The organism is Limnohabitans planktonicus II-D5 (assembly GCF_001270065.2).
GTDB classification, from domain to species: Bacteria; Pseudomonadota; Gammaproteobacteria; order Burkholderiales; family Burkholderiaceae_C; genus Limnohabitans_A; species Limnohabitans_A planktonicus.
The window spans coordinates 1-103,818 of record NZ_LFYT02000014.1 but is presented as its reverse complement, the minus strand read 5'-3'; the positions used below and the strand labels follow the sequence as shown (position 1 = coordinate 103,818).

Here is a 103,818-nt window from a genome sequence, read left to right as displayed (position 1 = left end):
CAAGGTGTATGAAGACGTCATCAACGGTGGCCGCTATTCCTTCTTGTCTGCGCCTGCCATTGAAGGCATGCTCGAAGGTGGCGTGCCGATCATGAAGGACGGTGCCTGCTTGGGGGCCGTTGGCGTGAGTGGTGTCAAGTCCAACGAAGACGCGCAGATCGCCAAAGCCGGTATCGCAGCCATCGGTCTGTGAGGGTCTGTTGGGGGTAGCATTGTGCTGTCCTGACGGTTTTACCTGCGCCATTGACCCACAAAAAAGCCGCTGAAAAGCGGCTTTTTTTGTGGGTGTCAAACGCTCATCAATACAGATCGAGCACCGCCCCTTTGCTGGCGCTCGATGCGTTGAAGGCGAACTTGGCCTGCACGCCACGGGTGTAACGGGGCTCGGGGGCTTTCCAGCCTTCCCGGCGCTTGGCCAGTTCGGCTTCGGGCACGTTCAGCTCCAGAATCAGCTTGTGCGCGTCGATGGTGATGCTGTCGCCTTCATTCACAAAGGCGATGGTGCCGCCAGCTGCGGCTTCGGGTGCGACGTGGCCCACCACCATGCCCCAGGTGCCGCCGGAGAAACGGCCGTCGGTGATCAGGCCCACGCTTTCACCCAGACCCGCGCCGATCAGTGCACCTGTGGGGGCCAGCATTTCGGGCATGCCGGGACCGCCTTTAGGGCCGAGGTAACGCAAGACCATCACGTCGCCGGCTTTGATCTTGCCTGCCAAGATGGCTTCTAGGGCCGATTGCTCGTCGTCGAACACGCGGGCAGGGCCGGTGATGACCGGGTTTTTCAGGCCGGTGATCTTGGCCACAGCGCCTTCGGGCGACAAATTGCCTTTCAAGATCGCCAGGTGGCCTTGCTTGTACATGGCGTTCTCAATGGTGTGGATCACGCTTTGCTCTGGCGGCGCGTCGGGCACATCCTTGAGCACCTCTGCAATGGTTTGGCCGGTGATGGTGATGCAGTCACCGTGCAGCAAACCTGCGTTCAGCAAAATCTTCATGACTTGCGGAATGCCGCCAGCCACATGCAGGTCAACGGCCAAAGCTTTGCCGCTGGGTTTCAGGTCGCACAACACGGGGGTGCGTTGGCGGATGCGTTCAAAGTCATCGATGGTCCACTCCACGCCTGCACAATGCGCAATCGCCAAGAAGTGGAGGACCGCATTGGTGGAACCCCCGGTGGCCATGATCACGGCCACGGCGTTTTCAATGGACTTGCGGGTCACGATGTCGCGTGGCTTGATGCCTTTGCGGATGGCTTCCACCAAAACGCGGGCCGACTCTTTGGCCGACTGGACTTTTTCGTCATGCACGTTGGCCATGGTGGAGGAGTAGGGCAAAGAGATGCCCAGCGCCTCGAAAGCCGAAGACATGGTGTTGGCGGTGTACATGCCGCCGCACGAACCCGTGCCGGGGATGGCGCGCTTTTCGATCTCGAGCAGGTCTTCGTCGCTCAGCTTGCCTGCGGCGTTTTCGCCCACGGCTTCAAAGACGCTCACGATGTTCAGGTCTTTGCCTTGGTAGCGGCCCGGCAAAATGGTGCCGCCGTACACGTAAATGGCGGGAACGTTGGCGCGCAGCATGCCCATCAGGCCGCCGGGCATGTTTTTGTCGCAACCGCCGACCACCAGCACGCCGTCCATCCACTGGCCTTGCACGCAGGTTTCCACGCAATCGGCGATCACCTCGCGCGACACGAGCGAGTATTTCATGCCCTCTGTGCCCATGGCCATGCCATCCGAGATGGTGGGCGTGCCAAAGACTTGGGCGTTGCCACCGGCGGCTTCGATGCCCTCAATGGCGGCATCGGCCAACTTTTGCAGGCCGCTGTTGCAGGGTGTGATGGTGCTGTGCCCGTTGGCCACGCCCACCATGGGTTTGACGAAATCGCTCTGTTCATAGCCCATGGCGTAGTACATCGAACGGTTGGGCGCGCGGGATTTTCCCTCTGTGATGTTGGCGCTGCGGCTGTTGATGGGGGTGATCGGGATGATTTTGTCGCTCATGGTGGTGTCTCTGTAGAAGCCAAAAGAAGGTCGCAGCATTCTAACGGGCGCTTGCCAAGCCTTTGTGTCCAATAGGAGCCATAGCCAGTGCACAATCCGGGCATGCTGATCCATCCTCAAATTGACCCCGTCGCCCTGCAATTGGGCCCCTTGGCCATTCATTGGTACGGCTTGACCTACCTGACTGCATTTGCCCTGTTTTACTGGCTGGGCACCCAACGTCTTCAGCACATGCCCTTTGCCCGGCTGCCCGAGTGGACACGGCGTGACATTGAGGACATCCTGTTCCTCGGTGTGTTGGGGGTGGTGCTGGGCGGGCGCATCGGCTACTGCCTGTTTTACAAACCCGGCTACTACGCGGCGCACCCGCTGGAGGTTTTTGCCATCTGGCAAGGGGGCATGAGCTTTCATGGCGGCATGCTGGGCGTGATCGCGGCCATGGTCTGGTTTGCCTGGTCACGCAAGCGGCCGTTTTTGCAAGTCATGGACTTTGTGGCGCCCTGCGTGCCCACCGGGCTGGCCGCAGGCCGGGTCGGTAACTTCATCAATGGTGAACTCTGGGGGCGTGTGGCCGATCCGTCTTTGCCTTGGGCCATGCTGTTTCGTGGGGCGGGTGATCTGCCGCGCCACCCTTCGCAAATTTATCAATTTCTGCTTGAAGGCATTTTGCTGTTTGTGCTGCTGTGGCTTTACGCCCGCAAGCCCCGCCAGCAAGGTCAGGTGTCCGCGGCTTTCCTGTTCGGCTATGGCGTGTTCCGCTTTGTGGCCGAATACTTCCGCGAGCCCGATGCGCATCTGGGCCTTTTGAGCCTGGGCATGAGCATGGGGCAGTGGCTGTGCGTGCCCATGATCGTCTTGGGCGCGGCCTTGTGGGTCTGGTGCGGTAGGGCTACGAACAAGCCCTACTGACGCGCAGGAGTCAGGCTTTAGGCCGGGCTTGCACGACGATGTGTGCTTTGCCAAGCACACGATTGGAATGCCATGAAACTTCAGCGTCGCTCATTGGGACTTGTTTCAGCCGCCTTGCTCCTCCTGAGCGCTTGTGCAGGGCTGGCGCCCAGCACACAGGCAAAGAGAACACCGATCGTGTTTGTGCACGGCAATGGCGACTCTGCAGCCCTGTGGCAGACCACCGTCTGGCGTTTCGAGTCCAACGGCTGGCCGACAGACCATTTGCACGCGATTGATGTGCCATACCCTCTGGCGCGGGATGCCGACAACAAAGCGCAAGCCGGGCGATCGTCTACCCAGGAACACATGGCCTTTTTGCGGGATGAGGTACAGGGTGTCTTGCGCCGAACCGGGGCAAGCCAAGTGGTTTTGGTGGGTAACTCGCGCGGGGGCAATGCGATTCGCAACTTCATTTGCAACGGTGGCGGTGCCGCCGTCGTCAGCCATGCCGTGCTGGGCGGAACGCCCAACCATGGCGTGCAGGCCATTCCCGGTGTGAACGAGGCCAATGAATTTTCTGGCACGGGTCCGTTCCTCAAGCAACTCAATGCCCCCAAAAACGCCCAAGGCGATGAGGTCTGTGGCCCCACACGCTGGATTACCATCCGTTCGGACAACAATGACAAATTTGCACAGCCCGATGGCCTGTGGCTGGGCATGAAAGGCAAGCCCACGATGGTGGGCTTCGATGGTCCCGAACTCAAAGGGGCCACCAATGTGGTCATTCCCAAAATTGACCACCGGGAAACGTCTTACTCCCAAGCCGCCTTTGAAGCCACTTACCGCTTCATCACCGGGCAGTCACCGCGTGCTGGTCTGGTGCGCCAGACCGAGGTGGTGTTGAACGGCAAATTGGTCGGGCTGGGCCTGGACCCGATGGACGCGGGCAGCGGCAACTTCGTCAACAACCTGCCTTTGCGCGGCGCTCGCATGGAGATTTTTGCCACCGACGCGGCTACCGGCCAGCGCCAGGGGTCAGCGGTCCACGCCCAAACCACGGGAGATGATGGGCAGTGGGGGCCTTTTCGGGGGCGTGGCGAAACGGCGTATGAGTTCGTGATCCAGGCGGCCGGTTACGCCACCACGCACATTTACCGCAGCCCATTGCCCAGATCGAGCCAATGGCTGAACATGCGACCAGAGCGTGCGAATGACGCCGACCGGGCAGCGCAGGCGGTGCTCAGCTTCACTCGGCCCCGGGGGTATTTCGATCCGGGGCGCGACAGCATGAGCCTCGATGGGCAAAGCAGCTTGCCCGGCGTGCCGCCTGGCGCAGGGGTGGCATCGAGCCGATTGCGTTTGACCGACAGCACACAGCGCAGCGTGGTCGCCAGCTTCAACGGCGAAAAAATCGTGGGTTTGACCTGGCCCATGGCCCAGGGCCACACCACTGTGCTCGAGCTGAGTGATTGAGCGCAGCGCACAGCTGCAGAGCGCTTGCCGTGCCGTTTGAAACCGGGTCCTTGCTTGAGCTCAGCGGTCCAGTGGCAGGACCGTGCTTTCCTTGATTTCTTCCATGACCACATAGCTGTTGGACTGTGCGGGCACCGGGATCTTGTTGAGGATGGTACCCAGCAGTTCGCGGTAGTCATTCATGGCGCGCAAGCGGGCCTTGACCAGGTAATCGAAGCTGCCCGAGACCAGGTGGCATTCGAGCACGTCGGGCATCAGACCCACCTCGCGCCGCACGGTTTCAAACACCTGTGGTGATTTTTGTGACAACGTGATCTCGATGAAGACCAGCAAGGGCTTGCCCAAAGCCGCCGCATCCACGCGGGCGTGGTAACCGGTGATCAGGCCTTGCCTTTCGAGCCGCTTGATGCGTTCCGAACAGGGCGAGGTGGACAGGCCCACCTGTTCACCCACCTCGGTGACCGACATGCGGCCGTTGCGTTGCAGGAGGTCGAGGATTTTGAGGTCGATGCGGTCGGGTTCGGACATTGTGCTGCCAAGGTCTAAAAAAAGGCCTGTGTTTCAGTTGAAATCGCTGTTTCCAAGCATTAAAACAAAAAATTATTCTGTCATCAATCCATAACATCACCAGATCTCAAGTTAAATGTGAGGCTGACATGAAAGTTGTGGTGTTGGGTGGTGGCGTGATCGGGGTGACTACGGCGTGGGCCTTGTTGCGCCAGGGGGCCGAAGTCACGCTGGTGGACCGCCAAAACGGTGTGGCGATGGAGACCAGCTTTGCCAATGCGGGTCAGGTGTCGCCGGGCTATTCCACGCCTTGGGCCGCACCGGGCATCCCGCTCAAAGCGCTGAAATGGTTGTTTCAGGCCCATGCGCCGCTGGCCATCCGACCCGATGGCACCCTGTTTCAGTGGCGCTGGATGGCGGCCATGCTGGCCAATTGCTCAGCCGACCGCTATGCCGTCAACAAGGAACGCATGATGCGCCTGTCCGAGTACAGCCGTGACTGCTTGCGCGCCTGGCGTGGCGAAACCGGCATTGAGTACGACGCCCGCAGTCAGGGCACCTTGCAGCTGTTTCGCAGCCAGGCCCAGCTGGACGCCGCGGCCCGCGATGTGGCCGTGTTGCAAGACTGCGGTGTGCCGTTTGAGTTACTCGATGCCGCCGGGGTGCTGCGCGCAGAACCCGCGCTGGCAAGCGCCAGCGCGCCGATCGCGGGTGGCCTGCGCCTGCCCAACGATGAAACAGGCGATTGCCATGTGTTCACCCGCCGGTTGGCAGAACTCGCCTGCGTCCAGGGGATGACACTGCGCGGCGGCTGCACGGTGCAGGCGCTGCAGGGGGACGGCCAGCGCGTCACGGGGGTGAGGGTGGTCAGTTCGGCGGGCGGTGAGGGCGAGTTACTGCAAGCGGACGTTGTGGTGCTGGCCGCCGGCAGCTATTCGCGTGACTTGCTGCTGCCGCTGGGCCTGGACATTCCGGTGTACCCAGTCAAGGGCTATTCGCTCACCATGCCGCTGTCGGATGCTTCGCGGGCACCGCAGTCCACCGTGCTGGACGAGACCTACAAGATTGCGCTGACCCGATTGGGTGATCGCCTGCGGGTGGGGGGGATGGCCGAGCTGGCGGGCTTTGATCTGCGCCTGAACCCGCGTCGCCGCGCCACGCTCGAAAAAGTGACGCGTGAACTCTTTCCGGGTGGTGACCTGACTCAGGCCCAGTTTTGGACCGGCTTGCGCCCCATGACGCCTGACGGTACCCCACTGGTGGGGGCAACCCCACTCAACGGTCTGTACCTCAACACGGGGCACGGCACACTGGGCTGGACCATGGCCTGCGGCAGTGCACAGCTCCTGGCCGATGTGATCTCAGGTCGCCAGCCGGCCATCCGCACCGAAGGGCTCGACATGGGTCGCTACGGTGCAAGGGGGGCCACAAGCCGCCCGGGTCGGCTGGCGGCAGCCTGAGATGCCTCAGGCTTGTGCAGGCCGCTTTTGCAGCCAGTCGCTGCGCACCGCTTCGTAGGCCGCAGCCACCTGCAGCAAAGCGAGATCGCCCTGTGGTTTGCCAATGAGCTGCACGCCCATGGGCCAGTCATGCGTCGGGTGAAAGCCCGCAGGCAGGCTGATGGCGGGCAGGCCCGCCAGCGTGGCGTAGATCGTGCACTCCATCCAGCGGTGGTAGGTGTCCATGGCGCGTGCGCCAATGGCTTGCGGCCAGCGCTCTTGCAGTGCAAACGGCCAGGTCTGCGCCACGGGCAGGGCCAGCACGTCGTATTGGTTGAACAGACCCAGCAGGTGCTGATAGAACGCGCTGCGGGTCTGGCTGGCTTGCATGAAGTCCATGAACGAGAGCTTGAGCGAGTTCTCGTGCTCCCACAGGGCCTCGGGTTTGAGTTGGTCTTGGGCCCCCGGAATGCGCAGCAAGGCCGCCACCTTGGGGCCGACCAGCGCACGGCGCCAGACCAGCCAGCAGTCCCACAGCGCTTGGGTGTCAAAGCCCAGACCGATGGCGTCCACATGGGCACCTTGGCCCGCCATGTGCTGCAGCGCGTCTTGGCACACGTCCAGAATGCCGTCCTCCATGGCCAGGTGGCCGTTCAGGTCGCCCAGCCAGCCTATCCTCAGGCCTGGCAGGCCAGGCAAACCGCACAGCGCATCGGACGTGAACGCCAAGCCCGACACATCGACGCTGCCATGGATCGACAAAGGCTGGCGGGCGTCATGGCCTGACTGCGTGGACAGCAGGCGGGCCAGATCGCGCACGCTGCGAGCCATGGGGCCTTCGGTGCCCAGCTGGTCCACCCACACATCAGCACCGGGGCCAAAGGGCACGCGGCCTTGCGAGGGGCGCATGCCGAAGATGTGGTTCCAGCCTGCCGGGTTGCGCAGGCTGCCCATGAAATCCGAGCCATCTGCCACGGGCAACATGCGCTGAGCCAGAGCCACGGCCGCGCCGCCGCTGCTGCCGCCCGCGCTCACCGCCGTATCCCAGGCGTTGGGCGTGGCCCCAAACAGGGTGTTGAAGGTGTGCGAGCCCAAGCCCAGCTCGGGCATGTTGGTTTTGCCAATCACGATGGCCCCGGCCGCCTTCATGCGCTCGGTCATGATGCTGTCCTTGGCGGGCAGGGCTGCTTGCAACACGGTGCTGCCAAAGGTGGTCGCAAAGCCCACGGCGTGCCCGGTGTCCTTGATGGCCTGCGGGATGCCGTGCAGCCAGCCCTGCGATTGACCTTTGGCCAGCTCGGCATCGCACTGGCGCGCCTGTGCCAGCAGCGAGTCGGTCGGGGCCAGATTGACGATGGCGTTGAAGCGCGGGTTCAGCCGCTCGATGCGCTCCAGGTATGCCTGCATCACTTCGGTGCAGGACACTTGCCGTTGGTGGATGCGCTCAGACAGTTCGCTGGCGTTGAAGTCGGTGATGTCAGTGAGGTCGGACATGGGCAGGGCAATTTCTGAGGTTCAAGCCAGGTGTGGTGGCGGCACAAAGCGGCACCATTCGGTTTCGAGCCAGCGTGCCATGTTCAGGCACAGCGGGTCGGCAAAACTGTTGCCGATGATTTGCGCGCCGACTGGCAAACCGCCTGGGCTTTGGCCGATCGGGATGGCGGTGGCGGGCAGGCCCACCACGCCGGGGTAACCCGCCCAGAACAGGCTGTCGGTGTGGGCTTGGTCCTGGCCGTTGACCTGCAGCATGCGCTCCCAGCGCTCGCCTTGCTGGTTGTGCAAAAAGGCGGGCGATGTGGCCACCGGAGTGATGAGCAGGTCCACCGACTCGAAGTAGCTTTGCCACTGCGCCCGCAGCACGGCGCGTTGCTGGTCGAACTCGACCCAGTCGCGGTGCGTCAGGGTGCTGCCGCGCCAGACGCGCTCGCGCATGGTGTCGAGCGCCGGATCGCTTTGGCGGGCCTGATCCTGAAAGCGGGCAAAGGTCGCGTCGTCGAGCCACGCCCCTGTGGCCGCGCGCAGCAGGTGGGCGTACACGCGGTGCGACTGGGCGCTGTCCACCGGGCGGTGGTCGTCCAGCACGGTCACGCCTTGGACGCGCAAAAAGTCGGCCAGCGCGTGCAGCCGGTCCTGGATGCTCTTGTCCACCCGCGCTTGGGGGTCGTCGTAGACGATGGCCACTCGGCACTGCCGCAGCGGCTTGTCGTTGCGGCGCCACTGCGCAGCTGTCCAGCCCAGCGGGCCAAACTGCTCCAGCGGCGTGGTCAGCACCTGTATGGCCAGCTGCAGGTCTTGAGCGCTGCGCGCCAGTGGCCCGGCCACGGCAATGTCCAGGCTGTCAATGCAGCGCACGCCCGGCAGTTGATGGCCTTGCATGGGCACCACGCCCCAGGTGGGCTTGTGCCCATACACGCCGCAGTAATGCGCCGGGTTGCGGATGGAGGCACCAATGTCGCTGCCCAGCTCCAGCGGGGTCATGCCCGCGGCCAGCGCCGCGCTGGCCCCGCCCGACGATCCGCCAGGCGAGCGGCTCAGGTCCCAGGGGTTGTTCGTGGTGCCATAGACCGGGTTGAACGATTGCCAGTCGCCCAAAGCCACCGGCACATTGGTTTTTCCAAACACCACAGCCCCGGCGTCCAGCAGGCGCTGCACGGCTACGGCCGGTTGTTGCGCGATGTTGTCCTTGTACTGAGGAAAGCCCCAGCAGGTGGGCGTGCCCGGCAAATCAAACGACTCTTTCACCGTCATGGGCAGTCCGTGCAGCAGCCCCCAGTCCTCGCCACGGGCACGCGCCGCGTCGGCTTGGGATGCGCGTTCGCGGGCAGCCTCAAAGTTGCGCACCACCACCGCGTTGATCGGGCCGTCATGTAGCGCCACGCGGGCGATGTGCTGCTCCAGCAGTTGGGTGCTGGTGACTTCGCCTTCGCGCAGGCGGGCCATCAGTTCGGTGGCGGTGTTGTAAGTGAAATCGGTCATGCGTGGCCAAGGAGGCTGGAATGAAAAAACCCGGGCATGTCACGAGGGGTGAGCATGTCCCGGGTGGCGCGAGCGTCAGCGCTTGTGCGCTGCGCACTCAGGGCTTCACTGTGGCTCGACGTTGGCGGCCTTGAACAGTGCGCGGTAGCGGCTGACTTCCTGGGTGTAGAACTTGTCCAGATCGGCCACGCTCATGCCTGCAGGCACTTGGCTGCCGGTGGTGGTCATGCCTTTCACGAATCCTTCGGACTTGATGGCCTCGTTCATGGCCTGGTTGAGTTTCTGGACCACGGCGTCGGGCGTGTTTTTGGACACCTGCAGACCGATCCAGATGTCGAAAACAAAGTCGGACATGCCGCGCTGAGCGCTGATCGGGGCGGCTTCAGGCAGTTGTGGGTGGGGCGCGGTGGAGGAGATGCCGATGATCTTGAAGCGGTTGTCCTTGACCATGCCGATGATGGGACCTGCGACCGGCACGAAGGCCATGTCCACGTTGTTGCCGCCCAGATCGGTGTAGATCTGCACGGCCGCTTTGTAGGGCACGTGCAGCATGTCCAGACCCGTCAGCGTCTTGAAGCGCTCACCCATGATGTGGTAGAGGGAGCCCTGACCAATGCTCGCGTAGCTGACCTGTTTGCCTTTGGCCCAGGCCAGGAATTCGGTTAAGTTGTTGACGGGCAGGTCCTTGCGCACGGCCAAGCCGATCGAGGTGCGGCCCAACAAGCTGGCCAGGCGCACTTCTTCGGGTTTGAACTTGACGGCCGACAGGGCCAGCGGTGCCATCACCAGTTCCATCGGCGTGCCGAGTAACTGATAGTAGCCATCGGCCGGTGCCGACAGCACCTTCTGGATGCCCAGGGCACCGCTCACGCCGCCCAGGTTTTCGACCATCATTTTCTGGCCCAGGCTTTTTTCGTACTCGACCTGCACCAGGCGAGCCACTGCATCCGATGGGCCACCTGCAGGGTAGGGCACCATCACGGTGACCATCTTGTTGGGGAAGCCCTGCGCTGAGGCGCTGAGCACCATCAGGCTGCTCAGCAGGCCCGCGAGCAGGCTGGAAATCGTACGGCGTGAAATCATGGTTTCGTCCTTGTTCGTCTTGGTGAAGGGGGCGCTTTGCCACCCCGGGGCAGGGCCACAGTCTGAACAAGATACGGGTTTGACGTTATCGAAAAATTGCAATCTCTGGGCTGGGTTTTCCCGAGAAATGCGGTTCAGCGCGGGGTGGTCAAGCCCTGTACCGCCTGTCGGGCCGCTTGCAGGCCCTGCTGCCAGACCTGTTTTTGCCACGCAGGCGAGGGCGGGTTGAAGGCCAACAGCATGTCGGCTCGGATGGCGCGTTGCTGCTCGGGCGGGGCCTCGGGGTGCAGGGCCAGCCAGTGGTCGGCCCGCATGGCCTGGATCATCTGCGCCAGCGGCAAGGTGCCAAACTCCAGGCAAATGCCGGTGTATTGAGCCTGTGGGCACTCTTCGTAGATCGCCATCTGTATCGGCCCGGACAGTGGCACGCTTTGGGATGTGCCTGTGTCAACCGAGGTGATGTCTGGCCCCCACCACTGGCGGGCGCGTTGAAGTGTTTCGCCGTTGTCGGTGCAGGCAAAGATGCGCTCGCCGTGGCCGTGTGGCCCCAAGCCCGTGTGCAGGTCGATCCAGGCGATCTGGTGGGCCTGACCTAAATGGGTTCGCAGCACCTGCCGGAATGTGCGGTGACTCCAGGTGGGGGCCTGGCCTCCGAACCAGACGCCTTGGGGAAACTGGTACTGCCCGCTGGTGATGGCCCGCTGCATGCGGCGCTCGCCCCACGCTTCGGCCTGGGCTTGCAAAGATGCGCTGGCCTCTGGGCTGGGCGGCCAGTGGGTGGGCAGCAGCAGGTTGTGAACCTGTGCGTAGTCGGCGTTGACCGGCAAGGGCTGGGCAAAGTCGATGAAGTTGCGGTTGAGGTCCACGTTGTCTTCGTTGACCCGCCGCGCATGCGAGAAGCCATGCGGGTTGACCGCATGCACATGCACCACGGCCACACCGGGCGGCAACGACAGGCTGTGCAGCAAACCGGTCTGGATGGCCGAGCCGCAAAAGCCTTCGATGCCGTGCACCGCGCTGGTGGTCATCAGCACTTGGGCGGCATCGGCCGGGCCTTGTACGGCCACGTCCATGGCGAGTTCTTCGCCCTGTGCGCCGCGCATGGGCATAACGTCACTGTGCAACTGGGCACCGCAGTCTTGAGCGGCCTGGATAAAACGCGCTCGGGCCTCGCGGTAACTGGGGCTGAAAAGCGGTGTGCTCATGTTTTGGCCTTGAGTTGGTTCAGCCAGCCAGCCGCCAGGCCAAAGCCCGCGATCATCCCCATGCCGCACAGGGCCAGGGCGTCGGGCAGGTGGTCAAACATCCACCAGCCGCCCAGCGCAGAAAAACCGATGGCCGAGTAAAGGTAAGGCGTTAAGACCGAGGCGGGCGCTTTGGAAAACGCCAGCACCGTGAAATATTGGCCGTATGAGCCCGCCAGCGCCACCAAACCCAGCAGGGCCAGGTCTGGCCAGCTCATCTGGGTTGGCCAGAAAAATGGCACTGCGGCCGACATGAGCGCAAAGCCCAGCGCGCTGGTGCACAGCTGAATGGTGAGCGGTGAGTCCTGCCGCGCCAGGTAGCCCGTGAGGGTCTGAAAGCCGGTGTAGCAGACCACCCCCATCAGCGCCAGACTGGCGCCCATGGGGTCCACATCACCGCCCGGGCGCACCACCAGCAAGGCGCCTGCCATGCCGCCCGCCACACACAGCCAGCCCAGCCAGGACACGCTTTCCTTCATCACGAACCGGGCCACAAAAGTCACGGCCAGCGGCACCAGGCAATAAATGGCGGTGAACTCGGCCACGGGCATGCGCTGCAAAGCGCCATAGCCAAACAAGCTGCCGCCCACGACCAGCGCGCCGCGCAGCAGTTGCAGCCGCCACTGCCGTGTGCGCCACAGTTCGGGCGAATGCCTGCGCCAGATCGTGGCGCTGACCAGTGCGGTCTGCAGGGCGTAGCGCGTCCAGATGATGATGACGGGCACCACGCTGAGCATCAGCTTTTTGCTCAGGGTGTCTTGCGTCGACAGGCAGGCCATGGCTGCGACCATGGTCAGGATGGCGGTGAGTTGGGTTTGGCGGGCGCTGCTCATCGCTTGTGCAGCGTGTCCGAAGGCAACTCGCCAAACAGTTGGCGGTAGTCCTGCGCGAACTGGCTCAGGTGCCAAAAGCCCCAGTGCGAGGCGATGTCCTGAATGGTGACGCCAGGCGCGGCCTGGCGCAGGGCGCGGCGCACGCTGTTCAGGCGCAGCGAGCGCAGGTATTTGATGGGCGTGGTGCCCAGCACGTCCTGAAAGCAGTAGTTGAGTTTGCGTCGGCTGGTGCCCACGCGGCTGCAGACCTCCAGGATGGACAGCGGCTCGTCAGCGTGGCCCAGCATCAGCTCGCAGGCGCGGTCCACCAGTTTCTTGCGTCGCTCCAGGGTGGGCAGCTCGGAAGTGTCAACCTGAGCGGGCAGGGCTTCAAGCCATTCCATCAGGATCTCGTCGCGCAACTGGCGCAGGGCTTGCGGGTCATGCTGACGGTATGCCAGCGCGCTGGCTTGGTCCAGCACGGTGAGCTGCAGGTCGCGCAGGTTTTGCGCCTTGATGTCGGTGGTGGGCAGCACCAGTTGCTTTTCAAGCCAGTGCGCCAAGGGCTTTTGGTACATGCGCTCCCACAGCGGGTTGAGCAGGCTGCGGTTAACCACCACGGCGATCAGGGTGAAGTGGGGTGGGGTGGTCAGGTCTACCTCGTCGCCTTTGCCGCACATGATGGCGTGGGCCGGCACCCGCTGGCCGTTGAAAAACAGGTCGGGTGAGTCCTGCAGGGCCATGGCAAAGCCATACACGCTGTCGTCGAGCCGCCCGCGCTGGCGCAAGGCGATGCTGGTGTCTTCTCGCAGCAGCGTCACCTCGGGCAGTTGCACCTGGTGGATGCGGCCCTTGAACTGCCCGGGCGAAAGTTGCTCATATTGCAGTGCCCAGCCCTGCTGGGCCAGGGCGTGCTGGTCCATGTCCTGGGTGTCCAGAACCTGGACCCAAGGTGAATCGGGGGTGGTGGCTTGATGGAAGGAAGACAAAGAGAAGAGGGTTCAAAAAGTGGTCAACGTTTGATTCTGCACGGCAGATACAAACCCGTCATTGCAGGTTAACCCGGCACCGAATTTGCGCAAAATTGATCCATTCAGTGCAAGGGTCCGTGTGCTGGTCTTCAGTAGGTGAAATTCTTGCGCCATTCAGTGGGCGACAGGCCAAATCGGCTTCTGAAGTGCGGGCGCATGGCCGATGCACTGGCAAAGCCGGCCGCCAAGGCGATGTTTTCCATGGAGCATGAGGTGGTCTCCAAAAGGCGTTGAGCATGGTTCAAGCGTTCGTTCAACAGCCATTGCGCAGGAGACGAACCGGTCTGTTTGGCAAACAGGCGAGAGACAGAGCGCTCAGTCATGTTCATGCGTGTGGCCATGGTCTGCACGGTGTGCTTTTGGTCCAATGCCTGGCGCATTGCGTCCAGCAAATTGGCAAATGCATGGTCGCGGGGGCGTGCGCCGATGGGGGATTCGATGAACTGCGCTTGACCCCCTCTGCGGTGCGGTGCCATGACCAGTCTGCGGGAGATGAGGTTGCTCAACTCCGCCCCGAGTGTCTTGCGAACGAAATGCAAGCAGCAGTCGATGGCGGCGGCCGTGCCTGCCGAGGTGATGATGTTTCCTTCATCCACATAAAGTGCCGAGGCATTGACACGCACTTGCGGATATTGGGCGCTGAGTTCTTGGGCTGCCGTCCAGTGTGTGGTGGCCTCCCGTCCGTCAAGCAATTGGGCTTGCGCCAAGACAAATGCACCCAGGCACAGGCCCATGAGCGTGGCTTGGCGCAGGTGTGCAGCCTGCAAAGCCTCAATGAGTCGCGTGGGTGCCGGCGGCAAGTGGTCTGGCCAACTCGGGATGATGATCACATCGGCTCGTTCCAGTGCTTGCCAGTCGTCAGAGGTCTGGATCGTGAAACCCACAGTGCTGCGAATGACCGGGCCATCGATGGCACAAAAGTGCAGATCAAAAGGCGAGGGGGTTTGGTGAACATCGCCAAACACGACGCTGGGCACAGACAGGTGAAATGGACTGATGCCATCAAACGCGAGCACACAAATGTTCAAAGGAAGAGGTCTGGGGTTCACGGGCAGAGATTGTCTTGAATTTGCTGAATTTTGTCTTATGTTCGGCTGTTTGCTCGAATGCGTTCCTCCGACACTTGAACCCTGTACCGGATGACCTGTCCACATGGGGTGGACAGGCTCAGGGTCAACTGGAGAGATTTTCATGAAAGCTCAATGGCTTCGCTATATGCTGGGTGTGGGTGTCGTTTATTTTTGCTTGATGGCTGCAGCCCACTTCATGGGTCTGAAATACCCGCTGTTGTTCGTTTACTACGATACCCCTTTCTACGCTTACCAGGACAAGATCATTTCTTTTTCAGTGCTGGCGTATGCGAGTTTGTTTTATGCGGCAATTCGACATATTCAAGTTGTTCCCATGGCTTTGTTTGCATTGGCCGTGACCGTGTTGGGCCTGTCGTTTGTGAACATCTCATCGGATTTGGAGAGTGTTTTAAAAGGCCAAGGCACATTGATTTACTGGTTGCAAACGGGGTTCTTTGCTGTGTATTTTCTGGTCTTGCTCTGGCTGTACCAAGGATCGTCCAAATCACAGTCTTGAGTGGTGATCACTGTGCGACGCGGCAATCCAGTTGTGGTGGCGCAAGAGGCTGTAGCGCCGGTTCGACCACAGAGACTGGATTGCCACGCCTGGCTCGCAATGACGAATCGGTGGCTTGTCATTGCGAGGAGCTTGCGACGCGGCAATCCAGTTGTGGCGGCGTAAGAGGCTGTAGCGCTGGTTCGACCACAGAGACTGGCTTGCCACGCCTGGCTCGCAATGACGAAGCTCAGGTGGCTTGCCACGCTTGGCTCGCAATGACGGGGTCGGGATGGTTTTCCGGGCTTGTTTCGACATGAAGGATGAGGGTGAACGCTCAGGTGAAAAGCATAAAAAAACCGGACTCAAAGGTCCGGTTTTTTTGATGGGCTGCCCAGTCAATTGGGCAGCTTTGATCAGGCCAATTGCTGATCAATGAAATCCGTCAGCTGTGACTTGCTCATGGCACCGACTTTGGTGGCGGCCAGTTGGCCATTTTTGAACACCATCAGAGTGGGAATGCCACGGATGCCGAATTTGGCGGGAATGTCGCGGTTTTCATCGACATTCATTTTGGCCACTTGCAGTTTGCCGTCATAAGTGCCTGCAACTTCGTCCAAGATTGGCGCGATCATTTTGCAGGGGCCGCACCATTCGGCCCAAAAGTCGACCACCACGGGTTGGCTCGATTGGAGCACGTCGGCTTCGAAGGTGGCGTCGGTAATGTGTTTGATGAGATCGCTGGCCATGGACTTTTCCTTGTGAACATTGAAGATGCAGCTAAAGTTGCGGCTATTTTGACAGAATCCCGCCTGTGCGACCTGTCGCGTTCGCATTGCCAATACACAAATTCATGACTTTCTCCACTGCTTGCCTTGCTCATCCTGATTCTTCTTTGCTGGATGTGGCGGTGGCCATTGTGGGCGGCGGGCCTGCAGGCTTGATGGCGGCTGAAGTGCTGTCGCAAGCTGGCGTGTCGGTGCATCTGTTTGACGCCATGCCCTCGGTGGGGCGTAAATTCTTGCTCGCAGGCAAGGGCGGTTTGAATCTCACCCATTCAGAAGCGCCGCAGGCTTTTGTCTCGCGATACGGTGCGCGCCAGACTGAGGTCGGCCAATGGCTTGAGCACATGGATGCTCAAGGTGTGCGCGATTGGGCTCAGGGCTTGGGCGTTGAGACCTTTGTCGGCAGCTCTGGCCGCGTCTTCCCGCAGGAAATGAAGGCAGCCCCCTTGCTTCGCGCCTGGCTGCACCGCTTGCGTCATCCGGCGTCGGGTGTGCCGGTGCAGTTCCACATGCGTCACCGCTGGCAAGGCTGGGAGGGGGAGCATCTGGTGTTTGAGCGAACAGGTGCTGAGGGCGGTGTTTGCCTTGTGCGTGCGAAAGCCACGGTGTTGGCCATGGGTGGTGCCAGTTGGCCACGCTTGGGCTCGGACGGGGGCTGGTTGCACACCCTGGTGCAGCAAGGTGTGGCGGTGGCACCCCTGCGTGCTGCCAATTGTGGCTTTGATGTGCTGGGGCGTGACGGACAAGGCTGGACCGAATACTTTCGCACGCGTTATGCCGGGCATCCACTCAAATCTGTGGTGCTGCGTGTGGCGGATACGGGGGGGCAGGCGGGTGCTCCGCGTTTTGAGCGACAAGGTGAGTTTGTATTCACAGAAACCGGTGTGGAGGGCAGTCTGATTTACGCCGCTTCGGCCTTGCTGCGTGATGATTTGGCGCTGGGCCGGGCGCAGTTGCTGCTCGATTTGCTGCCCGGAAAATCAGCAGAGCAGGTCCTGAAAGAGGTGCGTTGGCCCCGAGGCAGTCGCAGTTTGTCCAGTCATCTCAAGAGTCGTTTGGGCATTGATGGGGTCAAGATGGGGCTGCTCCATGAGTTGTGTTCTCCGGAGGTTTTGGCCAATCCCGAGGCCTTGGCGTTTGAGCTGAAAAATCTGGCTGTCCCGCTGAAAAGTCCGAGACCCGTGGCTGAGGCGATCAGCACGGCCGGTGGTGTTGTGATGGAGGATTTGACCCCGGATTTGATGCTTTTGGCCCGTCCTGGTGTCTATTGCGCGGGTGAAATGCTGGACTGGGAGGCGCCTACGGGCGGGTATTTGCTCACGGCTTGTCTGGCCAGTGGTTGGCTGGCGGGGCAGGGTGTTTTGCTGAATTTTTAACAATTTCCTACAAATGGTGTATTCCTACAGACAGGTTCATGCGTTGTGGATGTGTGAGTAACTTCATCCCAACAACGAGGTCGACATGAGTCCAGATACTTCCAAAGAATACCAGTGTGCCGTTGAGGAAGCCGCCAACGCTTTCATGAAAGTGATGGCACTGCGAGGTTTCAGTGTCCGTGATTACCCGCAGAACTTTGTGGCTCAAATGGCGCAGCAAACTCGTCTGGCCTTTGAAAGCAACCGCATTGGTGCCCATGCCAACGCCAACGCACTTGTGTCTGAATTGCTGCGAGCCGCGCCTCCAGCGCTCAAGCAGGTGCTGCCTGCCAAATCCAAATCCATGCCCTTCCAGGCCTTGGGTCGCCGCATGGCTTGAGCTTGAGCACGCCGATTCAGGCGCGTTCAACAGGGGCATCGTTCTGATGCCTGTTTCAAAAAGCTTTTAAATCACTCGCATGTGCGTCTTCAAAGACGCTGCGGGTTTTTTTCGTGAAAGACACAGACCGCATGAGGCTTGAATTACCCGATGCGTTGTTCAAGGGATGCGTGTGTGTGGAGGGGGAGTTGACGAGCCTTGACCCCGGCACTGGATTCACAGTTAGGGCTGCTTGGTTCCCCACCTGACCCGGTTGGCCGCTTCACCATGCGGGAAGGCCCGTCGGGGGTGATTGTAGGCGAGCTTGGGGTGATTTCTGTGCGCTTCCCCGCTTTTCCTTTTTATTCTTGACAGCCTTTGGCTTTGATGTGCCGCGTTGAAGGAAGGGGGCTGCCAGCCCGATAGAATCAGCGGGATGTCTTACCTTGTCCTCGCGCGCAAATACCGCCCCCGCAATTTCACCGAAATGGTGGGGCAAGAGCATGTGGTGCAGGCTCTCACCAATGCCTTGGTGCAGCAGCGCTTGCACCATGCCTATTTGTTCACCGGCACCCGTGGCGTGGGCAAGACCACGGTGTCGCGGATTTTGGCCAAATCGCTCAATTGCCAGGGGGCAGATGGTCAAGGCGGCATCACCGCTGAACCCTGCGGCGTCTGCCAGGCTTGCCGTGACATTGATTCAGGCCGCTTTGTGGATTACACCGAACTCGACGCCGCTTCGAACCGGGGTGTGGACGAGGTGCAGAGCTTGCTGGAGCAGGCGGTGTACAAACCGGTGCAAGGGCGCTTCAAGGTCTTCATGATCGATGAGGTGCACATGCTGACCAACACCGCTTTCAATGCGATGTTGAAAACGCTGGAAGAGCCGCCGGAATATCTGAAATTTGTGCTCGCCACCACCGATCCGCAAAAAGTGCCGGTCACGGTGCTCTCGCGTTGCCTACAGTTCAATTTGCGCCCCATGGCGCCCGAGACGGTTTTTGAGCACCTGACGCAGGTCTTGGTGGCTGAGCAGTTGAGTGCCGAGCCATTGGCTTTGCGCCTCTTGTCGCGTGCGGCCCGCGGTTCGATGCGTGATGCGTTGAGCCTGACTGATCAGGCGATTGCCTTTGGCAATGGTCAATTGCAAGAAGCCGGTGTGCGCCAGATGCTGGGCAGTGTGGATCGCAGCCATGTGCTGCAATTGATTCGTTCGCTGGCCGAAGGCGACGGCGCCACCGTGGTGGCGCATGTCAATGCCTTGCGCCTTCAGGGTGTTTCTGCTGCGGCCACTTTGGAAGACATGGCCATGCTCTTGCAGCGCATGGCGGTCATGCAGATGGTGCCTGGCATGGCGCAAGACGGCGATGACCCTGACGCGCAGGGTCTTGCCGATTTGGCGGACCTGATGCCCGCCGAAGAAACCCAATTGCTCTACAGCCTGTGCCTGCATGGACGCACCGAGTTGGGATTGGCCCCTGACGAGTACGCGGCCTTGACCATGGTGTTGTTGCGCTTGCTGGCTTTCAAACCCCAGGCGGGGTTGGCTGAAAAAAAAAGTCCGCGTAACAGCGTCAAGCCGCTGACTGAAGCGGTTTTGCCTGCGCCGCAGGCTGTGAAGCCCCCTTCGCAGGCTGTTCAGCCTCCTTCAGCCCTTCCAAATTCACCATCTGCACAGCAGATCAGGCCACCCGCATCAGAGCCACCCAAGGACATTGCGCCTGGCGTGCCCAATTCCAGAACTGGTGATACGGGTTCTGCGGCGAGCACCCCCCCCACTGAGCGGTCACCGGCGTCCCGCAGCCAGGCTTTCGTCGGGATGTCTCCTGTTGTTTCTACCCCTTTGGTGCCGCCGTCCACTGCCAGCGGGGTTCAGCACAGGCCTGCATCAGGGCCTACCCGAGAGCCCGCAGGAGCCCCCGCACCAGACGTGTCTGAACCACCCCCTTGGGAGGATATGCCCGAAGTGGCGGACTATGAGGCCAGCTTTGGCAGCGAAGAAGCCGTCGATGGCTTTGTGGCGTCTTTGTCCGGTCAAGAGTCCCACACGCCAGGCCCGAAAATTCGGGTCTTGCCTGTGCGTGAGTCATCCAGTTCATCGCGTGTGGACGTGCCCAAACCGGCAGCCGTCGTGCTGGAGCCCACGCCGCAGGGTGATGCCTGGTTTGAGGCGGTTCAGGGCCTGATCGCACAAGAAGTCATCACTGCCTTGGTGCGTGAGTTGGCGCTGCAGTCGCAATTGGTGGCGCGTGAGGGCGCGCAATGGTTGCTGCGCGTCGAGCAAAGTTCCTTGAATCACCCGGCCAGCCGCGAGCGTTTGCAAGCCGCGCTGCAAGCGGCCGGACACGGCGATCTGCGCTTGAACATTGAACAGGGTGCTGTGACCGACAGCCCGTCCCGGCGTCTGGCCGTGGCTGCAGCTGCCAAGATGGTGGCGGCCACCGCATTGATCGAAAACGACCCCCTGGTGCTGGCCATGGTGCGAGACTTTGGCGCGAAAATCGTGCCCGGCAGCATCAAGGTGATCTGACATCGACTTTTTTTTCACTTCACAACAAAGGAAACACCATGTTCAACAAAGGACAACTGGCCGGCTTGATGAAACAAGCCCAGGCCATGCAGGACAACTTGAAAAAGGCCCAGGATGAGCTGGCCTTCGTCGAGGTCGAAGGCCAATCGGGTTCGGGCATGGTCAAGGTGCTGATGACCTGCAAGCACAGTGTGCGCCGAGTGACCATCGACCCCAGCTTGCTGGCCGACGACAAGGACATGCTCGAAGACCTGGTGGCCGCCGCTTTCAACGATGCTGTGCGTCAGGCCGAAGAGGTCTCTCAGCAAAAAATGGGCAAGCTCACCGCCGGTCTGCCCCCCGGCATGAAACTGCCTTTCTGAAGCATAGAGCGCAGCGCATGGCCGATACACACGCCTTAGCCACTTTGGTGCAAGCCCTCAAGGGTTTGCCGGGGGTGGGTATCAAATCGGCGCAGCGCATGGCCTTTCAGTTGCTGCAAAACGACCGGGCCACGGCGCGGCAATTGGCCGCTGCCTTGCAAAACGCTGCGGACAACGTGCGCCACTGCGAGTGCTGTCACACCTTCACCGAAGCACCCTTGTGCGACACCTGCCAGGACGCGGCGCGTGACCGCTCGCAGCTGTGCGTGATTGAAACCCCTGCCGACCAATCTGCCATTGAGCGCACGGGCACTTATCGGGGTTTGTATTTTGTGCTCATGGGCAAACTCAGTCCGCTCGATGGCATCGGCCCGCACGACATCGGCCTGGCCAAGCTCAAGCAACGGGTCTCGGACGGTGTCGTGAGTGAGGTCATATTGGCGACCAACTTCACCGCTGAAGGCGAGGCCACAGCCCATGTGATCTCGGAGATGATTCGCCAGCAAGGCTTGCGGGTCACGCGCCTGGCGCGCGGGGTGCCTGCTGGCAGCGAACTGGAGTATGTGGACCTGGGCACCATCGCCCATGCCCTGGTCGATCGGCGCTGAGCGCTCCCTCTTTTCACCTAATTGCAATCGATTACGTGGAAACCCGCTCGGGATCATTCCCGATGCGCAACCTCCGGGCTTTTCGTATGCTGGGACATCGAATGGTTGATGTTCACAGGAGTGGGATGTTGTCTACAGTTGCAAGTCATCGTCGGGTGTTGTTGTTGGGGGCTTTGGGTGCCCTGGCTGGCGCACGTTCTGGCTTGGCGGCAGTCGATCCCAGCCGAAACCCGGGGCGCGTGACGGTGGCTTTGGCCGATCGGCAGAGTCTTTACCAGTTGCCGCTGACCCTGGCTGAGCAATTGGGCTATTTCAAGCAGGCGGGACTGACGGTGGAGTGGCAGTCGCACGAGGCGAGCGCCAAGGCCGTCAACAGCGCACTTCAGGGGCAGGCCGATGTGGTGAGCGGGGCTTTTGAGCACCTGTTTGGCCTGCACGGCAAAGGGCTGAACTTCCAGGCCTTTGTCTTGTTGGGCAGAACGCCTCAGGTCAGTTTTGGTGTGGCGGCACATAAAGACTTGCGCTCGGTCATGGCGCTCAAAGGGGCTCGCGTCGGGGTTTCGGCATTGGATTCAAGCACCCATTGGATGGCCTGTCAGTGGCTGCTGCAAAACGGCCTCTTGCCCGAGGATGTGACATTTGTGGAGGTGGGCTCCTCATGGGGTGCGGTGGAGTCCTTGCGCAGTGGTGCCATTGATGCCTTGTGCAACCCTGATCCGGTCATGCATGGACTGGAGCAAGGGAACGAAATCCGTTTGCTCGGCGAGGCCAGAACGCTGATGTCCACCCGCAAAGTGATGGGTGGGGCCGTGCCGGGTGCCTGTTTGTTTGCCAAGGCAGATTTTTTGCAAAAGCAGCCTGCAGTGGCTCAGGCCTTGGCGGACGGCGTGGTGCATGCCCTCAAATGGTTGCAAACGGCGGGGCCAACAGACTTGCTCAAAGCCGTGCCCTCATACCATTGGATGGGGGATCGGGCTTTGTACCTGGGTGCATTTGAAAAACTGCGCGAATCGTATGCCATGGATGGCGTGATTCCGCAGGAATCGGTCTTCAACGCTTGGCGTGCGCATTCACGTTTGCCGGGGCTGGTTCAAGCCATGCGATTGCCACAGGCTCACACCAATGCCTTTGCCATCAAGGCCAAAGGCAGATTTGCGGCCTGATTGGCGCAAGCTTTTTGCCGTGAGCCAGAAGGCTGCAAGCCTTCAGCGTTTGGCTTTGTTGGGCGCTTGGCGCTTTGCAGCAGGGGCCTGGCGCTGGGGAGATTTGCCGGGCGCTTTGGCGACCCGGCGGGGTGCCTGGGAGGGCACCAGGATGTCCAGTCCTTGGCCTGCAGTCAGGGGGCTGTTGATTTTCAGGTTGTTCCATGCGGCCATGTTGGCGGCCGTGGCACCATGCCTTGCGGCCAGGCTGGCCAGTGAATCGCCTTTGCGCGCTTTGACAGAAATGCGTTTGAGCACGATTTCCGGTGCCAGGGACAACTGTCCGTTGTCGGCCAGCTGAACCTTCACGTCGTTGTCAAGTGGACCTTTTCGGTGAACAAGCAGCGTAGAGCCTGCCTTGACCATCATCTTGGGCGGGATGCCATTGACTGAGCGCAGCTGATCGACAGGCATGCCCAGTTGCTGCGCCACTTCCTCAGGTTTCATGGTGCGCGGGGCCTGCCAGGCGGTCCAGGTGGCCAAGGGCAAGTTGGCGTGGGCTTGCAGGTTGTTTTCAAAGACTGTGGCGTTGTCCCAGGGCAGCAACAGTTGCGGCGTGCCAGCGGCCAGGATGACGGGGCGTTTCATGGACGGGTTCAGTGCCTTGAAGACTTCGAGGCTGACATTGGCCAGTTTGACGGCCACCGCCACATCAATGTCCCTCTCGATGGGTACGCTCTTGAAGTAGGGGTGGTTTTGAATCAATGGCAGTTGCGCGTTGAAGGCTTCAGGCTGTGCCACGATGTTTTTCACGGCCTGAAGTTTGGGCACGTAATAGCGTGTCTCGTTGGGCATGCTCAAGTCGCTGTAGTTCAAGGGTTTGCCTTGCGACTTGTTGCGGGCCAGGGCGCGGCCCACGCTGCCTTCGCCCCAGTTGTAGGCGGCCAGGGCCAGGTGCCAGTCGCCAAACATGTTGTAGAGCTTTTGCAAGTAGTCGAGCGCTGCGCGGGTGGATTCGAGCACATCGCGCCGGTCGTCCCTGAAGAGGTTTTGTTTCAGGTCGAAATACTTGCCCGTGGCCGGCATGAATTGCCACATGCCTGCTGCATTGGCGCTGGAGACGGCCTGGGGATTGAAGGCCGATTCGATGAAGGGCAAAAGAGCCAACTCGGTGGGCATTTTGCGCCGCTCCAGCTCTTCGACAATGTGAAACAAATAGGGGCGCGAGCGCTCGGTCATGCGCAGCATGTAGTCCGGTCGGCTGGCATACCACTGCTCGCGGTTGCGCACCAGGTCATTGTCCAGGTCGGGCATGGCAAATCCACGCCGAATTCTTTCCCATATATCTATGGATGGGGTCAAGCCCAGGTTGCTTTGAGGCTTGAGCAACACGGGCCGCTCGGTGGCGAGTGGATTGAGCGCAACAGGTGTCTCAATCGGTAACGCTGTTGGCGAGTTTGCCGTGGATGTGGTGGATGCAGTGGATGCTGGCGCGGCGGGCACGCCAGCGGGGGTGGCGCAACCGGACAGCCACAGTGACAGGCACATACCCAGTCCCATCAGCAGTGACCTGCCCACTGAGGAGCATGCGCGAGGTGACAAGCGAGAGATCATCGGAATTCATTCTTCCAGGCGCGCAGTGCGGCAAAAGTGGCGATGTCATCCAGCGCCTTTGCATCGCGGTTTTTGACCGCTGCCGCCACACTGGGGCTGCGGCTGCGCAAAAAGGGGTTGATGGCCTGCTCGTTGGACAGCGCCACGGGCAGGGTGGGCAGGCCTTGGTCACGCAGGGCGTGACAGGCTTTGGCGTAGGCTTGCAAAGCGGTGTTGCCCGGGTCGACGGCCAGGGCAAATTTCAGGTTGGACAAGGTGTATTCGTGGGCGCAACACACACGGGTGTTGCCGGGCAGGGCCGCCAAGCGGTCCAATGAGTCGAGCATCTGTGCAGGCGTGCCCTCAAAAAGTCGTCCGCATCCCCCCGAAAACAAGGTGTCGCCGCAAAAAAGGACAGGGTCTTGCCCAGCCGGTTGGCCCCAAAAGGCCACATGGCCAGCCGTGTGGCCGGGAACATCCAGAACCTTCAGGTTCAGGCCATGCCAGTTGACGAGATCACCTTCTTTAACGCTGGTGCTTGGCAGGGGTATGGGCTCCATGGCCGGGGTCAACACCCGGGCCTGGGTGTCCATGACCAAGTCCGCCACGCCGCCCGTGTGATCGGCATGGTGGTGCGTGACTAGAATCAGGTCCAACTGGACATGGGGGTGTTGTTGCAACCACTGCCGCACAGGCGCACTCTCCCCGGGATCAACCACCAGGGCATGGTGGTCATCGTGCAGCAACCAGATGTAGTTGTCTGAGAACGCGGGCAGGGCAATCAATTTCATGGAGTTCAAGATTATAGAAAGTAAGCATTCAGAAGCAGATTGGCTGGCCGGTTTGGGCCAGCCGGTGGCCACACGTTTGTTGGTTTGGGAGCAGCAGCAAGCCGACGAATTGCTGGCCGATGTGTTTGGCTACCATGCCGTGCAATTGGGCTGGCCTGAACTACAGGCTTTGCGTACCAACCGAATGCCCCACCGCTGGGTGGCGCAACCCGAATTCGAATCGGCCCCCGCCGCGTGGCGCAAAACTGGCATTGTCCCCGATTTGGGGCTGGACAGCCGTGCCTGGCCATGGCCCGCAGACAGTCTGGACCTGGTGGTCTTGCCCCACACCCTGGAGCGCTCCATGGACCCCCATGCCTGTTTGCGCGAGGTGGCGCGGGTTTTGATTCCTGAAGGACAACTGCTCATCACCGGCCTCAATCCACTGAGTGCATGGGGGTGGCAACAAGCGCGCAGCGAACGCAGGCGCCTTCCGACTGAGCCCGCCATGACCTCGCTTTTGGGCTATCGGCGTTTGCGCGATTGGTTGCGTTTGCTGGGCTTTGAAGTGCATGTCAGCCGATTTGGCGGCTGGACGCCCGCTTTGGGCAGTGAGCGCTGGATGCAGCGCCTCGGGTGGATGGATGCCATGGGGCAGCGCTGGTGTCCGATTTTGGGCGGGGTCTATCTGCTCTTGGCTACCAAAAGGGTGCCCGGCGGACTCTTGCTCAATGGCAGGCGCTGGCGCACGGTACGATCCCCGGCTGCATCGACCGTGCCCGTAGCCCGGTCAGACACTTCCATTGGCCGTCAATCGGCCCCGAAAGACATTTTTGAATCACGTTGAAATCCATACCGATGGGGCTTGCAAAGGCAACCCTGGTCCCGGCGGCTGGGGCGTACGCCTGCAGTCGGGCAAGCATGTGCACGAGCTTTTCGGCGGCGAGCTGGGCACCACCAACAACCGCATGGAGATGACCGCTGTCATTGAAGGCCTGATGGCTTTGAAGCGTCCATGCCAGGTCACCTTGTATCTGGACAGCGAATATGTGCGCAAAGGCATCACCGAGTGGATTCACGGCTGGAAAGCCCGTGGCTGGCGCACCGCAGCCAAGCAGCCGGTCAAAAACGCCGATTTGTGGCAAAAACTGGACAGTGTCGTGTCCTCTTCGGGACACCAGATCGACTGGCGCTGGGTGAAGGGCCACAACGGCGATCCCGGCAACGAGCGAGCCGACGCGCTGGCCAATTTGGGCGTGGATAAAGCCTTGGGCCGATGACAGGCTCATGGCGATGCGTGGCTGCGGCATCGTCAAACCCTCCGCATGGAGCATATTCAAGCCGATCTCGCCCATTGGGTAAATGGGTCTGCACTGTTACATTCGGGCAGTCTTGGTGAATTCAACCTGAGAGAGATCTGAATGGCTTACAAGAAGAAATACGCCGTCATGGCGTTGCTGGGTGTTTGCGCTGCTTCCGGTGCAGCGTGGTGGTTCCAAAACAAACCCGCCCCGACAACAGAGACATCCAAGGCATCGGTGGCAGGGCCAGCCACAGGCGCTCCGGGTGCTTCCGGAGGGGGGCCCGCCAAAGCCCCGGCCGTCGAAGTGGCCAAAGTGGAAACCATGACCCTGGTCGACGAAACCCAGGCCGTTGGCAGCCTGCGCTCGCGACAGGGGGTGATGATGCGTCCCGAAGTGGGGGGGCGCGTCAAGCAGATTTTCTTCAACGACGGTCAGCGTGTGCGCAAAGGCCAGGTGATGGTCCAGTTTGAAGACCAACTCCAGTTGGCCCAGTTGTCTCAGGCCAAGGCCGAGTTGTCCATTGCCGAGGCCAACCACAAGCGCAACCAAGAACTGGTGATGCAAAACTTCATCAGCAAACGCTCGCTGGACGAAAGCGGCGCAGCACTGGAGGTGGCGAGGGCCAAACTGGCGCTGGCCGACGCCACACTGCAGCGCCTGAAGGTGCTGGCACCTTTTGATGGCATCACGGGTCTCAAGCAGATCAACGTCGGCGATTATCTGAAAGACGGTGCAGACATGGTGAACGTGGAGGACATCGATGCGGTGCTGCTCGACTTCCGTTTGCCCGAACGCTTTCAGGCCAAGATCCGCGCTGGACAGAAAGCACAGTTGTCCCTAGATGCTTTGCCAGGGCGTTCTTTCACGGCGATTGTGCAGGCGGTGGACCCGTTGATCGAAGCCAATGGCCGGTCGGTCGGTGTGCGTGGCTGCATTGACAACCGCCAGCAGCAACTGCGTCCAGGCATGTTTGCCCGTGTGAATGCGGTGTTTGGATCGCGTGAAAACGCGCTGGTGATCCCCGAAGAGGCCATCGTCCCGCAGGGTGGGCGTGCCTTTGTGGTCAAGGTGGTGGCCGGTGAAAAACCCGGCGCGCTGATCTCTGAGCGTGTGGTTGTGAAAGTGGGCTTGCGTCAGCCTGGCAAGGTGGAGATTCTGGAAGGGCTGGCGGCCGGTGACACAGTGGTGACCGCAGGCCATCAGCGTTTACAAAAAGACGGCACGCCGGTGCGGGTGGTCGACTTGTCACAGCCCGGTGGCGCGCGTCCTGCGGGCGCTCAGGCGGGGGCACCTGGCCCAGCACCTGCGGCATCAGCACCTTCAGGATCAGCACCTGCAGGATCAGCGTCTGCGGCAGGGCAACAGTGGTCCGGCGCAACGGGCGCAACGGGCGCAACGGGCAAGCCTAACCCGCAAACTGCCAGCAAGACCATGGCCATGTCAGGCCCCAACCCTTGCCTGAGGGGCACCGATGCAGCTCGCTGAAGTTTCCATCCGACGGCCGGTGCTGGCCGTGGTCATGTCCTTGCTGATTCTGCTCATCGGTGCGGTCAGTTTCAAAAGCCTGTCCTTGCGTGAATACCCCAAGATCGACGAGCCCACCGTCACGGTGACGACCCGTTATGTGGGGGCCTCGGCCGAGGTGGTCGAGTCCCAGGTGACCAAACCCCTGGAAGACTCGATTGCCGGCATTGATGCGGTGGACGTCATCACCTCCATCAGCCGTGCCGAACAGTCGCAGATCACCGTGCGTTTCCGTCTGGAAAAAGATGCTGACACGGCGGCTGCAGAAGTGCGCGACCGCACCTCGCGCGTGCGAAACCGTTTGCCCCAGGCCATCGAAGAGCCGGTGATCGCCAAGGTCGAAGCCGATGCCTTTCCGGTGATCTGGCTGGCTTTTTCCAGCGACACCCTGAACCCCTTGCAAATCAACGATCTGGTCAATCGTGTGGTCAAGCCGCGACTGCAAACCGTGACGGGTGTGGCCGATGTGCGCATTTTTGGCGAACGCAAATACGCCATGCTGGTGTCGCTCGACCATGCCCGACTGTCGTCCTACAAGCTGACGCCGCAAGATGTGGAAGACGCCATCCGGCGCAGCAATCTGGAGTTGCCAGCAGGCCGTATCGAGTCCAGCAACCGCGAATTCAGCGTGTCCTCGCAGACCGATCTGACCCGTCCTGGGCAGTTTGGCGATATCGTGATTCGCAATGCGAACGGTTTTTCGGTCAAGCTGCGTGATGTGGCCCAGATCAAGGAAGATGCGGCCAACGACCGCAGCATGGTGCGCCTGAATGGCCAGCCCGCGATCTCGGCGGGTGTGATCCGTCAGGCCACGGCCAACCCGCTGGAACTTTCTGCTGGCGTGCGCGAGATGATTCCCCGCCTGAAGGCTGACTTGCCGGGTGACATGGAAATCAACGTGGCCAACGACAATTCGGTGTTCATTGACCGTTCCATCAAAAACGTGTTCCAGACCATCGTCGAGGCCGTGGTGTTGGTGGCGTTGGTGATTTTCGTGTTCCTGCGCACCTTCCGCGCCTCCATCATCCCGATCATCACCATCCCGGTCAGCTTGATTGGTGCTTTTGCCATGATGGCTTTGGCGGGCTTCACCATCAACACCCTGACCTTGCTGGCGCTGGTGCTGGCCATTGGCCTGGTGGTGGACGATGCCATCGTGGTGCTGGAAAACATTTACCGGCACATCGAAGAAGGGCTAGATCCTTTTTCTGCGGCCATCAAAGGCGTGCGCGAAATCAGCTTTGCCGTGGTCGCCATGACCCTGACGCTGGCGGCGGTGTTTGCCCCCTTGGCCTTCACACCGGGGCGCACGGGCAAGTTGTTTGGCGAATTTGCGCTGGCGCTGGCCGGGGCGGTCATCGTGTCCGGCTTTGTGGCCTTGACCTTGTCGCCCATGCTCAGCTCCAAACTGCTGCGCCACAACCCCAACCCGGGCTGGTTTGACCGCAGCATGGAGCGCTGGCTCACGGCGCTGTCCACCGGCTACGAAAACCTGTTGCGCCTGATCCTGACGCGTGCTCGCTGGGTGGTGGTGTTGGTCATGATCGGCTCGGGTGTGGGCATCGCCTGGATTTACCCCACCATGAAGCAGGAACTCGCGCCGCTGGAAGATCGGGGCACCATCTTGGCCACGGTGAACGCCCCCGACGGTTCGACCCTGGAATACACCGACCGCTATGCCCGCTCGCTCGAGAAGTTCGGTCAGGCTTACCCCGAGTTTGACCGGATTTTTGCCAACATGGGCAACCCCACTGTGGGCCAAGGCACCGTGGTTTACCGTGCGGTGGACTGGGATGAACGCCAGCGCACCACGCTGGAAATTGCCCGCGAACTGGGCGGTAAGTTCAACAGCCTGCCAGGCGTGAATGCGTTTCCCATCACGCCGCCTTCTTTGGGCCAAGGCTTTCGAGAGCGGCCTTTGAACTTCGTGATTCAGACCTCTGACAGCTACCAGAACCTGAACCTGATCACCCGGCAAATGATGGATGAGATCGCCAAGAACCCGGGCATCTTGTCACCCGATGTGGACTTGCGACTGAACAAGCCCGAACTGCGCGTGGAAGTGGACCGTGTCAAGGCCGCCGAGTTGGGTGTGAGCATCGAAGTGGTGGCCAAAACCATTGAGACCATGTTGGGGGGCCGCGTGGTGACGCGTTACAAGCGCGATGCGGAGCAGTACGACGTGATCGTGCAAACCTTGCCTTCAGCCCGCAACACGCCGGACGACATTGACGTGATCCAGGTGCGCGGTCGTAACGACGCCATGATCCCGCTGTCGAGTCTGGTGAAGGTGCGCGAAAGCGTCTCGCCTCGCGAGTTGAACCACTTTGGTCAGCGCCGTTCTGTGTCGATCACGGCCAACCTGGCACCCGACTACTCGCTGGGTGAAGCCTTGAAGTTCATGGACGAAACCGCTGCCAAAGTGCTCAAGCCGGGTTACACCACGGAACTCAACGGCACTTCGCGTGAATTCAAGAGCTCGCAAGGGGCCTTGGTGATCGTGTTTGTGCTGGCGCTGTTCTTCATCTTTTTGGTGTTGGCGGCGCAGTTCGAAAGCTTCATCGACCCCTTCGTGATCATGTTGTCTGTGCCGCTGTCCATGATCGGGGCGCTGTTGGCGCTCAAGTTCACGGGCGGATCGCTCAATGTGTATTCGCAAATCGGCTTGATCACGCTGGTGGGCCTGATCACCAAGCACGGTATTTTGATCGTGGAGTTCACCAACCAGCTTCGTGAGCAAGGCTTGGCCACGCAAGAAGCGTTGATCAAGGCCTCAGGCCAGCGTCTGCGCCCGATCCTGATGACCACGGGCGCCATGGTGCTGGGCGCGGTGCCGCTGGCACTGGCCACGGGTGCGGGTGCTGAAAGCCGCACGCAAATCGGCTGGGTCATTGTGGGCGGCATGAGCTTGGGCACCTTGTTGGCCATCTTTGTGGTGCCGACCATGTACTCACTGTTGGCCCGTAAGGCGGTTCCGGGGCCAAACAAGGCGGTGGCGCATGAGGCACCGCTTGAGTCGGCTGTGCACTGATCGCCAGACGCTGCACGCGCTGTGCCTTGCCTGAGTCATGAAAAAAGCGGCCAAGGCCGCTTTTTTCATGCGTGCCAAGTCCACCGGTTCAAAGATGCCCGTCAAACATCATCACATTCACCTCCTCGCCCACGGCCACGTTGCCTTGGGCATGGCCCAGCACGATCAGGCCGTTGGCTTGCACCATGGAGCTGAGCACGCCCGAGCCCTGGTTGCCGGTGATGCTGACCTGCAACTCGCCCGCTGCATTGGTGCGCACGATGCCGCGCTGGTATTCGGTGCGGCCGGGTTTCTTGCGCAGGGCTTCAGTGCTTTTGGCCTTGAGCAGGGGCAAAGCGGGCGCTTGCCAGCCCATGAGCTGTTGCAGGGCAGGGCGCACAAAGGCGGCAAAGGTCACCATCACCGCCACCGGGTTGCCGGGCAGGCCAAACAGCACGGCCGAGCGCTCGCCGCGTTTAATACGACCCACCGCCATGGGGCGGCCGGGGCGCATGGCGATGCGCCAAAACGCCACATCGCCCAGCTTTTTCATCATGGCCTTGGTGTGGTCGGCTTCGCCCACACTCACCCCGCCGCTGGTGATGATGGCGTCGGCCTGCGCGGCGGCATCCACAAAGGCTTCCTCCAGAGCCGCCGGATCGTCGCGCACCACGCCCATGTCGATCAGCTCGCAGCCCAGTGACTGCACCAGGCCCGCCACGGTGTAGCGGTTGCTGTCGTACACCGCGCCTTCGCGGGGTGCTTCGCCCAGGCTCAAAATCTCGTCGCCGGTTGAAAAATAAGCCACTTTGGGCCTGCGCCAGACGATGACGGTGGGCAGCCCCAGGCTGGCCAGCAGGCCGCAGGCGGCGGGTGTCAGTCGCGCACCCGCTGACAAGGCGGCTTGGCCCGCCATCAGGTCTTCGCCCATCAGACGGCGGTTGTCACCTGACTGCAGCAGTCCAGAGGGAATCTGCACCGTGTCGCCCTCGGTTTGCACCACCTCTTGTGGAGCCACGGTGTTGAGGCCCTTGGGCATGATGGCACCGGTCATGATGCGCACGCATTCACCGGCACCCACGGTGCCCTGCCAGGCGGCCCCGGCAAACGCCGTGCCCACCACCTTGAGGCGGCTGGCCTGTCCAGCAATCAGTTCAGCGCCGCTAAAGGCGTAGCCGTCCATGGCCGAGTTGTCGTGAGGTGGCACGCTGATGGGTGAGACCACGTCCTGCGCCAGGATGCGGCCGTGTGCCTGCATCAGTGGTACAGTTTCTTGTTCGCGCACGGGCTGCACCAGCTGTGCCAAAAACGCGTTGACCTGGCTGGCCGACAAAGCCTGAGGGTCGTAGCCTTGCAGGCGCTCGGCGATCTGATCAATGGACAGGGTAGGGGTGGTCATGGCAAGAGAGCGCACGGCCATGCCGTGCGTCGCGGTTCAAATGGATTCGAGTTGTTGCAGTTCGGCCAGCGTGTTGGCATTGGCAAAGGCTTGTGGGCTGTCGCCGCTTTGGTCAAAGGGTACGATGGCGCAGCGGTGCTGAGCAGTCCATGCGTCGATCTTGCGGCCACCACCCTGGGTGAACTTCACCAAGCTTTCCAGCAGCTCGGTTTTGAGCAGGCAAAACACCGGTTGCGAGCGCACCGTGCCGTCGGCCTCAGGCGCGGCGGCCATGGCCAGGTCGGCGTCTTGCTCTTGGAGGGCTGTGTACAAGCGCTCCACCAGGTCCAGCGGAAACAGCGGCGAGTCGCAGGGCACGGTGAGCAAGAGAGGCGTTTCGCAGCGCTCCAAGCCGGTGAGAAAGCCCGCCAAAGGCCCGGCAAAACCGTCGAGCGTGTCGGGCCAAACGGGCACGCCCAGCGACTCGTAGGCGGCCAGATTGCGGTTGGCGTTGATCAGAATGTCTTGCGGTGGCAGGCTTTGCAGTTGCAAGCGCATCAGGGTTTGCAGCGCCAGTGGCAGGCCTCGAAAGTTTTGCAGGCCCTTGTCGATGCCACCCATGCGCGAGCCACGCCCGCCAGCCAAAATCAGGCCCGTGATGGCCGGTGTTGTGAGGTTCATGGCCTTCAGCCTCCGATGTAGCTCATTTCCACCCGGCGGCCGGGGCCGCTGGCGGAGTCGGGGCCGCGCAGGCTGCGCAGCACCGAATATTGGTCGGTACGCCCACGCCAAATGGCGTCTACCGTCTGCGCCAGTGTGTGGTCGCTTTGAGCCGGGTCGCGCAAGAGCTGACGCAGGTCGTAGCCTTGACTGGCAAACAGGCACAGGTAAAGACGGCCTTCTGTGGACAGGCGGGCACGGTTGCAGTCGCCGCAAAACGCTTGCGTCACGCTGCTGATCACGCCGATCTCGCCCAAGGTCTTGTCATGAACGCCCTGGGCGTTGGCATATCCCCAGCGCTCTGCTGTTTCGCCGGGGACGGACGGGTCCAGTTGCACCAGTGGCAGCTCGGTTTGCAGCAGGCGCACCACGTCGGCGCTGGGCAGCACTTCGTCCATGCACCAGCCATTGGTCGCGCCCACATCCATGTATTCAATGAAGCGCAGCACGATGCCAGTGCCCCGGAAATGCCGGGCCATGGGCAAAATCTCGTGCTCGTTGGTGCCACGCTTGACCACCATATTGACCTTGATCGGCCCCAAACCCGCAGCCCGGGCCGCTTCGATCCCGGCCAACACATCGGCCACTGGAAAGTCCACATCGTTCATCTGGCGAAAGACGGCGTCGTCCAGCCCGTCCAGGCTCACGGTGACACGTTGCAGGCCCGCGTCTTTCAGACTCTGCGCCTTGCGAGCCAGCAGCGAACCGTTGGTGGTCAGCGTCAAATCCAGCGGCTGGCCGTCAGGTGTGCGCAGGGCGGCCAGTTGTTCGATCAGGATTTCAATGTTCTTGCGCAGCAGGGGCTCGCCGCCCGTCAGGCGAATCTTGCGCACGCCTCGGCCTACGAACACGTTGGCGATTCGGGTGATCTCCTCAAAGCTCAGCAGTTGGCTGTGCGGCAGGTAGGCGTAGTCCTTGTCAAAGACTTCCTTGGGCATGCAATAGCTGCACCTGAAGTTACAGCGGTCGGTCACGCTGATGCGCAAATCGGTCAAAGGTCGGCGCAGGCCGTCCAGCGGCAGGGCGCTCAGGTCTTGCCCCGCTGGCAAGGTGGGCAAGGGCAGACTGGGGGGGCGCTGGTCGACCAGTGCAATGACGCGTTCAGACATAGCCAGCGATTGTGCCTTCAAACCCGGAGGCAGTCCTTGGGAGGGACTCCCTGGTCCTTGGCTGACCGCAGATGGCGTGCAGTGTGCTCAGCCGTGCGCAATGGCCACGGTCTTGAGGGTGGTGAAGCCCAGCAGGGCCTCGAAGCCTTTTTCACGGCCGTAACCCGAGGACTTGACCCCGCCAAAGGGCAGCTCCACGCCACCGCCTGCACCATAGTTGTTGATGAACACCTGGCCGCTGCGCACGCGTTTGGCCATGCGGAATTGCCGGCCACCGTCACGCGTCCAGATACCTGCGACCAGGCCAAACTCGGTGGCATTGGCCAATTCGACCGCGTGGTCTTCGTCGCTGAAGGCCATGGCCGAAAGCACCGGGCCAAACACTTCTTCTTGTGCCAGGCGATGCATCACCGGCACATCGCGCAGCAAGGTGGGGGCTTGGTAAAAACCGCCCGCAGGCACGCCCGCTGCGATTTGCCCTTGCGCCACGGTGGCGATGCCGTCAGCTTTGGCTTGGTCCAAGAAACCCGTCACTCTCTCCAATTGGCTGGCGCGAATCAGTGGCCCCAAGTCCAGGTTCATGGCGGCCGAGCCTACTTGCAAGCGGCCAAAGGCCTCGCCCAGGCGCTTGAGCAGCGGCTCGTAAATGCCTTGCTGGATCAACACGCGCGAGCCTGCGCTGCAGGTTTGTCCCGAGTTCTGCACGATGGCGTTGACCACCACGGGAATGGCCGCGTCCAGGTCGGCTTCATCAAAAATGATTTGCGGACTTTTGCCGCCCAGCTCCAGCGTCACGGGGCAGTGGCGCTCGGCGGCCACTTGCTGGATCAAGGTGCCCACACGGGGGCTGCCGGTGAAGCTGATGTGGTCAATGCCCGGGTGTCGGGCCAGCGCGTCGCCCACCTCATGACCATAACCCGTGACGATGTTGATGGCCCCCGGCGGAAAGCCCACTTCGGCCGCCAACTGCGCCACCCGAATCAGGCTCAGGCACGCGTCTTCGGCCGGCTTGACCACGCAGGCATTGCCAGCGGCCAAAGCGCCGCCCACGCTGCGCCCAAAAATTTGCATCGGGTAGTTCCAGGGGATCACATGGCCCGTCACGCCGTGTGGCTCGCGCCAGGTCAGTACGCTGTAACCGTTTTGGTAGGGCAGGGTCTCGCCGTGCAGCTTGTCGCAGGCTCCGGCATAAAACTCAAAGTAACGCGCCAAAGCCACCGAATCGGCAGCGGCCTGTTTGGTGGGTTTGCCGCAGTCGCGTTGCTCCAGCGCGGCCAGATCGGCGGCGTGCTCGCTCACTTTTTGCGACAGCTTCATGAGCAGGCGACCACGCTCCATGGCGCTGAGCTTGCCCCAAGGGCCGTTGAAGGCAGCCCGTGCTGCTTGCACAGCGTGGTCGATATCGGCCGCCTGGCTGCGCGGGATCTGCTCAAACACCTGCCCGTCAGAGGGGTCGAGTACATCGATGGTTTGCCCCGCCAGGGCAGGAGCGGATTGGTTGGCGATGAAATTCATTTGCATGAAGCTATTGTGAACCTCGTCCGAAATTTGAAAATCACCCATGGGACATCGACCTTTACGGACCAACTGGTCAAAAAAAGGCCCGCCAAAGCGGGCCTTTTAAACCGCAGGGCCCATCAGCCCCCGTGAAACTTCATCACCAGCGGCACGATCAGGAGGGCCACGATGTTGATGATTTTGATCAGCGGGTTGATGGCAGGGCCAGCGGTGTCCTTGTAGGGGTCACCCACCGTATCTCCGGTCACGGCTGCCTTGTGGGCGTCTGAACCTTTGCCGCCGTGATGGCCGTCTTCGATGTATTTCTTGGCGTTGTCCCAAGCGCCGCCGCCGGTGCACATCGAAATTGCCACAAACAGGCCGGTGATGATGGTGCCCATCAGCAAGCCACCCAGCGCCTTGGGCCCCAGGATCAAGCCCACCAACACCGGCACCACCACGGGCAACAGGCTCGGGATGACCATTTCCTTGATGGCGGCCGTGGTGAGCATGTCGACCGCCTTGCCGTATTCGGGCTTGGCCGTGCCTTCCATGATGCCGGGGATCTCCTTGAACTGGCGGCGCACTTCAACCACCACGCTGCCTGCTGCCCGGCCCACCGCTTCCATGGCCATGGCGCCGAACAAGTAGGGGATCAGCCCGCCAATGAACAGTCCAATGATGACCAGAGGGTCGGACAAGTCAAAACTGATGGCCTTGCCATAGGCCTCCAGTTTGTGCGTGTAGTCGGCAAACAGCACCAGCGAGGCCAGGCCTGCCGAGCCGATGGCGTAGCCCTTGGTCACGGCCTTGGTGGTGTTGCCCACGGCATCCAGCGGGTCGGTGATGTCGCGCACGCTGCTGGGCATTTCAGCCATTTCGGCAATGCCGCCCGCGTTGTCGGTGATGGGGCCATAGGCGTCCAGCGCCACCACGATGCCCGCCATGCTCAGCATGGAGGTAGCCGCCACGGCAATGCCGTACAAGCCACCCAGCGCATAAGCTGTCCAGATGGCCAGACAGACGAACATCACCGGCCAGGCGGTGGAGCGCATGGACACGCCCAAACCGGCAATGATGTTGGTGCCGTGGCCGGTGGTTGAAGCCTGGGCGATGTGCTGCACCGGGGCGTATTGCGTGCCGGTGTAGAACTCGGTGATCCAGACCAAGGCGGCTGTGAGCACCAAGCCCACAGCACAGGCACCAAACAGTTTCATCTGGCTGCCCGCAGCGCCCAAGGCGTTGTCTGGGATCAACCATGTGGTGACAAAGTAAAAGGCGATCAAGGACAGCACCCCTGAGATGGCCAGGCCTTTGTAGAGCGCGGGCATCACATTGGTCATACCCGGCGAGGCTTTGACGAAGAAGCAGCCAATGATCGAGGCGATGATGGACACCGCGCCCAAGGCCAGCGGGTACAGCACGGCCTGACCCGGCGCTGCCGAGACCAGCAATGCGCCCAGCACCATGGTGGCGATCAGCGTGACCGCGTAGGTTTCGAACAGATCGGCAGCCATGCCGGCGCAGTCACCCACGTTGTCGCCCACGTTGTCGGCAATCACGGCCGGGTTGCGCGGGTCGTCTTCGGGAATGCCTGCCTCCACCTTGCCCACCAGGTCGGCGCCCACGTCAGCGCCCTTGGTGAAAATGCCGCCGCCCAGACGGGCAAAAATTGAGATCAGCGAGGAGCCGAAGGCAAAGCCAATCAAGGGGTTGAGCAAATTGGCCAGGTTCTTGTCGGGCGTCAGGTTGCCGTTGCCCACCAGAAACCAGTAAAAACCGGACACACCCAACAGACCCAAACCCACCACCAGCATGCCGGTGATGGCACCGCCCCGAAACGCCACGTCGAGCGCTGGGCCAATGCCTTTGGTGGCGGCCTGTGCCGTGCGCACGTTGGCTTTGACCGACACATTCATGCCGATGAAGCCGCACGCGCCAGAAAGCACCGCGCCGATCACAAAACCGATGGCGGTGATGCCATCCAGAAAGATGCCCATCAAGATGGCCAGCACGACGCCGACGATGGCGATGGTTTTGTATTGCCGGGCCAGATAGGCCGCCGCGCCGGCCTGAATGGCGGCGGCAATTTCCTGCATCCGGGCATTGCCGGCATCTTGAGAAAGGATCCACCCTCGGGCCCAAATGCCGTAAGCCACAGCAATCAGACCACAAACGAGCGCCAATATGAGCGCTGAATTTCCTGTCATCGTTTTCTCCTCGATAGTTGTCGCTGAACGGAGGTGCAACACGCTGGAGGCACCTCCATGGCGTTGCTTCCTCAGTCCCCGAAACGGGAGTTCGATTGGCCAACACTTCATTAAAGAGGCAGACAAGGCGAATGCGCAAGGCCTGTGAAAGTAAAATCGGGGTTAATCCCTAGCGATTCCGTTTTTTCTTAACTTTTCACAAAGAAACCCGCAAGATGTCCCTCGACAACGTCACCCCCGGCAGCAAAGCACCAGATACCTTTAACGTGATCATCGAAATCCCGATGAACGCCGACCCGATCAAGTACGAAGTGGACAAGGAAACCGGTGCCTTGTTCGTGGACCGTTTCATGACCACGGCCATGCACTACCCCACCAATTACGGTTATGTGCCCCAAACCCTGTCCGGCGACGGAGATCCGGTGGACGTGTTGGTGATCACCCCTTACGCCTTGCACCCCGGTGTGGTGGTGCCCTGCCGCGCCTTGGGCATTTTGATGATGGAAGACGAGGCTGGAGTGGACGGCAAGGTGATTGCTGTGCCTACCAGCAAAATTTTGCCGATGTACGACCACTGGCAAGATATTGCGGATGTGAACGCGATGCGCCGCAACGCGATTGCCCACTTCTTTGAGCACTACAAAGACCTTGAAAAAGGCAAATGGGTCAAAGTGCTGGGTTGGGAAGGCAAGGAGTCTGCCCACAAGGAAATTTTGGACGGCATCGCGGCCTACAACAAAACCAAGGCCTGATGCGGCTGATTGAGCGCTCGCCCGCTGGGGCGCTGTGCCACCTTCCGAACGCCTGCCCGGTTTGCGCCGCGCAGGCGTTTTTCATGGGGTTTTTTTCAGGGGTGAATGCTGGTGCAGCGCTTCCAGGTAGTTCTCCACCCCCGCTTTTTCCCGCTCCAAAAACCGCGCCACCGCCTCAGAAAACGCCGGATGTGCCAGCCAGTGGGCGCTGTGGGTGGGGGTGGGCAGCAGGGCGCGGGCCATTTTGTGTTCGCCTTGTGCGCCGCCTTCAAAACGCTTGAGGCCGTGCTGGATGCACCAGTCGATGGGCTGGTAGTAGCAGGCTTCAAAGTGCAGGCAGTCCACCCGGGCCAGCGCCCCCCAGTAGCGGCCATAAGCCACTTCGGGCTGGCCTTGGGCGTCCAGATGCAGGCCGATCAGGCTGATGCCGATGGGTTGGCTCGCGTGTTCGGCCACAAACAGCAGCCAGTTTGGGGCCATGTCGGTGCGCATGGACTCAAAAAACGCTGGGGTCAAATACGGCGCGTTGCCGTGTTCCCAATAGGTTTGCTGGTAGCAGCGCAGCAGCAGGGCCCAGTCGTCGCCGGTCATGTCGGGGCCGCGCACGGCGCGAAACGTCACACCGGCATCAGCCACTTTGCGGCGTTCTTGCCGGATTTTTTTGCGCTTTTCTTGGGTCAGGCTGGCCAAAAAGTCATCGAAGTCGCGCCAGCCTTGGTTTTGCCAGTGGAACTGCACTTGGTCGCGCTGCAGCAGCCCGGCATGCTCACAGGCCTGCAGGTCTTGCGGGCTGCCAAACAAAATGTGCAGCGAGGGGATGTTGTTGGTTTGGCAAATGTCCAGCAAGGCGGCCAGCAGGGCGTGGCGGGCGTCGTCAGATTCGGCCAGCAGGCGGCTGCCGGGCACTGGTGTGAAGGGTGGGGCGACCAGGGCTTTGGGGTAATAGTCCAGACCATGGCGCTGGTAGGCGTCGGCCCAGGCGTGGTCAAACACGTATTCGCCGCGTGAGTGGTTCTTGATGTAGAGCGGGCAGGCAGCGGCCAACACATCGCCTTGCGGGGTGGCGCGCCACAGGCTGATGACTTGCAATGTCCAGCCGGTCTCGGGCGTGGCCGACTCGCTGGTCTGCATGGCCGACAAATAGGCATGCTGCATGAAGGGGGAAGGGGCGCTCTGCCGGGCCAGCAGGCCGTCCCAGGTCGCAGGTGCGATGGCACTCAAGTCATCCTGCACCCGGGTGACATAATTCAAGCTCACATTTTTCAGCACCTGTATGACTCTCCAAATTCGTGTCGCTCAGCTCAACTTTGTCGTCGGTGACATGCAGGGTAATGCCCGCAAGATCATCGATTTCGCCACCCGGGCGCATGCCGAAGGCGCTCGGCTGGTGCTCACGCCCGAGTTGTCGATTTGCGGCTATGCGGCTGAAGACCTGTTCTTGCGCCCGTCCTTCATCGACGCCTGCGATGATGCCCTGAAAACAGTGGCCCGCGAACTGGCTGGGTTAAAGGGGCTGCATGTGGTGGTGGGTCACCCCGAGGGCGGCGGCGTGCGCACCCGCAGCGTGGCCGTAACACGCCGCCACAACCGCGCGAGCGTCTTGTGTGAGGGGCAGGTGGTCTGCGCTTACGACAAGCGCGAACTGCCCAACTACCAGGTGTTTGACGAGCGTCGTTATTTCACGCCTGGTAACGGGGTGGGGGTGTTCGACGTCGATGGCGTTCGGGTGGGGCTGCTGATTTGCGAAGACGCCTGGTTTGATGAGCCCGCCCGGCTTGCGCGTGACGCAGGTGCGCAGTTGTTGGCGGTGCTGAACGCCTCACCTTTTCATGCGGGCAAAGGCCCGGAGCGTGAGCAGCGCATGCGCGAACGCGTGGCCGATTGCGGTTTGCCCTTGATTTACGCGCATTTGGTGGGCGGTCAGGACGAGGTGATTTTTGAAGGGCGCTCTTTTGCCCTGAACGCCCAAGGCCAAGTGGTGGCGCGAGCCGAGGGCTTTCGTGAAGCGGCCATGACATTGCAGGTTCAGGCCGCAGCCCTGGGTGTGGACTTGAGCGCTGCACCCGAGGCATTGGTGCCCATGGCCAGCGCCGATGCCGAGTTGTGGGACGCGCTGGTGTTGGGTGTGCGCGACTACCTGGGCAAAAATGGTTTTAAGGGCGCAATTTTGGGCTTGTCTGGTGGCATCGATTCGGCGCTGGTGTTGGCGATTGCGGTGGACGCGATCGGGGCCGACAAAATCCATGCCGTGATGATGCCGTCGCCCTACACGGCCGACATCAGCTGGATCGATTCGCGCGACATGGTCAAGCGCCTGAATGTGCGTTACGACGAGATCTCGATTGCGCCGCTGTTTGACGGCTTCAAGCAGGCGCTGTCGGCGCACTTTGAAGGCCTGAAAGAAGACACCACCGAAGAGAACATCCAGGCCCGCATTCGAGGCACGCTGCTCATGGCCTTGTCCAACAAGACCGGGGCGATTGTGCTGACCACCGGCAACAAGAGCGAGATGGCCACGGGGTACTGCACGCTGTATGGCGACATGGCGGGCGGTTTTGCGGTCATCAAGGACGTGGTCAAAACCCGCGTGTTTGACTTGGCGCGCTGGCGCAATCTGAATGACCCGTATGGCACAGGCAGCCAGCCGATCCCAGAGCGCATCATCACCCGGCCGCCCAGTGCCGAGCTGCGCCCGGATCAGAAGGACCAGGACAGCCTGCCAGCTTATGAGGTGCTGGACGCCATCATCCAGCGCTACATGGAAAACGACGAGGGGGTGGAGGCGCTGATTGCCGATGGCTTTGAGCGGGACGATGTGGAAAAAGTCACGCGCCTGATCAAGCTCAACGAGTACAAACGCCGCCAATCGCCCGTGGGCATTCGCGTGACGCACCGCAGTTTTGGCAAGGATTGGCGTTATCCTATGACCAACAAGTTCCGTGCCTGAATTAGGGCATTTTCCATTTTTTGAGGATTTTTTCATGAAACAGATCACCGCCGTCATCAAACCTTTCAAATTGGAAGAAGTGCGTGAAGCATTGGCCGAATGCGGCGTGACGGGCCTGACAGTGACCGAAGTCAAAGGTTTTGGCCGCCAAAAAGGCCATACCGAGCTCTATCGGGGTGCAGAATACGTGGTCGACTTTTTGCCCAAGGTCAAGGTCGAGGTTGTGGTCAAGGACGAAGACGTGGACAGCTGTGTGGACGCCATCGTGAAAGCTGCCCGCACAGGCAAAATTGGCGACGGCAAGATTTTTGTGACATCGGTCGAGCGCGTGGTGCGCATCCGCACCGGCGAGCAAGACGAAACCGCCATTTGAGTGGGGTGGTGTTGAGGGCCTCAAAGCGGGTCTGAACCGGATGCCGGTGGGGTTGTGCGCTGACCCTCTTTATCAGTCTCGCAGACGTCTGAAAATGCGTGCGCCAAGTCACCTCAGGTCAGCGGCTTCACCCCTGAAATAACACCCCTGAGATCAGGCCCAAAAGTCTGGGCTGAATTGAGCAAACTCAACACCCTGGAAGATTGAAGGCTGCACAGGTATGAATCTGTAGCCCTGCCCGGTTGATCAAATCAATTCGACTTTTGCACGGGGTGAAAACCCCGCTTTTTGCACCAGGGTTTGCAGCAGTGCTTCGGGCTCGGTGCCCAGGGTCACCAGTTCGGTTTGCCATTCGCCCATGAAGCCTTCTTGCACCACTTGGCCAATGAAGGCCATCAGGCCATCGTAGTAACCCAAGCTGTTCAGGATGCCGACCGGCTTGTCGTGGTAACCCAGTTGCCGCCAGGTCCACACCTCAAACAGTTCTTCAAATGTGCCAATGCCGCCGGGCAAGGCCAAAAAAGCATCGGCCTTGTCGGCCATGAGGCGTTTGCGCTCGTGCATGGTGTCGACCACGTGGAGTTCGGTGCAGCCATGGTGCGCCCATTCTTTCTCGACCAAGGCGGTTGGAATGATGCCCACGACCGTACCACCTGCCGCCAAGGTGGCTTCGGCCATCAGGCCCATGAGGCCATTGCGTCCGCCGCCATAGACCAATTGACCGCCGTGCGCGCCGATCCAGGTGCCCACTTGTACCGCGATTTGCGCAAATTCGGGCTGCTTCCCGGGCTTGGAGCCGCAGTAGACGCAGACCGAAAATACTGGCGAGGCTTTTGGCGTGGTCATGGTCGTCATGGGGTTCAGGCAAAACGATAGCAAAGTGCGCCCAGCCAAACCCCGGCGCACAGCAGCAAGCTGAGAAAGACAGCGGCGCTGCCCATGTCTTTGGCGCGTTTGGACAGGTCATGCCATTCCGGGCCGATGCGGTCGATGGCCGACTCCACGCAGGTGTTGAGCAACTCCACGATCATGACCAGCAAGACTGACCCGGCGAGAAGGGCGATTTCCACCCAGCTTTGGCCCAGCCAGAAAGCCAGCGGTAACATGACCATGGCCAGGATGGCTTCCTGGCGAAAGGCGGTTTCTCCCCAGCCTGCGCGAAGGCCTTGGATGGAGTAGCCCCCGGCATGCAGGATGCGTCGCAGGCCTTTGCGTGCTTTTTGCGGGTTGACAACGTCGGTTGGTGGCGATGAGGGTTCTTGCATGTCAGATCAAGGCGCAGCAGTGATCAGGCGAGTGCCTGCGAAAACGTCGTGCCAAAACTGGCCTTGGGGGTGAAAGCGGCTGAGTACGCCCCAAATGGCCACCCAGCCCAGCGTCAAGACCATCAGCTCAATCATGGACAAACCCAGCGCATAAGAGACAGCGAGGGGGGGCATGAACCAAAGCCAACTGGACAGGTAGCGTTTGAAGGCAGTTTTGCGACTGATTTTTTGACCGGCTGTGTCTACGATTTGAATCCGCCAGGTTTTCATGGCCAAGGTCTGGCCGCGTCGCCACATCCAGATGAAATACAAGCCCAGCACCAAAAAGCTGCTGGCCTGAAAGCCAGATTTGAGTCGGGGATGAAGGTTCATGTCACCGGGGGCCAGTCCTGTCAGCCAATAAGCGGTCACAAAATAAACCAGACCCGAGGAGACGAGAACACCAAACAGCAACATGCCCTCATACAGCCAACAAGCCATGCGGCGGGACAATGAGGGGGCAATGCAAGGGCAATCAGGTGAAAGGTCGTCAGTAACGTTGCGCGTCATGAAGGGGATGTTTCAGTATGGGGGCTTACGCTGTCCAGCGGCGTCTCGGAAGAGGTGGGCGCTGGCGCCTGAGGGGGTGTGATCAATGCGGGCGGCAGGGGTAAAAGTGTTTTCCGATCTATGTTTGTGGAGTTCGCAGTACGTGACGAGTCCATGGGTTTGATGCGGGTTTGCACTACGCGATGTGGCTCGGGAGGTTTGGCCGTGCGGGCTGCACTTTTACCAGGCGAAGTAGATGCAGTGGAGAGTTGACTTTTTTCGTCAGCAGACAATGCTTGATAGGCTTCCCATTTGGCCTTTTTGTCTTCTTTTGGAAGGTTTTGCAAGCTGTTGAAGTTGAAGCGGGCCACGTTGCGCTGCTCTGGGCTCAGTGCCACCCAGTCGGCCATTCTGGCGTGCATGGTGGATTGTTCAACGGCCGACAGTTGGAAAAAATTTTGAGAAATCGCCAGCCATTTGCTCTGTTGTTGGGCGGTCAGGGTGCCCCATTGCACCCTCAATGGGGCCAGTGCTTGTTTTTGTCGTGGTGTCAATTGCAGCCAACTGGCGGAGTGTGTTTGCTGCCCACTGGGGTGGCTGTTGATGGCTGTCTTTTGGGGAATTGAAGAAGTCTGTGCCGTGGCTGCGACCATGCAGGCTACAAGACACAAGACACTGCCAAAGCGACAGAGAAGCCCCAAAGTATGGACAAAACAGTTGTGCATCTCAATTATGTGAGGCACCGGACTGGTGCCCTTGTTTGAGGAACTGCACAAAACCTGTGTCCGCATAGGCGTCCGGTGGAAGATCATCGGTGAGGAGCGCTGAGTCGATCGCTGCAATTTCGGAAGTGAGATTGTCTTGTTGTATCCATTGAATGGCCATCAATCCGAAGAGTAAGACCAACAAGGGCAGGGCCGAGGCCAGAATGTTCCAGAGGTTGAGTCCTTCGTCAGGGGGGGCCGTCAAAGTGCTGTTGCCGTTGATGTGCTGTGTTTTGATCAGTCGTGTTTGAAGCAGAGGTTTGCGTTCTTCCAGGGCGCGCAAGCGTGCAACCCGCAAGCGCTCGCTGATTTCGTGGGGTAGTCCGGGCGTGGCCAGGGTCAATTGGGCAGAAAAATGTCGGCCCAAAAGGTCCAGATTCAGCTCGTTCAATGTGTTTTGGGTTTTCATGGTCGGATTCCTTGGGGTGCCAAGGTTTTACTCAAAGCCTGGATGGCGCGAGAACAATGGGTTTTGACGCTGCCTTCAGAGCAGCCCATCACGGCGGCTGTTTCAGCAAGGTCCATCTCCTCCCAATAACGCAGCAGGAAGGCTTCTCGTTGACGTGCAGGCAGGCCCATGATGGCTGTTTCAATGTGTTCAAGGGTTTGGACCCTTGAGATCCATGTTTCTGCGCTGTCAGAGGACGGTTTTTCAGCCGGGTTGGTCGTGACTTCAAGCAAGTCAAAATCTGCGTCTGCGTCGTCTGAGACGAAGTCACTCATATTGGTGAACAAGGCATTGCGCGTTTTTTGACGACGGAACCAATCCAGCACGGTATTGGACAGAATTCGCTGGAACAACATGGGCAGTTCTGCTATGGGCTTGTCCCCATAACTGCTGCACAGCTTGATCATGCTGTCTTGAAGGATGTCCAAGGCGGCGTCTTCATCCCTGACGTGGTAATAAGCGCGCTTGAACGCCTTTTTTTCCGCGTTTTTTAGAAAATCTGAGAGTTCAGAGTCGGATGCCAACTTGGTATGGAGCAGTCGCGCCAGCGATGCTTTATTTTTATGTATCAAAAATGTCAGGAACTTCGGGTCAATCCCTGATCAATGAACCTGAATTATGGCATTGCCAATGGTTTGTCTGAAGAAGCTTGAAAAATGACTAAAGACAAGTGCGATAATGCGCGATTGCAATTGAAAAAAAGCAAACGGATCACAGTCCGGTACTTTTACAGTTTGGTGCCCATGTCTGTGGTCTCAAGTCCCAAAGCCACTTCACAAGAGTCGAGCCTAGGGGCACCCAAGGTTTTTCGTTAGAGAAATTCACAAAGGTTGAATATGGAAATGAACAAGGCCGATACGGCAAAGTCCCCTGCGGGCGCTCAAGAATTGCGCGGCGCAGAAATTCTCGTCAAAGCGCTCCAAGCTGAAAACGTGCAGTACGTCTGGGGTTACCCCGGCGGTGCCGTTTTGCACATTTACGACGCTTTTTACAAGCAAGACACCATTCAGCACGTTCTGGTGCGCCACGAACAAGCTGCTGTGCATGCGGCTGACGGCTTCGCCCGTGCCACGGGCGAAGTGGGTGTGGCGCTGGTCACTTCGGGTCCCGGTCTGACCAATGCTGTGACGGGCATCGCCACCGCATACATGGACAGTATTCCCATGGTCATCATCAGTGGCCAAGTGCCCACTGCGGCCATTGGCCTTGACGCATTCCAGGAGTGCGACACAGTGGGCATTACCCGCCCAATCGTGAAGCACAACTTCCTGGTCAAAGACGCCAAGGACATGGCCGAGGTCATGAAAAAAGCCTTCCACATCGCGCGCAGCGGCCGCCCCGGCCCTGTGGTGGTGGACGTGCCCAAAGACGTTTCTTTCAACAAAGTGCCTTACTCGGGCTACCCTGAGACGGTGGAAATGCGCTCTTACAACCCCGTGCGCAAAGGTCACGGTGGTCAGATTCGCAAGGCTTTGCAGTTGTTGATGGCGGCCAAGCGCCCATACATCTACACAGGCGGGGGCGTTCTGCTGAGCAATGCCAGCGCAGAGCTGCGTGCTTTGGTGGACATGCTGAACGCGCCGGTCACCAACACATTGATGGGTTTGGGGGCTTTTCCTGCCACTGACCGCCGTTTTCTGGGCATGCTTGGCATGCATGGCACGCTGGAAGCCAACAATGCCATGCAAAACTGCGATGTGTTGTTGGCCGTGGGTGCGCGCTTTGATGACCGCGTGATCGGCAACCCCAAGCACTTTGCTTCGGTGGACCGCAAGATCATCCACGTCGACATCGACCCGTCCAGCATCTCCAAGCGAGTCAAGGTGGACGTGCCGATCGTGGGCGACGTGAAAGATGTGCTGACAGAACTCATGGCCATGATCCGCGATTCAGGCCTCAAGCCCGACGCACAGGCCTTGGCTCAGTGGTGGGAAACGGTCGAAGGCTGGCGCAGCCGCGCTTGCATGAAGTACGACAGCAACAACAGCGTGGTCATCAAGCCTCAAAAGGTCATCGAGACCTTGTGGGACATGACCAAGGATGCTGATGCATATATCACTTCCGATGTGGGGCAGCACCAGATGTGGGCTGCGCAGTACTACAAGTTCAACGAACCACGCCGCTGGATCAACTCTGGCGGTCTGGGCACCATGGGCGTGGGAATTCCCTATGCCATGGGAATCAAACTGGCCAAGCCGGACAGCGAAGTGTTTTGCGTGACGGGCGAAGGCTCTGTGCAGATGTGCATTCAGGAACTGTCGACCTGTCTGCAATACAACACCCCCATCAAAGTTGTGGCCCTGAACAACGGTTACTTGGGCATGGTGCGCCAGTGGCAGGAGATTGATTACTCCGGTCGTTACAGCCACAGCTACATGGATGCTTTGCCCAACTTCGTGAAGTTGGCGGAGGCCTATGGCCACGTCGGCATCTTGGTGGAAAAGCCGGAGGATGTGGAGCCCGCCTTGCGCGAAGCCCGCAGGCTCAAGGATCGCACGGTTTTCCTGGACATTCGCACAGACCCTACTGAGAACGTGTTCCCCATGGTTCAGGCTGGCAAGGGCATCACCGAGATGATCATGGGCGCGGAGGATCTGTAATCATGAAACACATCATTGCTGTATTGATTGAAAACGAAGCGGGCGCTTTGTCCCGCGTGGTGGGCCTGTTTTCGGCCCGTGGCTACAACATCGAGTCCTTGACCGTGGCCCCGACCGAAGACCCCAGCCTGTCGCGCATGACCATCCAGACCACAGGTTCGGATGATGTGATTGAGCAGATCACCAAGCACCTGAACCGCCTGATCGAGGTGGTGAAGGTCGTGGACCTGACCGAAGGTGCCTACACCGAGCGTGAGTTGATGCTCGTGAAAGTGCGTGCCGTGGGTAAGGAACGCGAAGAAATGAAACGCATGGCCGACATCTTTCGAGGCCGTGTGATTGATGTCACCGACAAGAGCTACACCGTTGAGCTCACCGGCGACCAATCCAAGAACGACGCCTTTTTGGAGGCGATCGACCGCAGCGCTATTTTGGAAACCGTGCGCACGGGTGCATGCGGTATCGGGCGAGGCGAGCGCATCCTGCGCGTCTAAACTTAACTCTTGAAACTGTTTATTCCTAAGGAGAACCCTGTGAAAGTTTTTTACGACAAAGATTGTGATCTGAGCGTCATCAAAGGCAAGACTGTTGCCATCATTGGTTACGGCTCGCAAGGCCACGCCCACGCCCAGAACCTGAACGACAGCGGCGTCAAAGTGGTGGTTGGTCTGCGCAAGGGCGGCGCATCCTGGGACAAAGTCGGCAAAGCCGGTCTCACGGTGATGGAAGTCAACGACGCTGTCAAAGCCGCTGACGTGGTCATGATCTTGTTGCCCGACGAGCAAATCGCCGACGTGTACAACAACAACGTGGCACCCAACATCAAGCAAGGCGCTTCGTTGGCTTTTGCCCACGGCTTCAACGTGCACTACAACCAAGTCGTTCCCCGCGAAGACCTGGACGTGTGGATGGTCGCGCCCAAGGCCCCCGGCCACACCGTGCGCAACACCTACACCCAAGGCGGCGGCGTGCCCCATCTGGTGGCGATTCACCAGGACAAGAGCGGCAAGGCCCGCGCTTTGGCCCTGAGCTACGCGATGGCCAACGGTGGCGGCAAGGCCGGCATCATCGAGACCAACTTCAAAGAAGAGACCGAAACCGACTTGTTCGGTGAGCAGGCTGTTCTGTGCGGTGGCGCGGTTGAGCTGATCAAGATGGGTTACGAGACCTTGGTGGAAGCCGGTTACGCGCCAGAGATGGCTTACTTCGAGTGCTTGCACGAACTCAAGTTGATCGTCGACCTGATCTACGAAGGCGGCATCGGCAACATGAACTACTCGATCTCGAACAACGCCGAGTACGGCGAGTACGTGACAGGTCCAGAGGTCATCAACGAGCAGTCGCGCGAAGCCATGCGCAACGCCTTGAAGCGCATCCAGACCGGTGAATACGCCAAGATGTTCATCCTGGAAGGCCGCACCAACTACCCCAGCATGACTGCGCGTCGTCGCTTGACCTCCGAGCACTCCATCGAAGTTGTGGGCGCACAATTGCGCGCCATGATGCCTTGGATTGCCAAGAACAAGCTGGTTGACAAGACCCGCAACTGATCGCTTGTGTGCGTGTAAAAAAGGCCACCTCGGTGGCCTTTTTTGTGGGCGAGTCGACTGCTTTAAACTTGGCTGACAAGCGATGGTCGGAAAAAACGCAACAGGAACAGACGATGAGCAAAATCAACGACAACGACAGTGGTGAAGAGGCGCAGGCCGTGGTGTCCGTGCGCAAACCTTCCAAGGGCATTTACATGCTCCCCAACATGATCACTTTGGCGGCCCTGTTTGCGGGTTTTTATGCGGTGGTCATGGCCATCAACGGCCGTTTCGATTTGGCCACTGTGGGCATTTTTTGTGCCATGGTGCTGGACAGTCTGGACGGCCGCGTTGCCCGCATGACCAATACCCAAAGCGCTTTTGGCGAGCAGATGGATTCGCTCTCGGACATGGTGTCCTTTGGTGCGGCCCCGGCCTTGATCGCCTATGTCTGGACCCTCAAAGAGTTGGGTCGATGGGGCTGGATTGCCGCTTTTGTGTATTGCGCCTGTGCAGCGCTGCGCCTTGCTCGCTTCAATGTGAACACCGCTGTGGTGGATAAGCGCTACTTTCAGGGTTTGCCATCGCCTGCGGCAGCCGCTTTGGTCATGGGTTTTGTCTGGATCATGTTTGAAAATGCCGTACCCGCCAAAACCGTCGCTTGGGGCATGTTTGCCGTGTGCCTGTTTGCGGGTCTGACCATGGTGACCAATGTGCCGTTTTACAGTTTCAAAGACATGCACATGAAAAAGAGCGTACCTTTTGCAACCTTGGTTTTGGTGGCCTTGGGTATAGCGGCTGTAAACATCGACCCACCTACCATTTTGTTCGGATTGTTTGTGGCTTATGGCTTGAGTGGCTATGTGGTTTACATCTGGCGCAAAGCCAAAGGCCAGCCCACCAGCATGATCAGCACCTCCACCGACGAGCCCGATGAACGGGGTCTTCATCAGTGATGTCCACTGCACGACAGTTCGGGTTTTGAACTGTGCTACAGTGTTTGTATGAAATTTTATTTGTTCGCACTACTGCTACTGCCACACGGGCAGAGACGATAGCGCGCACGCGTGTTCCCAGTCAACGGCCCGTTTGCACCAGCAGCGGGCCGTTTTCTTTTGGGCTGCCGGATCCCCCCGAACATTTTTCACCTGAACACACCATGACCATGTTGAAGAACCCCGCCAGCAAATACAAGCCCTTCGCACCGGTGGGCCTGAATGACCGCCAGTGGCCTGACGCCGTCCTCACCCGCCCGCCGATTTGGTGCAGCGTGGACCTGCGCGATGGCAACCAGTCCTTGATCGAGCCCATGGATATGGCGCGCAAATTGCGCATGTTTGAGCTCTTGGTGGCCATGGGCTTCAAAGAAATCGAGGTGGGTTTTCCTTCGTCTTCGCAGGTGGAGTTTGATTTTGTGCGCAAGCTCATCGACGAGGATCTGATCCCGCCGGACGTCACCATCCAGGTGCTCAGTCAGGCGCGTGAGCACCTGATTCGCCGCACCTTTGAGGCATTGCACGGCGCTCGGCGGGCGATTGTTCACCTCTACAACGCCACGGCCCCGGTCATGCGCCGCGTGGTGTTGGGCCTGTCGGAGGACGGCATTGTGGATTTGGCCGTGGAAAACGCCAGCCTTTTCAAGTCCCTGGCTGCTGAGCAGCCTGCCACCGAGTGGGTCTTCCAGTATTCGCCAGAGATGTTTTCTGGCACCGAATTGCACTTTGCCAAGCGCGTGGTCGATGCGGTGACCGAGGTGTGGCAACCCACGCCGCAGCACAAGTGCATCATCAATTTGCCATCGACCGTGGAGCACTCCACGCCCAATATTTTTGCCGACATGATCGAGTGGATGCACCGCCACTTGGCACGCCGCGACTGCCTGGTTTTGTCTGTGCATCCCCACAACGACAGAGGCACAGGCACGGCCGCGGGCGAGTTTGCGGTGATGGCTGGCGCAGACCGGCTCGAAGGCTGCCTCTTTGGCAACGGCGAGCGCACCGGCAACCTGGACCTGGTGAATGTGGCGCTCAACTTGTATTCGCAGGGCGTGGCACCGGGCCTTGACCTGTCGGACATTGATGAGGTTCGCCGCACCGTGGAGCTGTGCAACCAGCTGCCCGTGCACCCCCGCCACCCTTATGCGGGAGATTTGGTTTACACCTCGTTTTCGGGCTCGCACCAAGACGCCATCAAAAAAGCCTTTGCCGCCCGCCAAGAGGGTGACATTTGGGACATGCCTTACCTGCCGCTGGACCCCAAGGACCTGGGCCGCAGCTACGAGGCGGTGATCCGCGTTAACAGTCAGTCGGGCAAGGGCGGCATCGCTTACCTGTTGGAGAGCGAATACGGCCTGGAGTTGCCCAGGCGCCTGCAAATTGAGTTCAGCCAAGTGGTTCAGCATGTGATGGACGGCACCGGTAAAGAGCAGTCGGCCCGAGACATCCATGGCCTGTTTGAGCGCGAGTACAGGCTGGGAGACCACCTACTGCTGGGCCACGCCGTTCAGCCTGCGGCGGACAAGCAGGTGCGGTTGCAGGCCCAGGTGCGGTGGGCCGGTCGCACGATTGACATTGACGGCCAAGGCAACGGTCCGATTGATGCTTTTGTGAACGGCTTGCAATCCGGTCTGGCTAAAACCGTGCGAGTGCTCGATTACCATGAGCACGCCGTCAGCGGAGGTGCCAACGCCCAGGCGTTGGCCTACATAGAGCTTCGCATTGGCGAGCGGACCTTGTTTGGCGTCGGCCGCGACGCTGACATTGTGGCCGCCTCGCTCAAGGCTATCCTGTCGGGCCTTAATCGCACAGGCATGGAAGTACACACCCAGGAGGCCATATGGCAGACAAACTGATTATTTTTGACACCACCTTGCGCGACGGCGAGCAATCGCCCGGCGCCTCCATGACACGCGACGAGAAGCTGCGCATTGCCCGCCAGCTGGAGCGCCTGCGCGTGGACGTGATCGAAGCCGGTTTTGCCGCCAGCTCCAATGGCGATTTCGAGGCGGTCAAAAGCATTGCCGACGCGATCAAGGATTCCACCATTTGTTCTTTGTCCCGCGCCAATGACCGCGACATCTCGCGTGCGGCTGAGGCCCTCAAAGGCGCCAACAGCGGCCGCATTCACACCTTCATTGCCACGTCGCCCCTGCACATGGAGAAGAAACTGCGCATGACGCCTGACCAGGTGTTTGAGCAGGCCAAGCAATCGGTCCGCTTCGCCCGTAATTTGGTGGGTGATGTCGAGTTCAGTCCTGAAGACGGTTACCGCAGTGAGATGGACTTCTTGTGCCGCGTGCTCGAAGCAGTGATTGCCGAGGGTGCTACCACCATCAATGTGCCCGATACCGTGGGTTATGCCGTACCCGAACTTTATGGCGAGTTCATCCGTACTTTGCGCGAGCGCATTCCCAACTCCGACAAAGCGATTTGGTCCGTGCATTGTCACAACGACTTGGGCATGGCGGTGGCCAACTCCTTGGCTGGCGTGAAGATCGGCGGAGCCCGTCAAGTCGAATGCACCATCAACGGCTTGGGCGAGCGTGCGGGCAATTGCTCGCTCGAAGAAGTGGTCATGGCGGTTAAAACGCGGCGCGACTACTTTGGCCTCGACATCGGCATTGACACCAGCCACATCGTGGCCGCCAGCCGAATGGTCAGCCAGACCACCGGTTTTGTGGTTCAGCCCAACAAAGCGGTGGTGGGTGCCAACGCCTTTGCCCACGCCTCTGGCATTCATCAGGACGGCGTACTCAAGGCGCGTGACACTTACGAAATCATGCGCGCCGAAGACGTGGGCTGGACCACCAACAAGATCGTGTTGGGCAAGCTCAGTGGCCGCAATGCATTCAAACAGCGTTTGCAAGATTTAGGTGTCACTTTGGACAGCGAGACCGAAATCAACAACGCCTTTGCCAAGTTCAAGGAATTGGCCGATCGCAAGAGCGAGATTTTTGACGAGGACATCCTGGCGTTGGTGGGTGACGAAAGCGTGACGGCTGAAAAAGAGCAATACGGCTTTGTTTCGATGTCACAGCACAGCGAAACCGGTGAGCGCCCTCATGCAACAGTGGTTTTCACAGTCGAAGGCAAAGAGGTGCGGACTGAGTCGGATGGCAATGGCCCGGTCGATGCGTCTTTGAAGGCCATCGAGTCACACATCAAAAGTGGTGCCGAAATGGTGCTGTATTCGGTCAACGCCATCAGCGGCTCAACCGAAAGCCAGGGCGAAGTGACGGTGCGTTTGCAAAACAGTGGTCGCGTCGTCAACGGTGTTGGATCTGACCCGGACATTGTCGTGGCTTCTGCCAAGGCGTATCTGAGCGCACTCAATAAACTTCAAAGTAAGGCAGACAGGGTGGCTGCACAAGGGTAATTGAATTCTTTTTGGGTAATTACCGACTTCAATAAAGTCGCGCAAGTTATTGTTCTTGCGCGACTTTTTTATTTATGTAAACTCTGGGGCACAATCAACATATTCATTTTTCTGACAATGCTGCCCATGTTGTTCAAATCAGTTTTTTTTGTTTTTTTGCCAAAGCGAGGTTTTTCCGCGCTGGCCGCAAGTTGTTTGAGTTTGGCCATGATTTCGCCTTTGATGGCTCAGGCCCAAACCCCACAAAAATCATCCAAAAAACAGGCAGTCGCTGCAAAAAAAACAGCGGTCAAACCCGTTAAAAATCTCAAGTTCAATGGGGCCACTCGCAAGAGCTTGGTGTCTTCTCGTGTTGCAGCTGCGCCTTTGAAAGTGTCGTATGGGCAAATGGCAGGTTTGCACAGCACTGCTGATCCATTGGAGTTGCGTTCCAGTGTGGCATTGGTCATTGATCAGGACACTCAGGAGGTGTTGTTCCGCAAGAATGATCAAGCTGTTTTGCCCATTGCGTCCCTGACCAAATTGATGACTGGTTTGGTGATCTCTGACGCCGATTTGTCGATGTCAGAGATGATCACGATCACCCAAGACGATGTCGATACAGAAAAAGGCAGTTCCTCACGACTGGCCGTTGGGACCTTGCTCAGCCGTGGTGATTTGTTGCATTTGGCCTTGATGTCCAGTGAAAACAGGGCAGCTCACGCCTTGGGGCGCACTTTTCCGGGTGGCATGGATGCCTTTGTGGCACGCATGAATGCTCGGGCCAGAACCTTAGGCATGTTCGATACGCGTTATGTGGAGCCCACGGGCTTGTCTAGCCGAAACCAATCCAGTGCCAAAGATCTCGCTGCCTTGGTGGATGCGGCTTACAAGGAGCCTGTGCTGCGTGAGTTGTCGACCTCGCACGGTCGAGAAATTGAGGTGGGTCGTCGCACACTGCAGTACAACAACACCAACCGATTGGTCAAAAATCCCGAGTGGGACATCGGCTTACAGAAGACGGGCTATATCTCCGAGGCAGGGCAATGCCTGGTCATGCAGGCACAAGTGGCCGGGCGCAAATTGATCATGGTGTTTCTCGATTCCGCAGGAAAGCTCAGTCGCATAGGTGATGCTGAGCGCGTACGCCGATGGGTTGAACGTTCACCCGGCCTGTTGCCAATCAAGCATTCAGCCTTGGACAACCGTTTGCCAGGTTGATTTTTTTCGGGTTTAAATGTCAAAAAAGGCCCCTCGGGGCTTTTTTTGCGGGGTTCCCTCACCGATCGGCGTCATAGCCCAAAGTGGCAGAAATCTCACGGGCGGTGGCTTGCAGTTTGGGTAACCAGCCTTCATCCAGACGGTCAGCGGGCGCAGAAATCGACAGACCGGCCAGTAACTTGCCTTGGTCGTCATAGATGCCGGCGGCAATGCAACGCACACCCAGTTCGAGTTCTTCATTGTCTCGGGCAATGCTGTATTGCTTGACCCGTGCCAACTCGCGTTCAAGAACGGGCAATTGCGTGATGCTGTTGCGTGTTTGGCCGGAAAGACCCGTTCTTGTGGCGTAAGAGCGAACGCGAATAGGGTCGTCTGCCGCTAAAAACAGTTTTCCAACTGATGTCAGATGCAACGGTGCCCGCCCACCAATGGCGCGAACAACCTGCATGCCTGAGCGTTCGCTGTAGGCGCGCTCGATGTAGACGATTTCATCGCCTTGGCGCATGCTCAGATTGACGGGTTGCTGGATCAATTTATGCAATTCGCGCATGGGCGTAAGCGCCGCATCACGAACGTTCAAGCGGCCTTTGACCAGATTGCCCAACTCCAGTAGACGCATCCCTAGTCGATAGTTGCCCGCTTCCGGGCGATCCACAAACCGTCCGGTGGCCAAATCATTGAGTATGCGGTGTGCGGTGGACGGGTGAAGGCCTGTTTTTTCGCTGATCTCTTTGAGTGAAATGGCTTCTTCGCGTGAGGCCAGCACATCGATCAGACAGAAAATGCGTTCTATCACTTGAATAGTGGGCGTCTGAGTCAGGGCGGTGTCTTTTTTCATCATGTGGGCTGAGGGCTGAATCCATTTTACACTGTGAAAAATCGACTCAAAACATGGCTTGCCACGCTCCCTCGAGCCGGATTTCGCAGGGCCTGAAGCGTGATTTGTAATTCATTTTTGGGCTTTTTTCGATCCAGTATCCCAGATAGACATAGGGCAAGCCCAGTTGCGCGGCTTGCTGAATTTGCCAGAGCACGCCATAGGTGCCATAACTGGCTTGATCACCGGGCTCATAAAACGTGTAGACCGCAGACAAACCATGGTCCAGGATGTCCACGATGCTGACCATTTTCAGTGCGCCCCATGTTCCATCCAGGGTCGGTTCACGAAATTCGACCAAGCGCGTATTGATCCTGCTTTGCAGCAAAAACTGGCTGTATTGATCGACGTTGTCCTGATCCATGCCCCCGCCCACATGACGGGCGTTTTGATAGTTCAGATAAAGCGCATAGTGCTCCGGGTCAAACTGCAAATCCCGAACGCGAACTTGTAAGTCAGCATGGGCTTTTGCAGCGCGTCGCTGGCTTTTGTCGGGTTTGAAGGCACTCACATTGACCCGCAGTGGCAAGCATGCTTGGCAGCCGTCGCAATAGGGTCGGTAGGTGAACATGCCGCTTCGACGAAATCCTTGCCCCACCAAATCCGAATACACCTCGGTGCGAATCAGGTGACTGGGTGTCGCTACTTGCGAACGGGCAGAGCGGTCCGGCAGATAACTGCACGCATAGGGCGCGGTGGCATAAAACTGCAAGGCTTGCAAAGGCAGGTCATTGAGATGGGTCACCGCGTTTTCTCCAGTGCCATCAGGGTAGACCAATGGAGGGTTTGCGTCGCCCAGTCAATGTTGGGTTTGTGTTGCTCTTGGGTGATCAAACGGATGAAGTCTGAGCGTGGAATTTCCCTGGCCCCCATGGATGCCAGGTGTCGGGTGTTTTGCTGGCAGTCAATGGCGGGCAAGCCGTGTTGCAGGCACACGCTGACCAAGGTGGCCAGGGCCATCTTGGAGCCATCGGTCACCGTGGTGAACATGGATTCACCAAACACGGCATGGCCAATCGCCACGAAATACAAGCCTGCAACCAACTCGCCATTCAGCCACACCTCTGCGCTGTGCGCATGACCGAGTTCGTGAAACTCCTCATAAGCAGAAATCATGGACGGCAAAATCCAGGTGCCTTTTTGGCCGCTCCGAGGCGCTTGGCTACAGCGGCGAATGACTTGTCCAAAATCCCGGTCAAAGCTCAGTTCAAACCCCGGTTGCCGCCACCAATGCTGGAGGGTTTTTCGCAAGGATCGGTGGCATCTGAATTCGCGTGTATGCAAGACCATGCGCGGGTTCGGGCTCCACCAGAGCACAGGCTGGCCCAGGCTGAACCACGGGAAAATGCCTTGGCTGTAAGCTTCGTACAGGCGTAATGGGCTTAAGTCTTTGCTGGCGGCCAAGAGTCCGGGTGCGGGCGAATCAGCCCCCCATGCACAAGCGGCCCAAGGCAGCGCTTGGTCGGGCTCGATCCAGGGCAATTCGGGGGAGCGCGCATCTGTGTCCATGTTCGGGATTACACAATAAAAGTGGACGGGTGAATGTTCAGTGGGTATGCATCCGGATTTTTGGGCTTATGCTTTTCAAGCTCCGGGTCTTGCGGAGTTTTTTGGACATTCCATGGCGCGCACTCATTTTGATTCTGACATTCCGCCCAGTTGGCTGAGACCGCAGTGGCCTGCGCCCCCCAACGTGAAGGCCATCATGACCGATCGCCATGGAGGGGTTTCAGCAGTCCCATGGGACAGCATGAATTTGGGCGACCACGTCGCTGACTCCTTGGACGATGTGGCGCAAAATCGAGCGCTTTTGACCGAGGCCATTGGCCGTGAGCCTGTTTTTTTGAAACAAGTACACGGCGTGGATGTGGTTTGGCTGGATGGCGCAAGCCCTCAAGGCCAACCGGCTGACGCATGCATCACCGATCGCACGGAAGTGGCTTGCACCATCATGGTCGCTGATTGTTTGCCGGTGCTCATGTGTGATGCCGCGGGTCAGTGGGTGGCCGGCGCACATGCCGGCTGGCGAAGTCTTGCAGGGGAGAGCGGCGACGGCATTTTGGAGCGTGTGCTGCAATCCGTCCGCCCAAGTCGTCCGGCCGATATTTTGGCTTGGCTTGGGCCGTGCATCGGGCCGCAGGCATTTGAAGTGGGTCCAGAAGTGATGGAGGCTTTTTGCAAAAACGACAGCAGTGCTCAAGCTTTTTTTCGTGCACATGGGCCAGGCAAGTTCTTGGCTGACTTGGCGGGTTTGGCCAGAGGGCGGCTTGCTCGCATGGGCGTTAGTCAACTATTTGGCAACAACAGCCAGCCCGAGTGGTGCACGGTGTCGCAAGCCTCACGTTTCTTTTCGCACAGAAGGGACAGTCGGCTCTTGGGGCAAACCGGTCGAATGGCCGCTTGCATCTGGCTGGACAGATGATGCTGCGGCTTCTCCCGGTGTGGCGTCCTGCAGTTGTTTTCGCCGAATTTCCTTGCGCCGCAAGGGTGTTCCTCCCAAATAAACCACCAGCGACATGGGCAGCAGGCCGTACAACAAGAACGTCACAATGGCACCCAGCACGGTTCCTTGTGTACTAAAAGCCTCTGCCAAGCTCATCAGCAAGGTGACGTAAAGCCACGCAATCACGATCAAATACATTTTGTTTGCAACTTGTAATTTAGGCGACATCAAATTGAAAGATACTCGATTCATCGGAAGCGAAAAAAATCGTGAATTTCAGGAGACATCCCGTGAACGCATCTTCCCCCGAATTCTGGACCCAAATGAGTCAAGGGTTTCAGCAAAACCTCAGCAAAAGTTGGGGCCAAGCCATGCAGCATTTTCAGACCATGGACCTGGGCGGCCTGCAACCCGATGCAGCAGAGGGTGTTGCGCAACTGAAATTTTCTACTGAAAAGCTCAAGGACTTGCAAGAGCAGTATTTCAAGGACGCCTCGGAATTGTGGAATCAGAGCCTGCACAACAGCCTGAAAGTCAAGGACCGTCGTTTTTCGGGCGACGCTTGGTCCTCCAACCCTGTGGCGGCGTTCAATGCTGCCACGTATTTGCTCAATGCACGGACACTGATGGGCTTGGCTGATGCTGTGGACGCCGATGCCAAAACACGCACACGTATCCGTTTTGCCATTGAACAGTGGGTGGCTGCTGCATCGCCCAGCAACTTTTTGGCTTTCAATGCCGAAGCGCAAAAGAAAGCGGTAGAGACGAAGGGCGAAAGCATCGCCAAAGGCGTCCAGAATTTGATGCACGACATGCAGCAAGGTCACGTCTCAATGACCGACGAGAGCCTGTTTGAAGTGGGCAAAAACGTGGCCACCACAGAAGGTGCTGTGGTGTTCGAAAACGAATTTTTCCAGCTCATCGAATACAAGCCGCTGACGGCCAAGGTCTATGACAAGCCGTTTTTGCTGGTGCCCCCTTGCATCAACAAGTTCTACATCCTCGACTTGCAACCTGAAAATTCGCTCATCCGCTACGCCGTGAGCCAAGGCCACCGCACCTTTGTGGTGAGCTGGCGCAACCCTGACGAGTCGATGGCGCAAAAGACCTGGGACGACTACATCGAACACGCCGCCATCGAGGCCATCCACACGGTTCAGGCCATCACCGGCGCACCCAAGATCAACGCCTTGGGCTTTTGCGTGGGCGGCACCATCTTGTCCACCGCCCTGGCCGTGTTGGCGGCGCGTGGCGACAAGCCGGTGGCCAGCGCCACCTTCCTCACCACCCTGATCAACTTCACCGACACCGGCATTCTCGATGTGTTCATCGACGAGAACTTCGTCAAATTCCGTGAGCAGCAAATGGGCAGGGGCGGTTTGCTCAAAGGTCAGGACCTGGCATCCACTTTCAGCTTTTTGCGCCCCAATGACCTGGTCTGGAACTATGTGGTGGGCAACTACCTCAAGGGCGAGACACCGCCGCCGTTTGACCTGTTGTACTGGAACAGCGACTCGACCAACTTGCCAGGACCGTTTTACGCCTGGTACCTGCGCAACACCTACCTTGAAAACAACTTGGTCAAACCGGGCAAAGTCACCGTGTGCGGCGAGGCCATCGATCTGGGCAAGGTCGACGTGCCGGTCTACATCTATGGCTCTCGCGAAGACCACATCGTGCCCATCGGTGGTGCTTATGCCAGCACACAAGTGCTGCCAGGCAAAAAGCGTTTTGTGATGGGGGCCTCGGGCCACATTGCGGGCGTGATCAACCCGCCTGCGGCCAAAAAGCGCAGCCACTGGCTGAGCGAGGGCACGAAGTTCCCAGCCGATGTGAACGACTGGATCGCCAGCGCCCAAGAGGTGCCCGGCAGCTGGTGGACCGATTGGTCTGACTGGCTCAAGGGCCATGCGGGCAAGCAAATTGCTGCACCCAAGACCTATGGCAAAGGCACCAAGTTCAAGGCCATCGAAGCGGCCCCAGGTCGCTATGTAAAGGCCAAGGCCTGATTGATTTTTTATTGGAGAAAAAAATGGAAGACATCGTCATCGTTGCAGCCGCACGCACCGCCGTGGGCAAATTTGGCGGCTCACTCGCCAAGACCCCCGCCACCGAGCTGGGCAGCATCGTCATCAAGGGTTTGCTGGAGCGCAGCGGTTTGCCGGTGGATGCCATCGGTGAAGTCATCATGGGCCAGGTGCTGGCCGCAGGCGTGGGCCAAAACCCTGCCCGCCAAGCCATGATGAAAGCTGGTGTGGCCAAGGAAACCCCGGCGCTGACCATCAACGCCGTGTGCGGCTCGGGCCTGAAAGCCGTGATGCTGGCCGCGCAAGCCGTGGCTTGGGGCGACAGCGAAATCGTGATTGCCGGTGGCCAGGAAAACATGAGCGCCAGCCCGCACGTTTTGAACGGCAGCCGCGACGGCCAGCGCATGGGCGACTGGAAGATGACCGACACCATGATCGTGGACGGCTTGTGGGACGTGTACAACCAGTACCACATGGGCATCACCGCTGAAAACGTGGCCAAGGCCCATGGCATCACCCGTGACATGCAAGACGCCCTGGCCCTGGGCAGTCAGCAAAAAGCATCTGCAGCGCAAGACGCGGGCAAGTTCAAGGACGAGATCGTGGACGTGCTGATCCCCCAGCGCAAAGGCGACGCGCTGGTGTTCAACACCGACGAGTACATCAACAAGAAAACCAATGCTGATGCCCTGGCCGGTTTGCGCCCTGCGTTCGACAAGGCAGGCAGCGTGACCGCTGGCAACGCCTCGGGTATCAACGACGGCGCAGCCGCCGTGATGGTCATGAGCGCCAAAAAAGCCGCCGCCCTGGGCCTCAAGCCCCTGGCCCGCATTGCCGCATTCGGCACCAGCGGTCTGGACCCGGCCACCATGGGCATGGGCCCCGTGCCTGCCTCGCAAAAGGCCCTGGCCCGTGCAGGCTGGAAAGCTGCTGATGTGGACTTGTTCGAGTTGAACGAAGCCTTTGCGGCGCAAGCCTGCGCCGTGAACCAGGCGTTGGACATCGATCCGGCCAAAGTCAACGTCAACGGCGGTGCGATCGCGATCGGCCACCCCATCGGGGCGTCCGGTTGCCGCATTTTGGTGACCTTGCTGCACGAGATGCAGCGTACCCAGGCCCAAAAAGGCCTGGCCGCTTTGTGTATCGGTGGCGGCATGGGTGTGTCGCTGGCGATCGAACGGGTTTAAAGCCTGCTGCACACAAAGCATTCAAAGCGTGTGGGTTGCCACACTGCTCAAACCTCTAACGGCCACCCACAATAGGGTTAGGGGTGGCCTGAGTTTTTTTTCATTTCACTCATCATCACAGGGAGACAATCATGAGTCAAAAAGTAGCGTACGTCACAGGTGGCATGGGCGGTATCGGTACCGCGATCTGCCAACGCCTTCACCAGGAAGGCTTCAAGGTCATCGCCGGTTGCGGCCCGACCCGTGACTTCAACAAATGGCTGGGCGAGCAAAAAGCCCTGGGCTTCACCTTTTACGCATCGGTCGGTAACGTCGGTGATTGGGATTCGACTGTGGAGGCCTTCAGCAAGGCCAAAGCCGAGCATGGCAGCATCGATGTGCTGGTCAACAACGCCGGTATCACCAAGGACCGCATGTTCCTGAAAATGACGCGTGAAGACTGGCAAGCTGTGATGAACACCAACTTGGACTCCATGTTCAACGTGACCAAGCAGGTTGTGGGTGACATGGTTGAAAAAGGCTGGGGCCGCATCATCAACATCAGCTCGGTCAACGGTGAAAAAGGCCAGGCCGGTCAAACCAACTACTCGGCCGCCAAAGCCGGTATGCACGGTTTTTCGATGGCGCTGGCACAAGAGCTGGCCACCAAAGGCGTGACGGTGAACACCGTGTCGCCAGGCTACATTGGCACCGACATGGTCAATGCCATCCGTCCTGACGTGCTGGAAAAGATCGTCGCCACAGTGCCCGTCAAGCGTCTGGGCAAGCCCAGCGAAATCGCCTCCATCATTGCCTGGCTGGCCAGCGAAGAGGGCGGTTACGCCACCGGTGCTGACTTCTCGGTCAACGGTGGTTTGCACATGGGCTGATGCCCTTGCCCTGTTGCAACATCACAGGGCGGATCGCTCACAAAAAAACCCGCCTCGGCGGGTTTTTTTGTGTCTGCAAGCAGGCGTTCACTGGCCCACTTGCTTGCCCGTGCCCACCATTTGCATGGCCGAAGCGATCAGGCCTGATACCTCGGTCATATTGCCAGGCACGATCAGCGTGGTCTTGGCGTCTTGCGCGACCTTGCCGTAAGCCTGCACGGCTTGCTCAGCCACTTTCAGTTGCACGGCCTGTTCGCCGCCGGGTTGGCGGATGGCGGCGGCGATCCGCTCAATGGCTTGCGCCGTGGCATTGGCCATTTCGGTGATGGCGGCGGCATCGCCTTGGGCTTTGTTGATGGCGGCTTGCTTTTCACCTTCCGAGCGGGCAATGAAGGCCTCGCGCTCGCCCGTGGCGATGTTGATTTGCTCTTGGCGGCGGCCTTCGGAGGCGGCGATCAGCGCACGCTTTTCGCGCTCAGCCGTGATTTGCGACTGCATGGCCAGCAAGATTTCTTTGGGCGGTGTCAGGTCCTTGATCTCGTAGCGCAGCACCTTCACGCCCCAGTTGAGCGCCGCTTCGTCGATGGCGGCCACCACCTGCGCGTTGATGATGTCGCGCTCTTCAAAGGTCTTGTCCAGTTCCAGCTTGCCAATCACGCTGCGCAGGCTGGTTTGCGCCAGCTGTGTCACGGCCACGATGTAGTTGGACGAGCCGTAGCTGGCCAGCTTGGGGTCGGTCACCTGAAAGTAAAGAATGCCATCGACCTGCAGCTGCGTGTTGTCGCGCGTGATGCAAATCTGGCTGGGCACATCCAGCGGGATTTCTTTCAGGCTGTGCTTTTGGATCACGTTGTCCACAAAGGGCACCACAAAGTTCAGGCCCGGGGCCAGACTGGCGTGGAATTTGCCCAGCCTTTCGACCACCCAGGCCTCTTGTTGTGGCACGACCTTGACGGTCTTGATGACGAACAAGATCGCAATGATCACGAGGACTGCTGCTATTTCCATGGTTTTTCTCCCTTTTTAATGTTTTGAGCGGTGTGCTCAGATTTTCTCGAGGACCAAGCGGTTGCCCGCCATGGCTTGAATGCGGTGCGCGCCCGGCGCGGCTGTCTGGCCCGGGGCCAGCACAGCGGTCCAAGCAGCGCCTCGGTGCTTGACTTGTGCGGTGCCCTGGGCGTCCCAGGCATCGACCTGCACCGTGGCGCCCAAGTCAAGGTGTTGGTATTGGGCTTCTTGTTGCGTGGTGGTTTGGCGCTTGCGCCATTGGCCCAGCAGCAAAGCCCCCAGGCCGCCCACAATGGCCGCAGCCACCAGTTGGGTGCTCAGGCCGAAGCCCGCCATGGCGGCCAGGGCCGCCGCCACAGACCCCAGGCCCAGCATCAGCAGGTAAAACGTGCCGGTCACCAACTCCAGTGCCACCAGCACGCCGGTCAGCACCCACCACATCGTTGCATTGCTCATCTCACCTCCTTCAGGTTTGCCCCCGTATTGTCGGGGTTGAACCTTTGTCTTTATACGCTGTTCACCCAGAGTCTAGGTCAAGTCCGCCGCAAGCCAAGGATAATCAGCCCCCATGCAATTTCCTGAACCCCAACGCTGGCGCTTGTCTGTGGCCCCCATGATGGATTGGTCAGATAGACATTGTCGTTATCTCCACCGCCTGCTGACCCGCCACACCTTGCTCTACACCGAGATGGTGACCACCGGTGCCTTGCGCCACGGCAGTGTGCAGCGGCACCTGCGCTTCAACGCCGAAGAGCACCCTGTGGCCCTGCAACTGGGCGGCAGCGACGCCGCCGATTTGGCCCATGCCGCCAAGTTAGGGCAAGAGTGGGGTTACGACGAGATCAACCTGAACTGCGGCTGCCCTTCAGACCGGGTGCAGCGCGGCGCATTTGGTGCCTGCCTGATGAACGAACCCCTTACCGTGGCCGATGGCGTCAAAGCCATGCTCGATGTGGTGGATGTGCCAGTGACGGTGAAGCACCGCATCGGCATTGATCGGATTGAGAGCTACGACTTTGTGCGCGATTTTGTGGGTACCGTGAGCGAGGCCGGTTGCAAGGTCTTCATCGTCCACGCCCGCAATGCCTGGCTCGATGGCCTGAGCCCTAAAGAAAACCGCGAAATCCCGCCGCTGCGCTACGAACTGGCCTACCAGCTCAAGAAAGACTTTCCGGGGTTGCTGATTGCCGTGAACGGCGGCATCAAGACCAACGAAGAGATCGCGCAGCATCTGCAGCACGCCGACGGCGTGATGATCGGACGCGAGGCGTACTACAACCCTTGGCTCTTGGGCGGCTGGGACGCTGCTTTTTACGGCGATGCCCACGAGGTGCCCAGCCGCGAGGCGGTGGAAGAGGCCATGGTGGCCTACATGGAGCGCGCCTTTGCCGAAGACGGCTGCCCTTGGTATGCCATTGCGCGGCACATGCTGGGCCTGTACCACGGGCAACGCGGTGGGCGTTTGTGGCGACAGGTTTGGAGTGATCACAAGCTCAAGCCCTTGCCACCAAGAGAAGTTTGGCAACTGGCGCGTGCCGCGCTGGCGCGTGGTGCGGTGGTGAGCGACTGAGTGGCTTTTCTTTGCGCCGGCATAGACGCATCCGATGAGTCGCTTTTCTTTGGGTGCTTCGGTTTGGCTGCGCCATGGCTTGGTGCGGCAGTACCTGCCCAAGGGCACGGATTTGTTTGTTTACAGTCAAAAGGAAATGGATGCGATTGCAGATGAAGTCAACAACCGCTCACGCAAAGGTTTGGGAGTACGATCGCCGCTGTCTGTTTCCAGGGGACTGCTCCTGAACAGTCGTCAACACGCCACTTTCATCCTTTGAAGTTAAGGGTGTTGAACTTCACTTTTGAATCCGCCCACTCATTCCACATTCAGGAGACACGCATGACCCTCAGTCGCCCCTATTTTGTCCTCAGCGCCATCACCTGTGCGCTGCTGTTAACGGCCTGTGCGTCCTCCAATAAGGGTAACCATGCAGCTTCCATAACGGCCAATCAACAACTGTTGCTGCAACCAGAGCTGGCATCAGGGTACAAAGAGAAAAAAGGCTGGACGCACGAGAAATTCGCTGTTGCCGCCGCCAACCCCTTGGCGACTGACGCGGGTTACCAAATATTGCGCGCTGGCGGTAGCGCCGTTGATGCCGCCATTGCCGTGCAAATGGTGCTGACCTTGGTTGAGCCCCAGTCCAGCGGCATTGGAGGCGGAGCCTTTTTGCTGCACCACGACGGCAAACAAACCTTGGCCTACGATGGACGCGAGACCGCTCCCATGGCCGCCACCGAAAACTTGTTTCTTGGCGCAGACGGCAAGCCCATGGCCTTTATCGACGGTGTGGTCGGTGGTCGCTCTGTGGGCACTCTGGGCACCGTGCGCATGTTGGAGCTGGCCCATGCCAAGCATGGCAAGCTGCCTTGGGCCAAGTTGTTTGAGCAAGCCATTGACCTGGCTGAAAACGGTTTTGCTGTGAGCAACCGTTTGCACACCTTGCTCAAAGCCGAGCCACATCTTAAAAAAGATCCTGTTGCTGCAGCGTATTTCTACAACCCACAAGGTCAAGCTTGGCCTGAGGGCCATGTGCTGAAAAACCCTGAGCTGGCGGCTGTCTTCAAAGCCATGGCTAAAGACAAGTCCAAAGCGCTGCATGAGGGCGCTGTCGCGCAGGCCATCGTCGACAAGGTGCAAAAGCACCCCAGCAACCCTGGCCAATTGGCCTTGTCAGACTTGGCAGCCTATCAACCCAAAACACGCGGCGCATTTTGCACAGACTACACCGCCATCACACAAATCACCTACGTCATTTGCGGCATGCCACCGCCTAGCTCAGGGGCGATTGCCGTGGCCCAAATCCTTGGCATGACACCAGCCATGATGCCCCAAGACAGCTTGGACAAAGGATTGCCAAACGCTGCCTGGTTACACCGATACACCGAAGCGAGCCGATTGGCCTTTGCCGACCGCGGTCTGTATGTCGCCGACCCTGACTTTGTTCAGGCCCCCGGAGGCGACTGGAAGACGATGGTCAATACCGCCTACTTAAGCAGCCGCGCCCAGACCATTGGTGACAAAAGCATGAAGGTGGCCAAACCCGGTCACCCGGCACCCGTCAAAACCAGTCATGCGCCCATGCCAGATCAAATCGAATATGGGACCAGCCACATCAGCATTGTTGATGCGCAAGGGAACGCCATTGCCATGACCACCACCATCGAGGCCGCTTTTGGCAGTCGCCTCATGGTCAAAGGCTTTTTACTCAATAACGAGCTGACCGATTTCAGCTTCGCCCCCAAAAGTGCAGACGGCAAGCCCATTGCCAACCGAGTCGAGCCCGGTAAGCGTCCCCGTTCGTCCATGTCGCCCACCTTGGTGTTTGACAAGGCCAGTGGAAAATTGGTTGCCAGTGCTGGCTCGCCCGGTGGCGCGCTCATCATCCATTACACCGCTAAAGCGCTGTATGGCATGCTGAACTGGGGTATGTCACCGCAAGAAGCCATCAATCTGCCCAATTTTGGAAGCACCAACGGCCCCACCTTGCTGGAGCAAAAACGCTTCCCAACCGCCACCCTGGATGCATTGAGAGCCAAGGATCATGAGATCAGCGAGATGGACATGACCAGTGGCCTCCAAGCCATCAAACGCCACCTCGGTCAGCTCCAAGGGGGTGCCGATCCACGGCGCGAAGGTGTGGTAATGGGCGAATAAGCGGAGGACCCTGGAAACGGGTCCACACTCGCAGACGCGATGATCATGACCGTGTGGGTCATGATCAACTGGTATGACGCTTTTCATGAAAACTGGTTCTTTCAGTAAAGCCAGTTGAAGGGCAAGATAGTTTCTTCAGCCTTTTCGCCATTCAGGCCCATCCGATGTACATCCCTGCCCATTTCCTCATCAAGAATCCGCAAGACATCCACACGATCATCCAGGAATACCCGCTTGGAGCCCTTGTCACGCTGGGGCCAGACGGGCTGGATGCGAACCACATCCCCTTTGAGTTTGACCCCAGTCAGGGGGCGCATGGGCTGTTGACAGCGCATGTGGCGCGGGCCAATCCTGTGTGGCAGCAATGCCAGGACGGCGCGGATGTGCTGGTGATTTTTCGCGGCAACGAGAGCTACATCTCGCCCAACTGGTACCCGAGCAAGCACGAAACCCACCGGCAGGTGCCCACCTGGAACTACGAAGTGGTGCATGTCCATGGCCGACTGACGGTGATGGACGAGGAAAAGTTTGTCCGTCGTGTCGTGGCGCGGCTGACCCGTGAACATGAGGCTTGCGAGCCGCGCCCCTGGAAGATGGGCGATTCGCCGCCCGAATACATTGCCCAAATGCTCAAGGCGGTGGTCGGCATTCAGGTGGAGATCCAGCGCATCGAGGGCAAGGCCAAGCTCAGCCAGAACCGTGAGGCGCGGGATCGCCTGAACGCCGCCGACACCTTGCTGGCCAAGGGGGCGGAAGGTTTGGGCAAAGCGATGCGGGATGCGACAAAGTAGACGTGTGCATCACTGCAAAAAGTGAAGTGCAAAACTCAAGGCCATGCCCAGTTCTTCAGCTGGGCATGGCGTGCAGGGCAGACAAATAAATGGATCCTCGGGTCTCTGCAAAGATATCCAAAGTCAGCGTCAAAGCCGACTGCAAGACCAAGCCGATACCGATCCCGGCTGCCAGGTCGTGGCGCTGCCAAAAGGCAAGCATGCCCAGCCCGAGAATCAGCAGCACCATTTCGACCCCTTTGTAGATCGAGAAGTTTTTCATGACTGTTTGCATGCGTGGAATTTCCTGGGCCTTCAGCGCTGCTGGTTCCTGCTGCAGTTGCGCGCTCAGGGTGGCGACCTGGTTGTCGGTGCGCAGGTAAATCGACACCCCCACCACCATTTGCATCAGCGCAATGACGACCAGCGGGTAGGCCATGGATTTCAGCCGATGACCGTTCATCCAAAGCCAAGCGCTCACGCCAATGGCCACCAGGCCCACGGTGATGAAGATCACGCTTTCTTGCTTTTCTGCGCTGAAGTAGTTGTTCAGTGGGTTGATCATGGCGTTGTTCTCAAGCGATGGGTCGGGTCAAAATCTTCACCACTTTGGTGGCCAAATGGCGCGGTGTGAAGCGCATGCTTTGCGCCATGACCCAGTTCATGAAGCCCGGTATATAGACCCGCTGGCCGCGTTGCATGGCGCGGTAACCCAAGGCGGCTACCTCTTCGGATGTGGGCAGTTTCTTGCCTTTGATCAGGGCTGAGTTGCCCAGTTGGGCTTTGTCCTGAAAGCCCGAGGCGGTGGGGCCAGGGCACAGCGCGGTCACCGTCACACCGGTGTCTTCCAGCTCACTCGCCAGTGCTTCCGAGAAACTCAAGACAAATGCTTTGGTGGCGTAGTACACCGCCATGTAAGGCCCTGGCTGAAAAGCCGCCGTGGACGCCGTGTTCAAAATCTTGCCGCGCGTTGCGAGCAAATCCGGCAAGAACAGCTTGCTCAGCACCACCACCGTGTTCATGTTGAGTTGCATCATGGCCAGCTCGGACCTGAGCGCCGTGTCCTTGAACTCGCCAAATGCACCGTAGCCTGCGTTGTTGACCAATGCACTCAAGACGATGCCGCGTGCCTGAATGTCGGCGTGTAACTGCACGGCACCCGCGTCGGTTTCCAGGTCTGCACCAATGACCACGACCTGAACCTTGAATTGCTGCTGTAAATCGTCGGCCAGGGCCTGCATCTTGGCCACGCTGCGAGCGGCCAGCACCAGCTGGTAGCCATCTTGGGCAAAGTGATGGGCCAAGGCTTGGCCGATGCCTGAAGAAGCCCCGGTGATGAGGGCTGTTTTGTGGGGTGTTGGGTGTTTGTGCATGGCGAACTTCCTTGTTTCGTGTGTCAAAAAATGCATTGGAAACCCGGTACCTTGGTGCCATGTCAAGCGATTTTTTTGTCAAAGGCCATTGAAATCCCCTTGACCCGGTCCCTTGGTGCCGGGTTTAGGATGGGTGCCAATATGATGAAACCCCATTTCTCTTTCAAGCCTTTTCCGAGTCGTAACAGTTGCGGCCTGGCCGCCTTACTGCTGGCTTTTGCCGCCACGTTGACGTTCGCGGACGCACGCGCAGACGAACCCCGAAAAGTGGATCCCACTTCGCAAGTGTCTTCCCCTGAGTCCTTGACCGTGGATGCTTCATTGTTTTCTACGCACAATTTCGATTGGTTCGATAGCCAGCGCCAACGGCAGGTGCCCGCCAAACTCTATCTTCCCGCTGCCAAGGCGATGCCGGGGTCCATGCCACTGCTTGTTTTTTCACACGGCATCGGTGGCTCAAGAGATGGGTACAGCTACCTTGGCCGCTACTTGGCTGCACACGGCTATGGCAGCCTGCATGTGCAGCATGTGGGCAGCGACCGTCAACTCTGGTTTGGTAACCCTTTGGCCCTGCCTGCCCGTTTGAGCGATGCGGCGCAGGCTTCCGAGGCAATTCATCGGGTGCAGGATCTTCGGTTTTCGCTTGACCAAGTTTTGGCTGGACATTTTGGCGCACTGTTTGACCAGCGCAGAATCGTTGCCGCTGGTCACTCTTATGGTGCCAACACCACGATGCTCATTTCGGGTGCACTTGTAGAGCAACAAGGACAAAAGGTATCTCTGCGCGATCCCAGAATCAGCGCCGCCATCGTCATCTCGGCACCGCCCTTCTACGGCATGGGTTCGCCCAACGACATCCTGTCTGGCATTGACATTCCGAGCTTGCACATCACAGCGACCCAGGACGTGATTCAGATACCGGGTTATGAGTCGGGTCTGCAGGACCGGATTGACGTTTTCAAAGCCATGAGCAGTCAGCGCGCTGTGCCCAAAGTGCTCGCTGTTTTCAAGGAGGGTTCACACAGCATCTTCACGGACCGTTCCAGGACGGGTGGCCTCACGGCGAACCCCAAAGTCAAAATCGCCACACGCCAATTGGCGCTGGCCTTTTTGACAGGGATCTCCGCCAGGAATTACCAGTCGATTGACGCATGGTCACACCTCAATGCTGAGCTTGTGGCTCGCTTTGAAAGGTTGGCGCCTTGAGTCGCTGTGCGAGTTATTCAGGTCTACAGCCTCTCACCAGACATCACCCCATGCAAAAACTGACCAGTGCCCATGATTTCAAGGCTTTGCAGACCACCAGCGTTTTGTGCAAATCTGCTGGCGTGACCCGCGGCCAATTGCGCTTGTATGAGGATGCGGGCTTGATTGCGCCTCAAAGTCGAACCGAAGCCGGTTATCGTCAATATGGCAGCGATACGCTGGATCGGCTCAAGGCCATTCGGCATCTGAAGGATCTGGGCTTCACCCTGGCCGAGATCGCGCTGTTGCTCAGCCAACGCGATCACGGCACGCTTGATGCGACAGCCTTGGAGCGTCTGGCGGGGGCAGTGGTGGCCAAAATCGATGAACGCGTTGCTGCACTGCAAGTCATTCGGGCTTACGTGGCGCCCGTGGCTTTGGGCGACATGCGCATCCTGAAGGATGAAGATTGCAGCTTCGTTTTGACATTTTTGAGCGCTTTGTCGGGTGGCCCCGCCCAAAAGTGCGCCTGAGACTTTAGAACGCTTATTGAGCGGCCTGCAGGCCGTTCATGAAGTGCGCCGACATGCGCTCGGCCGCAAGTTCGGGCTGGCGCTGGGTCAGTGCCTGCACGATGTCCCGGTGCTCGGCCAGAGATTGCTCAATGCGGCCTTCTTTGAACAAGGAGCTGTGGCGGTTGAGTTTCATCACCTTGCGCAGGTCGGCCACCATCTGGTCGCGCCAGCGGTTGTCGGCCAATTCCAACAGCAGCATGTGAAAGGCTTCGTTGATCTCGAAGAAGCGGTCGCGGTTGCCCACGGCCTGTTCCAGGTCCTTGTGTAAGGCTTCGATTTGCGCCATCTGCTCGGGGTTGGCGTTTTGCGCCACCACGCGGGCCGCGTCCGATTCGAGCAAGGCCAGCAGGTGGTACACATCGCGCAGGTCTTTTTCGCTCACCTCGGTCACATAAGCACCCCGGCGCACCTTCATGGTCACCAGGCCTTCGGCCGCCAGCACCTTCAGGGCTTCACGCAAGGGGGTGCGGCTGATGCCCAGGGCTTCTGCAATGCGCAACTCGTCGATCCAGCTGCCCGGCTCCAGTTCGCGCGCAAAAATCCGCTGCCGCATCAGTTCGGCAACTTCTTCGTACAGGGCGCGGGGGGCGAGGGACAGGGCGGACATGGGCTGTTTCAGAAGGGATGCTGTTCGGGCGTGGCCCAAAGTAATTCAGGCTTTTCAGATGTTGAATTGTAAGCCGGTTAAAATATTCTGCATCAATAATTATGAATCACGGTACTTGTAAGCCGGTAGGCAGCCCAGGGCTGCCACAATCCGCTTCACTCATTTTTGTCCCGAAAGCACAGCGCCATGACGTCCAAATCCTTTGAATTCAACGCTTCCAATCTGGAAGCCTGGCAAAAAGCGGCGGTCAAATCCGCCCCCGGTGGCGATGTGAACGCCCTGAATTGGAAGACGCCCGACGGCATCGTCGTCAAGCCGCTCTACACCGCCGAAGACACGGCCAACCTGCCTTACGCCAACACGCTGCCGGGCTTTGAGCCCTTCTTGCGGGGCCCGCAGGCCACCATGTACGCCGTGCGCCCTTGGACGATTCGACAGTACGCAGGCTTCTCCACCGCCGAAGAATCCAACGCCTTCTACCGCAAGGCCTTGGCCGCGGGCGGGCAGGGCGTGTCGGTCGCGTTTGACTTGGCCACACACCGCGGCTACGACTCCGACCACCCGCGTGTGACCGGCGACGTGGGTAAAGCCGGTGTGGCGATTGACTCGGTCGAGGACATGAAGATCCTGTTTGACCAGATCCCGCTGGACAAAGTCAGCGTGTCCATGACCATGAACGGCGCGGTGTTGCCCGTGCTGGCGGGCTACGTGGTGGCGGCCGAAGAGCAGGGCGTCTCGCAAGACAAACTGTCTGGAACCATTCAGAACGACATTCTGAAAGAGTTCATGGTGCGCAACACCTACATCTACCCGCCTGAGCCGTCGATGAAGATCATCGGCGACATCATCGAGTACACGGCCAAGAACATGCCCAAGTTCAACTCGATCTCGATCTCGGGTTACCACATGCAAGAAGCCGGTGCCAACCAAGCGCTCGAGATGGCCTTTACCCTGGCCGACGGCAAGGAATACGTGAAGACGGCGATTGCCAAAGGCATGGACGTGGACGAGTTTGCGGGCCGCCTGTCCTTCTTCTGGGCGGTGGGCATGAACTTCTATCTGGAGATCGCCAAGATGCGTGCGGCCCGCCTGCTGTGGTGCCGCATCATGAAAGGCTTTGACGCCAAGAACCCCAAGAGCCTCATGCTGCGCACTCACAGCCAGACCTCGGGCTGGTCGCTCACCGAGCAAGACCCTTACAACAACGTGGTGCGCACCACCATCGAAGCCATGGCGGCGGTGTTTGGCGGCACCCAGTCGCTGCACACCAATTCGTTTGACGAAGCGATTGCACTGCCCACCGAATTCAGCTCGCGCATTGCCCGCAACACCCAGCTCATCATTCAGGAAGAAACCCACATCACCAACGTGATCGACCCTTGGGCGGGTTCTTACATGATGGAGAGCCTGACCCAAGAAATGGCCGACAAGGCTTGGGCGATCATCGAAGAGGTCGAGGCTATGGGCGGCATGACCAAGGCCGTGGGCAGCGGCTGGGCCAAGCTCAAAATCGAAGCAGCGGCGGCTGAGAAGCAAGCCCGCATCGATTCGGGCAAAGACGTGATCGTGGGCGTGAACAAATACAAGCTGGCCAAAGAAGACCCGATCGAGACCTTGTCGATTGACAACGTGCGTGTGCGCGATGGGCAGATTGAGCGCTTGGCCAAGATACGCGCCAGCCGCGACAGCGCCAAGGTGCAAGCCGCGCTGGACGCTTTGAGCGCTTCGGCCGAATCGGGCCAGGGCAACCTGCTGGACCTGTCCATTCAGGCCGTGCGCCTGCGCGCCACGGTGGGTGAGATTTCCGACGCGCTGGAAAAATCCTTCGGCCGCCACCGCGCCGACACGCAAAAGGTCACGGGCGTCTACGCTGCAGCGTATGACGATGGGGAAAACGTGGGAGACACCATGGAATACTGGAACGCTTTGAAAGCCGACATCGCCGCCTTTGCCGATGCCCAAGGCCGCCGCCCCCGCGTGATGATTTCCAAACTCGGCCAAGACGGCCATGACCGGGGTGCCAAAGTGGTGGCCACCGCGTTTGCTGACCTGGGTTTTGACGTGGACATGGGCCCGCTGTTCCAGACCCCCGAAGAGTGCGCCCGACAAGCGATTGAAAACGACGTGCACGCCGTGGGCGTGAGCACGCTGGCCGCAGGCCACAAAACCCTGGTACCCGCCATCATTGCCGAGCTCAAAAAGCAGGGCGCTGACGACATCATCGTGTTCGTGGGCGGCGTGATCCCGCGCCAGGACTACGACATGCTTTATGAGGCCGGCGTCAAAGGCATCTACGGCCCCGGCACCCCGATCCCTGTCAGCGCCAAGGATGTGCTGGAGCAGATCAAGAAGGCTTTGGCTTGATGATGCTTGTGATACAGTAATACGGTATCACAAGGATTTTCAAGGAGTCTGTTATGGCTGTATCCGTTCGACTGGAACCTCTGCTTGAAAAAGAGCTGGAGTTGACCGCCAAACGCATGGGCGTGACCAAGTCACAGTTCATCGTTGCTGCGCTCGAGAGGGCATTGGGGCGCAAAAATCCTTATGACCTTTTACTTAAGGTGCAAGCGGAGGTGCGGGAGCCTTTGCCAGAAGGCAACCAATTCCTTTCGCCAACCAAGGCGGCCATTCGTTCCAAGCTCAGTGCCAAACGGGATGCCCATCTAGCCGATTGGCTGGCTTTTCAAGAGGCCAAAAAGCAGGGCAAAGTGTGGTCAGGCTCAGACCAGGAAACGGACACGCCGTGAAGGTGGCCTTGATCGACACCGGGCCCATGGTGGCGCTGTTTGACGCCAGTGATGTGGCGCATCGGCACTACACCCGTTTGTTGGCCGAAAACTGGCGGTTGACGACCACTTGGCCTTGTGTGGTGGAGGTTTGCCATTTTCTGGGTGCCAATGCCGTCCAGCGATTTCTGCGCTGGGTGTCCGAAGGTGGTGTCATCGTGTTCCCGTTTGACGTGTCGAACCTCCCCGACTTGGCGGAGCTGATGGCGCGTTATACCGCTGAACCTCGGACAGAAATGGACTTGGCCGATGCCACTTTGGTTTGGTTGGCACAAGACACGAACACGCTCAACGTGATGACCATGGATGTGCGCGACTTCTCGCGTTATCGCCTGCCCGATGGGCGGCATTTTGAGATTTTGTGAGGCCATGCACATGAAGCTCAACAACCCGTTCGCTCAGCCTGACATGGACATGCAAGACATCAGAGGCGATCACTATGGACTTATGAATCCTGCGCTGAAAATTTTGCGCGCTGAAGGTCTGGTGTGTTTGTTGCTGGCGTGTGTCTTGTATCAAGTGCAAGGGTTTTCATGGCTTGAATTTGGCATTTGGTTTTTGTTGCCCGATGTGGCCATTTTGGCTTATGTGTTGGGTAATGAGCGGCTCGGCATGTGGGCCTACAACCTGACCCACAGCACCGTGGGGGCAGGCCTTTTGGCTGTGCTGGGGCTTGCATTGAATGCGCCCCTGTTTTTGCAAGCTGCTTTGATCTGGTTTGCACACATTGGCTTCGACCGTGCCCTGGGCTTCGGATTGAAATTTCCCTTGGGTTTTCGCGTGACACATTTGGGAGTGTTGCGGGGCATGAGGGAAAAGGCATGACGCCTGAGCAACTTCTCCAAGGGTTACTGCACGGCCCCGCGCCCGCTCAACGCCGCGCCATGGCCAAAGCCATCACGCTGCTCGAATCGACCCGCACCGACCACCGCGCTCAGGCCGACGAGTTGCTCACGGCCATGCTGCCGCACACGGGCAACTCGTTTCGCTTGGGGATAAGCGGCGTGCCGGGCGTGGGCAAGTCCACTTTCATCGAGGCGCTCGGCCTGTATTTGATCGGCCAAGGCCACCGTGTGGCGGTGCTGGCGGTAGACCCTTCCAGCACGGTGTCGGGCGGCTCGATTCTGGGCGACAAGACCCGCATGGAGTTGCTCAGCGTGCACGAGCGCGCCTACATCCGCCCCAGCCCCAGCAGCGGCACCTTGGGTGGCGTGGCCGAAAAAACCCGCGAGTCCGTGCTGGTCTGCGAAGCGGCGGGCTACGACGTGGTGATCGTCGAGACCGTGGGCGTGGGCCAAAGTGAAACCGCCGTGGCCAACATGACCGACATGTTTGTGCTGATGCAATTGCCCAATGCGGGCGACGATTTGCAGGCTATCAAAAAAGGCGTGATGGAAATCGCCGATCTGGTGGTCATCAACAAGGCCGACATCGATGCCATTGCCGCCACCCGCGCCGAGTTGCAGATCACCAGCGCTCTGCAGCTTTTGGGCATGCATGGCGGCTCGGGTCATGCGCATGCCGACACCACCCAGTGGCACCCCAAGGTGGTGCAGCTGAGCGCTTTGCTGGGTCAGGGCGTGGACAGTTTTTGGGTGGCGGTCAGCGAGTTCAAGGACCTGCAAACCCGCAACGGACGCTTTGTCACGCGACGCCAACAACAAGCCCTGTCGTGGATGTGGGAACGCATCGACGCAGGTCTGAAACAAAACTTCCGAGCCCAGCCGCATGTGCAAACGCTGCTGCCCCAACTGAGTCAACAAGTCGCGGCGGGCCAATTGGCCGCGTCGACGGCCGCCCGTCAACTGCTCAGCGCCTATCAGGCGCAGAGCTGAATCTGGAATCTTCCTGAAGAAAAGAGAGAGCAAGCATGCAAGACATCATCGAACAACTGGAAAAAAAGCGCGCTGCGGCCCGCTTGGGCGGCGGGCAAAAGCGCATTGATGCGCAGCACGCCAAAGGCAAACTCACCGCGCGTGAGCGCATCGAGGTGCTGCTCGACGAAGGCACTTTTGAAGAGTGGGACATGTTCGTGGAGCACCGCTGCACCGACTTTGGCATGCAGGACAACAAGATCCCCGGCGACGGCGTGGTCACCGGCTACGGCATGATCAACGGCCGCTTGGTTTTCGTGTTCAGCCAGGACTTCACGGTGTACGGCGGCGCTTTGTCGGAGACGCACGCCGAAAAGATCTGCAAGATCATGGACCAGGCCATGAAGGTCGGTGCGCCGGTGATTGGCCTGAACGATTCAGGCGGTGCCCGCATTCAAGAAGGCGTGGCGTCCTTGGGTGGTTATGCCGATGTGTTTCAGCGCAACGTCATGGCCAGCGGCGTGGTGCCCCAGATCAGCATGATCATGGGGCCGTCTGCCGGTGGTGCTGTGTATTCGCCAGCGCTGACTGACTTCATCTTCATGGTCAAAGACACGTCATATATGTTCGTGACCGGCCCCGAAGTGGTCAAGACCGTGACGCACGAAGAAGTGACAGCCGAAGAATTGGGCGGTGCCCTGACGCACACCACCAAGAGCGGTGTGGCCGACATGGCCTTCGAGAACGATGTGGAAGCGCTGCTGATGCTGCGCCGCCTGTACAACTACCTGCCGCTCAACAACAAGGAAAAGGCCCCCGTGCGCAAGAGCGGTGACCCGACCGATCGCATGGACATGAGCTTGGACACCCTGGTGCCCGAGAATCCCAACAAGGCCTATGACATGAAAGAGCTCATCGTCAAGACCGTGGACGATGGCGATTTCTTTGAGCTGCAGCCCGATTACGCCAAGAACATCCTGATCGGCTTTGCCCGTGTGGACGGCCAGACCGTTGGCATCGTGGCCAACCAGCCACTGGTGCTGGCCGGATGTCTCGACATCAAGAGCTCCATCAAGGCTGCCCGCTTTGTGCGTTTTTGCGATGCGTTCAACATCCCCGTCATCACCTTTGTGGACGTGCCCGGTTTCATGCCCGGCACCAGCCAGGAGTTTGGCGGCATCATCAAGCACGGTGCCAAGCTGCTCTACGCGTACGCCGAATGCACCGTGCCGAAAATCACCGTCATCACCCGCAAAGCCTACGGCGGCGCGTACGACGTGATGGCCTCCAAGCACCTGCGCGGCGACGTGAACTTTGCCTGGCCCAATGCCGAAATCGCGGTGATGGGTGCCAAGGGCGCGGTGGAAATCATCTTCCGCGAAGACAAGGGCGACCCCGAAAAGCTGGCCGCCAAGGAAGCCGAATACAAAGCCCGCTTTGCCAACCCCTTTGTAGCCGGTGCCCGTGGCTTCATTGACGACGTCATCCAGCCGCACGAAACCCGCAAGCGCATTGCCCGCTCGCTGGTCATGCTCAAGGACAAGAAGATTGAAAACCCGTGGCGCAAGCACGGGAACATTCCGCTCTGATGGCATGCACACCACTGAAACTGCTGTTTTTTGGCTATGAAAATACCTCAGCGTGATTTTTCCGTTTCTGAATACAAAATATCACCTGCGGTATTTGTGTGGTGCTTTGCTTTTGTCAATGGACTGGTATTCCATTGGCCTTTATTGAACTATGTTCAATCGCAAATTGAACTGTCCAGCAGTTTGGGCATTGGCGTTCAACTGGTTTTGTTGAGTTTGTCCTGTGTTTTGATGTGGTTGTTGTTGGGGTTTTCAGGTTTGATAACGACTGGGTTGATCAAGCCCTTGGCCCTGACCATGATCGTCTGCAATGCCATTGCTTTGTATGCCATTGATACTTATCAGGTGATTCTGGACATCACCATGATGGGCAATGTCTGGAAGACCCACAGCGGTGAAGCGGGTGAATTGTTTCATCCCAAGCTGTTGGTGTATGTGTCAGCTGCGTTGCTTGTTTGTTGGCTTGTTGTGCGAAAAGTGCAGTGGCAGACACAAACGCGTTTGAAATTCCTTCTCCATTTTGTGATAGCAGGTGTTTTAGGCTTGGGCATTGTTTTCTACAACGCATCAGCTTGGCTGTGGATTGACAAAAACTCGAAGGTGGTGGGCGGCTTGCTTTTGCCTTGGTCGTATACCTTGAATTCAGTTCGCCATTTTCAAAGTCAAGAGCAAGCAAAAAGAAGTTTTGAAAAATTACCCGATTTGAGTTGGGCTGAAAAACCTGAAATGCCCATCACAGTGGTTTTGGTCATCGGGGAGTCAGCCAGGGCCAAAAATTTCCAGTTGTATGGCTATCCTCGCCAGACAAATCCAAAGCTCGTTCAGCAAGATGTGCTGGTCATGCCCAAAGCCAAGGCGTGTTCAACCTATACCCGTCGGTCTCTGGAATGTATTTTGTCGCACGATCCGACGGCAGATGATTTGAAGTTTGAAATCCTTCCCAATTATTTGCACAGATCAGGTCAGGTCGAGGTCATCTGGCGCACACGCAATTGGGGTGAGCCTGCTTTGGCTGACTTTAAAGTTTTGCGCGGTAAAGATTTATCGCAGTTGTGCAAAGGGCCAACTTGTTTGAATCCGGATCAAGATGAAGCATTGCTGGCCGGTCTGGAGCAAGACATTAGTAATTCGGAGCACGCCAGGCAGTTCATTGTTTTGCATCAGGCAGGCAGTCATGGGCCTTCATACCACAGCAAGTACCCGGCTCAATTTGCAAAATTTATGCCCGTGTGTGACTCTGTGGATTTGAAAGCTTGTAGCCCTGATTCATTGATGAATGCCTACGACAATACCATTGTCTATACCGATCATTTTTTGGATAAGTTAATAGGTGTTCTGGGGCAGAAAAAAAATAGACATATTGTCATGATGTATTTGTCAGATCACGGTGAATCTTTGGGTGAGGGAGGCTGGTATTTGCATGGTGCCCCGGAGATGGTGGCTCCAAACGAGCAAAAAGATATTCCATTTCTGGTTTGGAAATCACCATCCATGGCGAATAAACTCAGCATCAATGCCAAACGGATGGATGCCAAAAGCAATGACCATGCTGACAAATTTTTGCAAAATGGACATTTTCAGGTTTTTCACACTGTGATGGGGGTCCTAGGTGGGCGCAGCAGTGTTTATCTGCCGGACCAGGATATATTTAATCACCATCGGGAGGGGAAATGAATTCAAGCATCAAGACTGAAAATTCATTCTGGCGACAAGCATGGAATGAATGCAAAAAATCTGTGGCGATGCATCGCAAGCTTATGGTGGTGGCCTTTATGACCATCATGGTATGCGGTATTTTCCCTTCCGATATTGACAGTTACCGTGATGAAACGCCATTGCTGTCAACGAGTTCTTGGTTGGCTGATGCCACGAGCAAGCCTATTGAAAATGTGCACAGCCTTCTGGAGGAGGGTGTTCATTGGGTCGAAAATCGTGGCAGATTCATTTCGACTGCGGCGCAAGTCTTGATTCCCTTGGTGCTGAATGACAAAGTCGGTTTGGCTCAGATGTTGTATTCGGGTTTGGCAACCACCGTGACAACACATTTTCTCAAGCGCGTGAAAAATGACGTGCATATTGGTCAAACGCGCTTGGGTGAACGTCCAAATGGTGGCCACCATAATATGCCATCAGGTCATTCTTCCATGGCCGGCTCAGCATTGGGATTTATCTGGAGGCGATATGGGGCTTGGCATTTGATGTATTTGCTGCCCATTTTGATGGCCACCATGGCAACGCGTGTTTTTTTATCCGCTCATACGATTTCCGCTGTGCTTGCAGGCGCCTTTTTGGGGGTGGTGGTGACTTATGTCATGACCAGTCCCAGAAAAGTGTCGGTCGGCATGTGATTCCCAGGAACCTTATTTCAACCACCCATTGACGATTTAGAAATTCATCATGTTTACCAAAATCCTGATTGCCAACCGCGGCGAAATCGCCTGCCGTGTCATTGCCACCGCCCACAAAATGGGCATCCAAACCGTGGCCGTTTACTCCGAAGCCGACAAAGAAGCACGCCATGTGCAACTGGCGGACGAGGCCGTCTTGCTCGGCCCCGCGCCTTCGCGCGAGTCTTATCTGGTGGCTGACAAGATCATCGCGGCCGCCAAGGCCACCGGTGCCCAGGCCATTCACCCCGGCTACGGCTTCCTGAGCGAAAACACCGAATTCGCCAAGCGCTGCGAAGACGAAGGCATCGCCTTCATCGGCCCCAAGGCCCACTCGATTGCGGCCATGGGCGACAAGATCGCCTCCAAAAAATTGGCCAATGAAGCCAAGGTCAACACCATCCCCGGCTACAACGAGGCCATCGACACCGCCGAGCAGGCCGTTGAGATCGCCAAGGGCATTGGCTACCCCGTCATGATCAAGGCTTCGGCCGGTGGCGGCGGCAAGGGCCTGCGCGTGGCTTTCAACGACAAGGAAGCTTTTGAAGGCTTCACGTCTTGCCGGAATGAAGCGCGCAACAGCTTTGGTGACGATCGTGTGTTCATCGAAAAATACGTGCTCGAGCCCCGCCACATCGAGATCCAGATCCTGGGTGACAGCCACGGCAATGTGCTGTACCTGAACGAGCGCGAGTGCTCGATCCAGCGCCGCCACCAGAAGGTGATCGAAGAAGCCCCGTCGCCCTTCATCTCAGACGCCACCCGCAAAGCCATGGGCGAGCAGGCCGTGGCCCTGGCCAAAGCGGTGAAGTACCAGTCTGCCGGGACGGTCGAGTTCGTGGTCGGCAAGGACCAGGATTTCTACTTCCTCGAGATGAACACCCGCCTGCAGGTCGAGCACCCAGTCACCGAGTGCATCACTGGCCTGGACCTGGTCGAGCAGATGATCCGCGTGGCCGCTGGTGAGAAGCTGGCCTTTGGCCAGGCCGACGTCAAGCGCGACGGCTGGGCCATCGAGTGCCGCATCAACGCCGAAGATCCCTTCCGCAACTTCCTGCCCTCCACGGGTCGTTTGGTGCGTTTCCAGACGCCCAAGCAAAGCATGTTCCAGGGCAACACCAGCGCATTGCAGGGCGTGCGTGTGGACACCGGCGTGCAGGACGGTGGCGAAATCCCGATGTTCTACGACTCGATGATCGCCAAGCTCATCGTGCACGGCAAAGACCGCAATGAGGCCATCGCCAAGATGCGTGAAGCCTTGAACGGTTTCGTCATTCGTGGCATCAGCTCCAACATCCCCTTCCAGGCCGCTTTGCTGGCCCATCCCAAGTTCGTGACGGGGCAGTTCAACACCGGCTTCATTGCCGAGCACTACGCTCACGGTTTCCGAGCCGAAGACGTGCCGCACGACGACCACGACTTTTTGGCCGCCTTGGCCGCATTTGTGCGCCGCAAGTCGCGCGAACGCGCTGCGGGCTTGAGTGGTCAGTTGCCCGGTTACGACGTCAAGGTCGGTCAGGACTACACCGTGGTCGAGCTCGGCCATGGCGGCAACAACCGCTATGTGCAGGTGCATGTGGACGAGTTCGTGGGCAAGTCCGGGGTGGCGCAGATCACCGTGGACGGCAAGACCTACGCGATCGAGAGCAATTCGCGCCTGAACGACATCCGCATCGAAGGCACTTGCAACGGCAAGCCTTTCACCGCGCAGATCGAACGCGGCACCGTCAAAAACCCGCTGGCCCTGCAAGTGCAGCACAACGGCACGCGCATCGAGGCGCTGGTGATGTCGCCCCGCATGGCCCAGTTGCACAAGCTCATGCCGTTCAAGGCACCACCAGACCTCAGCCGCTATGTGATTTCGCCCATGCCTGGCCTCTTGGTCGAGGTGTCGGTGCAGCCCGGCCAGAAGGTGCAAGCGGGTGAACGCGTGGCCGTGATCGAAGCCATGAAGATGGAAAACGTGCTGTTTGCCGCGCAAGACGGCGTGGTGAAGAAAGTGGTCGCTGCCAAAGGCGAATCGCTCACGGTGGACCAGATGATTGTGGAGTTCGAATAATGAGCACCGCAGGACCGCTCCAAGGCGCGAAGGCCCCCTCGGGGGGCAGTGAAGCACACGAAGTGGCGAGCGTGGGGGCCAATGATCAACGCCCCTTCAAAGTGCTGGGCGTCCAGCAAATCGCCATCGGCGGGCCTGACAAGGCCCGCCTGCAAAAACTCTGGGTCGACATGTTCGGCCTGGAAGTGACCGGCACCTTCAAAAGCGAACGCGAGAACGTGGACGAAGACATCTGCGCCATCGGCACTGGCCCCTTCAAGGTCGAAGTCGACCTGATGCAGCCGCTGGACCCCGAGAAAAAGCCCGCTGTACACACCACGCCCCTGAACCACATCGGCTTGTGGATCGACGATCTGCCGGTGGCTGTGGCGTGGCTCACGTCGCAAGGCGTGCGCTTTGCGCCTGGGGGCATCCGCAAGGGCGCAGCCGGTTTTGACATCACGTTTTTGCACCCCAAGGCGAACGAAGAGTTCCCAATTGGCGGCGAGGGCGTGTTGATCGAGTTGGTGCAAGCCCCTGAAGAAGTGGTCAAGGCGTTTGCAGCTTTGGCTGCGGCTTCGCATTGAAATCAGCAGCCGTCGGGGTCTTCGACCACCGACCTACGAGGAATTTTGTGCGTCGGCACTCGCAGAATCCGACATGCGAGCTGATTTGTAGGTCGGCACTCGAAGAGTCCGACGTTCTTGGATCGACCGCTGCTGCTATTTCGGACGATGTAGGTTGGCAGCAGCCGTCGGGGTCTTCGACCACCGACCTACGATGGAGTTTGTAGGTCGGCACTCGAAGAGTCCGACGTTCTTGGATCGACCGCTGCGGCCACTTCAGTCGATGTGGATTGGCAAGCAGCCGGCGGGGTCTTCGACCACCAACCTACGATGGAGTTTGTAGGTCGGCACTCGCAGAGTCCGACGTTCTTGGATCGCCCGCTGCGTCCATTTCGTGCGATGTGGGTTTGCAAGCAGCCGTCGGGGTCTTCGACCACCAACCTACGAGGAATTTTGTGCGTCGACACTTGCAGAGTCCGACATGCGAGGTGATTTGTAGGTAGGCACTCGCAGAGTCCGACGTTCTTCAAAAGTCCGTCAGGCTGCGCTCTGGCGGGCTTTTGCTTTGGCCAGTGCCGCTTCGATGATGGCGCGCTTGCGGTCCACCTCGGGGGCGTTATCTGTGCCCTTGGTGTGGGCGGCCAGATCGGCCAGCTTGTGTTCAGCTTTGGCCTGAAGCTGGCTTTGATGGACCGCGTCTTCGCGCAGCAGGCGTAGCTGGCGAGCCTCAAAACGCGTGCGGGCCGTGGAGGCCTCTTGCGCGGACCATGCGGTCCAGCCGGTGCGGGTGTCGGTCACGTTTTCCAGGTGTATGCAGTCCACAGGGCACACCGGGATGCACAGCTCGCATCCGGTACACCACGGCTCAATCACCGTGTGCATGAGCTTGTTGGCGCCCAAAACCGCATCGGTCGGGCAGGCCTTGATGCACAGGGTGCAACCGATGCACCAGGCTTCGTCGATGATGGCCACATGGCGTGGGCCTTCGGTGCCGTGTTCAGGGTTGAGGGGCAATGTGGGCAGGCCGGTCAATGCAGACAGCCGTTCGATCCCCTCTTGTCCCCCGGGTGGGCACTGGTTGATGGCCGCTTGCCCTTCGGCCATGGCCCGGGCATAGCTGGCGCAGTCAGGAAAGCCGCAACGCGTGCACTGCGTCTGGGGCAGGGCATCGTTGATCAATAAGAAAAGCGCCTGGGTTTCAGGCGCTGTTCGGGGCAAGTTGGGCATGGGCCTCAGGCTTTTTTCTTGGCGGCAACCCAGGTCGTTTTCACGCCTGTCTCGGGCTTGGTCGCGGCCACTGCCTTGGTGAGGGCAGCTTTCGCTTTGACCGGTGCGGCCTTTGTCGTGATGGCTTTGCTTGCACTGGCTGCAGCCTGAGCCGCAGGTTTTGCAGCAGGTTTCACAGCCACTTTGGATGTTGCAGGCACTTTTTTTGCCAAAACAGGGGTTTTGGCTTTGACTGGCGTGGCTTTGGCTTGTGCAGGGCTTGTGACTGCGTCGGCCTTTGTAGCGCTCACAGCGGCTTGCGCTTTGGCTTGTGTTTCGCGACTTTGGATGAATTTCACCACTTGTGGGTAAACCACCGAGCGCCAGCGGCTGCCGCTGAAAATGCCATAGTGGCCTGCACCCGGCACATCCAGGTGTAGACGATCATTGGCGGCCACCCCCGTGCACATGTCTTGTGCAGCGCGTGTCTGGCCTGAGCCGGAAATGTCATCCAACTCGCCTTCCACGGTCATCAAGGCGGTGCCTTGGATGTCTTGCGGGCGAACGCGCTCGACTTTGCCGTCCACGCCCTTGACGTCCCAAGTGCCGTTGACCAGTTTGAAGTCCTGGAACACGGTCCGGATGGTCTCCAGGTAGTAATCAGCGTCCATATCGAGCACGGCGTTGTACTCGTCGTAGAACTTGCGATGGGCTTCAGCGCTGGCGTCGTCACCCTTGATCAGATCCTTGAAGTAGTCGTAGTGGCTGTTGGCGTGGCGGTCGGGGTTCATGGCCACAAAGCCGGTGTACTGCAAAAATCCGGGGTACACGCGCCGACCTGCGCCCGGGAAGTTGGCTGGCACGCGGTAGATCACATTGTTCTCGAACCACTCAAAGCTCTTGTTGGTGGCCAGGTTGTTCACCGATGTCGGCGACTTGCGCGCATCGATGGGGCCGCCCATCATGGTCATGGTCAATGGGGTTTTTTCGCCACGACTGGCCATGAGCGAAACCGCCGCCAAAACGGGTACGGTCGGTTGGCACACGCTCACGATGTGGCAGTTGCCATAAATCGACTGCAGGTGGCGGATGAATTCCTGCACGTAGTTGATGTAGTCGTCCAGGTGGAATTCGCCTTCAGACAGAGGCACCAGACGAGCATTTTTCCAGTCGGTGATGTAGACCTTGTGGTCTTGCAGCATGGTGCGCACGGTGTCGCGCAGCAAGGTGGCGTAGTGACCCGACAGGGGGGCGACGATCAGCACCGCGGGCTGGCCCTTGAGTTGGGTCAGGGTTTCGGGATCGTCCGAAAAACGCTTGAAACGGCGCAGTTCGCAAAAGGGTTTGTCAATTTCAATGCGCTCGTGGATAGCGACGTCGGTTTGGTTGACTTTGACGGTTCTGATGCCGAATTCTGGTTTTTCGTAGTCTTTGCCCAGGCGGTGCATCAGGGCGTAACCGGCGGACACACGTTGTGCCAAAGGGGTCTGCGAAATGGGGCTGAGCGGGTTGCTGTAGAGCTTGGCTGCGGCCTGCGCCAGATCGGAAAAGGGTTCCATGATCGAGCGCTGAGTTTCGAAGATCTGGTAGAGCATGTGACGTTGTCCCTTGCGGCAGAGCCGATAAATGGTGCGGTGCAGCAATCGTACAGGAGTTGAGGAGGTATTTTTTGAGTGGGGTCCCTAATTGCCAGTCACCTTATGGACCGTCCAAAAAGAAACCGCCCCGTCAGGGGCGATTGCAAGCAGCGCGTCAGTATTGATAGGTGTCAGTTTAGACGACTTTGGCAATTGCTGCGCACACGTAGTCAATATTCTTGCTGTTGAGTGCCGCCACGCACATGCGGCCGGTGTCCGTGCCATACACGCCAAACTCGCTGCGCAGGCGAACCATTTGGTCTTTGGTCAGGCCAGAGTAGCTGAACATGCCGATCTGGCTGGTGATGAAGCCCATGTCCTGCTGTACGCCTGCGGCTTTGAGGCCGTCGACCAGCTTTTGGCGCATGGCTTTGATGCGCACGCGCATTTCGGCCAGCTCCTGCTCCCACTGGGCACGCAGTTCAGGGTTGTTCAGTACCGCTGCCACCACCGCGCCACCGTGGATGGGCGGGTTGGAGTAGTTGGTGCGAATAGCGATCTTGAGTTGTGACAGCACGCGGGAGGCTTCTTCTTTGTCAGAAGCGACCACCGACAAGGCACCCACACGCTCGCCATACAGGCTGAAGCTCTTGGAAAACGAGGTCGATACAAAGATGTTCAGGCCCGCAGCCACAAACTTGCCGATCACCGCGCCGTCTTCGGCGATGCCGTGGCCAAAGCCTTGGTAAGCCATGTCCAGAAATGCCGTCAGGCCCTTGTCCTTGACCACGGCAATCACTTGGTCCCACTGGTCATCGGTGATGTCGTAGCCGGTGGGGTTGTGGCAGCAGGCGTGCAGCACCACGATGGTGCCGGGCTCTGCCGCGTTCAGGCTGGTCAGCATGCCTTCAAAGTTAACGCCACGCTTGGCCGCGTCGTAATAGGCATAGCTGTCGACTTCAAAACCCGCGTTCACAAAGATGGCGCGGTGGTTTTCCCAACTGGGGTCCGAGATCAGCACTTTGGCCTTGGGGCTGACTTTTTTCAGGAAGTCCGCACCGATTTTCAAGCCGCCCGTGCCGCCAATGGCCTGCACGGTGGAGACGCGGCCTGACTTGACCACGTCGGAGTCCGCGCCAAACACCAGCGCCTTGACCGCGTTGTCATAGGCCACGATGCCGTCGATGGGCAGGTAGCCACGGGCTGTGGGGGTGGCCATCATGGTTTTTTCAGCGGCCTGCACACATTGCAGCAGGGGCAGTTTGCCGTTGTCGTCGAAGTACACGCCCACGCCCAGATTCACCTTGTTGGGGTTGTTGTCGGCATTGAATTGTTCATTCAGACCCAGGATCGGGTCGCGGGGGGCCATTTCGACGGCGGAAAACAGAGACATGAAGGTTTCCTGTAAAGCAAGGTGGGCGCAAGACGCGAAGGCCCTAATTTTACAGGTCCGAAGCCAGCTGGAAGCGCCTTGTCCGCATACGATTCCAGTTCATGGAAATTATTTTACGCATAAAATATGCGCATCTTTGATGGAGTTTTGCATGTTGCGCTTTGAAGATGCCCCCAAAAAACCGGCCAACCTGTCGCTCAATGCCGAGGTGCTGGCCATGGCGCGGGAATTGGGCATGAACGTGTCTAAAACCGTGGACGCCTTGCTGACCGAAGAAGTCAAGCGCCAGTACTGGGCTCGCTGGCAGGCGCAAAACCAGGACGCCATCGCCAGTTACAACGCCCGCATTGAGCAAGAGGGCTTGCCTCTAGATGCTTTTCGAAGTTTCTGAACCATGGCCCAATTCGATGTCTATGTCCACCCCGACGCGCGCATTCGTGAGCGCACGCCGTATTTGCTGGATGTGCAAAACACCTTTCTGGATCGCATTGCGACCCGCGTGGTTATTCCTTTGCGCAGTGCCGAATTTGCCCCTTTGCCCATGCGGGACCTCAACCCTGTTTGCACGGTAGAAGGTCAAGCGATGGTGCTGGACACGGCTGCTTTGGCAGCAGTGCCTTTGCGTTGGCTGGGAGAACCGCTTTTGAATTTGCGGGCTGACTCACCCCAGGTGGTTAATGCGCTGGATATTTTGTTTGGCGGGTATTGAGTTTGCTGTCGCCTTCATCAGAAACATCAACTTCGAGTTCCCATGTCTGAAATCATTCCTCTCGCAGAGGTGCCTGCTGCTGCCCCCTCAGGCCAGTTTGTCAGCTACCCCGGCTCGCCGTTCGAGCTGTTTCAGCCTTACCCGCCCGCAGGCGACCAGCCCACGGCCATCGCTCAGTTGGTCGAAGGCGTGCACGACGGAGAGGTGTTCCAGACCTTGCTGGGTGTGACCGGTTCGGGCAAGACCTTCACCATGGCCAACGTCATCGCCCAGTTGGGGCGGCCAGCCATTGTGTTTGCACCCAACAAGACGCTGGCGGCGCAGCTCTACAGCGAATTTCGTGAGTTCTTTCCCAAAAACGCTGTCGAGTATTTCGTCAGTTACTACGACTATTACCAGCCAGAGGCTTATGTGCCTCAGCGCGACCTGTTCATCGAGAAAGACTCTGCGATCAACGAGCACATCGAGCAGATGCGGCTGTCTTGCACCAAAAGCATCATGGAGCGTCGCGATGTGGTGATCGTGGCCACCGTGTCGGCCATCTACGGTATCGGTGAGCCCGAGAGCTACCACCGCATGATCATGACGCTGCGCACGGGCGACAAGCTGGGCCAGCGCGACGTGATCGCGCAGCTGATCCGCATGCAGTACCAGCGCAATGACATGGAATTTTCACGCGGTAAGTTCCGGGTACGCGGCGACACCATCGACGTGTTCCCGGCAGAACACTCCGAGCTGGCCATCCGCATTGAGTTGTTCGACGACGAGATCGAGAGCCTGCAGCTGTTTGACCCGCTCACCGGACGCATCCGCCAGAAGATTCCGCGTTTCACGGTGTACCCGTCCAGCCACTATGTGACGCCGCGTGACAAGGTGCTGGCGGCCGTGGAGACCATCAAGCTGGAGTTGGCCCAACGCCTCAAAGAACTGGTGGGCATGGGCAAGCTGGTGGAAGCCCAGCGGCTGGAGCAGCGTACCCGGTTTGACCTCGAAATGCTGTCCGAAGTGGGCCACTGCAAAGGCATTGAAAACTACACCCGCCATTTGTCGGGCGCAGCGCCTGGCGACCCGCCCAGCACGCTCACCGATTACATGCCGCCTGACGCCATCATGTTTCTGGACGAGAGCCACCAGATGATCGGCCAGCTCAACGCCATGTACAACGGCGACAAGGCGCGCAAGACCACGCTGGTCGAATACGGCTTTCGGCTGCCCAGTGCACTGGACAACCGTCCGCTCAAGTTCGAAGAGTTTGAAAAGCGCATGCGCCAGTGCATCTTCGTCTCGGCCACACCGGCCGACTACGAAAAAACCCATGCAGGCAAGGTGGTCGAGCAGGTGGTGCGCCCCACAGGCCTGGTGGACCCGCAGGTCGAGGTGCGCCCCGCCACCCACCAGGTGGACGATGTGCTGCAGGAAATCCGCATCCGGGTGGACAAAAACGAGCGAGTGCTGATCACCACGCTCACCAAACGCATGGCCGAGCAGCTGACCGATTACCTGAGCGACAACGGCGTGAAAGTGCGCTACCTGCACAGCGACGTGGATACGGTGGAGCGGGTCGAGATCTTGCGCGATCTGCGCCTGGGCGCGTTCGATGTGCTGGTGGGCATCAACCTGCTGCGCGAGGGCTTGGACATTCCCGAGGTGTCGCTGGTGGCGATTTTGGACGCGGACAAGGAGGGCTTTTTGCGGGCCGAGCGCAGCCTGATCCAGACCATTGGCCGCGCAGCGCGAAACCTGAACGGCCGCGCCATTTTGTACGCCGACCGCATCACCGAGTCTATGAAAAAAGCCATGGGCGAGACCGAGCGCAGGCGCACCAAGCAATTGGCGCACAACGAAGCGATGGGCATCACGCCCAAGAGCATTGTCAAAAAAGTCAAAGACCTCATCGACGGCGTTTACAGCGAAAAATCGGGCAAGGAAGCCGAGCGCCTGGAGCAGGCTGCTTTGCAAAAGGCCCAGGTCGAGGACATGAGCGAGAAGGACATCGCCAAGGCCATCAAGCAGCTTGAAAAACAAATGATGGAACACGCCCGCAATCTGGAATTTGAGAAAGCGGCACAGGTGCGTGACCGTTTGGGCATCTTGAAGGAACAGGCTTTTGGTGCCACAGGAGGCGACAACATCGTGCCTTTGATCCGGGCCTGATGTCGGGGTCTTCGACCACCGACCTGCGAAATACGGTCATCTTGTAGGTCGGCACTCGCAGAGTCCGACGTTTTTCAATGGTGATAACCCGAGTGATTTAATCGGGATTGCGCTATACTTGACTCGTTTAGTCGGGAACCTGCTTGACCTGTTTCTGAGCTGAGCACCCCCACACTTCTGGAGCCTGCCATGCGCCTCACCACCAAAGGCCGTTTCGCCGTCACCGCCATGATCGATCTGGCTTTGCGCCAAGACGCAGGCCCCGTGACTTTGGCAGCGATCAGCCAACGCCAGCAGATTTCCCTGTCTTACCTCGAGCAGCTGTTTGGCAAGCTGCGCCGCCACAACCTGGTCGAGTCCACCCGTGGCCCCGGGGGCGGTTACACCTTGGGTCGCAAAGCCGCAGACATCACCGTGGCCGACATCATCTTGTCGGTCGATGAGCCGATTGACGCCACCCATTGCGGTGGCAAAGAGAACTGCAACGGTGGGGAAGGCCGCTGCATGACGCACGACCTGTGGGCCTCGCTCAATTCCAAAATGGTCGAGTTTCTCGACTCTGTCTCCCTCCAAAAGCTGGTGGAAGACCAGCTTTCCAAAGGGCTGGTGATCGAATCCAAGCCCAACATCAAACGGGCGATTTCGCCTATGCCTGTGGTCAAACCCATTCGCGTGACCGGCCCGAATTCGGTGTTCGATCTGGGCAATGTGTTTGCCAAATCCTGATTTTTTTCGAGAGAAGTACCGCCATGGACACCACCCCACACCTGCCGATTTACTTGGACTACGGCGCGACCACGCCTTGCGACCCCCGTGTGGTGGACGCCATGATCCCCTGGTTGCGCGAGCACTTTGGCAACCCCGCATCCCGCAGCCACGCTTGGGGCTGGGAAGCCGAAGCCGCCGTTGAAAAAGCTCGTGAAGACGTGGCCGCCCTGATCGGTGCCGACCCCCGTGAAATCGTCTGGACCAGCGGCGCGACCGAATCGAACAACTTGGCCATCAAGGGCGCAGCGCACTTTTACAAATCACGCGGCAAGCACCTGATCACCGTCAAGACCGAACACAAAGCCGTGCTCGACACCATGCGCGAGCTGGAGCGTCAGGGCTTTGAAGTCAGCTATCTGGACGTGCAGGAAGACGGCATGCTCAGCATGGACGTGCTCAAGGCCGCCATTCGCCCCGACACCATCCTGATCAGCGTGATGTTCGTGAACAACGAAATCGGCGTGATTCAGGACATCCCCGGCATTGGCGCGCTGTGCCGCGAAAAAGGCATCATCTTCCATGTGGATGCTGCGCAAGCCACCGGAAAAGTGGCGATTGACATGGCCACGCTGCCGGTTGACCTGATGAGCCTGGCCTCGCACAAGACCTATGGCCCCAAAGGCATTGGCGCTTTGTATGTGCGCCGCAAACCCCGCGTGCGCTTGGAAGCACAGATGCACGGCGGTGGCCACGAGCGCGGCATGCGCTCAGGCACATTGCCCACCCACCAGTGCGTGGGCATGGGCGAGGCCTTCCGCTTGGCCCGTCTGGAGATGGACCAGGACAACGCCAAGGCCCGCGCCTTGCACGACCGCCTGATCAATGGTCTGAAAGACATGGAACAGGTGTTTTTGAACGGCCACGCCTCGCAGCGCGTGCCGCACAACATCAACATGAGCTTCAACTTCGTCGAAGGCGAATCGCTCATCATGGGCATCAAGGGACTGGCGGTGTCGTCCGGATCGGCCTGCACCTCGGCCAGCCTGGAGCCCAGCTATGTGTTGCGCGCCTTGGGCCGCAGCGACGAGCTGGCCCACAGCAGCTTGCGCATGACGATTGGCCGCTGGACCACCGAAGCCGAAATCGACGAAGCGATTGCCACCATCCGCCTGAACGTGGCCAAGCTGCGCGAACTCAGCCCCTTGTGGGAAATGTACAAGGACGGTATCGATCTGAGCACCATTCAATGGGCAGCGCATTGAACGTTTGACGTTGAAAGTTAAGCGGGTAGTTTCTGAAAACGCTAAACGCTCAACGCTCAACGCCCAACGCCCAACGCTCAACGCCCAACGCTCAACGCCAAGCGCAAAAGCACAACTAAACAAAACAGGAGTTCAACATGGCATATTCTGAAAAAGTGGTTGACCACTATGAAAATCCCCGCAACGTCGGCTCGTTCGACAAGGGTGACGAAGACGTGGGCACCGGCATGGTCGGCGCACCGGCTTGTGGCGATGTGATGAAGTTGCAGATCAAGGTCAACCCGACAACCGGTGTGATCGAAGATGCCCGCTTCAAGACCTACGGCTGCGGCTCGGCCATCGCGTCGAGCTCGCTGGTGACCGAATGGGTCAAGGGCAAGACGCTGGACGAAGCGGCGGCCTTGAAGAACAGCCAGATCGCTGAAGAACTGGCGTTGCCACCCGTCAAAATCCACTGCTCCATCTTGGCCGAAGACGCCATCAAGGCGGCAGTGGACGACTACAAAAAGAAACACCTGAACTGACATGGCCATCTCACTGTCTGCTGCCGCAGCTCGGCATGTGACCCGCTACTTGGCCAAACGCGGCTCGGGTGTCGGTGTGCGCTTGGGGGTCAAGACCACAGGTTGCTCGGGCCTGGCCTATAAGCTCGAGTATGTGGACGAGATCGCGCCGGAAGACGTGGTCTTTGAAGGCCACGGCGTCAAGGTGCTGGTGGACCCCAAAAGCCTGGCCTACATCGACGGCACCGAACTCGACTTTGTGCGCGAAGGCCTGAACGAGGGGTTCCGCTTCAACAACCCCAACGAACGTGACCGCTGCGGTTGCGGTGAATCTTTCCGCGTGTGAGTCCTGAGCTTGTGATCTCGCTACAAGCCAACGACTTCGAGCTGTTTGATGTGCCCATGCAGTACGCACAGGACCGCGCACAGCTTGACGCTCGCTGGAAAGCCTTGCAGCGCGAAGCCCACCCCGACCGATTCGCCGCCGAAGGTGCCGCTGCACAGCGCGTGGCCATGCAGTGGTCAGTGCGCATCAACGAGGCCTATCAACGCCTGAAAGACCCGCTCAAGCGCGCGGCTTATTTGTGCGAGATGCAAGGTGCACCCGTGCAGGCCGAAAACAACACGGCCATGCCCGCTGCGTTCCTGATGCAGCAAATGGAATGGCGCGAAAGCCTGGAAGACACCGACAGTGTGAAAGGCCTCGAAGCCCTGGCCGACGAGGTGGCAGCCGAGCAGCGCCGTGTGCAGCAAGGGCTGGCCCAGTTGCTCGATGTGGCCAAAGACCCCGCGCAAGCCGTGGGGCAAGTGAGGGCGCTCATGTTCATTGAGCGCTTCACCCAAGAAGTGAACGCTAAACTCGACCGATTGACTTGACCCTCGGGTCGCAACGCCTCATGCAGGTGGGCGACTTGACACCACCTTTGATTGAACATGGCCTTATTGCAGATTTCCGAACCGGGCCAGTCGCCCGACCCTCACCAGCGTCGCATTGCCGTGGGCATTGACCTGGGCACCACGCATTCGCTGGTGGCTTCGGTTCGAAACGGCGTGGCCGAATGTTTGCCCGATGACGATGGCCGAGTGATCTTGCCTTCGGTCGTGCGCTTCTTGCCAGGGCAGGGGCGACAAATTGGTTTTGATGCCGTGCAATCTGCTGCCAGCGATCCGGTCAACACCATCGCCTCGGTCAAGCGCTTCATGGGGCGCGGTTTGCAAGACATTGTGGACCGCAGCAAGCTGCCCTATGAGTTCACGGCCAGTGAACAGGGCATGCTCAGCATCCAGACCGTGCAAGGTCCCAAATCACCTGTGGAGGTGAGCGCCGAAATTTTGGCCACCCTGCGTTACCGCGCCGAAGACACCTTCAACGACGACCTGTACGGCGCCGTGATCACCGTGCCCGCCTACTTTGACGACGCCCAGCGCCAAGCCACCAAAGACGCGGCTCAACTGGCGGGCCTGAACGTGCTGCGCCTGATCAATGAGCCCACAGCGGCCGCCATCGCCTATGGCCTGGACAACGCCAGCGAAGGTGTTTATGCCGTGTTTGATTTGGGCGGCGGCACGTTCGACATTTCAATCTTGCGCCTGACGCAAGGCGTGTTTGAGGTCTTGTCCACCGGCGGTGACTCCGCCTTGGGTGGTGACGATTACGACCAAGCCCTGGCCGATGTCGCCATGGCACGTCAGCCCGCATTGCAGGCTTCAACAGCCGAAGACAAAACACGCCTTAAGGCAGCAGCCCGTGCTGCCAAAGAAGCATTGACGAGCGCGGATACGGTCAGCCTGAATGTGGCGCTGTCGACAGGGGCCTTGTCGTCGCCCATCAGCCGTGCAGATTTCGATCAAGCCACCCAAGCCCTGACGGCCCGTTGCATCACCGCCGTGCGTAAGGCCTTGCGTGATGCGCAGCTGGCCAAAGAAAACGTTCAAGGCGTCGTCATGGTGGGGGGCTCCACCCGCATGCCGCAAATCCAGCAAGCCGTGGCCGACTTTTTTGGCCAGGCCCCGCTGAACAACCTCAACCCCGACGAAGTCGTGGCACTGGGCGCGGCCATTCAGGCCAACCAACTGGCGGGCAACAACGCTGCAGGCGAGTTGCTGCTGCTCGATGTGATCCCGCTGTCCCTGGGCATCGAGACCATGGGCGGTTTGGTGGAGCGCATCATCCCGCGCAACCAGACCATCCCCACCGCCATGGCGCAAGACTTCACCACCTACCAGGACGGCCAGACGGCCCTCGCGCTGCATGTGGTGCAGGGCGAGCGCGACCTGGTGCAAGACTGCCGCAGCCTGGCCCGCTTTGAGCTGCGCGGCATCCCGCCCATGGCCGCAGGCGCAGCCCGTATTCGCGTGACCTTCACGGTCGATGCCGATGGCCTGCTCAGCGTGGGCGCCAAAGAACAAATCAGCGGTGTGGAAGCGCGCATCGACGTCAAGCCTTCGTATGGCCTGAGCGATGATCAAATCGCCACCATGCTGCAAGAGAGCTTCACGACCGCGCAAGCCGACATGAAGGCTCGCGCCTTGGTCGAGGCGCGAGTGGACGCCGACCGCATGCTGCTGGCCACGCGCAGCGCCTTGGCGGCCGACGGCGATTTGCTGCAAGCGCCCGAGCGCAGCGCCATCGACGCACTCATGGCCACACTGCAAGCCGCTGTGCAAACCGAGCAAGACGCCCAAGCGCTGGAAGACTGCACCCAGGCGCTGGCCAAGGGCACCGAAGCCTTTGCGGCCGAGCGCATGAACCACAGCATTAAGAAAGCCCTGGCTGGTCAAAATATCCAGTCGATGTAATCCAAAATACCGCCATGCCCGTCATCAAAATCCTGCCCCACGCCGAATACTGTCCCAACGGTGCGGAAATCACCGCGCCTGCGGGCACCAGCATCTGCGAAGCCCTGCTGGACAATCACATCAATATTGAACACGCCTGCGACATGAGCGCGGCTTGCACCACCTGCCATGTGGTGGTGCGCGAAGGCTTCAAGACGCTCAATGAGATGGAAGAAACCGAGGAGGACCTGCTCGACCGCGCCTGGGGCCTGGAGCCCAACTCGCGTCTGAGTTGCCAGGCCTTTGTGGCCAAAAGCGATTTGGTGATCGAGATCCCCCGCTACACCATCAACCACGCCAAAGAGCTGCACTGAGCGAAGGCGAACAATGCGTCAAATCGTTCTGGACACGGAAACCACGGGCTTGTCGGCCGAAGGTGGCGACCGCATCATTGAGTTGGGCTGTGTGGAGCTGTATGCCCGCAAACTCACGGGCAACAACCTGCATTTCTATTTCAATCCCGAGCGCGACAGCCACGAAGACGCGCTCAAAGTGCACGGTATCAGCAACGAGTTTTTGCGTGACAAACCCAAGTTTGCCGAGCTGACGGAAGACATCCTGAATTACCTGGCTGATGCCGAGCTCATCATCCACAACGCAGCGTTTGACATCGGCTTTCTGAACAAGGAGCTTGAACGCGTCGGTAAAAAGCCGTTGAAGGCCTACGTCAGTGGTGTGATCGACACCCTGGCCATGGCCAAGGAAATGTTCCCTGGCAAACGCAACAGCCTCGACTCGCTGTGCGACCGCCTCGAAGTCGACAACTCCGGGCGCACCTTGCACGGCGCTTTGCTCGATGCCGAGTTGCTGGCCGACGTTTACATCAATATGACGCGGGGCCAAGAGGCCTTGCTGATGGATGTGGGGGATGCCATCTCCAACGATGCTCAGCAAGTGATGGTTCAAGTTGACTTGACCACCTTTGTATTGCCCGTGTTGCCCGCCAATGCCCAAGAACTGGCGGCGCATGATGAGGTGCTGACGCAGTTGGACAAGTCCAGTGGGGGTAAAACTGTTTGGCGTCAAATGGCCTCTGTCTGAAAATTGCTTCAAAATTTTCAGACAAGCCCCAAAGAGCCTCAATTTTCATGCCATAATTGAGGTCTTCGCTGCAATGCAGTGAGGGGCGATTAGCTCAGCGGTAGAGCACTGCATTCACACTGCAGGGGTCACATGTTCGATCCATGTATCGCCCACCAAAAATACCCAATGAAATCAAGCGCTTAGAGGGAACTCTAAGCGCTTTTTTTGTTGGTTCAAAGTAGTATGGTCGGGGTTTACTACTTCTCATAGATTTTTCTGTGTCTTTTCATAGATTTAGGAACAGTCAAACTACCCTAATTCAATCTGTTGTCAGTGACACCAAGATGGTGTCAATGCGGCATTGCTTTTCGCCTCTTCGCTGACACTGCTAGCGCTGTGCTCAACTTGAAAAAAACGCTACGTTTGTTTTGAAATTAGTCCAGCTACTCAGCCCAGCGAGCCCAAGAAAAAACGCGCTGTAGGGCTTTTTTGAGCGCCGCAAGGTTGCCTTATGCAAAGAGCACTGCCATCAGCCGCAGACTTTGCGTGCAAACAGACGCTAGAGGCTGGTTGCGTTAACTTCAGGAAGTTATGAGCGCTGAGTGGGTACAAGAAAGGCCTCGGTCCTTGTTGTTGCGAGCGCTGAGGACTTGATTCGCTTTTTAGGCTGTATAAGTCAAAACTTACTGGGGCAGATCCCTAACAGGTCATCCTGCGTATACCCAAAAATGAGTTTATTGTTGAGTTGAAATTGATGATGCCAAGATATAAGTTGCTTTCTCTAATCGTCCAAGATCTGTTAATGGGTGAAAATTCTATACTTTTTATTGAATTCTATAATCAACCTGTTAAAATAATTAAAAAATCAATTCCAAGTTAATTTAACGGTTCCATTTGATGTGGTTGCGGCTATCTCAAGTTCGAGAAAGCTAATTAAATTTTCGAATGAATCCCACTCCATATCGCAGAATATTTCCCTGCCAGATGGCAGCTCTATTAATAATGCATCATCTTCAGAAAAAATTTTCATCTTGGCCATATATTTGCCATCTCCGGCAAGTTCATCAAGATATTTTGTGAATTCTAATTTAAATTTTTGTCCTGCAGCTGATCTAAGCCATTGAATATCGTAACCTAATCTATCAACTTCAGGGTATAAAGATGTTTTAGAAAGGTCATCAATTTTTACAAATGGACAATGCATATATTGCCCATTATTAAATTGCAAATATTGACTATTTGATATATTAAACATTTTATTTAAATTGTTAATTGAGGCATAAATTCGATCTATAATTCTAGAGACATCTTCCCCGGTTAGTTCAGTGAAGAGGGCTCTATTTTGGGATTTAGATGATCCATCCAAAATGCGTTGATATTCTGAAAATCTTTCCGTTAATTCCGGGGCGCTAATATGCTTTTCAAAGGAATCATAAATATTCGCTCCTCCTGCAATCGCAAATGCAGACATGAATTTACCTCCTTCGTCAGGTTGTGTAATTCGATAGAATATATTCATTTCTCTTAAAACAAATCGTGCAACTGCCAGCTTGTAATGCCGACTGGCAACTAACTCAGTAAAGTTGACACCTTCAGATGGAGCTCCATCGTAATTAATCAAATAAACTGATGTGGGTGAATTCAATAGAGACCAATATCGATTCCTAAAAGTTTCAATGCGTGGACTTAAAGTGTCAGCTAAATTCATTATCTCCTGTATGTCTCTATCTTCACTAATTTTTAACTTATTTATTTCAAATTCTTTTTGTTGATTTTTTACACTTGATCTCAATTTGGCGGAATAGTTAGCATGAGCGGAGTTTTCAAATTTAATTGCTTCGCGTTGAAAATTATTTCGCCATGTTTTGTTGAAAAAAAGTTCCTGATCTTTGTAATTTTGTAATGCTGACTCAATTTCAAATGATATTAATGGGGCTTTTATTTCGGCGTATGTTCGCAGTGTTGCGAAACGATTTTTCAAAACAATTATTTCTTTATGAAGAGTTGTAAGGTTGTTATTTAAATTTGCTATATCAATGTAGTTAAATCTTAAATTTAAAAATTTGCGTGCAGTGGTTAGCTCTTCGTCTGAGCAAGGGTTGTAGTAAATAAAATCCTCTTTATTCCAAGCGGAGAGCAAGCCTGGAGCAAGCCATTTAATTAGTCTCTTTTTCTCAGCCTGTCGCCTTTTCTCTTCACTCCTTTCTCGCTCCTTTCGAGCGATCTCAATTGCCTCTAAGCGAGCTGCTTTTTCTGCTAATCGTTCAGCCTTAATACGTTCGGCTTCCTTGGCCTTTTCGGCAATCTTCAAACGGTCTAAATTTATAGACTGTGATTTCTTCTTTAACTGAGAGGCCAATGTCATAGAAGGATTCTGAGGAGAGGTGTTGTCAAGTGAATCTGATGAGGGTGACGCAAGATGTTAAGCCATCATGAATGCTTGTGGGAAGCTTTGAGCAGCAAGCTTTTATGAAACAAAGTGACCTAGATGTGGCGGCGTTGATCTTGAGCGCGTCGCTGTCTGCAATCGCTTATATGCCCTTATCAACTTTGACTCTTTACTCCCATGGCCGTGGCCAGCGTTTGCTCTGCAGTTCACCAACGTTCATCTCACTTTGTAGTGGGCCGGCGTAGAAGCGGTCAATCATCACCGGGCTTGTTCTGGCGTTGCGTGCCAGGGTCAGCGCAGCATCTTATTTCAATTCAGAAAGTTCTGCGTAAATCGCCTTTTGTAAATCGCTGTCAATCGGCGACAGGAAGTCTCTCAATATCCTTTCTGCATGCCGATCGAGTTCGACGGATAGGTTTTCCGCTGCCCAGTTGATGAAAATCGCCCAGATCGGCGCACCAGAGCCTGCTGTCTTCATGTGCTTGGTGATAAGCCATTCCATGTAATTGGCTTGGTTAGTACGAAGGCAAGCGGCAAGGGCAGATCGGAATCTCGTGTGCGTCAGAGCTATCTGGTTGAAGCTGGTCAGTAATTCATGAATTGGGTTGTTTGCGTTGGTCTTATTGGTCAGGATTGCCTTCAGTTCATCTGATGTGCCCTGCGGCTTTTTGACTGTGTGCGTACTTTGCGGCGGTTTATTGGGGGTACTGACGATGTCCTTGAATTTTTGGACGAATGTTTTGACGGGCTTTGAATCGGAGGACGACTCTTGTTTCCTGAGAAACGCCGGTATCTCAATGTCATCCATGCCTGCGTTTTCCATCCCATCAACTCGGGCGGCAGCATGGGTCCTATTGGAACGCCACATGGCCGGAACAGACTGGCTCATGTTTATATGGGATTCAGCTATGAATGGTGCGTTGTCACAGCCAGATCGCAAGACTTGAAGCGAAGGGGCTTTTCTTCTATACGCAGCAACTCCGTTACCACTCCATCCGGCAGCCAGCATAGGCTTCACCTGGTGTAATTCCGGCGAGTTGTTTGCTTTTTCGTTTTCAGCTCTTTCGTGAACAAGAATTAAATTGGTTTCGCTGGTGACCAATTGATATTCGACAGCGAGACGCTCTCGCTCTTTGGCTTCAGTTATGTCGTTCAGGCGCAAGGCGACTGCGATGCGTGAGAGGTCTAGGCTGTTGTCCCAAACGACAGGGCAGGGCGTTGGACTGCCGTTGGGATAAATGGTCTGGACTATCTTCAGCCCATCCATCAAGGCGTCATGCGTTTGTACTTGCATCCTAGACATCAAGGCCTGACCAGCTGCTGCATGACCCGCTGTCTTGGATTGCCAGACGATGGGTGCCTCGCAAGTCACTTCTTGTTCGATGGCCTGCGTTTGCCGAATACGGTGAAGGAGACGCTCCACGGCTTTTTGCATGTTTTCACGGGGTGTAACCATTTCACAAGCGCCGCCAGTCACATCTGCCATGTCTTTGAGCAGGCTTTCTGACGGAGCCGAGCCCACGCCAACGGCATAGATACGTTGCCCAGAGGCACGAACTCTGGCGATGGTTTCTTCAATGTTCCAAACCTCACCGTCGGTGATCAGCAAAATCACCGCGTTTTGGGATTCTTCCGGGGATCCACTTTCAATGGCGATGACCTCTTTCAGCGCGTCATCAATCTCTGTGCCGCCCAGATCAGCATTCAGCCGACGCGACGCTGCTTTTAGCAGTTGTCGGTGAATCAATGTGCATGGTTTCAGTTCTGGGTGTTCATGCTCGACGCTGCTGCCAAACCTGGTGAAGGAAACTTGGTCCGTATTGTTCAGTTGTCCGAACAACCAGTTGAGGCAGTCTCTGGCTTGCTCGATGCTGTCTCCCTGCATAGAGCCGGAGCAATCGACCAGCACTTTGATTAAGACTGGGTGATTTTTTTCAGAGCTTTCCGGACGGTACATAGCGCCAGTCAGCACTGTAGCCTCACCAGGGCGAACAGGATCTTGTGCTGCGACGGCAAAGTTCATGTCACCAAGCCGGTCAATGACCAATACAAAGTCCCGATCCAACCAAGCTGCACCTTCTAACTTGAAGGCGCACTGATTGTCTTGACGGTTAACTTGGATTTCATGACTTGGGCTGTAAACCGTGCCTTTGCTCAGATTTTCAGACAACTCAAGGCTCAGAAATAGCCGCTGCTCAGCTTGTGGATCTGCGTCTACTTGTTGGTGCGGCTTTAAGCCCGCCGCTGAAGCATCGCCGTACCTTGGCGCTACGGTCGTGGGCAAGCTGAATCGAATCGTCCCATCTTCAGATTTCAGTATTTGGGCGTAGTCAATTTCAATGACCACTTCATCCCCCGTCTGGATGTTGCCGATGTTGGCTGTGTACAAGTCCTTACCAGAGCGCTCCAGCATGACGGGCAAGTCACCGCTGTCGATCGCTGCTTCGTATTGAGCCTCTGCCACTTTCTTAGGTTTGACTGTTCCTGCAAGGCTTTTGCCATTCAGCTCTACCCGCATGCCGAGCAGCACGCTTTGCCAACCCAAAGGGAAGGTGTAAACGCATTCGACGTTGTCATCTGACCAGTTCTTGTAGACCTGGCGAATCTTGATCTGGGCCACTAAGCCATTGAGGCGTCCTGTCACATGGGCCGATACCAACCCAATGTTGGCTTCCATGTCCTGGGTGTGCAGTCCAATATGTTTTTTATTCGCTTGCATTGATTTCTTCCCAGGTGGTGAGGACGGACCGGACAAATAGACGGAGTTTTTCAGGCGAGAGACCCGCGATTTGCGGTTCTAAGTGCAGTTCAACGCCGGGGGCGATGAACACCTTGCTGATGACAGAGATGTCACCCGCAGTCTTTGGAAGGGGCGGGGGCGTTGTGATTCCGTTGATCAGTTGCTTGATTCGTTCCAGCGGCATGCCCTGATCGGCCATGGCGCGAACCTGCAGCACTTGGTCCAGGTGCTTTTGGGTGTACCGGGCATGTTTTCGATCGCCTTCATGTCGGTCAACCAAGCCGAGTTGGATGTAATAGCGGATCGTTCTCAGCGGCAAATCGGTCAGCGCGCTGAGTTGGTCCAGGGTGAAAGTGGTGTCCATGTTTTTATCATACAGTAAAACTGTAAAATAGAACTGTCATTTAAAAGCCACCAAGCTTGTACGTACCTGAGCCACAATCAAACCATGGCAAATCCAACCGCAAAAACCATCTATTACCTGCCGGGCTATGGCGGTCAACTGGGTACAGGGCTGGGCAGGGCATTGATGGATCGAGGGTTTGATGTGGCTGGTCGTGAAACACGAGGCGACTTTCGTTCATTGCCGTTTGATGAACAAATCGCGACTGTGGGCCAAGACCTCAAAGACCACTTTTGGCATGACGAGGCCCGAGTGATCTGCAACTCCTTTGGTGCATATCTTTTCTTGCACGCTCAAACTCAGATGCCATCTTTTCCAGGGCGAGTGCTGCTGTTGTCGCCTATCGTGGGGGAGTTTGCAAATGCTCAGGCTCGCACCAGTTTTTCTCCACCAAGGCCGACAAGACTAAAAGAGCTGGCTGAGGCAGGTCTGTTGCCCATACCCCATGTGTGTGAGATTCATGTCGGAGAAGATGACTGGCAAAGCATTCCTGCCAACGTTCAAGCTTTAGGACAACTTACTGGCATCTCGGTCACCGTAGTGCTTGGTAGTGGTCATGACTTGGGTGTAAATTACGTCGGTTCCTTGCTGAAAAAATGGTTGAATCTTGATTTAACTTAAAATCAAAAAATGTTCATGATAATTTAAACAGCTACTTTTTAAAATTTTGTAATTGTATTTTTCAACCTTTGGCGCATAAAATCATATACCGATATTTATGTGTCATGTCAATAAATGAATTAAAAAATGAAACAACTTGAGCCAATCAGAATTAATAAAATCGCACTGGAAAATTTTCAAGCATTCAGTGAGAGAATTGAAATTTCGATTAAACCATTGACATTTTTATTTGGACCAAATTCATCTGGTAAAAGTGGTATTTTAGATTCTCTCAGAATGGTTTCGGCAGTATTTGGCGAAGATGATAAAGTTGTTGATAATAACTTTCGGAAATGGGCTCATATCAAAAGACAAATTGATATTGACGCTAAATCTAAAATTGAGCCAATGACCATTGAGGTGGGATTTAGTGCGTGGGAATTTCTAATTGGTGGCAGACATTTGCTAGGATTAACTGAGAGTTTGCCATCCGAGTATTGGGCTTCTAATGGACTGAAAGAAATGTTAGCTGACTCTGAAGGCCCTTATGACGTGAAAATTGAATTTATACCTTCAAATTTTCAAGGAATTGATGGCGGATATGAGAGCACAAGTTTACTTAATAATGTAGATATTACAATCAGTGCAAATGGACTGAAGTTGCTGAAGCTGTTTACTCCAGAGGATGATGATAACCATGTAATAGAATTTTTCCCTGTTGCATTTGGATCTATGTTTACTGAACTTTCCAGTAGGCACAATGTAAATCCTTTTTACAAAATAACTTGCTTTTCTTACAGTACATCTGATGGAATAAAATTGCTCAGCATAGGTGATAACGAGCCGTATGAAAGGGATTTGTTGGCTATAGCTAACCATATTTTTCGTTGCTTTTCAGATGTAAATTTTTTACCAAGTAACGTCTCCTCAGATAGGAGTACGATAAAAAATCAAGAATTATCTTGCATTCTTGGCCAGGGTGTTTTTTCTAACGCTGGAATTCAAAGAAATTTTTTAAATGCACCTATTGAATGTGTTGGTGGACTTAATCAATATTCCTCTGAATTAATTCTTGAAATTTGCAAATCCAAATTCAATCAAATTATTGATTTAAGATCTGAAGGTAAGGTGGTGGAGGCAGAACGTGAATATTTGCATGATTTTATTAATAGAAATTTATCGCAGCACTTGTTTATAGATCAAGGTTACCAAATTGGATTTGATGTTTGTGAGATTAAGCCTCCGATTAATAAGTCAGAGGAAAATAAATTTACGGCATTAATTGTTGTTTATTTGGTAGATAATTCTGGACGAAAATTAACTTTTAATGAGGTTGGTACGGGGATTAGCTGTGTTTTGCCGGTTATATGTGCAATGCATGACTCGCAAAGTTTTATTCATCAGCCGGAACTACATCTGCACCCAGCATTGCAATCGGCTTTGGGTGATATTTTTGTTGAGCAAGCAAATAGTGAAAATCCTGGGCGTTACTTTATTGAAACGCACAGTGATTATCTTTTGCTAAGGTGTTTGCGTAGGATACGAGAAACATCCAACGGTAAATATCCGACGGATTCAAAATTGAAACTTCGACCGGAAGATATTTCAATTTTATATTTCGAACCTCAATTTGATGGGTCAACTAAGGTTAAAAAAATTCGAGCCAGTACTCAAGGGGACTTTATTGATCGTTGGCCAAGAGGATTCTTTGAGGAAAGAGGAAAGGATTTATTCGATGAATGATATTTATGGAGTTGATCCTAAGGCGCCTTCAAATCTTGCCGAACTAAGTGCTTTGGTAAGATTATTTTCGCCCTCGGAGGGGCGATTTATTTCTGACTTTCCAATGGGTTGGAGTGAAGAATTGCGTAATCATATGAAGTCAATATCTGATGGACTTTCATTCGCATCTGTAGAGGCTTGGATACGATTGGGTAAACACGCCTTACTTCCCGCAAGTCAACAATATAAATCGAATTTAACGGCTCCTCGTCGTTTAGTGTGGAACTTGACATCAAAGGCAGCGGTGGATTAGCACGTTGCTCTTGGGCACAGCCCGCTCCAGCGGGTTGCTTGGCAAATGCTTGAGCTTGGACATCCGCAAATACGCAATGGCGATAAAGTTTCTTGCAGTTCTAAAGCCACGCGCGGCGCGTTTAGCCTGTTGGAGCAAACCATTCATGGCCTCCACATAAGCATTGCTGCGGTTGTCCAGCATGCCGCGCACCACACCGTCCAAGCGCTGCTTTAACGTGCGGGCCAACTTCTTAAAGGGTGCCAGACGACAGCGCGTGGCCCAACTCAGCCACGCCTTCAATTCAGACTTGGCTTGTGTCGCGTTGTTGTGCCTGGCCGCATTGGCATAAACCGTACGCAGCGCCATCTTCAGCCGCCACGCGCGGGCACTCCTCAAGGTCGAATG

98 protein-coding genes, 1 tRNA gene, 1 other RNA gene and 1 pseudogene are annotated in these 103,818 nt (G+C 57.9%); 60 read left to right on the top strand and 41 right to left on the bottom strand.

The genetic code is table 11. The features are described 5' to 3' along the window. Positions 1-193, top strand: a 193-nt coding sequence (locus tag H663_RS32495; RefSeq protein ID WP_205872720.1) for a GlcG/HbpS family heme-binding protein, incomplete at its 5' end; no start/stop codon positions are given. 106 nt (positions 194-299) lie between these two features. Here the strand turns inward: H663_RS32495 and ilvD are convergent. After that, a complete protein-coding gene (gene ilvD / locus H663_RS32490; protein WP_053176872.1) occupies positions 300-2,000 on the bottom strand; it encodes a dihydroxy-acid dehydratase in 1,701 nt (566 codons plus the stop codon). Positions 2,001-2,102: 102 nt separating this feature from the next. Here ilvD and lgt point away from each other — a divergent pair, with 102 nt between their 5' ends. Together lgt and H663_RS32480 are read left to right on the top strand one after the other, a co-directional pair. After that, the gene (gene lgt, locus H663_RS32485) at positions 2,103-2,909 is read left to right on the top strand and encodes a prolipoprotein diacylglyceryl transferase (protein ID WP_053176874.1); all 807 of its coding nucleotides are present in this window, start codon (positions 2,103-2,105) and stop codon (positions 2,907-2,909) included. A gap of 72 nt (positions 2,910-2,981) precedes the next feature. Continuing rightward, entirely contained in the window at positions 2,982-4,364 is a 1,383-nt protein-coding gene (locus H663_RS32480; RefSeq protein WP_053175293.1) for a twin-arginine translocation pathway signal, read from the top strand. A gap of 60 nt (positions 4,365-4,424) precedes the next feature. Here H663_RS32480 and H663_RS32475 read toward each other — a convergent pair whose 3' ends face one another. Continuing rightward, positions 4,425-4,892, bottom strand: coding sequence for a winged helix-turn-helix transcriptional regulator (locus H663_RS32475; RefSeq protein ID WP_053175295.1), 468 nt, complete (start codon positions 4,890-4,892; stop codon positions 4,425-4,427). A gap of 128 nt (positions 4,893-5,020) precedes the next feature. Here H663_RS32475 and H663_RS32470 point away from each other — a divergent pair, with 128 nt between their 5' ends. Beyond that, complete coding sequence (locus H663_RS32470) at positions 5,021-6,331, top strand: D-amino acid dehydrogenase (RefSeq protein WP_053175298.1); 1,311 nt, start codon at positions 5,021-5,023, stop codon at positions 6,329-6,331. A gap of 6 nt (positions 6,332-6,337) precedes the next feature. Here the strand turns inward: H663_RS32470 and H663_RS32465 are convergent, their stop codons facing one another. From H663_RS32465 to H663_RS32435, 7 genes are all read right to left on the bottom strand, one after another. Continuing rightward, the gene (locus tag H663_RS32465; protein WP_053175302.1) at positions 6,338-7,804 is read right to left on the bottom strand and encodes an amidase; all 1,467 of its coding nucleotides are present in this window, start codon (positions 7,802-7,804) and stop codon (positions 6,338-6,340) included. 21 nt (positions 7,805-7,825) lie between these two features. Further along, entirely contained in the window at positions 7,826-9,286 is a 1,461-nt protein-coding gene (locus H663_RS32460; protein WP_053175306.1) for an amidase, read from the bottom strand. Positions 9,287-9,391: 105 nt separating this feature from the next. Next, positions 9,392-10,369 (bottom strand): Bug family tripartite tricarboxylate transporter substrate binding protein, encoded by a 978-nt coding sequence (locus H663_RS32455; protein WP_053175308.1) that lies wholly within the window; start codon positions 10,367-10,369, stop codon positions 9,392-9,394. 134 nt (positions 10,370-10,503) lie between these two features. Then, positions 10,504-11,574, bottom strand: a complete 1,071-nt coding sequence (locus H663_RS32450; protein ID WP_053175312.1) for a M14 family metallopeptidase — start codon at positions 11,572-11,574, stop codon at positions 10,504-10,506. Further along, the gene (locus tag H663_RS32445) at positions 11,571-12,446 is read right to left on the bottom strand and encodes a DMT family transporter (protein WP_053175315.1); all 876 of its coding nucleotides are present in this window, start codon (positions 12,444-12,446) and stop codon (positions 11,571-11,573) included. The genes H663_RS32450 and H663_RS32445 overlap by 4 nt, the downstream gene beginning before the upstream one ends. Then, positions 12,443-13,414, bottom strand: a complete 972-nt coding sequence (locus H663_RS32440; protein WP_053175318.1) for a helix-turn-helix domain-containing protein — start codon at positions 13,412-13,414, stop codon at positions 12,443-12,445. The genes H663_RS32445 and H663_RS32440 overlap by 4 nt, the downstream gene beginning before the upstream one ends. Positions 13,415-13,545: 131 nt before the next feature. Then, on the bottom strand, positions 13,546-14,505 hold the full coding sequence (locus H663_RS32435; protein WP_240620519.1) for a GlxA family transcriptional regulator: 960 nt from the start codon (positions 14,503-14,505) through the stop codon (positions 13,546-13,548). Positions 14,506-14,647: 142 nt separating this feature from the next. On the opposite strand from H663_RS32435, the gene H663_RS32430 reads away from it, so the two are divergent. Continuing rightward, positions 14,648-15,043 (top strand): hypothetical protein, encoded by a 396-nt coding sequence (locus H663_RS32430; RefSeq protein WP_133240017.1) that lies wholly within the window; start codon positions 14,648-14,650, stop codon positions 15,041-15,043. 395 nt (positions 15,044-15,438) lie between these two features. Here the strand turns inward: H663_RS32430 and trxA are convergent, their stop codons facing one another. Beyond that, on the bottom strand, positions 15,439-15,771 hold the full coding sequence (trxA, locus tag H663_RS32425; protein ID WP_053175325.1) for a thioredoxin TrxA: 333 nt from the start codon (positions 15,769-15,771) through the stop codon (positions 15,439-15,441). 104 nt (positions 15,772-15,875) lie between these two features. On the opposite strand from trxA, the gene H663_RS32420 reads away from it, so the two are divergent. Together H663_RS32420 and H663_RS32415 are read left to right on the top strand one after the other, a co-directional pair. Next, positions 15,876-17,183 carry a BaiN/RdsA family NAD(P)/FAD-dependent oxidoreductase gene (locus H663_RS32420; protein WP_053175328.1) on the top strand — a complete coding sequence of 436 codons (1,308 nt, stop codon included), beginning with the start codon at positions 15,876-15,878 and terminating at the stop codon, positions 17,181-17,183. A gap of 85 nt (positions 17,184-17,268) precedes the next feature. Continuing rightward, positions 17,269-17,562 (top strand): hypothetical protein, encoded by a 294-nt coding sequence (locus H663_RS32415; protein ID WP_053175330.1) that lies wholly within the window; start codon positions 17,269-17,271, stop codon positions 17,560-17,562. 187 nt (positions 17,563-17,749) lie between these two features. Here H663_RS32415 and ffs read toward each other — a convergent pair. Continuing rightward, positions 17,750-17,846, bottom strand: an RNA gene (gene ffs, locus H663_RS32410) — signal recognition particle sRNA small type. A gap of 131 nt (positions 17,847-17,977) precedes the next feature. Between ffs and dnaX the strand changes: the two genes are divergently transcribed. The 4 genes from dnaX (at position 17,978) to H663_RS32390 (ending at position 22,204) form a co-directional block, all read left to right on the top strand. Continuing rightward, positions 17,978-20,071 (top strand): DNA polymerase III subunit gamma/tau, encoded by a 2,094-nt coding sequence (gene dnaX / locus H663_RS32405; protein ID WP_053175338.1) that lies wholly within the window; start codon positions 17,978-17,980, stop codon positions 20,069-20,071. 38 nt (positions 20,072-20,109) lie between these two features. Continuing rightward, on the top strand, positions 20,110-20,433 hold the full coding sequence (locus H663_RS32400; protein WP_053175341.1) for a YbaB/EbfC family nucleoid-associated protein: 324 nt from the start codon (positions 20,110-20,112) through the stop codon (positions 20,431-20,433). A gap of 17 nt (positions 20,434-20,450) precedes the next feature. Continuing rightward, positions 20,451-21,041: a recombination mediator RecR gene (gene recR / locus H663_RS32395; protein WP_053175343.1), complete on the top strand. Its 591-nt coding sequence runs from the start codon at positions 20,451-20,453 to the stop codon at positions 21,039-21,041. 128 nt (positions 21,042-21,169) lie between these two features. Next, entirely contained in the window at positions 21,170-22,204 is a 1,035-nt protein-coding gene (locus H663_RS32390) for an ABC transporter substrate-binding protein (RefSeq protein WP_420844053.1), read from the top strand. Positions 22,205-22,246: 42 nt separating this feature from the next. Here the strand turns inward: H663_RS32390 and H663_RS32385 are convergent, their stop codons facing one another. Then, positions 22,247-23,743: a transglycosylase SLT domain-containing protein gene (locus tag H663_RS32385; protein ID WP_116695868.1), complete on the bottom strand. Its 1,497-nt coding sequence runs from the start codon at positions 23,741-23,743 to the stop codon at positions 22,247-22,249. A 50-nt stretch (positions 23,744-23,793) separates the two neighbouring features. Then, the gene (gene gloB, locus H663_RS32380; RefSeq protein WP_053175348.1) at positions 23,794-24,567 is read right to left on the bottom strand and encodes a hydroxyacylglutathione hydrolase; all 774 of its coding nucleotides are present in this window, start codon (positions 24,565-24,567) and stop codon (positions 23,794-23,796) included. On the opposite strand from gloB, the gene H663_RS32375 reads away from it, so the two are divergent. The 4 genes from H663_RS32375 (at position 24,566) to H663_RS32360 (ending at position 30,405) form a co-directional block, all read left to right on the top strand. Next, positions 24,566-25,393 (top strand): class I SAM-dependent methyltransferase, encoded by an 828-nt coding sequence (locus H663_RS32375; protein WP_083451291.1) that lies wholly within the window; start codon positions 24,566-24,568, stop codon positions 25,391-25,393. The two genes, gloB and H663_RS32375, sit on opposite strands and share 2 nt — an antisense overlap. Further along, positions 25,380-25,826 (top strand): ribonuclease HI, encoded by a 447-nt coding sequence (rnhA, locus tag H663_RS32370; protein ID WP_053175351.1) that lies wholly within the window; start codon positions 25,380-25,382, stop codon positions 25,824-25,826. The genes H663_RS32375 and rnhA overlap by 14 nt, the downstream gene beginning before the upstream one ends. 141 nt (positions 25,827-25,967) lie before the next feature. After that, a complete protein-coding gene (locus tag H663_RS32365; protein ID WP_053175353.1) occupies positions 25,968-27,335 on the top strand; it encodes an efflux RND transporter periplasmic adaptor subunit in 1,368 nt (455 codons plus the stop codon). Next, positions 27,322-30,405 carry an efflux RND transporter permease subunit gene (locus tag H663_RS32360; protein WP_053175356.1) on the top strand — a complete coding sequence of 1,028 codons (3,084 nt, stop codon included), beginning with the start codon at positions 27,322-27,324 and terminating at the stop codon, positions 30,403-30,405. Before H663_RS32365 ends, H663_RS32360 begins: the two co-directional genes overlap by 14 nt. A gap of 88 nt (positions 30,406-30,493) precedes the next feature. Here H663_RS32360 and moeA read toward each other — a convergent pair whose 3' ends face one another. From moeA to H663_RS32335, 5 genes are all read right to left on the bottom strand, one after another. Continuing rightward, positions 30,494-31,783: a molybdopterin molybdotransferase MoeA gene (gene moeA, locus H663_RS32355; protein ID WP_053176881.1), complete on the bottom strand. Its 1,290-nt coding sequence runs from the start codon at positions 31,781-31,783 to the stop codon at positions 30,494-30,496. A gap of 36 nt (positions 31,784-31,819) precedes the next feature. After that, positions 31,820-32,443 carry a molybdenum cofactor guanylyltransferase MobA gene (gene mobA / locus H663_RS32350; protein WP_053175360.1) on the bottom strand — a complete coding sequence of 208 codons (624 nt, stop codon included), beginning with the start codon at positions 32,441-32,443 and terminating at the stop codon, positions 31,820-31,822. A gap of 5 nt (positions 32,444-32,448) precedes the next feature. Next, positions 32,449-33,591 (bottom strand): GTP 3',8-cyclase MoaA, encoded by a 1,143-nt coding sequence (gene moaA, locus H663_RS32345; RefSeq protein WP_053175363.1) that lies wholly within the window; start codon positions 33,589-33,591, stop codon positions 32,449-32,451. 87 nt (positions 33,592-33,678) lie between these two features. Continuing rightward, positions 33,679-35,112 (bottom strand): aldehyde dehydrogenase family protein, encoded by a 1,434-nt coding sequence (locus tag H663_RS32340; RefSeq protein ID WP_053176883.1) that lies wholly within the window; start codon positions 35,110-35,112, stop codon positions 33,679-33,681. A 116-nt stretch (positions 35,113-35,228) separates the two neighbouring features. Continuing rightward, complete coding sequence (locus tag H663_RS32335) at positions 35,229-37,298, bottom strand: sodium-translocating pyrophosphatase (RefSeq protein ID WP_053175366.1); 2,070 nt, start codon at positions 37,296-37,298, stop codon at positions 35,229-35,231. A gap of 215 nt (positions 37,299-37,513) precedes the next feature. Here H663_RS32335 and ppa point away from each other — a divergent pair, with 215 nt between their 5' ends. After that, positions 37,514-38,050: an inorganic diphosphatase gene (ppa, locus tag H663_RS32330; protein WP_053175370.1), complete on the top strand. Its 537-nt coding sequence runs from the start codon at positions 37,514-37,516 to the stop codon at positions 38,048-38,050. 81 nt (positions 38,051-38,131) lie between these two features. Here the strand turns inward: ppa and H663_RS32325 are convergent, their stop codons facing one another. Continuing rightward, positions 38,132-39,319, bottom strand: a complete 1,188-nt coding sequence (locus H663_RS32325) for a GNAT family N-acetyltransferase (RefSeq protein WP_083451292.1) — start codon at positions 39,317-39,319, stop codon at positions 38,132-38,134. Between the two features lie 4 nt (positions 39,320-39,323). Here H663_RS32325 and H663_RS32320 point away from each other — a divergent pair, with 4 nt between their 5' ends. Together H663_RS32320 and H663_RS32315 are read left to right on the top strand one after the other, a co-directional pair. Beyond that, the gene (locus tag H663_RS32320; RefSeq protein ID WP_053175374.1) at positions 39,324-40,997 is read left to right on the top strand and encodes an NAD+ synthase; all 1,674 of its coding nucleotides are present in this window, start codon (positions 39,324-39,326) and stop codon (positions 40,995-40,997) included. Between the two features lie 34 nt (positions 40,998-41,031). After that, positions 41,032-41,370 carry a P-II family nitrogen regulator gene (locus H663_RS32315; protein WP_053175377.1) on the top strand — a complete coding sequence of 113 codons (339 nt, stop codon included), beginning with the start codon at positions 41,032-41,034 and terminating at the stop codon, positions 41,368-41,370. A 246-nt stretch (positions 41,371-41,616) separates the two neighbouring features. Here H663_RS32315 and H663_RS32310 read toward each other — a convergent pair whose 3' ends face one another. The 6 genes from H663_RS32310 to H663_RS32285 form a co-directional block, all read right to left on the bottom strand. After that, complete coding sequence (locus tag H663_RS32310) at positions 41,617-42,225, bottom strand: LOG family protein (protein WP_083451293.1); 609 nt, start codon at positions 42,223-42,225, stop codon at positions 41,617-41,619. Positions 42,226-42,230: 5 nt separating this feature from the next. Further along, the gene (locus H663_RS32305) at positions 42,231-42,635 is read right to left on the bottom strand and encodes a diacylglycerol kinase (RefSeq protein ID WP_053175380.1); all 405 of its coding nucleotides are present in this window, start codon (positions 42,633-42,635) and stop codon (positions 42,231-42,233) included. Positions 42,636-42,641: 6 nt separating this feature from the next. Beyond that, complete coding sequence (locus H663_RS32300; RefSeq protein WP_053175383.1) at positions 42,642-43,184, bottom strand: RDD family protein; 543 nt, start codon at positions 43,182-43,184, stop codon at positions 42,642-42,644. Further along, positions 43,181-43,816: a DUF3106 domain-containing protein gene (locus H663_RS32295; RefSeq protein WP_053175385.1), complete on the bottom strand. Its 636-nt coding sequence runs from the start codon at positions 43,814-43,816 to the stop codon at positions 43,181-43,183. The genes H663_RS32300 and H663_RS32295 overlap by 4 nt, the downstream gene beginning before the upstream one ends. A gap of 73 nt (positions 43,817-43,889) precedes the next feature. After that, positions 43,890-44,336, bottom strand: coding sequence for a DUF3619 family protein (locus H663_RS32290; protein ID WP_053175389.1), 447 nt, complete (start codon positions 44,334-44,336; stop codon positions 43,890-43,892). Further along, the gene (locus tag H663_RS32285; RefSeq protein WP_053176889.1) at positions 44,333-44,899 is read right to left on the bottom strand and encodes an RNA polymerase sigma factor; all 567 of its coding nucleotides are present in this window, start codon (positions 44,897-44,899) and stop codon (positions 44,333-44,335) included. The genes H663_RS32290 and H663_RS32285 overlap by 4 nt, the downstream gene beginning before the upstream one ends. A 312-nt stretch (positions 44,900-45,211) precedes the next feature. Here H663_RS32285 and H663_RS32280 point away from each other — a divergent pair, with 312 nt between their 5' ends. The 7 genes from H663_RS32280 (at position 45,212) to H663_RS32250 (ending at position 54,078) form a co-directional block, all read left to right on the top strand. After that, complete coding sequence (locus H663_RS32280) at positions 45,212-46,975, top strand: acetolactate synthase 3 catalytic subunit (RefSeq protein WP_053175392.1); 1,764 nt, start codon at positions 45,212-45,214, stop codon at positions 46,973-46,975. 2 nt (positions 46,976-46,977) lie between these two features. Further along, the gene (ilvN, locus tag H663_RS32275; protein ID WP_053175395.1) at positions 46,978-47,469 is read left to right on the top strand and encodes an acetolactate synthase small subunit; all 492 of its coding nucleotides are present in this window, start codon (positions 46,978-46,980) and stop codon (positions 47,467-47,469) included. A gap of 39 nt (positions 47,470-47,508) precedes the next feature. Then, entirely contained in the window at positions 47,509-48,525 is a 1,017-nt protein-coding gene (gene ilvC, locus H663_RS32270; RefSeq protein WP_053175397.1) for a ketol-acid reductoisomerase, read from the top strand. A gap of 113 nt (positions 48,526-48,638) precedes the next feature. Continuing rightward, positions 48,639-49,460, top strand: a complete 822-nt coding sequence (gene pssA / locus H663_RS32265; RefSeq protein WP_240620514.1) for a CDP-diacylglycerol--serine O-phosphatidyltransferase — start codon at positions 48,639-48,641, stop codon at positions 49,458-49,460. Positions 49,461-49,669: 209 nt separating this feature from the next. Then, positions 49,670-51,355: a 2-isopropylmalate synthase gene (gene leuA, locus H663_RS32260; protein WP_053176892.1), complete on the top strand. Its 1,686-nt coding sequence runs from the start codon at positions 49,670-49,672 to the stop codon at positions 51,353-51,355. Continuing rightward, positions 51,340-52,878, top strand: coding sequence for a 2-isopropylmalate synthase (locus H663_RS32255; RefSeq protein WP_053175400.1), 1,539 nt, complete (start codon positions 51,340-51,342; stop codon positions 52,876-52,878). Before leuA ends, H663_RS32255 begins: the two co-directional genes overlap by 16 nt. A gap of 126 nt (positions 52,879-53,004) precedes the next feature. Next, positions 53,005-54,078 (top strand): serine hydrolase, encoded by a 1,074-nt coding sequence (locus H663_RS32250; RefSeq protein WP_053176894.1) that lies wholly within the window; start codon positions 53,005-53,007, stop codon positions 54,076-54,078. Between the two features lie 58 nt (positions 54,079-54,136). On the opposite strand, the gene H663_RS32245 is transcribed toward H663_RS32250, so the two are convergent. From H663_RS32245 to aat, 3 genes are read right to left on the bottom strand one after another with little or no spacing between them, the layout of a single operon-like run. Next, positions 54,137-54,916: an IclR family transcriptional regulator gene (locus tag H663_RS32245; RefSeq protein ID WP_420844052.1), complete on the bottom strand. Its 780-nt coding sequence runs from the start codon at positions 54,914-54,916 to the stop codon at positions 54,137-54,139. Positions 54,917-54,962: 46 nt separating this feature from the next. Then, positions 54,963-55,700 carry an arginyltransferase gene (locus tag H663_RS32240; protein WP_053176897.1) on the bottom strand — a complete coding sequence of 246 codons (738 nt, stop codon included), beginning with the start codon at positions 55,698-55,700 and terminating at the stop codon, positions 54,963-54,965. Further along, a complete protein-coding gene (gene aat, locus H663_RS32235; RefSeq protein WP_053175410.1) occupies positions 55,697-56,464 on the bottom strand; it encodes a leucyl/phenylalanyl-tRNA--protein transferase in 768 nt (255 codons plus the stop codon). The genes H663_RS32240 and aat overlap by 4 nt, the downstream gene beginning before the upstream one ends. 46 nt (positions 56,465-56,510) lie before the next feature. Between aat and pgeF the strand changes: the two genes are divergently transcribed. Then, complete coding sequence (gene pgeF, locus H663_RS32230) at positions 56,511-57,377, top strand: peptidoglycan editing factor PgeF (protein ID WP_338067171.1); 867 nt, start codon at positions 56,511-56,513, stop codon at positions 57,375-57,377. On the opposite strand, the gene H663_RS32225 is transcribed toward pgeF, so the two are convergent. Beyond that, a complete protein-coding gene (locus tag H663_RS32225; protein WP_420844054.1) occupies positions 57,294-57,626 on the bottom strand; it encodes a hypothetical protein in 333 nt (110 codons plus the stop codon). The two genes, pgeF and H663_RS32225, sit on opposite strands and share 84 nt — an antisense overlap. Positions 57,627-57,721: 95 nt before the next feature. Here H663_RS32225 and H663_RS32220 point away from each other — a divergent pair, with 95 nt between their 5' ends. The 3 genes from H663_RS32220 (at position 57,722) to phbB (ending at position 61,481) form a co-directional block, all read left to right on the top strand. After that, positions 57,722-59,407 (top strand): PHA/PHB synthase family protein, encoded by a 1,686-nt coding sequence (locus H663_RS32220; RefSeq protein WP_205872722.1) that lies wholly within the window; start codon positions 57,722-57,724, stop codon positions 59,405-59,407. 23 nt (positions 59,408-59,430) lie between these two features. Beyond that, positions 59,431-60,612 (top strand): acetyl-CoA C-acetyltransferase, encoded by a 1,182-nt coding sequence (locus tag H663_RS32215; protein ID WP_053175417.1) that lies wholly within the window; start codon positions 59,431-59,433, stop codon positions 60,610-60,612. 131 nt (positions 60,613-60,743) lie between these two features. After that, positions 60,744-61,481 carry an acetoacetyl-CoA reductase gene (phbB, locus tag H663_RS32210; protein ID WP_053175420.1) on the top strand — a complete coding sequence of 246 codons (738 nt, stop codon included), beginning with the start codon at positions 60,744-60,746 and terminating at the stop codon, positions 61,479-61,481. An 87-nt stretch (positions 61,482-61,568) separates the two neighbouring features. On the opposite strand, the gene H663_RS32205 is transcribed toward phbB, so the two are convergent. Both H663_RS32205 and H663_RS32200 read right to left on the bottom strand, forming a co-directional pair. Next, on the bottom strand, positions 61,569-62,489 hold the full coding sequence (locus H663_RS32205) for an SPFH domain-containing protein (protein ID WP_053175423.1): 921 nt from the start codon (positions 62,487-62,489) through the stop codon (positions 61,569-61,571). 36 nt (positions 62,490-62,525) lie between these two features. Next, positions 62,526-62,945 (bottom strand): NfeD family protein, encoded by a 420-nt coding sequence (locus H663_RS32200; RefSeq protein WP_053175426.1) that lies wholly within the window; start codon positions 62,943-62,945, stop codon positions 62,526-62,528. Positions 62,946-63,057: 112 nt separating this feature from the next. Between H663_RS32200 and dusA the strand changes: the two genes are divergently transcribed. The 4 genes and pseudogenes from dusA to H663_RS32180 all read left to right on the top strand — a co-directional run bounded on the left by dusA (position 63,058) and on the right by H663_RS32180 (position 66,989). Next, positions 63,058-64,059: a tRNA dihydrouridine(20/20a) synthase DusA gene (gene dusA / locus H663_RS32195; protein ID WP_053175429.1), complete on the top strand. Its 1,002-nt coding sequence runs from the start codon at positions 63,058-63,060 to the stop codon at positions 64,057-64,059. 73 nt (positions 64,060-64,132) lie between these two features. Then, positions 64,133-64,318: pseudogene (locus H663_RS32190) on the top strand (IS30 family transposase); the annotation flags it as partial. Positions 64,319-64,380: 62 nt separating this feature from the next. Then, entirely contained in the window at positions 64,381-66,198 is a 1,818-nt protein-coding gene (locus tag H663_RS32185; RefSeq protein ID WP_053175436.1) for a gamma-glutamyltransferase family protein, read from the top strand. A 164-nt stretch (positions 66,199-66,362) separates the two neighbouring features. After that, entirely contained in the window at positions 66,363-66,989 is a 627-nt protein-coding gene (locus H663_RS32180) for an FMN-binding negative transcriptional regulator (protein WP_053175439.1), read from the top strand. Between the two features lie 55 nt (positions 66,990-67,044). Here H663_RS32180 and H663_RS32175 read toward each other — a convergent pair whose 3' ends face one another. Next, a complete protein-coding gene (locus H663_RS32175; protein ID WP_053175442.1) occupies positions 67,045-67,533 on the bottom strand; it encodes a hypothetical protein in 489 nt (162 codons plus the stop codon). Between the two features lie 10 nt (positions 67,534-67,543). Further along, positions 67,544-68,341 carry an SDR family NAD(P)-dependent oxidoreductase gene (locus tag H663_RS32170; RefSeq protein WP_053175445.1) on the bottom strand — a complete coding sequence of 266 codons (798 nt, stop codon included), beginning with the start codon at positions 68,339-68,341 and terminating at the stop codon, positions 67,544-67,546. Between the two features lie 75 nt (positions 68,342-68,416). Between H663_RS32170 and H663_RS32165 the strand changes: the two genes are divergently transcribed. Together H663_RS32165 and H663_RS32160 are read left to right on the top strand one after the other, a co-directional pair. Then, positions 68,417-69,547: an alpha/beta hydrolase family protein gene (locus tag H663_RS32165; protein ID WP_165803910.1), complete on the top strand. Its 1,131-nt coding sequence runs from the start codon at positions 68,417-68,419 to the stop codon at positions 69,545-69,547. Positions 69,548-69,597: 50 nt separating this feature from the next. Next, a complete protein-coding gene (locus tag H663_RS32160; RefSeq protein WP_053175451.1) occupies positions 69,598-70,059 on the top strand; it encodes a MerR family transcriptional regulator in 462 nt (153 codons plus the stop codon). Positions 70,060-70,072: 13 nt separating this feature from the next. Here the strand turns inward: H663_RS32160 and H663_RS32155 are convergent, their stop codons facing one another. Continuing rightward, a complete protein-coding gene (locus tag H663_RS32155) occupies positions 70,073-70,708 on the bottom strand; it encodes a GntR family transcriptional regulator (RefSeq protein WP_053175454.1) in 636 nt (211 codons plus the stop codon). 186 nt (positions 70,709-70,894) lie between these two features. Here H663_RS32155 and scpA point away from each other — a divergent pair, with 186 nt between their 5' ends. Genes scpA through H663_RS32100 form a run of 10 tightly spaced genes read left to right on the top strand, consistent with a single transcriptional unit; the run spans position 70,895 to position 81,912 of the window. Beyond that, the gene (gene scpA / locus H663_RS32150; protein WP_053175457.1) at positions 70,895-73,072 is read left to right on the top strand and encodes a methylmalonyl-CoA mutase; all 2,178 of its coding nucleotides are present in this window, start codon (positions 70,895-70,897) and stop codon (positions 73,070-73,072) included. Between the two features lie 53 nt (positions 73,073-73,125). Then, positions 73,126-73,458: a hypothetical protein gene (locus H663_RS32145; RefSeq protein WP_053175460.1), complete on the top strand. Its 333-nt coding sequence runs from the start codon at positions 73,126-73,128 to the stop codon at positions 73,456-73,458. Beyond that, entirely contained in the window at positions 73,455-73,862 is a 408-nt protein-coding gene (locus H663_RS32140; protein WP_053175463.1) for a type II toxin-antitoxin system VapC family toxin, read from the top strand. Before H663_RS32145 ends, H663_RS32140 begins: the two co-directional genes overlap by 4 nt. Before the next feature lie 10 nt (positions 73,863-73,872). Then, complete coding sequence (locus H663_RS32135) at positions 73,873-74,322, top strand: DUF4260 family protein (RefSeq protein ID WP_240620512.1); 450 nt, start codon at positions 73,873-73,875, stop codon at positions 74,320-74,322. Then, complete coding sequence (gene meaB, locus H663_RS32130) at positions 74,319-75,332, top strand: methylmalonyl Co-A mutase-associated GTPase MeaB (RefSeq protein ID WP_053175467.1); 1,014 nt, start codon at positions 74,319-74,321, stop codon at positions 75,330-75,332. The genes H663_RS32135 and meaB overlap by 4 nt, the downstream gene beginning before the upstream one ends. Positions 75,333-75,367: 35 nt before the next feature. Next, a complete protein-coding gene (locus tag H663_RS32125) occupies positions 75,368-76,900 on the top strand; it encodes an acyl-CoA carboxylase subunit beta (protein WP_053175471.1) in 1,533 nt (510 codons plus the stop codon). 36 nt (positions 76,901-76,936) lie between these two features. Then, the gene (locus H663_RS32120) at positions 76,937-78,574 is read left to right on the top strand and encodes a sulfatase-like hydrolase/transferase (RefSeq protein ID WP_083451296.1); all 1,638 of its coding nucleotides are present in this window, start codon (positions 76,937-76,939) and stop codon (positions 78,572-78,574) included. Then, positions 78,571-79,248 carry a phosphatase PAP2 family protein gene (locus H663_RS32115; protein WP_053175478.1) on the top strand — a complete coding sequence of 226 codons (678 nt, stop codon included), beginning with the start codon at positions 78,571-78,573 and terminating at the stop codon, positions 79,246-79,248. The genes H663_RS32120 and H663_RS32115 overlap by 4 nt, the downstream gene beginning before the upstream one ends. A 49-nt stretch (positions 79,249-79,297) precedes the next feature. Beyond that, on the top strand, positions 79,298-81,346 hold the full coding sequence (locus H663_RS32110) for an acetyl-CoA carboxylase biotin carboxylase subunit (protein ID WP_053175481.1): 2,049 nt from the start codon (positions 79,298-79,300) through the stop codon (positions 81,344-81,346). Continuing rightward, positions 81,346-81,912 (top strand): VOC family protein, encoded by a 567-nt coding sequence (locus H663_RS32100; protein ID WP_420844051.1) that lies wholly within the window; start codon positions 81,346-81,348, stop codon positions 81,910-81,912. The genes H663_RS32110 and H663_RS32100 overlap by 1 nt, the downstream gene beginning before the upstream one ends. A gap of 516 nt (positions 81,913-82,428) precedes the next feature. Here the strand turns inward: H663_RS32100 and rsxB are convergent. From rsxB to H663_RS32085, 3 genes are all read right to left on the bottom strand, one after another. Then, positions 82,429-83,118, bottom strand: coding sequence for an electron transport complex subunit RsxB (gene rsxB / locus H663_RS32095; protein ID WP_053175484.1), 690 nt, complete (start codon positions 83,116-83,118; stop codon positions 82,429-82,431). A gap of 5 nt (positions 83,119-83,123) precedes the next feature. Beyond that, positions 83,124-84,692, bottom strand: a complete 1,569-nt coding sequence (locus tag H663_RS32090) for a polyhydroxyalkanoate depolymerase (RefSeq protein ID WP_053175487.1) — start codon at positions 84,690-84,692, stop codon at positions 83,124-83,126. Between the two features lie 178 nt (positions 84,693-84,870). Continuing rightward, positions 84,871-86,067, bottom strand: coding sequence for an amino acid aminotransferase (locus H663_RS32085; protein WP_053175490.1), 1,197 nt, complete (start codon positions 86,065-86,067; stop codon positions 84,871-84,873). A gap of 151 nt (positions 86,068-86,218) precedes the next feature. Between H663_RS32085 and H663_RS32080 the strand changes: the two genes are divergently transcribed. The 12 genes from H663_RS32080 (at position 86,219) to H663_RS32025 (ending at position 95,440) form a co-directional block, all read left to right on the top strand. Then, entirely contained in the window at positions 86,219-86,458 is a 240-nt protein-coding gene (locus H663_RS32080) for a type II toxin-antitoxin system CcdA family antitoxin (RefSeq protein ID WP_053175493.1), read from the top strand. A gap of 3 nt (positions 86,459-86,461) precedes the next feature. After that, positions 86,462-86,776, top strand: coding sequence for a CcdB family protein (locus tag H663_RS32075; RefSeq protein WP_053175496.1), 315 nt, complete (start codon positions 86,462-86,464; stop codon positions 86,774-86,776). A 42-nt stretch (positions 86,777-86,818) separates the two neighbouring features. Further along, positions 86,819-88,930 carry an excinuclease ABC subunit UvrB gene (gene uvrB, locus H663_RS32070; protein WP_053175499.1) on the top strand — a complete coding sequence of 704 codons (2,112 nt, stop codon included), beginning with the start codon at positions 86,819-86,821 and terminating at the stop codon, positions 88,928-88,930. Positions 88,931-89,119: 189 nt separating this feature from the next. Then, complete coding sequence (iscR, locus tag H663_RS32065; protein ID WP_053175501.1) at positions 89,120-89,656, top strand: Fe-S cluster assembly transcriptional regulator IscR; 537 nt, start codon at positions 89,120-89,122, stop codon at positions 89,654-89,656. A gap of 23 nt (positions 89,657-89,679) precedes the next feature. Then, positions 89,680-90,900, top strand: a complete 1,221-nt coding sequence (locus H663_RS32060; protein WP_053175504.1) for an IscS subfamily cysteine desulfurase — start codon at positions 89,680-89,682, stop codon at positions 90,898-90,900. Positions 90,901-91,037: 137 nt separating this feature from the next. Next, positions 91,038-91,424: a Fe-S cluster assembly scaffold IscU gene (iscU, locus tag H663_RS32055; protein WP_053175507.1), complete on the top strand. Its 387-nt coding sequence runs from the start codon at positions 91,038-91,040 to the stop codon at positions 91,422-91,424. 1 nt (position 91,425) lies between these two features. After that, a complete protein-coding gene (gene iscA, locus H663_RS32050) occupies positions 91,426-91,749 on the top strand; it encodes an iron-sulfur cluster assembly protein IscA (RefSeq protein ID WP_019425275.1) in 324 nt (107 codons plus the stop codon). 14 nt (positions 91,750-91,763) lie between these two features. Next, the gene (gene hscB, locus H663_RS32045) at positions 91,764-92,279 is read left to right on the top strand and encodes a Fe-S protein assembly co-chaperone HscB (RefSeq protein ID WP_205872721.1); all 516 of its coding nucleotides are present in this window, start codon (positions 91,764-91,766) and stop codon (positions 92,277-92,279) included. Between the two features lie 57 nt (positions 92,280-92,336). Next, the gene (gene hscA, locus H663_RS32040) at positions 92,337-94,202 is read left to right on the top strand and encodes a Fe-S protein assembly chaperone HscA (RefSeq protein WP_053175513.1); all 1,866 of its coding nucleotides are present in this window, start codon (positions 92,337-92,339) and stop codon (positions 94,200-94,202) included. 14 nt (positions 94,203-94,216) lie between these two features. Next, positions 94,217-94,555, top strand: a complete 339-nt coding sequence (gene fdx, locus H663_RS32035; RefSeq protein WP_053175516.1) for an ISC system 2Fe-2S type ferredoxin — start codon at positions 94,217-94,219, stop codon at positions 94,553-94,555. A gap of 13 nt (positions 94,556-94,568) precedes the next feature. Further along, entirely contained in the window at positions 94,569-95,282 is a 714-nt protein-coding gene (gene dnaQ, locus H663_RS32030; protein ID WP_053175518.1) for a DNA polymerase III subunit epsilon, read from the top strand. Between the two features lie 83 nt (positions 95,283-95,365). Then, a tRNA-Val gene (locus tag H663_RS32025) sits at positions 95,366-95,440 on the top strand. A 689-nt stretch (positions 95,441-96,129) separates the two neighbouring features. On the opposite strand, the gene H663_RS32020 is transcribed toward H663_RS32025, so the two are convergent. The 3 genes from H663_RS32020 to H663_RS32010 form a co-directional block, all read right to left on the bottom strand. Continuing rightward, positions 96,130-97,629 carry a hypothetical protein gene (locus H663_RS32020; protein ID WP_053175521.1) on the bottom strand — a complete coding sequence of 500 codons (1,500 nt, stop codon included), beginning with the start codon at positions 97,627-97,629 and terminating at the stop codon, positions 96,130-96,132. A 328-nt stretch (positions 97,630-97,957) separates the two neighbouring features. Then, on the bottom strand, positions 97,958-100,372 hold the full coding sequence (locus H663_RS32015) for a VIT and vWA domain-containing protein (RefSeq protein ID WP_053175524.1): 2,415 nt from the start codon (positions 100,370-100,372) through the stop codon (positions 97,958-97,960). Then, a complete protein-coding gene (locus H663_RS32010) occupies positions 100,359-100,757 on the bottom strand; it encodes a MerR family transcriptional regulator (RefSeq protein WP_053175527.1) in 399 nt (132 codons plus the stop codon). The genes H663_RS32015 and H663_RS32010 overlap by 14 nt, the downstream gene beginning before the upstream one ends. An 84-nt stretch (positions 100,758-100,841) precedes the next feature. Here H663_RS32010 and H663_RS32005 point away from each other — a divergent pair, with 84 nt between their 5' ends. The 3 genes from H663_RS32005 to H663_RS41330 all read left to right on the top strand — a co-directional run bounded on the left by H663_RS32005 (position 100,842) and on the right by H663_RS41330 (position 103,431). Then, on the top strand, positions 100,842-101,417 hold the full coding sequence (locus H663_RS32005; RefSeq protein WP_053175529.1) for a hypothetical protein: 576 nt from the start codon (positions 100,842-100,844) through the stop codon (positions 101,415-101,417). Positions 101,418-101,543: 126 nt separating this feature from the next. Beyond that, positions 101,544-103,139 (top strand): DUF3696 domain-containing protein, encoded by a 1,596-nt coding sequence (locus H663_RS32000; RefSeq protein WP_083451298.1) that lies wholly within the window; start codon positions 101,544-101,546, stop codon positions 103,137-103,139. After that, complete coding sequence (locus tag H663_RS41330; RefSeq protein WP_133240015.1) at positions 103,132-103,431, top strand: hypothetical protein; 300 nt, start codon at positions 103,132-103,134, stop codon at positions 103,429-103,431. The genes H663_RS32000 and H663_RS41330 overlap by 8 nt, the downstream gene beginning before the upstream one ends. Here the strand turns inward: H663_RS41330 and H663_RS31995 are convergent. Further along, positions 103,411-103,818, bottom strand: a 408-nt coding sequence (locus H663_RS31995; protein WP_165803909.1) for a transposase, incomplete at its 5' end; no start/stop codon positions are given. The two genes, H663_RS41330 and H663_RS31995, sit on opposite strands and share 21 nt — an antisense overlap.

Bases quoted from the DNA above. Each gene is read 5' to 3' on its own strand.
- ilvD (WP_053176872.1), bottom strand. From the start codon at position 2,000: ATGAGCGACAAAATCATCCCGATCACCCCCATCAACAGCCGCAGCGCC.
- lgt (WP_053176874.1), top strand. From the start codon at position 2,103: ATGCTGATCCATCCTCAAATTGACCCCGTCGCCCTGCAATTGGGCCCC.
- H663_RS32480 (WP_053175293.1), top strand. From the start codon at position 2,982: ATGAAACTTCAGCGTCGCTCATTGGGACTTGTTTCAGCCGCCTTGCTC.
- H663_RS32475 (WP_053175295.1), bottom strand. From the start codon at position 4,892: ATGTCCGAACCCGACCGCATCGACCTCAAAATCCTCGACCTCCTGCAA.
- H663_RS32470 (WP_053175298.1), top strand. From the start codon at position 5,021: ATGAAAGTTGTGGTGTTGGGTGGTGGCGTGATCGGGGTGACTACGGCG.
- H663_RS32465 (WP_053175302.1), bottom strand. From the start codon at position 7,804: ATGTCCGACCTCACTGACATCACCGACTTCAACGCCAGCGAACTGTCT.
- H663_RS32460 (WP_053175306.1), bottom strand. From the start codon at position 9,286: ATGACCGATTTCACTTACAACACCGCCACCGAACTGATGGCCCGCCTG.
- H663_RS32455 (WP_053175308.1), bottom strand. From the start codon at position 10,369: ATGATTTCACGCCGTACGATTTCCAGCCTGCTCGCGGGCCTGCTGAGC.
- H663_RS32450 (WP_053175312.1), bottom strand. From the start codon at position 11,574: ATGAGCACACCGCTTTTCAGCCCCAGTTACCGCGAGGCCCGAGCGCGT.
- H663_RS32445 (WP_053175315.1), bottom strand. From the start codon at position 12,446: ATGAGCAGCGCCCGCCAAACCCAACTCACCGCCATCCTGACCATGGTC.
- H663_RS32430 (WP_133240017.1), top strand. From the start codon at position 14,648: ATGAAAGCTCAATGGCTTCGCTATATGCTGGGTGTGGGTGTCGTTTAT.
- trxA (WP_053175325.1), bottom strand. From the start codon at position 15,771: ATGGCCAGCGATCTCATCAAACACATTACCGACGCCACCTTCGAAGCC.
- H663_RS32420 (WP_053175328.1), top strand. From the start codon at position 15,876: ATGACTTTCTCCACTGCTTGCCTTGCTCATCCTGATTCTTCTTTGCTG.
- H663_RS32415 (WP_053175330.1), top strand. From the start codon at position 17,269: ATGAGTCCAGATACTTCCAAAGAATACCAGTGTGCCGTTGAGGAAGCC.
- dnaX (WP_053175338.1), top strand. From the start codon at position 17,978: ATGTCTTACCTTGTCCTCGCGCGCAAATACCGCCCCCGCAATTTCACC.
- H663_RS32400 (WP_053175341.1), top strand. From the start codon at position 20,110: ATGTTCAACAAAGGACAACTGGCCGGCTTGATGAAACAAGCCCAGGCC.
- recR (WP_053175343.1), top strand. From the start codon at position 20,451: ATGGCCGATACACACGCCTTAGCCACTTTGGTGCAAGCCCTCAAGGGT.
- H663_RS32385 (WP_116695868.1), bottom strand. From the start codon at position 23,743: ATGGGACTGGGTATGTGCCTGTCACTGTGGCTGTCCGGTTGCGCCACC.
- H663_RS32375 (WP_083451291.1), top strand. From the start codon at position 24,566: ATGGAGTTCAAGATTATAGAAAGTAAGCATTCAGAAGCAGATTGGCTG.
- gloB (WP_053175348.1), bottom strand. From the start codon at position 24,567: ATGAAATTGATTGCCCTGCCCGCGTTCTCAGACAACTACATCTGGTTG.
- H663_RS32365 (WP_053175353.1), top strand. From the start codon at position 25,968: ATGGCTTACAAGAAGAAATACGCCGTCATGGCGTTGCTGGGTGTTTGC.
- H663_RS32360 (WP_053175356.1), top strand. From the start codon at position 27,322: ATGCAGCTCGCTGAAGTTTCCATCCGACGGCCGGTGCTGGCCGTGGTC.
- moeA (WP_053176881.1), bottom strand. From the start codon at position 31,783: ATGACCACCCCTACCCTGTCCATTGATCAGATCGCCGAGCGCCTGCAA.
- mobA (WP_053175360.1), bottom strand. From the start codon at position 32,443: ATGAACCTCACAACACCGGCCATCACGGGCCTGATTTTGGCTGGCGGG.
- moaA (WP_053175363.1), bottom strand. From the start codon at position 33,591: ATGTCTGAACGCGTCATTGCACTGGTCGACCAGCGCCCCCCCAGTCTG.
- H663_RS32340 (WP_053176883.1), bottom strand. From the start codon at position 35,112: ATGCAAATGAATTTCATCGCCAACCAATCCGCTCCTGCCCTGGCGGGG.
- H663_RS32335 (WP_053175366.1), bottom strand. From the start codon at position 37,298: ATGACAGGAAATTCAGCGCTCATATTGGCGCTCGTTTGTGGTCTGATT.
- ppa (WP_053175370.1), top strand. From the start codon at position 37,514: ATGTCCCTCGACAACGTCACCCCCGGCAGCAAAGCACCAGATACCTTT.
- H663_RS32320 (WP_053175374.1), top strand. From the start codon at position 39,324: ATGACTCTCCAAATTCGTGTCGCTCAGCTCAACTTTGTCGTCGGTGAC.
- H663_RS32315 (WP_053175377.1), top strand. From the start codon at position 41,032: ATGAAACAGATCACCGCCGTCATCAAACCTTTCAAATTGGAAGAAGTG.
- H663_RS32310 (WP_083451293.1), bottom strand. From the start codon at position 42,225: ATGACGACCATGACCACGCCAAAAGCCTCGCCAGTATTTTCGGTCTGC.
- H663_RS32305 (WP_053175380.1), bottom strand. From the start codon at position 42,635: ATGCAAGAACCCTCATCGCCACCAACCGACGTTGTCAACCCGCAAAAA.
- H663_RS32300 (WP_053175383.1), bottom strand. From the start codon at position 43,184: ATGACGCGCAACGTTACTGACGACCTTTCACCTGATTGCCCTTGCATT.
- H663_RS32295 (WP_053175385.1), bottom strand. From the start codon at position 43,816: ATGGTCGCAGCCACGGCACAGACTTCTTCAATTCCCCAAAAGACAGCC.
- H663_RS32290 (WP_053175389.1), bottom strand. From the start codon at position 44,336: ATGAAAACCCAAAACACATTGAACGAGCTGAATCTGGACCTTTTGGGC.
- H663_RS32280 (WP_053175392.1), top strand. From the start codon at position 45,212: ATGGAAATGAACAAGGCCGATACGGCAAAGTCCCCTGCGGGCGCTCAA.
- ilvN (WP_053175395.1), top strand. From the start codon at position 46,978: ATGAAACACATCATTGCTGTATTGATTGAAAACGAAGCGGGCGCTTTG.
- pssA (WP_240620514.1), top strand. From the start codon at position 48,639: ATGAGCAAAATCAACGACAACGACAGTGGTGAAGAGGCGCAGGCCGTG.
- leuA (WP_053176892.1), top strand. From the start codon at position 49,670: ATGTTGAAGAACCCCGCCAGCAAATACAAGCCCTTCGCACCGGTGGGC.
- H663_RS32255 (WP_053175400.1), top strand. From the start codon at position 51,340: ATGGCAGACAAACTGATTATTTTTGACACCACCTTGCGCGACGGCGAG.
- H663_RS32250 (WP_053176894.1), top strand. From the start codon at position 53,005: ATGTTGTTCAAATCAGTTTTTTTTGTTTTTTTGCCAAAGCGAGGTTTT.
- H663_RS32245 (WP_420844052.1), bottom strand. From the start codon at position 54,916: ATGAAAAAAGACACCGCCCTGACTCAGACGCCCACTATTCAAGTGATA.
- aat (WP_053175410.1), bottom strand. From the start codon at position 56,464: ATGGACACAGATGCGCGCTCCCCCGAATTGCCCTGGATCGAGCCCGAC.
- pgeF (WP_338067171.1), top strand. From the start codon at position 56,511: ATGCATCCGGATTTTTGGGCTTATGCTTTTCAAGCTCCGGGTCTTGCG.
- H663_RS32225 (WP_420844054.1), bottom strand. From the start codon at position 57,626: ATGTCGCCTAAATTACAAGTTGCAAACAAAATGTATTTGATCGTGATT.
- H663_RS32220 (WP_205872722.1), top strand. From the start codon at position 57,722: ATGAGTCAAGGGTTTCAGCAAAACCTCAGCAAAAGTTGGGGCCAAGCC.
- H663_RS32215 (WP_053175417.1), top strand. From the start codon at position 59,431: ATGGAAGACATCGTCATCGTTGCAGCCGCACGCACCGCCGTGGGCAAA.
- phbB (WP_053175420.1), top strand. From the start codon at position 60,744: ATGAGTCAAAAAGTAGCGTACGTCACAGGTGGCATGGGCGGTATCGGT.
- H663_RS32205 (WP_053175423.1), bottom strand. From the start codon at position 62,489: ATGGAAATAGCAGCAGTCCTCGTGATCATTGCGATCTTGTTCGTCATC.
- H663_RS32200 (WP_053175426.1), bottom strand. From the start codon at position 62,945: ATGAGCAATGCAACGATGTGGTGGGTGCTGACCGGCGTGCTGGTGGCA.
- dusA (WP_053175429.1), top strand. From the start codon at position 63,058: ATGCAATTTCCTGAACCCCAACGCTGGCGCTTGTCTGTGGCCCCCATG.
- H663_RS32185 (WP_053175436.1), top strand. From the start codon at position 64,381: ATGACCCTCAGTCGCCCCTATTTTGTCCTCAGCGCCATCACCTGTGCG.
- H663_RS32180 (WP_053175439.1), top strand. From the start codon at position 66,363: ATGTACATCCCTGCCCATTTCCTCATCAAGAATCCGCAAGACATCCAC.
- H663_RS32175 (WP_053175442.1), bottom strand. From the start codon at position 67,533: ATGATCAACCCACTGAACAACTACTTCAGCGCAGAAAAGCAAGAAAGC.
- H663_RS32170 (WP_053175445.1), bottom strand. From the start codon at position 68,341: ATGCACAAACACCCAACACCCCACAAAACAGCCCTCATCACCGGGGCT.
- H663_RS32160 (WP_053175451.1), top strand. From the start codon at position 69,598: ATGCAAAAACTGACCAGTGCCCATGATTTCAAGGCTTTGCAGACCACC.
- H663_RS32155 (WP_053175454.1), bottom strand. From the start codon at position 70,708: ATGTCCGCCCTGTCCCTCGCCCCCCGCGCCCTGTACGAAGAAGTTGCC.
- scpA (WP_053175457.1), top strand. From the start codon at position 70,895: ATGACGTCCAAATCCTTTGAATTCAACGCTTCCAATCTGGAAGCCTGG.
- H663_RS32145 (WP_053175460.1), top strand. From the start codon at position 73,126: ATGGCTGTATCCGTTCGACTGGAACCTCTGCTTGAAAAAGAGCTGGAG.
- H663_RS32135 (WP_240620512.1), top strand. From the start codon at position 73,873: ATGAAGCTCAACAACCCGTTCGCTCAGCCTGACATGGACATGCAAGAC.
- meaB (WP_053175467.1), top strand. From the start codon at position 74,319: ATGACGCCTGAGCAACTTCTCCAAGGGTTACTGCACGGCCCCGCGCCC.
- H663_RS32125 (WP_053175471.1), top strand. From the start codon at position 75,368: ATGCAAGACATCATCGAACAACTGGAAAAAAAGCGCGCTGCGGCCCGC.
- H663_RS32120 (WP_083451296.1), top strand. From the start codon at position 76,937: ATGAAAATACCTCAGCGTGATTTTTCCGTTTCTGAATACAAAATATCA.
- H663_RS32115 (WP_053175478.1), top strand. From the start codon at position 78,571: ATGAATTCAAGCATCAAGACTGAAAATTCATTCTGGCGACAAGCATGG.
- H663_RS32110 (WP_053175481.1), top strand. From the start codon at position 79,298: ATGTTTACCAAAATCCTGATTGCCAACCGCGGCGAAATCGCCTGCCGT.
- H663_RS32100 (WP_420844051.1), top strand. From the start codon at position 81,346: ATGAGCACCGCAGGACCGCTCCAAGGCGCGAAGGCCCCCTCGGGGGGC.
- rsxB (WP_053175484.1), bottom strand. From the start codon at position 83,118: ATGCCCAACTTGCCCCGAACAGCGCCTGAAACCCAGGCGCTTTTCTTA.
- H663_RS32090 (WP_053175487.1), bottom strand. From the start codon at position 84,692: ATGCTCTACCAGATCTTCGAAACTCAGCGCTCGATCATGGAACCCTTT.
- H663_RS32085 (WP_053175490.1), bottom strand. From the start codon at position 86,067: ATGTCTCTGTTTTCCGCCGTCGAAATGGCCCCCCGCGACCCGATCCTG.
- H663_RS32080 (WP_053175493.1), top strand. From the start codon at position 86,219: ATGTTGCGCTTTGAAGATGCCCCCAAAAAACCGGCCAACCTGTCGCTC.
- H663_RS32075 (WP_053175496.1), top strand. From the start codon at position 86,462: ATGGCCCAATTCGATGTCTATGTCCACCCCGACGCGCGCATTCGTGAG.
- uvrB (WP_053175499.1), top strand. From the start codon at position 86,819: ATGTCTGAAATCATTCCTCTCGCAGAGGTGCCTGCTGCTGCCCCCTCA.
- iscR (WP_053175501.1), top strand. From the start codon at position 89,120: ATGCGCCTCACCACCAAAGGCCGTTTCGCCGTCACCGCCATGATCGAT.
- H663_RS32060 (WP_053175504.1), top strand. From the start codon at position 89,680: ATGGACACCACCCCACACCTGCCGATTTACTTGGACTACGGCGCGACC.
- iscU (WP_053175507.1), top strand. From the start codon at position 91,038: ATGGCATATTCTGAAAAAGTGGTTGACCACTATGAAAATCCCCGCAAC.
- iscA (WP_019425275.1), top strand. From the start codon at position 91,426: ATGGCCATCTCACTGTCTGCTGCCGCAGCTCGGCATGTGACCCGCTAC.
- hscA (WP_053175513.1), top strand. From the start codon at position 92,337: ATGGCCTTATTGCAGATTTCCGAACCGGGCCAGTCGCCCGACCCTCAC.
- fdx (WP_053175516.1), top strand. From the start codon at position 94,217: ATGCCCGTCATCAAAATCCTGCCCCACGCCGAATACTGTCCCAACGGT.
- dnaQ (WP_053175518.1), top strand. From the start codon at position 94,569: ATGCGTCAAATCGTTCTGGACACGGAAACCACGGGCTTGTCGGCCGAA.
- H663_RS32020 (WP_053175521.1), bottom strand. From the start codon at position 97,629: ATGACATTGGCCTCTCAGTTAAAGAAGAAATCACAGTCTATAAATTTA.
- H663_RS32015 (WP_053175524.1), bottom strand. From the start codon at position 100,372: ATGCAAGCGAATAAAAAACATATTGGACTGCACACCCAGGACATGGAA.
- H663_RS32010 (WP_053175527.1), bottom strand. From the start codon at position 100,757: ATGGACACCACTTTCACCCTGGACCAACTCAGCGCGCTGACCGATTTG.
- H663_RS32005 (WP_053175529.1), top strand. From the start codon at position 100,842: ATGGCAAATCCAACCGCAAAAACCATCTATTACCTGCCGGGCTATGGC.
- H663_RS32000 (WP_083451298.1), top strand. From the start codon at position 101,544: ATGAAACAACTTGAGCCAATCAGAATTAATAAAATCGCACTGGAAAAT.
- H663_RS41330 (WP_133240015.1), top strand. From the start codon at position 103,132: ATGAATGATATTTATGGAGTTGATCCTAAGGCGCCTTCAAATCTTGCC.